99 protein-coding genes and 1 riboswitch (2 of these 100 running past the window's edge) are annotated in these 115,343 nt (G+C 70.3%); of the genes, 63 read left to right on the top strand and 36 right to left on the bottom strand.

Annotated features, from left to right (window positions below; translation table 11 throughout):
- A protein-coding gene (locus OHA73_RS31250) for an MFS transporter (RefSeq protein ID WP_327656680.1) crosses the window boundary here: on the bottom strand, positions 1-135 show its 5' end (the start). 1,164 nt of this gene lie to the left of the window's left edge; 135 of the gene's 1,299 nt are visible here — the first part of the coding sequence; its start codon is at positions 133-135; its stop codon lies off the left edge, out of view.
- Positions 126-1,529 carry an alkyl sulfatase dimerization domain-containing protein gene (locus OHA73_RS31255; RefSeq protein WP_327656681.1) on the bottom strand — a complete coding sequence of 468 codons (1,404 nt, stop codon included), beginning with the start codon at positions 1,527-1,529 and terminating at the stop codon, positions 126-128. Before OHA73_RS31255 ends, OHA73_RS31250 begins: the two co-directional genes overlap by 10 nt.
- A 157-nt stretch (positions 1,530-1,686) precedes the next feature.
- On the opposite strand from OHA73_RS31255, the gene OHA73_RS31260 reads away from it, so the two are divergent.
- Positions 1,687-2,865 carry a PucR family transcriptional regulator gene (locus OHA73_RS31260; protein WP_327656682.1) on the top strand — a complete coding sequence of 393 codons (1,179 nt, stop codon included), beginning with the start codon at positions 1,687-1,689 and terminating at the stop codon, positions 2,863-2,865.
- A 58-nt stretch (positions 2,866-2,923) separates the two neighbouring features.
- Here OHA73_RS31260 and OHA73_RS31265 read toward each other — a convergent pair whose 3' ends face one another.
- Entirely contained in the window at positions 2,924-3,874 is a 951-nt protein-coding gene (locus tag OHA73_RS31265; protein ID WP_327656683.1) for a hypothetical protein, read from the bottom strand.
- A 79-nt stretch (positions 3,875-3,953) separates the two neighbouring features.
- On the opposite strand from OHA73_RS31265, the gene OHA73_RS31270 reads away from it, so the two are divergent.
- Both OHA73_RS31270 and OHA73_RS31275 read left to right on the top strand, forming a co-directional pair.
- Positions 3,954-4,148 (top strand): DUF3046 domain-containing protein, encoded by a 195-nt coding sequence (locus OHA73_RS31270; RefSeq protein WP_266714919.1) that lies wholly within the window; start codon positions 3,954-3,956, stop codon positions 4,146-4,148.
- 165 nt (positions 4,149-4,313) lie between these two features.
- Entirely contained in the window at positions 4,314-5,435 is a 1,122-nt protein-coding gene (locus tag OHA73_RS31275) for an AI-2E family transporter (protein ID WP_327658554.1), read from the top strand.
- Positions 5,436-5,561: 126 nt separating this feature from the next.
- Here the strand turns inward: OHA73_RS31275 and OHA73_RS31280 are convergent, their stop codons facing one another.
- Complete coding sequence (locus tag OHA73_RS31280) at positions 5,562-6,476, bottom strand: aminoglycoside phosphotransferase family protein (RefSeq protein WP_327656684.1); 915 nt, start codon at positions 6,474-6,476, stop codon at positions 5,562-5,564.
- Positions 6,477-6,719: 243 nt separating this feature from the next.
- Here OHA73_RS31280 and recA point away from each other — a divergent pair, with 243 nt between their 5' ends.
- Positions 6,720-7,841: a recombinase RecA gene (gene recA, locus OHA73_RS31285; RefSeq protein ID WP_267068951.1), complete on the top strand. Its 1,122-nt coding sequence runs from the start codon at positions 6,720-6,722 to the stop codon at positions 7,839-7,841.
- Positions 7,842-7,847: 6 nt separating this feature from the next.
- Entirely contained in the window at positions 7,848-8,621 is a 774-nt protein-coding gene (gene recX / locus OHA73_RS31290) for a recombination regulator RecX (RefSeq protein WP_266714923.1), read from the top strand.
- An 89-nt stretch (positions 8,622-8,710) separates the two neighbouring features.
- Here the strand turns inward: recX and OHA73_RS31295 are convergent, their stop codons facing one another.
- The 8 genes from OHA73_RS31295 to OHA73_RS31325 all read right to left on the bottom strand — a co-directional run bounded on the left by OHA73_RS31295 (position 8,711) and on the right by OHA73_RS31325 (position 15,390).
- Positions 8,711-9,109 carry a rhodanese-like domain-containing protein gene (locus OHA73_RS31295; RefSeq protein ID WP_327656685.1) on the bottom strand — a complete coding sequence of 133 codons (399 nt, stop codon included), beginning with the start codon at positions 9,107-9,109 and terminating at the stop codon, positions 8,711-8,713.
- Positions 9,106-9,672 carry a cysteine dioxygenase gene (locus OHA73_RS31300; protein WP_266714925.1) on the bottom strand — a complete coding sequence of 189 codons (567 nt, stop codon included), beginning with the start codon at positions 9,670-9,672 and terminating at the stop codon, positions 9,106-9,108. The genes OHA73_RS31295 and OHA73_RS31300 overlap by 4 nt, the downstream gene beginning before the upstream one ends.
- 81 nt (positions 9,673-9,753) lie before the next feature.
- On the bottom strand, positions 9,754-9,843 hold the full coding sequence (locus OHA73_RS45810; RefSeq protein ID WP_323187227.1) for a putative leader peptide: 90 nt from the start codon (positions 9,841-9,843) through the stop codon (positions 9,754-9,756).
- A gap of 61 nt (positions 9,844-9,904) precedes the next feature.
- Positions 9,905-11,590: an FAD-dependent monooxygenase gene (locus tag OHA73_RS31305; protein ID WP_267068948.1), complete on the bottom strand. Its 1,686-nt coding sequence runs from the start codon at positions 11,588-11,590 to the stop codon at positions 9,905-9,907.
- A 212-nt stretch (positions 11,591-11,802) separates the two neighbouring features.
- Positions 11,803-12,798, bottom strand: a complete 996-nt coding sequence (locus tag OHA73_RS31310) for an amino acid ABC transporter permease (protein WP_266714927.1) — start codon at positions 12,796-12,798, stop codon at positions 11,803-11,805.
- Complete coding sequence (locus tag OHA73_RS31315) at positions 12,795-13,442, bottom strand: amino acid ABC transporter permease (RefSeq protein ID WP_266714928.1); 648 nt, start codon at positions 13,440-13,442, stop codon at positions 12,795-12,797. Before OHA73_RS31315 ends, OHA73_RS31310 begins: the two co-directional genes overlap by 4 nt.
- A gap of 153 nt (positions 13,443-13,595) precedes the next feature.
- Positions 13,596-14,516 carry a glutamate ABC transporter substrate-binding protein gene (locus OHA73_RS31320; protein WP_266714929.1) on the bottom strand — a complete coding sequence of 307 codons (921 nt, stop codon included), beginning with the start codon at positions 14,514-14,516 and terminating at the stop codon, positions 13,596-13,598.
- A gap of 94 nt (positions 14,517-14,610) precedes the next feature.
- Positions 14,611-15,390 carry an amino acid ABC transporter ATP-binding protein gene (locus tag OHA73_RS31325; RefSeq protein WP_327656686.1) on the bottom strand — a complete coding sequence of 260 codons (780 nt, stop codon included), beginning with the start codon at positions 15,388-15,390 and terminating at the stop codon, positions 14,611-14,613.
- A 247-nt stretch (positions 15,391-15,637) separates the two neighbouring features.
- Here OHA73_RS31325 and OHA73_RS31330 point away from each other — a divergent pair, with 247 nt between their 5' ends.
- Entirely contained in the window at positions 15,638-16,324 is a 687-nt protein-coding gene (locus OHA73_RS31330; protein WP_266714931.1) for a response regulator transcription factor, read from the top strand.
- Positions 16,325-16,345: 21 nt separating this feature from the next.
- Positions 16,346-17,860: a sensor histidine kinase gene (locus OHA73_RS31335; protein WP_327656687.1), complete on the top strand. Its 1,515-nt coding sequence runs from the start codon at positions 16,346-16,348 to the stop codon at positions 17,858-17,860.
- Here OHA73_RS31335 and OHA73_RS31340 read toward each other — a convergent pair.
- Entirely contained in the window at positions 17,839-18,834 is a 996-nt protein-coding gene (locus OHA73_RS31340) for a TAXI family TRAP transporter solute-binding subunit (RefSeq protein ID WP_266714933.1), read from the bottom strand. The genes OHA73_RS31335 and OHA73_RS31340 overlap by 22 nt on opposite strands.
- Positions 18,835-18,979: 145 nt before the next feature.
- Between OHA73_RS31340 and miaB the strand changes: the two genes are divergently transcribed.
- Positions 18,980-20,512 carry a tRNA (N6-isopentenyl adenosine(37)-C2)-methylthiotransferase MiaB gene (gene miaB / locus OHA73_RS31345; protein WP_266714934.1) on the top strand — a complete coding sequence of 511 codons (1,533 nt, stop codon included), beginning with the start codon at positions 18,980-18,982 and terminating at the stop codon, positions 20,510-20,512.
- Positions 20,513-20,582: 70 nt separating this feature from the next.
- Entirely contained in the window at positions 20,583-21,299 is a 717-nt protein-coding gene (locus tag OHA73_RS31350; RefSeq protein WP_266714935.1) for a class III extradiol dioxygenase subunit B-like domain-containing protein, read from the top strand.
- An 81-nt stretch (positions 21,300-21,380) separates the two neighbouring features.
- Here OHA73_RS31350 and OHA73_RS31355 read toward each other — a convergent pair whose 3' ends face one another.
- Both OHA73_RS31355 and OHA73_RS31360 read right to left on the bottom strand, forming a co-directional pair.
- Entirely contained in the window at positions 21,381-21,665 is a 285-nt protein-coding gene (locus OHA73_RS31355) for an antitoxin (protein ID WP_266714936.1), read from the bottom strand.
- Positions 21,666-21,697: 32 nt separating this feature from the next.
- Positions 21,698-21,976, bottom strand: coding sequence for a hypothetical protein (locus tag OHA73_RS31360; RefSeq protein WP_267068945.1), 279 nt, complete (start codon positions 21,974-21,976; stop codon positions 21,698-21,700).
- Positions 21,977-22,158: 182 nt separating this feature from the next.
- Here OHA73_RS31360 and miaA point away from each other — a divergent pair, with 182 nt between their 5' ends.
- The 6 genes from miaA (at position 22,159) to hflX (ending at position 30,090) form a co-directional block, all read left to right on the top strand.
- On the top strand, positions 22,159-23,097 hold the full coding sequence (gene miaA, locus OHA73_RS31365; protein ID WP_327656688.1) for a tRNA (adenosine(37)-N6)-dimethylallyltransferase MiaA: 939 nt from the start codon (positions 22,159-22,161) through the stop codon (positions 23,095-23,097).
- Positions 23,098-23,204: 107 nt separating this feature from the next.
- Positions 23,205-23,672 (top strand): hypothetical protein, encoded by a 468-nt coding sequence (locus OHA73_RS31370; protein ID WP_266718923.1) that lies wholly within the window; start codon positions 23,205-23,207, stop codon positions 23,670-23,672.
- Between the two features lie 67 nt (positions 23,673-23,739).
- Positions 23,740-24,609 carry a diaminopimelate epimerase gene (gene dapF, locus OHA73_RS31375; protein ID WP_327656689.1) on the top strand — a complete coding sequence of 290 codons (870 nt, stop codon included), beginning with the start codon at positions 23,740-23,742 and terminating at the stop codon, positions 24,607-24,609.
- A 139-nt stretch (positions 24,610-24,748) separates the two neighbouring features.
- Complete coding sequence (locus OHA73_RS31380) at positions 24,749-26,872, top strand: RelA/SpoT family protein (RefSeq protein WP_266714940.1); 2,124 nt, start codon at positions 24,749-24,751, stop codon at positions 26,870-26,872.
- Between the two features lie 78 nt (positions 26,873-26,950).
- Positions 26,951-28,405 (top strand): M1 family metallopeptidase, encoded by a 1,455-nt coding sequence (locus OHA73_RS31385; RefSeq protein WP_327656690.1) that lies wholly within the window; start codon positions 26,951-26,953, stop codon positions 28,403-28,405.
- Positions 28,406-28,581: 176 nt separating this feature from the next.
- Entirely contained in the window at positions 28,582-30,090 is a 1,509-nt protein-coding gene (hflX, locus tag OHA73_RS31390; protein WP_267068940.1) for a GTPase HflX, read from the top strand.
- A 175-nt stretch (positions 30,091-30,265) separates the two neighbouring features.
- Here the strand turns inward: hflX and OHA73_RS31395 are convergent, their stop codons facing one another.
- Positions 30,266-31,489 (bottom strand): trypsin-like serine peptidase, encoded by a 1,224-nt coding sequence (locus tag OHA73_RS31395; RefSeq protein ID WP_267068939.1) that lies wholly within the window; start codon positions 31,487-31,489, stop codon positions 30,266-30,268.
- A 461-nt stretch (positions 31,490-31,950) separates the two neighbouring features.
- Between OHA73_RS31395 and OHA73_RS31400 the strand changes: the two genes are divergently transcribed.
- The 5 genes from OHA73_RS31400 (at position 31,951) to OHA73_RS31420 (ending at position 40,425) form a co-directional block, all read left to right on the top strand.
- Positions 31,951-33,366: a diaminobutyrate--2-oxoglutarate transaminase family protein gene (locus tag OHA73_RS31400; protein ID WP_327658555.1), complete on the top strand. Its 1,416-nt coding sequence runs from the start codon at positions 31,951-31,953 to the stop codon at positions 33,364-33,366.
- 99 nt (positions 33,367-33,465) lie between these two features.
- On the top strand, positions 33,466-35,439 hold the full coding sequence (locus OHA73_RS31405) for an IucA/IucC family protein (RefSeq protein WP_327656691.1): 1,974 nt from the start codon (positions 33,466-33,468) through the stop codon (positions 35,437-35,439).
- Between the two features lie 13 nt (positions 35,440-35,452).
- A complete protein-coding gene (locus tag OHA73_RS31410; protein ID WP_327656692.1) occupies positions 35,453-36,307 on the top strand; it encodes a GNAT family N-acetyltransferase in 855 nt (284 codons plus the stop codon).
- Positions 36,308-36,347: 40 nt separating this feature from the next.
- On the top strand, positions 36,348-38,363 hold the full coding sequence (locus tag OHA73_RS31415) for an IucA/IucC family protein (RefSeq protein ID WP_327656693.1): 2,016 nt from the start codon (positions 36,348-36,350) through the stop codon (positions 38,361-38,363).
- Between the two features lie 40 nt (positions 38,364-38,403).
- Positions 38,404-40,425: an ATP-dependent DNA helicase gene (locus OHA73_RS31420; protein WP_327656694.1), complete on the top strand. Its 2,022-nt coding sequence runs from the start codon at positions 38,404-38,406 to the stop codon at positions 40,423-40,425.
- Positions 40,426-40,520: 95 nt separating this feature from the next.
- Here OHA73_RS31420 and lexA read toward each other — a convergent pair whose 3' ends face one another.
- Positions 40,521-41,306 (bottom strand): transcriptional repressor LexA, encoded by a 786-nt coding sequence (gene lexA / locus OHA73_RS31425; RefSeq protein ID WP_267068935.1) that lies wholly within the window; start codon positions 41,304-41,306, stop codon positions 40,521-40,523.
- Positions 41,307-41,837: 531 nt separating this feature from the next.
- Between lexA and nrdR the strand changes: the two genes are divergently transcribed.
- A complete protein-coding gene (gene nrdR / locus OHA73_RS31430) occupies positions 41,838-42,383 on the top strand; it encodes a transcriptional regulator NrdR (protein ID WP_266718929.1) in 546 nt (181 codons plus the stop codon).
- A 136-nt stretch (positions 42,384-42,519) separates the two neighbouring features.
- Positions 42,520-45,414 carry a vitamin B12-dependent ribonucleotide reductase gene (locus OHA73_RS31435; RefSeq protein ID WP_327656695.1) on the top strand — a complete coding sequence of 965 codons (2,895 nt, stop codon included), beginning with the start codon at positions 42,520-42,522 and terminating at the stop codon, positions 45,412-45,414.
- A 116-nt stretch (positions 45,415-45,530) separates the two neighbouring features.
- On the opposite strand, the gene OHA73_RS31440 is transcribed toward OHA73_RS31435, so the two are convergent.
- Positions 45,531-46,070 carry a TerD family protein gene (locus tag OHA73_RS31440; RefSeq protein ID WP_327656696.1) on the bottom strand — a complete coding sequence of 180 codons (540 nt, stop codon included), beginning with the start codon at positions 46,068-46,070 and terminating at the stop codon, positions 45,531-45,533.
- Positions 46,071-46,216: 146 nt separating this feature from the next.
- Here OHA73_RS31440 and OHA73_RS31445 point away from each other — a divergent pair, with 146 nt between their 5' ends.
- The 3 genes from OHA73_RS31445 (at position 46,217) to OHA73_RS31455 (ending at position 48,499) form a co-directional block, all read left to right on the top strand.
- Positions 46,217-46,822: a YdbC family protein gene (locus tag OHA73_RS31445; protein ID WP_266718931.1), complete on the top strand. Its 606-nt coding sequence runs from the start codon at positions 46,217-46,219 to the stop codon at positions 46,820-46,822.
- 102 nt (positions 46,823-46,924) lie between these two features.
- On the top strand, positions 46,925-47,584 hold the full coding sequence (locus OHA73_RS31450; RefSeq protein WP_266714950.1) for a histidine phosphatase family protein: 660 nt from the start codon (positions 46,925-46,927) through the stop codon (positions 47,582-47,584).
- Between the two features lie 12 nt (positions 47,585-47,596).
- The gene (locus OHA73_RS31455) at positions 47,597-48,499 is read left to right on the top strand and encodes an ADP-ribosylglycohydrolase family protein (protein ID WP_327656697.1); all 903 of its coding nucleotides are present in this window, start codon (positions 47,597-47,599) and stop codon (positions 48,497-48,499) included.
- Positions 48,500-48,533: 34 nt separating this feature from the next.
- On the opposite strand, the gene OHA73_RS31460 is transcribed toward OHA73_RS31455, so the two are convergent.
- Positions 48,534-50,075, bottom strand: a complete 1,542-nt coding sequence (locus OHA73_RS31460) for an MFS transporter (RefSeq protein WP_327658556.1) — start codon at positions 50,073-50,075, stop codon at positions 48,534-48,536.
- A 271-nt stretch (positions 50,076-50,346) separates the two neighbouring features.
- Between OHA73_RS31460 and OHA73_RS31465 the strand changes: the two genes are divergently transcribed.
- The 3 genes from OHA73_RS31465 (at position 50,347) to OHA73_RS31475 (ending at position 52,432) form a co-directional block, all read left to right on the top strand.
- Positions 50,347-50,973 (top strand): TetR/AcrR family transcriptional regulator, encoded by a 627-nt coding sequence (locus tag OHA73_RS31465; RefSeq protein ID WP_327658557.1) that lies wholly within the window; start codon positions 50,347-50,349, stop codon positions 50,971-50,973.
- Between the two features lie 52 nt (positions 50,974-51,025).
- Entirely contained in the window at positions 51,026-51,727 is a 702-nt protein-coding gene (locus tag OHA73_RS31470) for a ribonuclease HII (protein ID WP_327656698.1), read from the top strand.
- A 69-nt stretch (positions 51,728-51,796) separates the two neighbouring features.
- The gene (locus OHA73_RS31475; RefSeq protein ID WP_327656699.1) at positions 51,797-52,432 is read left to right on the top strand and encodes a hypothetical protein; all 636 of its coding nucleotides are present in this window, start codon (positions 51,797-51,799) and stop codon (positions 52,430-52,432) included.
- 81 nt (positions 52,433-52,513) lie between these two features.
- Here OHA73_RS31475 and OHA73_RS31480 read toward each other — a convergent pair whose 3' ends face one another.
- Positions 52,514-53,152: a hypothetical protein gene (locus tag OHA73_RS31480; protein WP_327656700.1), complete on the bottom strand. Its 639-nt coding sequence runs from the start codon at positions 53,150-53,152 to the stop codon at positions 52,514-52,516.
- A gap of 223 nt (positions 53,153-53,375) precedes the next feature.
- Positions 53,376-55,538 carry a RecQ family ATP-dependent DNA helicase gene (locus OHA73_RS31485; protein ID WP_327656701.1) on the bottom strand — a complete coding sequence of 721 codons (2,163 nt, stop codon included), beginning with the start codon at positions 55,536-55,538 and terminating at the stop codon, positions 53,376-53,378.
- 132 nt (positions 55,539-55,670) lie between these two features.
- On the opposite strand from OHA73_RS31485, the gene OHA73_RS31490 reads away from it, so the two are divergent.
- The 7 genes from OHA73_RS31490 (at position 55,671) to OHA73_RS31520 (ending at position 66,630) form a co-directional block, all read left to right on the top strand.
- On the top strand, positions 55,671-57,134 hold the full coding sequence (locus OHA73_RS31490; protein ID WP_327656702.1) for a DUF4192 domain-containing protein: 1,464 nt from the start codon (positions 55,671-55,673) through the stop codon (positions 57,132-57,134).
- A 413-nt stretch (positions 57,135-57,547) separates the two neighbouring features.
- Positions 57,548-59,476: a glycogen debranching N-terminal domain-containing protein gene (locus OHA73_RS31495; protein ID WP_443063147.1), complete on the top strand. Its 1,929-nt coding sequence runs from the start codon at positions 57,548-57,550 to the stop codon at positions 59,474-59,476.
- A gap of 106 nt (positions 59,477-59,582) precedes the next feature.
- Positions 59,583-60,344: an NUDIX hydrolase gene (locus tag OHA73_RS31500; RefSeq protein ID WP_266714958.1), complete on the top strand. Its 762-nt coding sequence runs from the start codon at positions 59,583-59,585 to the stop codon at positions 60,342-60,344.
- A gap of 225 nt (positions 60,345-60,569) precedes the next feature.
- Positions 60,570-62,579 carry an ATP-binding cassette domain-containing protein gene (locus OHA73_RS31505; protein WP_327656703.1) on the top strand — a complete coding sequence of 670 codons (2,010 nt, stop codon included), beginning with the start codon at positions 60,570-60,572 and terminating at the stop codon, positions 62,577-62,579.
- Positions 62,580-62,742: 163 nt separating this feature from the next.
- The gene (locus tag OHA73_RS31510; protein WP_266714960.1) at positions 62,743-63,627 is read left to right on the top strand and encodes a FadR/GntR family transcriptional regulator; all 885 of its coding nucleotides are present in this window, start codon (positions 62,743-62,745) and stop codon (positions 63,625-63,627) included.
- A 463-nt stretch (positions 63,628-64,090) separates the two neighbouring features.
- Positions 64,091-65,635 carry an RNA polymerase sigma factor gene (locus OHA73_RS31515; protein WP_327656704.1) on the top strand — a complete coding sequence of 515 codons (1,545 nt, stop codon included), beginning with the start codon at positions 64,091-64,093 and terminating at the stop codon, positions 65,633-65,635.
- A gap of 161 nt (positions 65,636-65,796) precedes the next feature.
- Positions 65,797-66,630, top strand: a complete 834-nt coding sequence (locus OHA73_RS31520; protein WP_327656705.1) for a serine protease — start codon at positions 65,797-65,799, stop codon at positions 66,628-66,630.
- 103 nt (positions 66,631-66,733) lie between these two features.
- On the opposite strand, the gene OHA73_RS31525 is transcribed toward OHA73_RS31520, so the two are convergent.
- On the bottom strand, positions 66,734-66,964 hold the full coding sequence (locus OHA73_RS31525; protein WP_266714963.1) for a DUF7455 domain-containing protein: 231 nt from the start codon (positions 66,962-66,964) through the stop codon (positions 66,734-66,736).
- A gap of 440 nt (positions 66,965-67,404) precedes the next feature.
- Between OHA73_RS31525 and OHA73_RS31530 the strand changes: the two genes are divergently transcribed.
- From OHA73_RS31530 to OHA73_RS31555, 6 genes are all read left to right on the top strand, one after another.
- Entirely contained in the window at positions 67,405-69,528 is a 2,124-nt protein-coding gene (locus tag OHA73_RS31530) for a DNA gyrase/topoisomerase IV subunit B (RefSeq protein ID WP_267068924.1), read from the top strand.
- Between the two features lie 184 nt (positions 69,529-69,712).
- A complete protein-coding gene (locus OHA73_RS31535) occupies positions 69,713-70,219 on the top strand; it encodes a DUF1453 domain-containing protein (protein ID WP_266714965.1) in 507 nt (168 codons plus the stop codon).
- The gene (locus OHA73_RS31540) at positions 70,216-71,373 is read left to right on the top strand and encodes a sensor histidine kinase (protein ID WP_443063148.1); all 1,158 of its coding nucleotides are present in this window, start codon (positions 70,216-70,218) and stop codon (positions 71,371-71,373) included. Before OHA73_RS31535 ends, OHA73_RS31540 begins: the two co-directional genes overlap by 4 nt.
- Entirely contained in the window at positions 71,370-72,077 is a 708-nt protein-coding gene (locus tag OHA73_RS31545) for a response regulator (RefSeq protein ID WP_266714966.1), read from the top strand. The genes OHA73_RS31540 and OHA73_RS31545 overlap by 4 nt, the downstream gene beginning before the upstream one ends.
- Before the next feature lie 93 nt (positions 72,078-72,170).
- Positions 72,171-72,704 (top strand): DUF485 domain-containing protein, encoded by a 534-nt coding sequence (locus tag OHA73_RS31550; RefSeq protein ID WP_266714967.1) that lies wholly within the window; start codon positions 72,171-72,173, stop codon positions 72,702-72,704.
- Positions 72,701-74,311 (top strand): solute symporter family protein, encoded by a 1,611-nt coding sequence (locus OHA73_RS31555; RefSeq protein WP_266714968.1) that lies wholly within the window; start codon positions 72,701-72,703, stop codon positions 74,309-74,311. Before OHA73_RS31550 ends, OHA73_RS31555 begins: the two co-directional genes overlap by 4 nt.
- Positions 74,312-74,386: 75 nt before the next feature.
- On the opposite strand, the gene OHA73_RS31560 is transcribed toward OHA73_RS31555, so the two are convergent.
- The 4 genes from OHA73_RS31560 to OHA73_RS31575 all read right to left on the bottom strand — a co-directional run bounded on the left by OHA73_RS31560 (position 74,387) and on the right by OHA73_RS31575 (position 79,052).
- The gene (locus tag OHA73_RS31560; RefSeq protein WP_266714969.1) at positions 74,387-75,064 is read right to left on the bottom strand and encodes a response regulator; all 678 of its coding nucleotides are present in this window, start codon (positions 75,062-75,064) and stop codon (positions 74,387-74,389) included.
- Positions 75,061-76,713 (bottom strand): sensor histidine kinase, encoded by a 1,653-nt coding sequence (locus OHA73_RS31565; protein WP_327656706.1) that lies wholly within the window; start codon positions 76,711-76,713, stop codon positions 75,061-75,063. Before OHA73_RS31565 ends, OHA73_RS31560 begins: the two co-directional genes overlap by 4 nt.
- A gap of 86 nt (positions 76,714-76,799) precedes the next feature.
- Positions 76,800-77,756, bottom strand: a complete 957-nt coding sequence (locus OHA73_RS31570) for a sucrase ferredoxin (RefSeq protein ID WP_327656707.1) — start codon at positions 77,754-77,756, stop codon at positions 76,800-76,802.
- A gap of 27 nt (positions 77,757-77,783) precedes the next feature.
- Positions 77,784-79,052: a citrate synthase family protein gene (locus OHA73_RS31575; RefSeq protein ID WP_327656708.1), complete on the bottom strand. Its 1,269-nt coding sequence runs from the start codon at positions 79,050-79,052 to the stop codon at positions 77,784-77,786.
- 97 nt (positions 79,053-79,149) lie between these two features.
- On the opposite strand from OHA73_RS31575, the gene OHA73_RS31580 reads away from it, so the two are divergent.
- Entirely contained in the window at positions 79,150-80,319 is a 1,170-nt protein-coding gene (locus tag OHA73_RS31580; protein ID WP_327656709.1) for a citrate synthase/methylcitrate synthase, read from the top strand.
- Between the two features lie 79 nt (positions 80,320-80,398).
- Here the strand turns inward: OHA73_RS31580 and OHA73_RS31585 are convergent, their stop codons facing one another.
- Positions 80,399-80,635: a hypothetical protein gene (locus tag OHA73_RS31585; protein ID WP_327656710.1), complete on the bottom strand. Its 237-nt coding sequence runs from the start codon at positions 80,633-80,635 to the stop codon at positions 80,399-80,401.
- A 129-nt stretch (positions 80,636-80,764) separates the two neighbouring features.
- Positions 80,765-81,295 carry a DUF6082 family protein gene (locus OHA73_RS31590; RefSeq protein WP_327656711.1) on the bottom strand — a complete coding sequence of 177 codons (531 nt, stop codon included), beginning with the start codon at positions 81,293-81,295 and terminating at the stop codon, positions 80,765-80,767.
- A 341-nt stretch (positions 81,296-81,636) separates the two neighbouring features.
- Here OHA73_RS31590 and OHA73_RS31595 point away from each other — a divergent pair, with 341 nt between their 5' ends.
- Positions 81,637-82,794 (top strand): CobW family GTP-binding protein, encoded by a 1,158-nt coding sequence (locus tag OHA73_RS31595; RefSeq protein ID WP_327656712.1) that lies wholly within the window; start codon positions 81,637-81,639, stop codon positions 82,792-82,794.
- Here the strand turns inward: OHA73_RS31595 and OHA73_RS31600 are convergent.
- Positions 82,791-85,247 (bottom strand): DNA gyrase/topoisomerase IV subunit A, encoded by a 2,457-nt coding sequence (locus tag OHA73_RS31600; RefSeq protein WP_267068915.1) that lies wholly within the window; start codon positions 85,245-85,247, stop codon positions 82,791-82,793. The two genes, OHA73_RS31595 and OHA73_RS31600, sit on opposite strands and share 4 nt — an antisense overlap.
- A 294-nt stretch (positions 85,248-85,541) precedes the next feature.
- On the opposite strand from OHA73_RS31600, the gene OHA73_RS31605 reads away from it, so the two are divergent.
- The 4 genes from OHA73_RS31605 (at position 85,542) to OHA73_RS31620 (ending at position 90,395) form a co-directional block, all read left to right on the top strand.
- Positions 85,542-86,885, top strand: coding sequence for a M16 family metallopeptidase (locus tag OHA73_RS31605; RefSeq protein WP_327658560.1), 1,344 nt, complete (start codon positions 85,542-85,544; stop codon positions 86,883-86,885).
- Positions 86,886-86,902: 17 nt separating this feature from the next.
- Complete coding sequence (locus OHA73_RS31610; RefSeq protein WP_266718943.1) at positions 86,903-88,270, top strand: M16 family metallopeptidase; 1,368 nt, start codon at positions 86,903-86,905, stop codon at positions 88,268-88,270.
- 240 nt (positions 88,271-88,510) lie between these two features.
- Positions 88,511-88,674, top strand: a riboswitch (cyclic di-AMP (ydaO/yuaA leader).
- A 12-nt stretch (positions 88,675-88,686) separates the two neighbouring features.
- Positions 88,687-89,487: a M23 family metallopeptidase gene (locus tag OHA73_RS31615; RefSeq protein ID WP_266714978.1), complete on the top strand. Its 801-nt coding sequence runs from the start codon at positions 88,687-88,689 to the stop codon at positions 89,485-89,487.
- A 221-nt stretch (positions 89,488-89,708) separates the two neighbouring features.
- Positions 89,709-90,395 carry a GntR family transcriptional regulator gene (locus tag OHA73_RS31620; protein ID WP_266714979.1) on the top strand — a complete coding sequence of 229 codons (687 nt, stop codon included), beginning with the start codon at positions 89,709-89,711 and terminating at the stop codon, positions 90,393-90,395.
- A 187-nt stretch (positions 90,396-90,582) separates the two neighbouring features.
- Here the strand turns inward: OHA73_RS31620 and OHA73_RS31625 are convergent, their stop codons facing one another.
- Positions 90,583-90,864, bottom strand: a complete 282-nt coding sequence (locus OHA73_RS31625) for an HPr family phosphocarrier protein (RefSeq protein ID WP_030021209.1) — start codon at positions 90,862-90,864, stop codon at positions 90,583-90,585.
- 188 nt (positions 90,865-91,052) lie between these two features.
- Between OHA73_RS31625 and OHA73_RS31630 the strand changes: the two genes are divergently transcribed.
- The 4 genes from OHA73_RS31630 (at position 91,053) to OHA73_RS31645 (ending at position 96,499) form a co-directional block, all read left to right on the top strand.
- On the top strand, positions 91,053-93,920 hold the full coding sequence (locus OHA73_RS31630; RefSeq protein ID WP_327656713.1) for a bifunctional acetate--CoA ligase family protein/GNAT family N-acetyltransferase: 2,868 nt from the start codon (positions 91,053-91,055) through the stop codon (positions 93,918-93,920).
- Positions 93,921-93,999: 79 nt separating this feature from the next.
- Positions 94,000-94,590 carry a DUF5998 family protein gene (locus OHA73_RS31635; RefSeq protein WP_266714981.1) on the top strand — a complete coding sequence of 197 codons (591 nt, stop codon included), beginning with the start codon at positions 94,000-94,002 and terminating at the stop codon, positions 94,588-94,590.
- Positions 94,587-95,774, top strand: a complete 1,188-nt coding sequence (locus OHA73_RS31640; protein ID WP_266714982.1) for an alkaline phosphatase family protein — start codon at positions 94,587-94,589, stop codon at positions 95,772-95,774. Before OHA73_RS31635 ends, OHA73_RS31640 begins: the two co-directional genes overlap by 4 nt.
- A 74-nt stretch (positions 95,775-95,848) precedes the next feature.
- Positions 95,849-96,499 (top strand): thymidine kinase, encoded by a 651-nt coding sequence (locus tag OHA73_RS31645; protein ID WP_266714983.1) that lies wholly within the window; start codon positions 95,849-95,851, stop codon positions 96,497-96,499.
- A gap of 30 nt (positions 96,500-96,529) precedes the next feature.
- On the opposite strand, the gene OHA73_RS31650 is transcribed toward OHA73_RS31645, so the two are convergent.
- On the bottom strand, positions 96,530-97,306 hold the full coding sequence (locus OHA73_RS31650) for a VOC family protein (RefSeq protein WP_327656714.1): 777 nt from the start codon (positions 97,304-97,306) through the stop codon (positions 96,530-96,532).
- A gap of 275 nt (positions 97,307-97,581) precedes the next feature.
- Between OHA73_RS31650 and OHA73_RS31655 the strand changes: the two genes are divergently transcribed.
- Positions 97,582-98,439, top strand: a complete 858-nt coding sequence (locus tag OHA73_RS31655) for a sulfurtransferase (protein WP_327656715.1) — start codon at positions 97,582-97,584, stop codon at positions 98,437-98,439.
- A gap of 89 nt (positions 98,440-98,528) precedes the next feature.
- Here the strand turns inward: OHA73_RS31655 and sepH are convergent, their stop codons facing one another.
- Positions 98,529-99,623, bottom strand: coding sequence for a septation protein SepH (gene sepH, locus OHA73_RS31660; protein ID WP_266714986.1), 1,095 nt, complete (start codon positions 99,621-99,623; stop codon positions 98,529-98,531).
- Positions 99,624-100,142: 519 nt separating this feature from the next.
- Between sepH and OHA73_RS31665 the strand changes: the two genes are divergently transcribed.
- Positions 100,143-101,495 (top strand): hypothetical protein, encoded by a 1,353-nt coding sequence (locus OHA73_RS31665; protein WP_327656716.1) that lies wholly within the window; start codon positions 100,143-100,145, stop codon positions 101,493-101,495.
- Positions 101,496-101,526: 31 nt separating this feature from the next.
- On the opposite strand, the gene OHA73_RS31670 is transcribed toward OHA73_RS31665, so the two are convergent.
- The gene (locus OHA73_RS31670; protein ID WP_327656717.1) at positions 101,527-102,885 is read right to left on the bottom strand and encodes a D-arabinono-1,4-lactone oxidase; all 1,359 of its coding nucleotides are present in this window, start codon (positions 102,883-102,885) and stop codon (positions 101,527-101,529) included.
- A complete protein-coding gene (locus OHA73_RS31675; RefSeq protein ID WP_327656718.1) occupies positions 102,806-104,089 on the bottom strand; it encodes an MFS transporter in 1,284 nt (427 codons plus the stop codon). The genes OHA73_RS31670 and OHA73_RS31675 overlap by 80 nt, the downstream gene beginning before the upstream one ends.
- Before the next feature lie 105 nt (positions 104,090-104,194).
- On the opposite strand from OHA73_RS31675, the gene OHA73_RS31680 reads away from it, so the two are divergent.
- Together OHA73_RS31680 and OHA73_RS31685 are read left to right on the top strand one after the other, a co-directional pair.
- On the top strand, positions 104,195-105,334 hold the full coding sequence (locus tag OHA73_RS31680; protein ID WP_327656719.1) for a ferrochelatase: 1,140 nt from the start codon (positions 104,195-104,197) through the stop codon (positions 105,332-105,334).
- Between the two features lie 94 nt (positions 105,335-105,428).
- The gene (locus OHA73_RS31685) at positions 105,429-106,205 is read left to right on the top strand and encodes an inositol monophosphatase family protein (protein ID WP_266718945.1); all 777 of its coding nucleotides are present in this window, start codon (positions 105,429-105,431) and stop codon (positions 106,203-106,205) included.
- 122 nt (positions 106,206-106,327) lie between these two features.
- On the opposite strand, the gene OHA73_RS31690 is transcribed toward OHA73_RS31685, so the two are convergent.
- Positions 106,328-106,501, bottom strand: coding sequence for a hypothetical protein (locus OHA73_RS31690; protein WP_266714991.1), 174 nt, complete (start codon positions 106,499-106,501; stop codon positions 106,328-106,330).
- Positions 106,502-106,841: 340 nt separating this feature from the next.
- On the opposite strand from OHA73_RS31690, the gene OHA73_RS31695 reads away from it, so the two are divergent.
- From OHA73_RS31695 to OHA73_RS31710, 4 genes are all read left to right on the top strand, one after another.
- A complete protein-coding gene (locus tag OHA73_RS31695; RefSeq protein ID WP_266714992.1) occupies positions 106,842-107,495 on the top strand; it encodes a response regulator transcription factor in 654 nt (217 codons plus the stop codon).
- A 7-nt stretch (positions 107,496-107,502) separates the two neighbouring features.
- On the top strand, positions 107,503-108,744 hold the full coding sequence (locus tag OHA73_RS31700) for a sensor histidine kinase (RefSeq protein ID WP_266714993.1): 1,242 nt from the start codon (positions 107,503-107,505) through the stop codon (positions 108,742-108,744).
- A 426-nt stretch (positions 108,745-109,170) separates the two neighbouring features.
- Positions 109,171-109,467, top strand: a complete 297-nt coding sequence (locus tag OHA73_RS31705) for a DUF4193 domain-containing protein (protein WP_018535993.1) — start codon at positions 109,171-109,173, stop codon at positions 109,465-109,467.
- 13 nt (positions 109,468-109,480) lie between these two features.
- Positions 109,481-110,416, top strand: a complete 936-nt coding sequence (locus OHA73_RS31710) for a hypothetical protein (protein ID WP_327656720.1) — start codon at positions 109,481-109,483, stop codon at positions 110,414-110,416.
- Between the two features lie 24 nt (positions 110,417-110,440).
- Here the strand turns inward: OHA73_RS31710 and OHA73_RS31715 are convergent, their stop codons facing one another.
- Positions 110,441-110,890 carry a DUF3093 domain-containing protein gene (locus tag OHA73_RS31715; protein WP_266714995.1) on the bottom strand — a complete coding sequence of 150 codons (450 nt, stop codon included), beginning with the start codon at positions 110,888-110,890 and terminating at the stop codon, positions 110,441-110,443.
- A gap of 58 nt (positions 110,891-110,948) precedes the next feature.
- Between OHA73_RS31715 and OHA73_RS31720 the strand changes: the two genes are divergently transcribed.
- The 4 genes from OHA73_RS31720 to OHA73_RS31735 all read left to right on the top strand — a co-directional run.
- Positions 110,949-111,533, top strand: coding sequence for a PaaI family thioesterase (locus OHA73_RS31720; RefSeq protein WP_266714996.1), 585 nt, complete (start codon positions 110,949-110,951; stop codon positions 111,531-111,533).
- Between the two features lie 35 nt (positions 111,534-111,568).
- On the top strand, positions 111,569-112,093 hold the full coding sequence (dut, locus tag OHA73_RS31725; RefSeq protein WP_266718947.1) for a dUTP diphosphatase: 525 nt from the start codon (positions 111,569-111,571) through the stop codon (positions 112,091-112,093).
- Between the two features lies 1 nt (position 112,094).
- The gene (locus tag OHA73_RS31730) at positions 112,095-112,862 is read left to right on the top strand and encodes a DUF3710 domain-containing protein (RefSeq protein ID WP_266714997.1); all 768 of its coding nucleotides are present in this window, start codon (positions 112,095-112,097) and stop codon (positions 112,860-112,862) included.
- Positions 112,863-113,040: 178 nt separating this feature from the next.
- A protein-coding gene (locus OHA73_RS31735; RefSeq protein ID WP_327656721.1) for a sensor histidine kinase KdpD crosses the window boundary here: on the top strand, positions 113,041-115,343 show its 5' portion. It continues 301 nt past the right edge of the window; 2,303 of the gene's 2,604 nt are visible here — the first part of the coding sequence; it begins with the start codon at positions 113,041-113,043; its stop codon lies off the right edge, out of view.

Below are 115,343 nucleotides of genomic sequence, written 5' to 3' on the forward strand. Positions count from 1 at the left end.
CTCCTGGCGGGTGATGCCGAAGTCCGCCCGGATCTCGGGACCCGCGAGCCCCAGGACCGCCTTGTCCGCGAAATTCACCACCATGAAGGCGAGCAGCAGCCATGTGGTGCGCCATGCCCCGCGCATCAGCAGCATCCGTCCTCGTCGTCGACCAGGCCGACACTGATCGCGCCTCCGGCCCGCTTGCGGCCCTCGGGGGAGCGCGTCAACTCCGTGGCCACGTCCGTGCCTTCGGCCACCGCGGCGGACTCGGCGGCCGCCCAGGCGTAGACACCGCGCGCCATGGTCGAGGTCTCCTTGCCCGCCCGCTGCGCGTACACCTCGGCACGCGTGCGTGCCACCTCGGGATCCGTGGGGGCCGCCAGGGCCGCCGTCTCCGCCAGATGCGAGGCCAGCCGTGCTTCGCCCGCGGCGAGCAACTCCCGTGCCCGCTCGGCCAGTGCCACGGCGCCGCCCGCCGCGCGCGCGTACTCGGCCGCGACGGCCGCCTCCGGAGCAGGCTTGAGGTGGGCCGGGTTCTGGTCGTACCAGCCGCCCCACAGACGCCACAGGTTCCGCACCACGAACTCCGGCTCGTCATAGGCGGGGTGGAGGTACGGGCGGGACAGGAGTTCCTCGGGGACCTTCACCTCGTGGATGACCGTGTCGAGCCGGTGACCCGCGTTCATCAGCTCCCGCGTCTGCTCGCAGAGCGACTCCAGGAAGCGCGCGGTGTCGTCCAGGGCGCGGTTCACGCGTTCGACGCCCATGATGGGCACGCCGTGGCCCGGCAGCAGCAGCTCCGCGCCCAGCTCCTGCATGCAGCGCAGGGCCCGCGCCCAGTCCTCGGGGTAGCGCTGCACCTTCTGGGGATTGCCCGCGTTCGGCGTGTTCCAGATGAACAGATCGCCGGTGCACAGGGCCTTGAGCTCCGGCACCCATACGTAGGTGTGGTCGTCGGTCTCCCCGCGCGCGTGGACGAGTTCGAATGTGAGCTCGCCGCGGTGGAAAGTCAGCCGGTCCCGGTAGACGGTGTCCGGGTAGCGGTACGTGGTGGGCCACTCCAGGGAGGGCACACCGAACTGCCGCCGGTTGATCCACGAGTTGTAGCCGGCCGTCCGGATGTAGCGGTCGAAGCGGGCGGACACGGCCTCGTGCGCCACCACCTCGGGGCGCCCGGTGCCGGTTTGCTCCGCCTCCTTGTCGAAGGGGAACACTCCGAAGACGTGATCCACGTGCCCGTGCGTGTACACCACGGAGTGCACAGGACCCGCCCCGAACCCCTTGACCGCCGTGTGCAGTTGCGCCGCCGTACGGAAGTCGCCCGAATCGACGAGCACCGCGCCGTCACCGGTGTCGAAGACCGTCACGTTGGCGAAGGCGGGGAAGAAGCCCACCCGCGGGCTCAGCCGCACCAGCTCGTCCCCCGTGTAGGTGCCCGAGAGATGCGGAAGCAGCGTCTCCGACCCCTGCCAGACCCGGTCCGCGTAGGCGGCGTAGTCCACCGGCTTCCGCGCGGCCGCCTCCGGTGCGGTGTTGTGCTCGGTCATGGGCGCGGCTCCTCCGGGTAGGGGTGGTTCCTCGGCGTTCCCCGAGTCAAGGCGCACAGGGAGGCCCGGAACAGCGCTCGGCGTCACATCCCGCTTGCCCCAGAGCTGTGACGCGTCACAATGGGGCGCCCAGTAGCCGATGTCGGTGGAGGCCACCGTGCCGTTGTCCCCGGAAGCGCGTTCTCTCGCCGCGCGCTGCGAGCCGCGCGTCAACGAACTGGCGCGGCGCATGGCCAGGGAGGCCTTCGAGGAACTCCCCGGCTACGCGGAGCTGCCGGACGACGTGAAGGACCTGGAGATCGCGGCGACCGCGCGGTACGGCGTACGGCTGTTCCTGCGCCACGTCGGGGACCCGGACACACAGCAGCCCGGAAGGCACCGGCTGTTCCGCGAGAGGGCCGCTCAGCGCGCCGAGGAGGGCATGCCGCTGCACCTCCTGCTGCGCACGCACGCGCTCGGTTCCTACGTCCTGTGGCGGGCGCTGCGCGAAGCGGCGGAGCCCGGCGACGAGGCGGCCCTCGTCGAACTCGTCGACCTCCTGCTGCGGGCCCAGCCCGGAGTCGTCGGATCGGTCGCCGAGACATACCTGGACGAACGGTCCGCCCTTGAGGCCGAACAGCACGCGCAGCGGCGGTCGTTGGTCCGCGGGCTGCTCGACGGGATGGTCCCGCCCGGACACGTGCTCCTCGACCAGCTCCGGCTCACGGGGCCCGCCCACGTGCTCGCACTCGCCACGGACGCGGCTCCTTCGGAGGGGCCCGTCGCGGTGCGCCGCCGACTGCGCCGGCTGCAGAGCGTCCTGGACCGCACCTTCGGTGCGGCCGTGCTCACCCTCCTGGACGGCGACGGGGGACGGGTCGTCGTCCCGGAGGACTGCCCGCCGCCCGCCGACCTGCCGGCCCACCTGAGCCGGGCGAGCGGCCTGCCCGTGCGGGTGGCCGCGGTGCGGGCGGACGGCCCCGAGCTCATACCCGACGCGGCCCGCACCGCGACCGAGGTCCTGCGCATCGCGCGCGCGTGCGGCCTGCCACCGGGCCTGCACCGCCTCGACGACGTCCTGCTCGAGTACCACCTCTCCCGGCGCAACGAGAGCAGCCACCTCATCGCTGCCCTCCTCGACCCTGTAGCCGAGCGGCCGGAGCTCCTGGAGACGCTCCGCACGCATCTGACCCACCAGCAGGACCGCAGGGCCACCGCGGATGCGCTCGGGCTGCACCCGAACACGGTCGACAACCGGCTGGCGAAGATCGCCGAGTGGACCGGCATCGAACTGTCCTCACCGCGCGGCACGGCTCTGGCCATCGCGGCGCTGCTCCTGCGCGACGCGGATCACTGAGCGGGAACGCGGTACTCCAGAGGGCCGCGACACGACAACGGCGGCGCTACAAGCGGCACTACAAGGGACGTCCGTAGGCGCGCAGCGTACGCAGTGCGTCGATGGTCACCATGGGGCGTGCCTCCATGGCGGTCGTCGGCGCCCACTGTCGCCAATTGATCGGCCACCCACCGTCCTCCTGCTGCTCGTTCACCAGATGGTCGAGCGAACGGGCCATCTCCTCGTCGGTGAACCAGGATCGGGCCAGCGACTCGGGCGCCTTGGCGAAGTCGTACGGGAAGTGGTGCTCGTCCGGCGCGTAGCCGGGCGCGACCGGATAGTCCTCCCTACGCTCCGGATCGAGCACCGCGAGCCGCTGCTCGCGCACGAGGCGGCCGAGCCGGTCGGCGGCGACCCGCGCGCGCGGGCGGTCGGGTGCGCTGTCCAGGAAGGCGACCGCGGCCTGGACCTCGTACGGGTGGGATGTCTTCAGGGACTCGACGGCCGACCAGCAGAAGTCGGTGGCCCGGAACAGCCAGGCGTGCCACACCTCGTTGCGGTGCAGCAGACCGACGACGGGCCCGGTGGCCAGCAGCTCGCTCGGCGGGTCGTCCACCACCGGGACGAACGGGGCGCAGGGATAGCCGCGTTGGCTGGGATGCACCGCCGGAAGTGCGCCTTCCGGAGTGGAGACGGCGGTCAGGTAGCGGCACACCCGCTCCACGCGCTGACCCGAGCACCGCCCGATCGAGTCGAGGACGCGCAGCGCGTGCCCAGTGTGCAGGGGCTGGCTGACCGGGCCGCGCAGGTCCGGTTCGAGGGCGTGTCCGTAGCCCTCGTCCTCGTTGCGGTACGCGGCCAGCGCCGTCTCGACGGCGTCGGCCGCCGTGGGTGAGCCGTCCAAAAAGTGATAGGCGAAGCGGCGCTGTTCAAGGACGCGTGCGGTCAGCCAGATGAATGTCTCGGCACGGGAGAGCGGGGAGTGTGCCGGGGGCGACGGGGGGAGTGGGGAAGCTCCGGTTTCGGCCATGCACCGACCGTAGGACGGAAAGCGTTCTCGGTAAGCCTCCCGAGCACGGCTGCACTCTCAGGGGCGGGATACTGGACGCATGCGGTTGACGGTCTTCTGGCAGCGAATGACGGATCATTTCGGATCCGGTTACTCCGACACGTTCGCGCGTGATCATGTGATGGCGGGGCTCGGCGGGCGAACGGTCCAGCAGGCGCTCGACGCGGGCTGGGAGGCCAAGGAAGTCTGGCGTGTCGTGTGCACAGCGATGGATGTACCGGATGAGAAGCGCTGAAGAGTGACGGAACGGGGGCGGCCGACGATTGTCGGCGGCGTGGGCGAGACTGGCAGCGTGCCAGCACCGACAGATGAAACCTTCCAGGTGGCGGACGACGCCGCGCCACCCGGCACCACGCCGCCCGAGCGGCCGCCGGGCTCGGCGCCGACTCCGCGCGCGGGGATGCCGCGCTGGCTGCCGCGTGCCATGGTGCTCGCCCTGGCCTTCATCGCCTGCTACCAGCTGGGCTATTGGGCCTTCCACCAGCTGATCGGGCTGCTGACCAACGTGTTGATCGCGTTCTTCCTGGCGCTCGCCGTGGAGCCCGCGGTCAGCAGAATGGCGGCGCGCGGGCTGCGCCGGGGCTTCGCCACCTTCCTGGTGTTCCTCGCGGTGACGGCCGTGAGTGCGGGTTTCGTCGTGCTTCTCGGGTCGATGCTCGCGGGCCAGATCGTGGACATGTTCGACGACTTCCCGAAGTACCTCGACCAGCTCATCAGCTGGGTCAACGACACGTTCCACACGGATCTCAACAGGGTCGAGGTACAGGACAGCCTGCTGCACTCGGACTGGCTCCAGAAGTACGTCCAGAACAGTGCCACCGGTGTCCTGGACGTCTCCACGCAGGTGCTCGGCGGGCTGTTCCAGCTCCTGACGGTTCTGTTGTTCTCGTTCTACTTCGCCGCCGACGGCCCGCGCCTGCGGCGTGCGCTGTGCTCGGTCCTGCCGCCCGCGAAGCAGACCGAGGTGCTGCGCGCCTGGGAGATCGCCGTCGACAAGACCGGTGGGTATCTCTACTCGCGTGGCCTCATGGCGCTGATCTCCGGGGTCGCGCACTACGTCCTGCTCGCGGCGCTCGGCGTCCCGTACGCGCCCGTGCTCGCCGTATGGGTGGGGCTCGTCTCGCAGTTCATCCCGACCATCGGCACGTACCTGGCGGGCGCCCTGCCGATGCTGATCGCCTTCACCGTGGATCCCTGGTACGCGCTGTGGGTGTTCGTCTTCGTAGTCGTGTACCAGCAGTTCGAGAACTATGTGCTGCAGCCGAAGCTGACCGCGAAGACGGTGGACATCCACCCGGCGGTCGCCTTCGGTTCGGTCATCGCGGGCACCGCGCTCCTGGGGGCCGTCGGCGCCCTGATCTCGATCCCGGCCGTCGCGACGCTGCAGGCGTTCCTGGGCGCGTACGTGAAGCGCTACGACGTCACCGACGACCCGCGCGTGCACGGGCACCGCAGACGCGGGTCGTCTCTCTGGGTGCGGATGCGCCGCGTCGTGAAGGAACCGGACTCCGGGGACCAGTAGCCCGCCTCAGCCAGGCCGACCCCGTGCAGCGGCTTGAGAGCGGCCGTCGAGTGGCAGGCCGCCTCCTGGCACCCAGGTGATGGCCATGAGTGTCAGGCCGAAGGAGAGCCCGAAGGTGATGGGCTGTCAGTGCGCGGCCGACGCGACAAGGCGGCGAAGCGAAGCGTGTCCGGGTGGCCCCCAGGAGGGCTTGCCGCCGGGGCGGCCCTGGTCGCCGGCGTGCCCGATGAGGATGCAGACCAGGGCCTTCATGACGGCCCAGCCGCGGGCGCGGCGCAGGGTGGCGGCGTCGGGGGCCGGCCGGTAGGCGATGTGGAAGCGTTCGGTGGCGCCGTCCGGCAGCAGCAGCCAGGCGGCGGCGAGGTCCCAGGCCGGATCGCCCACGCAGAGGTCACCGAAGTCGATCACGCCGCAGAATGTGCCGTCCGCGGTGAGGAGGTTGGCCGGATGCAGGTCGGCGTGGAGCCACAGTGGCGGGCCCGACCACTCCGGCGCGCCGGCGGCGTCCTCCCAGATCGCGCGAACGGCGTCCGGGTCGGGGATCAGGCCGTGCTCGGTGGCCTCGGAGAGCTGCTGGGCGAATCCCTCGGCATGCTCGGCCAGCGGACCCCCACGATTGCGGCCGGTCGGCGCCCCCTCGGGGGCAGGCTGGTGCAGGGCGGTCAGGAAGGCGGCCAGGATGTCGGCCGACTCGGCGGCGGTGGCGGGGGCCCGGTCGGCGGGCGAGCCCGGTACCCAGGTGGTGACGATCCAGGGGTGGGGAAACCGCTCGGAGGGTTCACTGAGGCGCTGGGGGACAGGGATGGGCAAGGGGAGACGCGGGGCGAGCGCGGGGAGCCAGGCGTGCTCCTTGCGCAGCAGCGCGTCCGCGGAGTCGGTGGCCCAGGGCAACCGGACGGCGAGGTCGTCGCCGAGCCGCCACAGCTGGTTGTCCCACCCCCGGGCGCCGAGTCTCACGGGGCGATCGGCCAGGTCGGGGTGCTGTTCGTGGAGCAGCTCCTGGACCAGCTCGGCGGTGATCTCGATCGAGGTGTGGGTCATGCGGAGCCACGGTAGTCGAGGCGCGCCGACCCGCGTGGTGCGCTTGACACTGAAATCGAACATCCATTCTTATGGAGTGTCCAGAGCCACTTTTCCCAGTGTTTCCAAGGGATTCGGGGAAGGTGGCCGGGCGAGGAGCCTCGAGTTATCCACAGGCGAGACAGGCGTCGAGGCCGATTGTCAGTGGCAGGCGTTAGCGTCTTTGGCGTGAAGCGATCGACTCAAGCAAACCGGGTGGAACCCATGGCAGGAACCGACCGCGAGAAGGCGCTCGACGCCGCGCTCGCACAGATTGAACGGCAATTCGGTAAGGGCGCAGTGATGCGCATGGGCGAGCGGCCGAATGAGCCCATCGAGGTCATCCCCACCGGGTCGACCGCGCTCGACGTCGCGCTCGGCGTCGGCGGTATCCCGCGTGGCCGTGTGGTGGAGGTGTACGGGCCGGAGTCCTCCGGTAAGACGACCTTGACCCTGCACGCAGTGGCCAACGCTCAGAAGGCCGGCGGCCAGGTGGCGTTCATCGACGCCGAGCACGCGCTCGACCCCGAGTACGCGAAGAAGCTCGGCGTCGACATCGACAACCTGATCCTGTCCCAGCCGGACAACGGTGAGCAGGCTCTCGAGATCGTCGACATGCTGGTCCGTTCCGGCGCCCTCGACCTGATCGTCATCGACTCCGTCGCCGCGCTCGTGCCGCGCGCGGAGATCGAGGGCGAGATGGGCGACTCGCACGTGGGTCTGCAGGCTCGCCTGATGAGCCAGGCGCTCCGAAAGATCACCAGCGCGCTCAACCAGTCCAAGACCACCGCGATCTTCATTAACCAGCTGCGCGAGAAGATCGGCGTCATGTTCGGCTCGCCCGAGACCACGACCGGTGGTCGCGCGCTGAAGTTCTACGCCTCGGTGCGTATCGACATCCGTCGTATCGAGACCCTGAAGGACGGCACGGACGCGGTCGGCAACCGCACCCGCGTCAAGGTCGTCAAGAACAAGGTCGCGCCGCCCTTCAAGCAGGCCGAGTTCGACATCCTCTACGGACAGGGCATCTCCCGCGAGGGCGGCCTGATCGACATGGGCGTGGATCACGGCTTCGTCCGCAAGGCCGGCGCCTGGTACACGTACGAGGGCGACCAGCTCGGCCAGGGCAAGGAGAACGCGCGCAACTTCCTGAAGGACAACCCCGACCTGGCCAACGAGATCGAGAAGAAGATCAAGGAGAAGCTGGGCGTCGGCGTCCGTCCGGAGGAGCCGAGCAGCGAGCCGGCCGCGGACGCGGCGGCTGAGGCCGCTCCTGCCGAGGACGCGGCCAAGACGGTGCCCGCGCCCAAGGTGGCCAAGTCCAAGGCCGCGGCGGCCAAGAGCTAATCCGCCGTGACACGACGAACCGACTGGGCCGATGACGACGTACGCTCCGCCGTTCCCGAGGACCGGGGGAGCGGGGGTGGCGGGGCGTACGACGACATGGCGTACGGGGAAGACGTCGAAGCGGGGAGCGGCGCGGTGGACGGGCCGCGCCGAGGTGGACGCAAGCGGGGCGGGGCCGGGCCGCGTGGGCGTCGGCGCCGGGGCGGATTCGGGGATCCGCCCGGTGCCGCACAGGACGACGGCCCCCCTGACTCGTCGAGGGCCGAGCAGGGGGCGCCGTCAGGAGACCCGGCTGAGCGGGCGCGGAACATCTGTCTGCGTCTGCTCACCGGGACTCCGCGCACGCGCAAGCAGTTGGCCGACGCGCTGCGCAAGCGCGAGATCCCCGATGACGTGGCGGACGAGGTGCTCACCCGGTTCGAAGAGGTGGGGCTGATCAACGACAGTGCCTTCGCGGACGCGTGGGTGGAGTCGCGGCACCACGGCCGGGGACTTGCCCGCCGGGCGCTCGCCCGTGAGCTGAGGACCAAGGGCGTGGACTCGACGGTGATCGACGAGGCGGTCGGGCAGCTCGACTCCGAGCGGGAGGAGGAGACCGCGCGCGAACTCGTTGCGCGCAAGCTCCGTTCCACGCGGGGGCTTGAGCGTGACAAGCGGCTGCGCCGGCTCGCGGGGATGCTTGCCCGCAAGGGGTATCCGGAGGGCATGGCGCTGCGGGTGGTGCGGCAGGCGTTGGAGGAAGAGGGGGAGGACACCGAGGACTTGGGGTTCGGGGAGTAACGACTCTCCGGGAGCCGGGAGCGCCGCGTTCGTGCGCCCCCGGACCGCCACGACCTGCGGACGCCCCCGGTTCACCACGGCCTGCGCCCTCAGGCCCCCGTCACCGGCAGTCCCGCCGCCCGCCACGCCTGGAAGCCGCCCACCAGGTCCGTCGCGCGGTGCAGGCCCAGTTGGTGCAGGGAGGCGGCGGCGAGGCTCGACGCATAGCCCTCGTTGCAGACGACCACGACGCGCAGGTCGTGACCGGTGGCCTCCGGAGCGCGGTGGCTGCCACGGGGGTCGAGGCGCCATTCCAGCTCGTTGCGCTCGACCACAAGGGCCCCGGGGATCAGCCCGTCGTACTCCCGCAGCGCCGCGTACCGGATGTCGACCAGGAGCGCCTCGCCACGGGACGCCGCGTCGAAGGCGTCCCGCGCCTCGACCCGGTCGAGACCGGATCGCACCTGCTCGAGAAGCTCGTCGATGCCCACCGGTGATGAAGTGCTCACTGCCAGTCCTCCGGGCGTTCCACCGACTCCAGACGCAGCACCGGGCCGGTGCGGCTGTAGCGCCGGATCCGGGGGAGCGGTGGGTAGTAGGCGTGGACCGAGACGGCGTGCTCGGTGGGGGACTCGTTCAGGACCTCGTGCACGTGGTGGCGGCCGAAGGCGCGTCCCTCACCCACCGTCAAGTGCCGTTCCCTGTCGACGTCTTCGGAGAGTTCCAGGGTCTTCCACCCGTCGGTGGGAAGGCGGGCGGCCAGTGAGTTCTCCGTGAGCGCGCCGCCCGCGGTCAGGAAGGCGCCGACGGACTCGGCGTGGTCGTGCCACCCCGTGCCGGTGCCCGGCGGCCAGCCGATGAGCCAGGCTTCGCTGCCGTCGGGGCCTTCGAGTCGCACCCATGTACGGCCCTCCGGATCGAGCGGCAGAGAGGCGACCAGGTCGCGGTCCTGAGCGACGCGACGGACGAATGCGAGGAGGTCGGCCTGCGTGGGCGCGGCCGACGGCGCCCGGGAGGGAGCCGTAGGGGAATGCGCAGTGGAGTGCGCGAGGGATTGCGTGAAACTGGACACCAGTACCGTCCTGGGAGTTCGCGAGCAGCACGCGCCGCCGAAACGCCGGACGGCGGGCGCGTGTAAGGAAGGGATGCGAATTCAGCAGGAGGGATGACACACGCAGCCCGCGTAGCGGATGAGGTCCATATGGACCCTCCGCCACAGGCGTACATCGGTGTCGACCGTCACGCTCCGGAGTACACCATGGGGGCAGGAGACGGTCAACTCACCGACAAGGTCGGCGAGCGGTTCAGCGGCCGGCGCCGCTCTTTACCGGACCTTTCTCCTCCGCGGGCCTGCCGAGGGCCGAGCGCGCGGCCTCGTAGAGCTCCGCCGGGCGTACGCCGCTCAGTGCCGTGACCAGATGGCCGTCGGGCCGGATCAGCAGCACCGTGTGCGCCGGAGCCTGTGGGTAACGCTCCGCGACAAGCAGCTCTGCCTCGTGGGGGAGCGCCGCGACGGACGCCGCGAGCCGCGGCATCAGACCCGCCGACATCCAGTGCTTGCGCTCCCACACCCCGGTCCCGGGGGCGACGAGGACGACGAGCAGTGGCCCGCGGCCGAGCCGGTCCCGGAGCCGTACGAACGAGCCGTCGGGCGCCGTCACCTCGACGTCGACGATCGGTGAGCCGGGCGCCGTGCCCACCTCCACCTGCGACTCGGAGCGCGCGGGCGCGAGCGGCGAGTCGGCGTACGCCCCCGGCGCGCCGAGCGGCCCGTGCCCCAAGTGACCGTCCGTGAGCAGCGCGTCATGCCCGCGCGCGGCGCCGGGGACGTACGCCCGCAGCCCGCCGCCACCGCGCAGTATCGGCAGCGCCTGGTCCGCGGCGCGCAGCCGTCCGGCCACCACGGCACGGCGCTCGGTCTGGTAGCTGTCGAGCAGCGCGTCGGTGGCGGAGTGCGCCCCGTCGTGCCAGGCGAGGGCCAGCTTCCAGGCGAGGTTGTCGGCGTCGCGCAGCCCCTCGTCCAGGCCCTGGGTGCCGAGCGCGCCCAGCAGGTGCGCCGCGTCCCCCGCGAGGAAGACGCGGCCCACGCGCCAACGGCGGGCGAGCCGGTGGTGGACCGTATGGACTCCGGTGTCGAGCAGTTCGTACGGCGGGGTGGAGCCTCCGCACCAGCCCGCGAGGGTCTCCCGGATGCGGGTCACGAGGACATCCGGGGTGACCAGGTCGCTGCGGGGCGGCAGCAGCCAGTCCAGGCGCCAGACGCCGTCGGCGAGGGGGCGGCCGACGACCTCCGAGCCCGAGCGGCCCGAGGTCCGCCACGGAGGGCTCCGATGGAGCAACGCCTCACCGGGCCACGGAAGTTCCGCGCGCAGTGCGGCGACCGCGTGTCGTTCGACGGCGGTGCGGCCGGGGAAGCGGATGTCGAGGAGTTTGCGGACCGTGGAGCGCGGACCGTCGCAGCCCACGAGGTAACTGCCGCGCCACCATGTGCCCTTGGGGCCGCGGGTGTGTGCGGTCAGGCCCGTCTTCTCTTCCTCGAGCGAGTCGAGGCGGCTGTTGACGGCGACCTTGATGAGCCGCTCGGCGTCGACGGCCCTGCGCAGGGCGTCGGTCAGATCGTGCTGGGCGATGTGCAGCGGCGCGGGCAGCGTTTCGCCGGGCGATACCGGCCCACCGGGTGACCCCGGTCCACCGGATGCGCCCGGCTCACCCTGCGTGTTCTGCTCACCGAAGGTGAGCACACCCATCACTTGCTTGCGGCGCATGGAGCGCCAGCCCGTCCAGTGGGCGCCGATGCCCTCGAACGACGTACCAGCGAGCCGCTCGGCCAGCGCCGCGGTGTCCTCGCGCAGCACCACCGTGCGGGCGGGCCGCTGTTCGTCCTTGCCGGGGCCCTCGTCCAGGATCACGGAGGGTACGCCGTGCCGCGCGAGGGCGAGGGACAGCGCGAGCCCGACGGGACCCGCGCCGACAACGATCACCGGGTCCACGGCGCGGCCCCTCCCGCCCCGAGAGACCCGCCGGGAAGTGTCCCGTGCCAGGGCACGGGCGGCGTACTGGACGTGCAAGGACGGGCAGTTGGAGCGGGGTGCGCGTTCACAGAGCGTATGCAACCCATTGCCGGTGCTTGCGTCAAGTGACGGCGGCAGTGGCGATCACGCCACTGCCGCCGTACAGCTCGGGCCCCGCGCCCGGGGTCGGGTCAACTCCTTGGCGAACCGGGTCCTTCGGATCGGTCATCGCTCGCCGGCCGCTCGACGGGCTCGGCGGCGGCCGAGCCGTGGCCCGCCCCGCCGGGCAGGTCCGCGGCGTCCATCAGGCCACCCTCGCCGACGGGTTCGGCGGCCGCGGCCACCTTGATGCCGGTCTTGGCGCGGCGGCCGCGCCGCTCGATCCAGTTGGCGAGCCCGGACAGGGCCAGACACATCAGGACGTAGATCGTGCCGGTCACGATGAGTACCGGAACGTACGGGTATTCGCCTTCGACCAACGTGTTGTTGGCCAGCTTGCGGGCCGCGTACAGGAGCTCCGCGTACGTGATGATGTAGCCGAGCGAAGTGTCCTTGAGGGTGACCACCAGCTGGCTGATAATCGTCGGCAGCATCGAGCGGATCGCCTGCGGCAGCAGCAGCATGGTCATCACTTGATACTTGCGCAGCCCCAGTGCGTACGCCGCCTCGACCTGGCCGCGCGGCACGGCCTGGAAGCCGGCCCGCAACACCTCCGCCTGTACCGAGCTGTTGTAGACCGTCAGGCCGATCACCAGCGCCCAGAAGGAGTTGTTCTGGCCGACGACGCCCAGGTCGCTCTTGTAGGTGAGGAAAAGAACCCACAGGGCGTAAATGGTGATCAGCAGCGGGATGGCGCGGAACAGCTCGATGAAGCCCGTGGCGAACCAGCGGATCGGCCGGTGCTCCGAGTAACGGGCCACCGCCAGGACGACGCCGAGCACCAGCGAGAGCGCACCCGCGGCGGCGAAGACCTTCAGGGTGGTCAGGATGCCGTCACGGATCGCCACACGAACGTTGGCGTAGTTGAAGATGTCCCACTTGGCCGTGGCGAACTGGTCCTTGGACGCGAGCTGCATGACCACGAAGGCGATGAGACCGGCGACCGCGAGCGTACCGACGACGGTGTAGATCCGGTTGCGCGTGCGGGCCTTGGGGCCCGGGGCGTCGTAGAGAACGCTGGCACTCATCGGGCGACCTCCAGGGTCCTCTCGAGCACCCGGAACAAGATGCTGATGGCGAAGGTGATGACCAGGTAGCCGAGCGCCACCCACAGGAAGACCCAGGCGATCGGGTACCCCTGGTCGCTCAACAGCTTCTGCCAGCCGAACAGTTCGGTGACGCTGAAGGCGCCCGCGATGGCCGAGTTCTTGGTCAGCGCGATGAAGATGGAGCTCAGCGGCGGCAGCACGGTGCGCACCGCCTGCGGCAGGATGACCAGGCCGAGCGTCTGGAAGAACGACATGCCGATCGAGCGCGCCGCCTCGGCCTGCCCGAGCGGCACGGTGCTGATGCCGGAGCGCACCGCCTCGCAGACGAACGACGAGGTGTAGCAGCTCAGCACGATCAGGGCCTTGACCCACGGGCTGAAGCCGAAGTCGAGGACCTGGGGCACCGCGAACCAGATGACGAGGAACAGCAGCGTCAGCGGGGTGTTGCGGAACAGCGTGACCCAGGCGGTGCCGAAGTACCGCAGGGGCGGTACGGGCGAGACCCGGAAACCGGCGAGGACCGTGCCGAGCAGCATCGCGAGGAGGCCACTGGCCAGGGTCAGGCCTATGGTGCCGAGGAATCCCTCGCGGAATTCCGAAAGGTGGTCGAGCAGTACATTCACGGGGAGTTCCTCGTGGGGCGGCAGCGGTCGGGCAGGGGGAGCCGCGCCCCGTACGCCGTCACGGACGTCGTGCTCGGCGTGACGGCGTACAGGGGCACGGTCAACTCACTGCCTGCGAGTGACAGGCGGCTGGACGCTCAGGAGCGTGAACGCTCAGTAGCGCTCCAGGGCCGGCGGCTCCACGTAGTCGGAGCCCGAGAGGCCGAGCGTCGCGTCGTAGGCCTTCTTGTAGTCGCCGTTCTTCTGGTGCGCCTCGATGGCGTCCGCGACCGCGTCACGCAGGGCCTTGTCGTTCTTGGCCATGCCGACGCCGTAGGGCTCCTTGGTGAAGGGCTTGCCGACGACCTTCAGCTTCTTCGGGTTCTGCGCCGCGTAGCCCTTCAGGATCGCGTCGTCGGTGGTGACGGCGTCGACCTCGTTGTTGAGCAGCTGCTGCACGCACTCCGAGTACTTCGCCAGCTCGACGGTCTCGGCACCGTACTTGGGCTTCTTGATCTCCTGCAGCGGGGTCGAGCCCTTGATGGAGCAGACCTTCTTGCCCTTCAGGGAGGTCGGGCCCGTGATGCCCTTCTCGTCACTGCGGATCAGGAGGTCGGCGCCGGCCATCAGGTACGGGCCCGCGAAGCCGACCTGCTTCTTGCGCTCGTCATTGATCGTGTACGTGCCTACGTAGAGGTCGACATCGCCCTTGGAGATGGTGGTCTCGCGGACACCGGAGTCGATCGTCTTGAACGTGATCTGGTCGGCCTTGAAGCCGAGGTCCGCCGCGACCATCTTGGCGATCTCGATGTCGAAGCCGGAGCGCTTGCCGCCGGAGTCCTGGAAGCCCAGGTACGGCTGGTCGTCCTTGGAACCAATGACGATCTTGCCGGCCTTCTGGGCCTTCTCCAGGGTCGCGGAGTCGACCTTCACATCGCTCTTCACCGCGTACGTGGGCAGCTTGGGCTGGTTCTTGCCACCCGAGGCCCCGGCGGGCTTGTCGCCGGCGTTGCCGGACTCGCCGCCACAGGCGGTGGCGGTGAGCGCGAGCGCGGCGACGGCGGCAGCCGCTGCGGCGGACTTACGGAGCTTCATGGTGAACATCCTTCGTGTCGGCAGATTCGGCAGTAGGGAATGAGGCAACACGCGCACGCGGGGCCCCAGTTGGGGGCCCGCGCGGGGCGCGCGTCTAGTGGTGCAGGATCTTCGACAGGAAGTCCTTGGCCCGGTCGCTGCGCGGATTGCTGAAGAACTGGTCGGGGACGGCCTCCTCGACGATCCGGCCGTCCGCCATGAAGACGACGCGGTTGGCCGCGGAGCGGGCGAAGCCCATCTCGTGCGTGACCACCACCATCGTCATGCCGTCCCGTGCGAGCTGTTGCATCACTTCCAGGACCTCGTTGATCATCTCCGGGTCGAGCGCCGACGTCGGCTCGTCGAAGAGCATCACCTTCGGGTCCATCGCCAGCGCCCGTGCGATGGCGACGCGTTGCTGCTGGCCGCCGGAGAGCTGTGCGGGGTACTTGTCGGCCTGCGCGGCGACGCCGACCCGGTCGAGGAGCGCACGCGCCTTGTCCTCGGCCGCCTTCTTGTCCGTCTTGCGGACCTTGACCTGCCCCAGCGTCACGTTCTCCAGCACCGTCTTGTGCGCGAAGAGGTTGAAGGACTGGAAGACCATCCCCACGTCCGCGCGCAGGCGTGCCAGTTCCTTGCCCTCCTGGGGCAGCGGCTTGCCATCGATCGCGATGTCGCCGGAATCGACGGTCTCCAGACGGTTGATCGTGCGGCACAGCGTCGACTTGCCGGAGCCAGACGGGCCGATGACGACGACGACCTCACCTCGCGCGATGGTCAGGTCGATGTCCTGGAGCACGTGCAACGCGCCGAAGTGCTTGTTGACTCGGCTCAGTGCGACCAGTGCGTCGCCCGCAGGGGGAGTGGCGTCCTTGGTCACCGAAACTTCGGTCATCGGGGTCTTGCTCCGTCCTCCTCGGTTGGGAGGACAGTAGTAACCCCGTACGACCAGCGTCATTACATCTGAGGGGAAATTGAGCATAACGATCCGGCCGCAACCGGACACTATGCGTGAAGGGGGCGCGGGGCGCTCATACCGGCTGCATAACGGAACACGGCCGTAACCGGAAGGCTCTTGACGTCGTCCTTACTTTTCGGAGTGGATGCCTTGATGAACCGCACGGGAGAGGTGAGGGGGCGTAATGAGACTGCTTCTCGTCGAGGACGACGACCACGTGGCCGGTGCCCTTTCGGCGGTCCTTTCCCGGCACGGCTTCGAGGTCCAGCACGCGCGCAGCGGTGAAGAGGCCCTGCAGGCGCTGGTGCCCGAGGCGGACGCCTTCGGTGTCGTGCTGCTCGACCTGGGCCTGCCCGACCTGGACGGCTACGAGGTGTGCGGCAGGATCCGCAAGCGCACCACGACGCCCGTGATCATGGTGACCGCGCGCGCGGACGTACGGTCACGCATCCATGGGCTCAACCTCGGTGCGGACGACTACGTAGTGAAGCCGTACGACATAGGAGAGCTGCTCGCCCGCATCCATGCGGTGAGCCGCCGTACGGTGCAGGAGGAACCCGCCGCCGCCGTCGACCACGAGGTGCAGTTCGGGGACGTCAGCATCGATCTGCCCACCCGTAAGGTCGCGGTCGCGGGAGAGGTGGTTCAACTCACCCGCAAGGAGTTCGACTTGCTCGCCCTCCTGGCGCAGCGTCCGGGCGTCGTCTTCCGTAGGGAGCAGATCATCAGCGAGGTGTGGCGGACCAGCTGGGAGGGCACGGGGCGCACCCTGGAGGTGCATGTCGCCTCGCTGCGCTCCAAGTTGCGCATGCCCACGCTCATCGAGACCGTGCGGGGAGTCGGTTACCGGCTCGTCGCCCCGGCCGCGTAACAGAAGCCGTAGAGTCCTGGCGTGCGAGCCCGCCTGCTTCCCCTGCTCATCGTCCTCATGGCGGGCGTGCTGCTCGCACTCGGTTTTCCGCTGGCCGTGAGCGTGGCCTCCGCCCAGCAGCAGAAGGTGGTCGTCGACCGCATCGACGACACCGCGCGCTTCGCTTCCCTCGCACAGTTCGTGACCACGCGCCCGGACAAGGCGAGCAAGGGCGAGAAGCTGGTGAGCGACGAGCGACAGCAGACGCTGCGCACCGAACTCGCCCGCTACCACGAGGTGTACGGAATCAAGGCGGGCGTCTTCTACCGGGACGAGGAGCCCATGGGGCGCGCGCCCCACGACTTCCGGGTGCCGCCGCCGGGCTCCGACGGTGTGCTGCGCGCCGCGTTCGACGAGGCGCTGTACTCGCGCGGCAGCCACGATCCGCCGCAGGTGTGGCCGTGGCAGCAGGGCCGGCTCGTCGTCGCGTCGCCCGTCATCCGGGACGGTGATGTCGTCGCGGTCGTGGTCACCGAGTCGCCGACCGGCGCGATGCGGAGCAAGACACTGCGTGGCTGGCTGGTCATCGGAGCCGGCGAGGTGGCCGCGATGCTGCTCTCCGTGGGCGCCGCACTGCGGCTGACCGGCTGGGTGCTCCGCCCTGTACGGGTCCTGGACGCGACGACCCACGACATCGCCACGGGGCGACTGAAGTCGCGGGTCGCGGCGGCCGGCGGCCCGCCGGAACTCCGGCGCCTGGCTCGGTCGTTCAATGAGATGGCGGACAACGTCGAGGACGTGCTCGAGCAGCAGCGCGCCTTCGTCGCCGACGCCTCGCACCAACTGCGCAACCCGCTCGCCGCCCTGATGCTGCGCATCGACGTACTGGCGCTCGAACTGCCGGAGGGGAACGAGGAGATCGGGTCGGTGAAGACCGAGGGCAAGCGCCTCGGCCGGGTCCTCGACGACCTGCTCGACCTGGCCCTGGCCGAGCACGCCGCCGCGGATCTTCAGCTCACCGACATCGGCGAGCTGGCCGCCGAGCGGGTGGAGGCCTGGCGCCCGCTGGCGGACGAGAAGGGCGTACGACTCGTGGCCAACTGCCCCGCGGTGACGGGCTGGGCCGACCCGGTAGCGCTGTCCAGCGCCCTGGACGCGGTGGTGGACAACGCCCTGAAGTTCACGCCCGAGGGTGAGCAGGTGACCGTCACGGCCGAGGCCACCGGCGACGCGACGGTGATCGAGGTCGCGGACGGCGGGCCGGGCCTGAGCGAGGAGGAACTCGCCCGGATCGGTGACCGGTTCTGGCGCAGTGGACGGCACCAGAACATCAAGGGCTCGGGCCTCGGCCTGTCCATCTCGCGGGCGCTGCTGACGGCGGGCGGCGGCTCCCTCGGATACGCGCGGCGGGAACCGCACGGCCTGGAGGTGACGCTGCGGGTGCCCAGGACGGCGCCGGTGCCGGTCCAGGGGGTCGCGGAGGCGGGCGACGGGGCCAGCCGCGGGGAGAACGGTTCAGGCCGGGAGACGGCCGCTCAGGGCTTGACCGAGCGGTAGTAGCGGCGCGCGCCCTCGTGGAGCGTGAGCGGGTTCGTGTAGACGGCCGTTCTGAGGTCGACGAGCTGGGCCGCGTGCACCTGCGCCCCGATGTGGTCGCGGCTGTCGATGACGGTACGGGTGACCGCCTCGGTCAGCTCCGGGTCCACCCGGTCGGTCGTCACCAGCAGGTTCGAAACCGCCAACGTGTTGACGGGCGCGCCTTGTTGGGCCGCCGGGTAGGCGTCGGCGGGCATCACGGCGGCCCGGTAGTAGCGCGAGTAGCCGCCCATGGCGTGCAGTTTGTCGACCAGCGAGCCGAGTTCGACGAGCCGGATGGGGGCCTCCTCGGACAGGTTCCGTACGTGGTTGGTGGGCAGGCCCCCGGACCAGAAGAACGCGTCGATCTCGCCCGACTCCAGGGCGCGCGGCATGGCGTCTATGCCGATGCCCACCTCGGTGACGTCCTTGCGGACGTCGAGCCCCGCCGCCTTCAGGATCCGCTCGGCGATCAGCCGCACCCCCGAGCTCCGACCGCCCACCGCCACCTTCATGCCGCGCAGGTCGGCGACCTTGCGCACGGATGAGGACCGCTTCACGACGAGCTGCATGTAGTCGTCGTAGAGGCGGGCGCAGCCGCGCAGCCGGTCCGCGCCGGGCTGGCCCTCGGACTGGTACTTGGCGACCGCGTCAGCCGCGGCGATGGTGAAGTCCGCCTTTCCGGTGGCCACGCGCTGCACGTTCTCCCAGGAGCCCTGGCTGCCGGTGAGGGTGACGCCCAGGTCGGGCAGGTCGCGGTCCACGGCACGCTTGAGGAGCTTGCCGTACCTCTCGTAGACGCCCGTGCGCGCGCCGGTACTGAAGGTCACCTGGCCCCGGGGTGACTGCTCACCGAACGGAAGCAGCCACCACAACAGCAGGCCGAACACCACGAGTCCGGCCACGGAACCCATGAGGGCGCTGCGGCGGGTCACGCGGAGGGGCGGCTGCGGCATGGCGTGATCCTGCCAGCTGGGGGCGCGCGGTGGCCAGGTTCGGAACGTCCCCTTGTGGTCACGTTCGGTGACGTCGTTGCCACGGCGTCGGGAGGACGAGGACGGCGCCACAGAACCACTCCGGGAACCCCATACCCTTGTTGTCATGAGCAGCAGCGACCCGCGTCCGGCCGTGGACGACCGTTCACCCGAGCACCCGAAGACCTACGAAGTGCGCACCTACGGGTGCCAGATGAACGTCCACGACTCCGAGCGCCTGTCGGGTCTCCTGGAAGGCGCGGGTTATGTGCGTGCCCCCGAGGGCTCCGACGGCGACGCCGACGTCGTGGTCTTCAACACGTGCGCGGTGCGGGAGAACGCTGACAACAAGCTCTACGGCAACCTCGGCCACCTCGCCCCCAAGAAGGCGGAGCGTCCGGGCATGCAGATCGCCGTGGGCGGCTGCCTCGCCCAGAAGGACCGCGACACCATCGTGAAGAAGGCGCCCTGGGTGGACGTCGTCTTCGGCACGCACAACATCGGCAAGCTGCCCGTCCTCCTGGAGCGCGCCCGCGTCCAGGAGGACGCCCAGGTCGAGATCGCCGAGTCCCTGGAGGCGTTCCCCTCCACGCTGCCCACCCGCCGCGAGAGCGCGTACGCGGCCTGGGTCTCCATCTCGGTCGGCTGCAACAACACCTGCACCTTCTGCATCGTCCCGGCGCTGCGCGGCAAGGAGAAGGACCGCAGGACCGGCGACATCCTCGCGGAGATCGAGGCCCTGGTCGGCGAGGGCGTCTCCGAGATCACGCTGCTCGGCCAGAACGTCAACGCCTACGGGAGCGACATCGGCGACCGCGAGGCCTTCAGCAAGCTGCTGCGCGCGTGTGGTGGCATCGAGGGCCTGGAGCGCGTGCGCTTCACGTCCCCGCACCCGCGCGACTTCACGGACGACGTGATCGCCGCCATGGCCGAGACCCCGAACGTGATGCCGCAGCTGCACATGCCGCTGCAGTCCGGCTCGGACACGGTCCTGAAGGCGATGCGCCGCTCGTACCGTCAGGAGCGGTTCCTGAACATCATCGAGAAGGTCCGCGAGGCCATGCCGCACGCGGCCATCACGACCGACATCATCGTGGGCTTCCCCGGCGAGACCGAGGAGGACTTCGAGCAGACGATGCACGTCGTGCGCGAGGCCCGCTTCGCGCAGGCCTTCACCTTCCAGTACTCCAAGCGCCCGGGGACCCCGGCCGCGACCATGGAGGGCCAGATCCCCAAGAAGGTCGTGCAGGCCCGCTACGAGCGCCTCGTCGCCCTCCAGGAGGAGATCTCCTGGGAGGAGAACAAGAAGCAGATCGGCCGCACCGTGGATCTCATGGTCGCCGAGGGCGAGGGCCGCAAGAACGGCGCCACCCACCGCCTCTCCGGCCGCGCCCCCGACAACCGCCTCGTGCACTTCACCAAGCCCGAGGCCGAGGTGCGCCCCGGCGACGTAGTGACCGTCGAGATCACGTACGCCGCCCCGCACCACCTGCTCGCCGAGGGCGACGTCCTGAACGTGCGCCGCACGCGCGCGGGTGACGCGTGGGAAAAGCGCAACCAGGAGGAGCAGGACAAGAAGCAGGGCGTGCTGCTCGGCCTCCCCAAGATCGGCGTTCCCGAGCCGCTGCCCGCGGTGACCGGCGGCTGCGCCGTCGACTGACCGGCCTCGCCTCCTCGGGGAGTGCGGCCGACTTTCCGGTGCACGGTGGGCGCGCAGTAGGCTGCCGATCATGCTTGTCGCCGCTGCCGCCTGCCCGTGCCCGCCCCTGCTCGTGCCCGACGTCGCCGCGGGCGCGGCCCCGGAACTGGACGCCGCGCGCGCGGCCAGTGACGAGGCGATCGCGGCGCTGCTCGCGGCGGAGCCCGACCTGGTGTGGGTCATCGGCGAGGGCCCGCGCACGGGCATCCACGAGCCGGGCGCCCGCGGCTCCTTCCGCCCCTTCGGAGTCGACCTCGATGTGCACCTGGGCGCGGCGCCGTCCGAGCCCGTCGAGGCGACGCTCCCGCCGTCCCTCTCCGTAGGCGCGTGGCTGCTCGCGCGCGCGGGATGGACCGGTGCGGTGCGCGGCTACGAGGTGGCGGGCGACGGCTCGGCGTCCGCCCAAGCCGACGGTGCGTTCCACCTCGCCGAGGGCAGGACCGGAGCGGAGCGCGTCGCGTTCCTCGTCATGGGCGACGGCACGGCCTGCCGCACGCTGAAGGCCCCCGGCTACCTGGACGAGCGCGCCGAGGGCGTGGACGCGGCCATCGCCGCGGCACTGCGCGACCTCGACGTCGACGGCACGCTCGCGAACCTCGACGCCGACCTCGCCCGCGAACTGAAGATCTCCGGACGCGCCCCGTGGCAGCTCCTCAGCGCCGCCTGGGACAAGCGGGAGGGCACGGGCCGTCTCCTGTACGAGGACGCTCCCTACGGAGTGGGCTACTTCGTGGCGTCCTGGACCTAGCGCGAAACGCCCCCACAGACGGCGACGGCCGCGAAACCCAAAGGGTTTCGCGGCCGTCGCCGTCTGTGGGGGCGCTCGGGGTCACGACGCCGCGGAAGGGGGCGACGGCGGGGTGTTCCCGTCGTCGGTGTCCTTGGCGTTCTCGGCGTTCTTGCCTTCCGTCGCGGACATCCTGTCGACAGCGTCCTTGGCCTTGGCCGTGCCCATCTGGATCTTGTCGCTGTACTTGCCCTTGGTCTTCTCGTCGACCATCCGGCCGGCCTTGTCCAAGCCCTGGTCGATCTTGTCCCCGTGCTGCTGCGCGAGGTCCGAGACCTTGTTCCTGGCGGGGCCGAACCTGGCCTTCAACGAGTCGATGATGCCCATCGCTGCACCTTCCGTCGCACCGAACTCTGGAGCTACTTGCGGGCGGCCTCACCGGCCTCGTTGTCCGCGGCCTGCTCCGCGGACTGCTGCTTCGGGATCTCCACGCCCTCCGCCACGGCGGTCTCCGCCGGCTCGCCGTCGGCTGCGGCCTCCGTGGCCTCCTGCTCCCCGGTGGGAGCCGCGGCGGCCTCGGTGGACTCCTCGGCGTCCGCCACCTCCGGAGCGGCCGTCAGGGTGGCGGCCTGCGGCTCGGCGGTTGACGCCTCCTCCGCAGCATTGGCCTTCCGGCGAAACCTGGCAAAAACGCCCATGTCAACTCCATACGGTACTCGTGTGGGCGAAATCCCGCCCTACCCGGTGCGTCCCATTGCGGCGACCGGGGCGCCGGCTCTCGAAACCGGCGGCTGGAACCTCGCAACAGGCAACGAACCCGAACCTGTGGCGTCACGTCGCTCATTCGTGAACAGGTGCCCGGGTTTGCGAGACTGGGGCGGTGAGTAGCGCAGCTCCCGCCCCGCGGGTCATCGCCGTCGTCGGGCCGACCGCGGCAGGAAAGTCAGATCTAGGCGTGTTCCTCGCCAAGGAACTCGGCGGCGAGGTGGTCAACGCCGACTCCATGCAGCTGTACCGGGGGATGGACATCGGTACCGCGAAGCTGACGCCCGAGGAGCGCGACGGGGTGCCGCACCACCTCCTGGACATCTGGGATGTCACGGAGGCCGCCAGCGTCGCCGACTACCAGCGCCTCGCCCGCGCGGAGATCGACCGGCTGCTCGCGGCGGGCCGCTGGCCCGTCCTCGTCGGTGGATCAGGGCTCTACGTAAGGGGCGCCGTCGACAAGATGGAGTTCCCCGGCACCGACCCCGAGGTCCGCGCCCGCCTGGAGGACGAGCTCCGGCTGCGCGGCTCCGGCGCCCTGCACGCGCGGCTCGCCGCCGCCGACCCGGAGGCCGCCACGGCGATCCTGCCGAGCAACGGCCGACGCATCGTCCGCGCCCTGGAGGTCATCGAGATCACCGGCAAGCCGTTCACCGCCAACCTGCCGGGACACGACTCCGTCTACGACACCGTCCAGATCGGCGTGGACGTGGGGCGTCCCGAACTCGACGAACGCATCGCCACGCGCGTGGACCGTATGTGGGAGGCGGGTCTCGTCGAGGAGGTGCGCGCGCTGGAGTCCCAGGGGCTGCGCGAGGGGCGTACCGCGTCGCGTGCCCTCGGCTACCAGCAGGTGCTCGGGGCGCTCGCCGGCGAGTGCACGCTGGACGAGGCGCGCGCGGAGACCGTCCGCGCCACCAAGCGCTTCGCGCGCCGCCAGGACTCGTGGTTCCGGCGCGACCCACGGGTGCATTGGCTCAGTGGGGCCGTGGCGGAACGCGGGGAACTCCCGGCTCGCGCAATGTCGTTGGTCGAACGACCGGTTACAGCCTGATCACGTGATGGCATCGGGACGCTCCGCCCGTCATCGCGGCCTCTATGGGCGTGCCATCATCGACCATCGATCGACCAGTGGAGTCCGAAGTGGGAGGGCGCGTGGCGATGGAGGCCGGCCCTCGTGACACCGCACCAGGCGGAGAGCAGCTCAGTACCGATGGTCCTGAGGCGACCGCCGACGGCGTGATCGCCGACGGCCCGACCGCGGAGGAACTCGCCGCGCAGGACGAGGGCCAAGAGGTCGAGGTCGAGCTGCGCCCGCAGCGCAGGCTCCGCATCTGGCAGCTGGCACCCATCGTGATGCTGGCCGCGATCGGCTCCCTGATGTTCGCGTTCCCGCTGTTCTTCGAGTTCGGCGACGGCGGCGCGGTCGTGGCGATGCTCGGCCTCCTGATCAGCTCCTGCGCCGCGGGCTGGGGCATGATGGCGGCCCGCAGGGTGGGCTACACGCTGCCGGGACTGCCGCCGCGCGGTTCGGGCCGCTGGCCGGACTGGCGGGTCGTGGGCGCGTACGTCGTCGTGGTCGCGGCCGTCGCGGTGCTCGCCGTGTGGCGCGTGGCACGCCTGCGCTGACCGTGCTCCGCACCCCTGGCGGCACTCCGCCGACCAGGTTGTCGCACCGATCTCGTACGATCGAGAAATGAGCACTTTCCTCAAGGGTCACGGGACCGAGAACGACTTCGTGATCATCCCGGACCCGGAGAACGCCATCGCGCTCTCGCCGACCGCCGTCGCCGCACTGTGCGACCGTCGGGCCGGCATCGGGGGCGACGGCGTGCTCCATGTCGTGCGCAGTGCCGCGCACCCCGAGGCGCGGCACATGGCCGACGAGGCAGAGTGGTTCATGGACTACCGCAATGGCGACGGCTCGGTGGCCGAGATGTGCGGCAACGGAGTGCGGGTCTTCGCCCGCTACCTCCAGCACGCGGGACACGTCGGCGAGGGAGACCTCGCCGTGGCCACCCGGGGCGGCGTCAAGGCGGTCCACATCGACAAGGAAGGCCTGATCACGGTCGGCATGGGCAGGGCGACGCTCCCCGAGGGCGACGTCACGGTCAGTGTCGACGGGCGGACCTGGCCCGCGACGAACGTGAACATGGGGAACCCGCACGCGGTGGCCTTCGTGGCCGACCTCGCGCACGCGGGCGCCCTGTACGACGCGCCCCCCTTCGCACCGGCGAACGCGTACCCGGAGGGTGTGAACGTCGAGTTCGTCGTCGACCGAGGCCCTCGGCACGTGGCCATGCGCGTGCACGAGAGGGGCTCGGGCGAGACCCGCTCCTGCGGCACCGGCGCCTGCGCCGTGGCCGTCGCGACCGCCCGCAGGGACGGCCTGGACCCGGCTGTGACCGGGGCCCCTGTCACGTACGAGATCGATCTGCCCGGAGGCAGGCTGACGATCACCGAGCGTGCGGACGGCGAGATCGAGATGACCGGTCCCGCCGTGATCGTCGCGGAAGGTCGGCTCGACACCGACTGGTTCGCGGCAGTCGAAACCGTAAACCAGTGAACCTTCGCTCGAATGGGTGATCCGTTTCACGCTCGGCGAGAGCGGGACTGCGCCACGTGATGGGCTCGGTAGCATCAAGCACCGGTCCGGACGGGTGCCGCCGCCAGCCCGCCGCCGGTCGACAAAGCCGGAGGTGCTCATGAGTGCGGAGGCGACCAACCCCGCGAACCCGGGACCGATCACGCCCGGAGCGCACCGTCGGCGTGCCCGCCCCCGGATCGACCTGCGCCGTCTCGGCCGCGCGGCGCTCCTCGGCCCCGCCGCCCGCGGCCGCCTCCCCGACGCGATCGGCCACGTGGCGGAGGCCCACCGGGCCCACTACCCCGACGCCGTCCTGGAGCCCCTGCACCGCGCCTACGTACTGGCCGAGTCCTCGCACCGCGGCCAGATGCGCAAGAGCGGCGAGCCGTACATCACACACCCGCTCGCCGTGACGCTGATCCTGGCCGAGCTGGGCGCGGAGACCACGACGCTGACCGCCTCCCTCCTCCACGACACCGTCGAGGACACCGAGGTCACGCTCGACCAGGTACGCAAGGAGTTCGGCGAGGAGGTCGCCTATCTCGTCGACGGCGTGACCAAGTTGGAGAAGGTCGACTACGGGGCGGCGGCGGAACCCGAGACGTTCCGCAAAATGCTCGTCGCCACCGGGAACGACGTGCGCGTCATGTCGATCAAGCTCGCCGACCGCCTGCACAACATGCGCACCCTCGGCGTCATGCGCCAGGAGAAGCAGGAACGGATCGCGAGAGTCACCCGCGACGTCCTGATCCCGCTCGCCGAGCGGCTGGGTGTGCAGGCACTGAAGACCGAGCTCGAGGACCTCGTGTTCGCGATCCTGCGTCCCGAGGAGTACGGGCAGACCCGCGAGCTCATGACCTCCTACGCGCAGCGCACGGAGGACTCCCTCGCCGGGTTCGCGACCGAGCTGCGCTCAGTGCTGCGCGAGGCGGGCCTGAGCGCCGAAGTCCTCATCAGGCCGCGGCACTTCGTGTCCGTCCACCGAGTGCGGCGCAAGCGTGGCGAGCTGCGCGGGGCCGACTTCGGGCGCCTTCTCGTCCTCGTGTCCGAGGACGCGGACTGTTACGGAGTCCTCGGCGAGCTGCACACGTGTTTCACGCCGGTGGTCTCGGAGTTCAAGGACTTCATCGCCGTACCGAAGTTCAACCTGTACCAGTCGCTGCACACCGCGGTCGCCCGCACGGACGGCGAGGTCGCCGAAGTCCTCATCCGTACGCACCAGATGCACAAGGTGGCGGAGGCGGGCGTCGTGGCGCTCGGCAATCCGTACACGCCCTCCGGCGAGGAGCACCTGGACACCGTGGGCGAGCGCTCCGACCCCACGCGCCCCGGCTGGTTGAACCGACTGCTCGACTGGCAGCAGTCCGCGCCGGACACCGACACCTTCTGGTCGACACTGCGCGAGGACCTCGCCCAGGACCGCGAGATCACCGTGTTCAGGCCCGATGGAGCCACCATCGGCCTCCCCGCAGGCGCCAGTTGCGTGGACGCCGCGTACGCGCAGTACGGAGAGGACGCCCACGCCTGCATCGGCGCGCGGGTCAACGGCCGCCTGGCGACGCTCAGTACGGTCCTCTGTGACGGTGACACCGTCCAGCTGCTCATGGCGGGGGTGGAGGGCAGCGCCGCGTCCGAGCCGTCGATCGACTGGCTCGACCACGCCCGTACGCCCGCCGCCCGCATCGCCATCCGCCGCTGGCTCGCCACCCATCCGGAGGGGCCGAGCGCGCCCCCCTCGGCGCCCCGCGCCCCGTACAGCGGTCCCTCGGCGCGGCCCTTCGCGGCGAACGCCGTGGTCGACCAGCCGGGCGCCACGGTGCGCCTCGCGGGCTGCTGCACGCCCGTACCGCCCGACGAGGTGACCGGGTTCGCCGTGCGCGGCGGCGTCGTCACCGTGCACCGCGTCTCCTGCTCCGGAGTGGCGCGCATGAAGGACGCGGGGCGTGCGGAGGTCGGCGTGCGCTGGGCGGACGCGGACGCGGCCGAGTACCGGGTGACCCTGATCGCCGAGTCGTTCAGCCGTCCCCATCTGCTGGCCGACCTGACCGAGGCCATAGCGCTGGAGGGCGTCGCCATCATCTCGGCGACCGTGGACCCGCCCGACCAGGGCCGCGTCCGGCACACGTACACGCTCCAACTTCCGGACGCCGCGCACCTCCAGGGCCTCATGCGGGCGATGCGGAACGTGCCGGGCGTGTACGACGTGGGGCGCACGCGCCACGCGGCGGCAGGCGCCCTGTAGGCCCACCCGGAAACCTCGTTCGGGTGGTGCGGCGCGTGCCGCACCGTGCGCCGAGGCGCGCGCTGATAGCCGTAGTTCATGCTGCTCAGCTCCCGAACGCCCCGCGTCGCCGCACTTCTGGCCGCCGGCGCCTCGCTCGCCCTTGTCGCCGCGGCCGCACCCGCCGAGCCGCTCGGCATCGGCGACCGGCTCTTCCCGCATCTCGGCAACCCCGGCTACGACGTCACCGACTACGACATCTCCTTCACGTACCGCGGTGACAACAACAAGCCCCTCGACGCCGTCACCAAGATCAACGCGCGGGCGACCTCCTGGCTCGACCGGATCAACCTCGACTTCTCGCACGGCACCGTGCGTTCGGTGACGGTCAACGGGGCGCGGGCGCACTACGCCACCAAGGGCGAGGACCTGGTCGTCACACCCACCGCGGCCGTGGCTCCCGGCCAAGCCCTGAACATCACCGTGCAGCACACCAGCGACCCGAGGTCCGGCAAGAAGGAAGTCGGCTGGCTGCGCACCAAGGACGGGCTCGCGATGGCCAACCAGGCCGACGCCGCGCACCGTGTCTTCCCGTCCAACGACCACCCCTCCGACAAGGCCTACTTCACCTTCCGGGTCACCGCACCCAAGATGTACACGGTGGTCGCCAACGGTCTCCCTGTCGGGAAAACGCGACAAGGAGGTGCCACGAAGTGGGCCTACCGCACCGCCCACCCCATGGCCACCGAGCTCGCCCAGGTCTCCATCGGCCGTTCCGCGGTGCTGCACCAGGAAGGCCCGCACGGACTCCCCGTACGCGATGTCGTGCCGGCCAAGGACGTCAAGGCGCTGAAGCCGTGGCTCAAGAAGACGCCGGGCCAGATCTCCTGGATGGAGGGGAAGGTCGGCCACTACCCCTTCGAGAACTACGGGCTACTGATCGCCCATGCGTCCACCGGTTTCGAACTCGAGACGCAAACGCTCTCTCTCTTCGAGAGAGACCTGTTCGAGCGCCCCGAGTACCCGAAGTGGTACGTCGAGTCGATCATGGTCCATGAGCTGGCACACCAGTGGTTCGGCGACAGCGTCAGCCCCCGCTCCTGGTCCGACCTGTGGCTCAACGAGGGCCACGCCACCTGGTACGAGTCCCTGTACGCCCAGGAGAAGGCGGACCGGCCCATGGTGAAGCGGATGCGCGCCGCCTACCGCGCGTCCGACGCCATGCGCGCCGACGGCGGACCGCCCGCCGCACCCAAGGCGCCCACGAGCGACGGGAAGATCAGCATCTTCCGGCCGGTCGTCTACGACGGCAGCGCCCTGGTCCTTTACGCCCTGCGCCAGGAGATCGGCGCGGACGCCTTCCAGCGCCTGGAGCGCACGTGGGTGGGCACGCACCGTGACTCCACCGCCACGACCGCGGACTTCGTGCGGCTCGCCTCGCAGCTGTCGGGGCGGGACCTGAGCGACTTCTTCGACGCCTGGCTCTACGGGAAGAAGACGCCGCCCATGCCGGGCCATCCGAACTGGAAGGTCGACCCGGTGTCGAAGCACTGACACGGGGAAACAATCCAGATGACGAGACGGCCCGTACCGTGCGAATATCGTCGACGTCGACGGCGCGGGCCACCGGATCGGCGCTCGCGGGAATCCCCGGAGCAGGCCGAGCGTTGTGACAAATGACGGGTGGGACGCCCGTCGCGTTTCCCGAATCCCACAGACGTAAGGACCCAATGACCTCCTCTTCTTCCCCTTCCCAGGACGCGCAGAACATGGTGCAGAACCACACCGAGAGCCTTCGGGCCGATGCCCTGATGGAAGAGGACGTCGCCTGGAGCCACGAGATCGACGGAGAGCGGGACGGCCAGCAGTTCGACCGCTCCGAGCGCGCGGCCCTGCGCCGTGTCGCGGGCCTCTCCACCGAGCTCGAGGACGTCACCGAGGTCGAGTACCGACAGCTCCGCCTGGAGCGCGTGGTACTCGTCGGCGTGTGGACGTCGGGAACGGTTCATGACGCGGAGAACTCCCTCGCGGAGCTCGCCGCCCTCGCCGAGACAGCGGGCGCGCTCGTGCTCGACGGCGTCATCCAGCGCCGCGACAAGCCGGACGCGGCGACGTACATCGGCTCGGGCAAGGCCCAGGAGCTGCGTGACGTCGTGCTCGAGACCGGAGCGGACACCGTCGTGTGCGACGGTGAGCTCAGCCCCGGCCAGCTCATCCACCTCGAGGACGTCGTCAAGGTCAAGGTGGTCGACAGGACCGCCCTGATCCTCGACATCTTCGCCCAGCACGCCAAGTCCCGAGAGGGCAAGGCGCAGGTCGCGCTCGCGCAGATGCAGTACATGCTGCCGCGGCTGCGCGGTTGGGGTCAGTCGCTGTCCCGGCAGATGGGTGGCGGTGGCTCTTCCGGTTCCGGTGGCGGCATGGCCACGCGTGGTCCCGGTGAGACCAAGATCGAGACGGACCGGCGTCGGATCCGCGAGAAGATGGCGAAGATGCGCCGTGAGATCGCGGAGATGAAGACCGGCCGCGACATCAAGCGCCAGGAGCGCCGCAGGCACAAGGTGCCTTCGGTAGCCATCGCCGGATACACGAACGCCGGCAAGTCCTCGCTCCTCAACCGCCTCACGGGCGCGGGCGTCCTGGTGGAGAACTCGCTGTTCGCCACTCTGGACCCGACCGTGCGCCGGGCCGAGACCCCGAGCGGTCGGCTGTACACGCTGGCCGACACGGTCGGTTTCGTACGGCACCTGCCGCACCACCTCGTCGAGGCGTTCCGCTCGACCATGGAGGAGGTCGGTGACTCCGACCTGATCCTGCATGTGGTCGACGGTTCGCACCCGGTGCCGGAGGAGCAGCTCGCCGCCGTACGTGAGGTCATCCGCGACGTCGGGGCGACCAACGTGCCGGAGATCGTGGTGATCAACAAGGCGGACGCGGCCGACCCGTTGGTGCTGCAGCGGCTGCTGCGCGTGGAGAAGCACGCGATCGCCGTTTCTGCCCGCTCGGGCCAGGGCATCGAGGAGCTGCTCGAGCTCATCGACGTCGAACTGCCGCACCCCGCGGTCGAGATCGAGGCCCTCGTGCCGTACACGCACGGCCAGCTGGTCGCGCGGGCGCACGCCGACGGCGAGGTGATCTCCGAGGAGCACACCCCGGAGGGCACGCTCCTGAAGGCACGCGTCCACGAGGAACTCGCGGCGGAATTCGCGCCGTACGTTCCGGCGGTGGTCGCGGGCTGACGGCCCGTACCGACGTATCGAACATGGCTGAGCCCCTCTCCGGTGGACGGAGAGGGGCTCAGCCATGAGGTCGGTCGGCCGCGCGGCGACTGCTCACCGTCTGGTGACGTCCTTGCCGCCCGGCGGCTTTCTTACTGCCTGGCGGCCTTCTTACTGTTGCCCGGCGGCCTTCTGACTACTGCCCGGCGAACTTCCTGCTCACCGAGTCGTAGATCCCCTTGGCCTCCTTGCCGAGCCGCGGGCCCGCGAGCCAACCCGCCGTCACCGGGCCGATCGAGGTGTTGGACACCAGGGCCGGCTGGCCGTCGGCGCCCTGGCCGACCCAGCCGCCGCCGGACGAACCGCCCGTCATGGTGCAGCCGATGCGGTACATCGTCGGGTCCGCGTCGTTCAGCGAAAGACGGCCCGGCCTGTCGGCGCACTGGTACAGCTTCTGCCCGTCGAACGGCGCCGCCGCCGGGTAGCCCTTCGCGGTCAGCTGCGAGACCTTCGGCACCGCCGGCGCGTTGAAGTTCACCGGAAGCGCCGAACCCACCGTCTCCTCGAGGGACTTGGTGGTGCCGCCCTTCTCCGGCGTCACATGGATCACGGCGAAGTCGTACGAAGCGCCCGCCCCGCCGCTCGGGCCGCCCTGCGCGATCCACTGGTCGGACGTCAGTGCCGCGTCGCCCCACCACACGCCGTACGGCGCGACCTCGTTCCTGGGCGCGTTCTGCAGCTCCTGCTCGGACTTGCCGCTGTCGTTGTACGAGGGCACGAACGCGATGTTGCGGTACCAGCCGCCGTTCTTGCCCGCGTGCACACAGTGGCCCGCCGTCCAGAGCATGTTGGACCTGCCGGGGTGCGCGGGGTCGGTGACCACCGTCGCCGAGCAGACCATCGAGCCCTTGGGGCCGTCGAAGAACAGCTTGCCCGCGTACGGGGCGTTCGCGTGGTACGGAGTGGACACGCCCGCGGCCGCCACCGGCCTGGGCTCCGGGTCCGTCACACCCTGGTCGCCGGAGAGATCGTTCTCGTCGACCTCGCCACCGGGGTTCTTGTCGGCGTCCCGCATCCGGTTGGAGTCCCACAGCCCCTGGATGATCGGGTTGACGAAGTCCTGCGCCTCACGCAGCCACTTGTCCTTGTCCCAATTCCTCCACTCGCCGCCCTTCCACTTGTCCGGGTCGATCCCGTGTTCCTTCAGCCGGTCCTGGATGTCGTCCGGGATCTTGAACTTGCCACCGCCCGCGGATGCCGAGGCGGTCGGCTTGTCGTTCGCGTTGTTCTCGCTCGGACCGCACGCCGTGGCGGTCAGAGCGACCACAGCACCGAGCGCGACCGCCGCCGCCACGGGGGACGTTCTGCTTCGCGCGCCTCGAGCGCGGCGCGCGGCGAACTGCGGGCGTATGGGTCGCATGTCGTGAATCCCCCTGGGCTTCGAAAAGGTTGAACTGCCGTACGTGTGCGGTGGAGTCGGGTCGAAACCTCGCCTCCGAACGGCACACCACCCTATGTCGGTGCCGTCGGCGACGGCCGACGGAACAGCAACGGTTCCGTCACGGAGGGATCTTCCGGCCGGTACGGATCGTTACGGGGCGGCGCGCCTCGGGTCTGCGGTGGGGGAGCGGCGACTGCGGTGGCCCGCCGGCGCCGCGGACACCTGGCAAAGGTCTGCTCATGAGTCCCGTACGAGCCGTGTTCCTCCGCCCGTCCCGTCGTTGGTACGTACGGGGGAACCGCAGTCGGCGTTCAGCGCGCGCCGACTCGCCCCGCCGATCGGTGAGTCGAGGGGCCTTTTCGGCCGTATATCCAGCGGGAGGACCAACAGCCGTGGCGGTGACCGATCCTGTGCCTGTGACCGATCCTGAGACCCTGGCGGTGCCGGCCCCGTATGGCGGGGGGACACAGCAAACCCCTGTCCGCGACACCGTCGCGCACGAGGGGATCCTGCGCCGTCAGTGCGCGCGGGAGTCCGCGGCGCGCACCTATGCGCGCGCCCTGCCGATCGTGCCCGTACGGGCACGCGGGCTCACCATCGAGGGCGCCGACGGCCGCCGTTACCTGGACTGCCTGTCCGGCGCGGGGACCCTCGCGCTCGGCCACAACCACCCGGTGGTGCTCGAGGCCATCCGCAAGGTGCTCGACTCGGGTGCGCCGCTGCACGTCCTCGACCTGGCCACCCCGGTCAAGGACGCGTTCACCACCGAGCTGTTCCGCACGCTGCCGCCCGGACTGGCCGACCGGGCCCGCATCCAGTTCTGCGGTCCCGCGGGCACCGACGCCGTCGAGGCCGCGCTGAAACTGGTCCGCACCGCCACCGGGCGCTCGGGCCTGCTGTCCTTCGCGGGCGCCTATCACGGCATGACCGCGGGGGCGCTCGAAGCCTCCGGCGGAGCGCAGGACGTCCGCGTCACGCGCCTGCCGTATCCGCAGGACTACCGCTGCCCCTTCGGCATCGGGGGCCCGCGCGGCGCCGAACTCGCCGCCCGCTGGACCGAATCGCTCCTCGACGACACCAAGTCCGGGGTGCCGCAGCCGGCGGGCATGATCCTCGAACCGGTGCAGGGGGAGAGCGGTGTCATCCCCGCCCCCGATGCCTGGCTGCGCCGGATGCGAGCCGTCACCGAGCAGCGCTCGATCCCGCTGGTCGTCGACGAGGTACAGACCGGCGTCGGCCGCACCGGCGCCTTCTGGGCCGTGGAGCACAGCGGTGTCGTGCCCGACGTCATGGTCCTTTCCAAGGCCATCGGAGGCAGCCTGCCGCTCGCCGTGGTCGTCTACCGCGACGACCTCGACGTCTGGCCTCCGGGAGCGCACGCCGGCACGTTCCGCGGCAACCAGCTCGCCATGGCCGCGGGCGCCGCCACCCTCTCGTATGTCCACGAGAACGCCCTCGCCGAGCGTGCCGCCACCCTCGGCGCCCGCATGCTCGACCAACTCCGGCGGCTGTCCGACGAGTTCGCGTGCGTCGGCGAGGTCCGCGGGCGTGGCCTGATGATCGGCGTGGAGCTCGTCGACCCGGACGGAGCCGTCCCCGCTCCTGACGCTGCGGAACTCGCCGACGACCCGCTGCTCGCCGGGTCCGCCCCGCTCCCGGCCGCGCCCCAACTCGCCGCCGCCGTCCGTGACGCCTGCCTCCACCGCGGCCTGATCGTCGAACTCGGCGGTCGTCATTCCAGCGTCGTACGCCTGCTTCCTCCCCTGACCATCACCGACGAGCAGGCCGCGGCCATCGTGGACCGGCTCGCCGACGCTCTGGCGTCCGTCGCCCGTACCCGCCGTTACGAGTCGTAGGAGCGCCCGACGACACGCCACCACCAGTGACGGCAGTGACACGCCGGACCGGCCTGACCACAGCCTCATGGAGCCCACCACCCCACGCAAGGAAGCCAGTTGAACGCCACCCCCGCATCCGACGGCAGTCCCCGTCCCACCGCCGGCGGATCCTGTGACACGCAAGCCCCGCGCGCCCAGGAGCGCGACTCGATCCCGCGGCAGCAGGGCGGCGACCAGGAGACCGATCGTCCCCACACCCCCGGCGTCGATCTCCTGGAACACCCGGACCCCGCGACTGCCGCCCAGGCCGCAGCGGTCGAGAACCTGCTGCGCTGCTGGGTGCGCGAGAACAACATCGCTCCTCCTTCCTTCGGCGCGCTCCGTATTCCGCTGCCCGCGAGCGGCACCGTCCTCCTCGTCCCGGTCCACTACTGGTCGCCCTCCGGCTGGCACCGCTTCGGCCTGCCCTGCCTGGAGGACGCGCCGCCGCACGCCCCCGGCGTGGACGCCGTCGCGCTCGCCGCCCTCCTGAGCAGGGAATCGGCCCACGACGAGGCCGACGCCTCGGGTGGCTCCGCCGAGGGAACCCCCGCCCCCGGCGGTGACAGCGGTGAACTGGTGGTCCGCGTCGCCGACTCGATGCGCCGCACCACCGACTTCATCGCGGACCGCCGCCGCCACCCCGCGGACCAGGCCGATCCCTTCCTCGCCGCGGAGCAGGCGCTGCTCCTCGGGCACCCGCTGCACCCGACTCCGAAGAGCCGCGAAGGGCTCTCCGACGCCGAAGCGGGCCGCTACTCACCGGAGTTGCGTGGCTCCTTCTCCCTGCACTGGATCGCCGTCGCCCCGGACGTCCTCGCCCACGACTCGGCCTGGACCGAACAAGACCGCGCCCGCACCGCCGCCGAACTCACCTCCCAACTGGCAGGACCGGGGCTCCCACTGCCCGCGGGGCACGCCGCGCTGCCCGTGCACCCATGGCAGCTGCGCGAACTGCGTGAGCGCCCCGCCACCGCCGCCCTTCTGGACGCCGGCCTACTGCGTGACCTGGGCCCGCACGGCGAGCCCTGGTTCCCCACCTCCTCCGTCCGCACGCTGTACCGGCCCGGCGCGCCGGCCATGCTCAAGCTCTCCCTGGGCCTGCGCATCACCAACTCCCGCCGGGAGAACCTCCGCAAGGAACTCCACCGGGGCGTCGAGGTCCACCGGCTCCTCGGCACCGGCCTCGCCGCGCAGTGGCAGTCCGTGCACCCCGGTTTCGACGTCGTCCGCGACCCGGCCTGGCTCGCCGTCGACGGCCCGGACGGCGAACCGGTGCAGGGCCTGGACGTGATGATCCGCGCCAACCCCTTCCGCTCCCACGACGACGCGGCGTGCGTCGCCGGCTTCGTCTCGCCCAGGCCGACCGTCGACCCGCCCGGTCGCACCGACCACCTGGCCGGTCGCACCGGCAACCCGGCCATGAGCTCCCGCCTAGCCGACACCGTGACCCGGCTCGCGACCCGCACCGGACGCTCCCGCGGAGCCGCGGCCGCCGAGTGGTTCCTGCGCTATCTGGAACACGTCGTACGCCCCGTGCTCTGGCTCGACGGCGAAGCCGGCGTCGCCCTGGAAGCCCATCAGCAGAACACCCTCCTGCTCCTGGACGGCGACGGCTGGCCCGTCGGCGGGCGCTACCGGGACAACCAGGGCTTCTACTTCCGCGAGTCCCGCCGCGCCGAACTCGACCGGCGCCTGCCCGGCATCGGCACGCACAGCGACACCTTCGTCGACGACGACGTCACCGACGAGCGATTCGCCTACTACCTCGCCATCAACAACGTCCTCGGCCTGATTGGAGCCTTCGGTTCCCAAGGGCTCGCCGACGAACAGCTGTTGATCGCCGCGTTCCGCCGCTTCCTCGGCGAAGCCGCCGCCGGGCCGAACCGACAGCGCAGCACACTGCCGGGCCTGCTGCTCGACTCGCCCACGCTGCGCTGCAAGGCCAACATGCTCACCCGGCTGCAGGGCCTCGACGAACTCGTCGGTCCCGTCGACACCCAGTCCGTCTATGTCACCATCGCCAACCCCTTTCATTCCCGTCGTACCTGAGAGGAGCGTCGCCGTGCCTCCCACCGATGCGAGCACCGACGCCGACACCACTCCCACCGCCGCCTCCCACGCTCCCGCGCCACCCGCGGAGAAGGCGGAGGGCGCTGAGAACGCGGAGGGCGCTGAGAACGCCGAGCACACGCGGAGCGCGGACGGTGCGGACAGCGCCGACTTCCAGGACACCCTGGACCTGCGTCTCCCCGACGAACTGCTCGCGCTCATCGCGGAGCAGGACGGCGGGCACCGACTCGCCCCCGACCCCACGGCTCCGACCGAGCACGACCTGCTCGACGACGTGGGGGAGTGGGGACCGGTCACCACTCCCTCAGGCGTGTTCCAGCTCGTTCCCGTGCGCGTCGAGCGAGACCTGGCACTCATCAGCCGTTGGATGAACGACCCCGCCGTGGCCGCCTTCTGGGAGCTCGCGGGACCCGACACCGTCACCGCGGACCACCTGAGCCCCCAACTCGACGGCGACGGACGCAGCGTGCCCTGCCTCGGCGTCCTCGACGGCGCGCCCATGAGCTACTGGGAGATCTACCGCGCCGACCTCGACCCGCTGGCCCGCCACTACCCCGCCCGCCCGCACGACACCGGAATCCACCTCCTCATCGGTGGCGTCGCCGACCGCGGACGAGGACTCGGCACCACGCTGCTCACAGCCGTCGCCGACCTCGTACTCGATCATCGCCCGCGCTGCGCGCGCGTCATCGCGGAACCCGACCTTCGCAACACCCCCTCCGTCTCCGCTTTCCTGGGCGCGGGATTCCGCTTCTTCGCCGAGGTGGACCTCCCCGACAAGCGGGCCGCGCTCATGGTCCGTGACCGCGCCCTGCGCAACGTACTCCAGGCCAGTCACTCTCTGTAACGAACCTCGACCCGATCCGGTTCCCGTCCGAGGAGTCCCCGTGCCGAATCCGCCCGTCGCCCCGAGTTCCGAAGAGCCGACCGAGCTGTACGACCCGCCCGAGCTGACGTCCGGGAACTGGGCCAGGGCGGGCGCCCGACTGCTGGCCAAGCTGATCGGCGAATTCGCGTACGAGGACATCCTGCGACCGACGGCCCTCGCCCCGTCCGGCCCCGGATACCGTCCCTACGCCCTGCCGCTCCTGGCTGGCCGGCCCGACGGAGCGGGCGGCGGGGAGGTCAGTGCGAGGGAGGGCAGCGGCGAAGAGGCCGGCGCGAAGGATGCGGCCGGCGGCACCTTTCATTTCCGCGCCCGCCGCGGCGCGTACGGCAGTTGGCAGGTCGACCCGGCGAGCATGGAATGGGAACCCGGTCTGCCGGGCAAGGACGGGCCGACCGGCCATGCGGAACGGGAGCCGACCGGGACAGCCGGACCAGCCGGACCAGCCGGACCAGCCGGAACGGCCTCGGCCGAAGGCGGACGCGAGCCCGTCACCGATCCGCTCACCTTCCTCCTCCGTGCCAAGTACGCGCTCGGCCTCGACGGCAGCACCCTCGGCCATCTCATCCGCGAACTCACCGTCACCCTCGCCGCCGACGCCCGCCTCGACCACACATCGCTCACCGCGCCGCAGTTGGCCGACCTCGGATACGCGGAACTCGAGGGGCACCAGACCGGCCACCCCTGGCTCGTACTGAACAAGGGGCGTCTCGGGTTCTCCGCGACCGACACCTCGCGCTGGGCACCGGAATCGCGCCGCCCCACCCGCCTTCCGTGGATCGCCGTGCACACCGGCCTCGCCACCTACCGAGGCGTCGCGGCGCTGGAGGACCCCGCCTCCCTCTATGACGGCGAACTCGACGGTCCGACCCGTGAGTTGTTCGCGCAGGCGCTCCGGGCGCGCGGCCTGGACCCGGCGGCGTATCTCTATCTCCCGGTGCATCCCTGGCAGTGGGACGACATCGTGCTGCCGCTCTTCGCGCCGTCCATCGCCACGAACGACATCGTTCCACTGCCCACGGACGGTGATCTGCGCCTGCCCCAGCAGTCCATCCGTACGTTCCTGAACACGGCGCGTCCCGACCGGCACACAGTGAAGTTGCCGCTGTCCATCTTCAACACCCTTGTATGGCGCGGACTTCCGACAGAGCGGACCTGGGCCGCTCCTGCCGTCACCGCATGGGTGCACGCACTGCGCGATGCGGACCCCTTCTTGAGTGACGAATGCCGCGTCGTCCTGCTGGGTGAGGTCGCGTCCGTGACCGTGGAGCACCCGCTGTACGACGGGCTCGACGAAGTCCCCTACCAGTACAAGGAATTGCTGGGCGCGATCTGGCGCGAGCCCCTCTCCCGGCACCTCGCCCCTGGGGAGCGCGCCCGAACGCTCGCCTCCTTGTTGCACAGCGACACTGAAGGGCGCGCGTTCGTTGCGGAGCTCGTCGCCCGCTCGGGCCTGGACCCGAAGACATGGCTCCGTAGGCTCTTCGCCGCCCTGCTGCCCCCACTGCTGCGCTTTCTCTACCGCTACGGAACGGTCTTCTCTCCTCACGGAGAGAACGCCATCGTCGTCTTCGACGACCAGGACGTGCCCGTGCGGCTCGCGGTCAAGGACTTCGTGGACGACGTCAACATCAGTTCGGAGCCGCTGCCCGAGCACGACTCCATGCCCGACGACGTGCGCGAGGTCCTGCTCACGGAGGACCCTGCGTTCCTCACCCAGTTCATCCATTCGGGACTCTTCGTGGGCGTCTTCCGCTACCTGGCGCCGTTGTACGAGGAGCAACTCGGGCTGCCCGAGGACGAGTTCTGGGCCCTGGTGCGCGCCGAGATCCTGCGCCACCACGCCCGCTTCCCGGAGCTCAAGGAGCGGTACGAGATGTTCGACCTGCTCACCCCGGAGATCGAGCGCCTGTGCCTCAACCGCAACCGGCTGCATCTCGACGGCTACCGCGACCGCGCCGACCGCCCGCACGCGGCCGTGCACGGCACCGTCGCCAATCCGCTGCATCAGCCGTGATCGCCGGATTGTCAGTGGGTCCGTTTAGGGTGGTCGAGCTATGACGAAGCCCTCACTCCCCGAGCTCCTGCACGCCGCCGTCACCGCTGTCGGCGGCACGGAGCGCCCTGGCCAGGTGACCATGGCCGAGACCGTCGCCGAGGCGATCGACGACGGTTCCCATCTGCTCGTCCAGGCGGGCACCGGCACAGGTAAGTCCTTGGGCTACCTCGTACCGGCCCTGGCTCACGGGGAGCGCGTCGTCGTGGCGACCGCCACGTTGGCGTTGCAGCGCCAGCTCGTGGAGCGGGACCTGCCGCGCACGGTCGAGTCGCTGCACCCACTGCTGCGGCGCCGCCCCAATTTCGCGATGCTCAAGGGCCGGTCGAACTATCTGTGCCTGCACCGCCTCCACGAGGGCGTACCGCAGGAGGAGGAAGGGGGCCTCTTCGACCAGTTCGAGGCAGCCGCGCCCACCAGCAAGCTGGGTCAGGACCTGCTGCGCATGCGCGACTGGGCGGACGAGACGGAGACGGGCGACCGGGACGACCTCACGCCCGGCGTATCGGACAAGGCCTGGGCGCAGGTCTCGGTCTCCTCGCGCGAGTGCCTGGGAGCGTCGAAGTGCGCGTACGGCCAGGAGTGCTTCGCCGAGATGTCGCGTGAGCGCGCCAAGCTCGCCGATGTCATCGTGACCAACCACGCGCTGCTGGCGATCGACGCCATCGAAGGCGCGCCGGTGCTGCCGCAGCACGAGGTACTGATCGTGGACGAGGCGCACGAACTCGTCTCGCGGGTCACCGGCGTGGCGACGGGGGAGCTGACTCCGGGCCAGGTCAACCGTGCGGTGAAGCGCGCGGCGAAGCTCGTCAACGAGAAGGCGGCGGACCAGCTGCAGACCGCCTCGGAAGGCTTCGAGCGGGTCATGGAGCTGGCCCTGCCCGGCCGTCTCGAGGAAGTCCCCGAGGACCTCGGCTACGCGCTCATGGCCCTGCGCGATGCGGCCCGTGCGGTGATCACCGCAATCGGCACCACGCGCGACAAGTCGGTCCAGGACGAGGACGCCGTCCGCAAGCAGGCCCTCGCCGCCGTGGAGAACATCCACGACGTGGCGGAGCGGATCTCGAACGGCTCGGAGTGGGACGTCGTCTGGTACGAGCGCCACGACCGCTTCGGCGCCTCCCTGCGCGTCGCCCCCATGTCGGTGTCCGGCCTCCTGCGGGAGAAGCTCTTCACCGACCGCTCCGTCGTCCTGACCTCGGCGACTTTGAAGCTCGGCGGCGATTTCAACGGGGTGGGTGCCTCCATGGGCCTCGCCCCCGAAGGCACCGAGGGCGAGGACCTGCCGGTCTGGAAGGGCGTCGACGTCGGATCGCCGTTCGAGTACCGCAAGCAGGGCATCCTCTACGTCGCCAAGCATCTGGCGAAGCCGACGCGTGACGGTACGCGCACGGACATGACGGACGAGCTGAGCGAGCTGATCCAGGCGGCCGGCGGTCGTACGCTCGGCCTCTTCTCGTCGATGCGGGCGGCCCAGGCGGCGGCCGAGGAACTGCGCACGCGGATTCCGGAGTATCCGATCCTGCTGCAGGGCGAGGACACCCTGGGTGAGCTGATCAAGGCCTTCGCGGCGGACCCGGAGACCTGTCTGTTCGGCACGCTGTCGCTGTGGCAGGGCGTGGACGTACCGGGTCCGAACTGCCAGCTGGTCGTGATGGACAAGATCCCGTTCCCGCGGCCGGACGATCCGCTGATGAGCGCGCGCCAGAAGGCGGTCGAGGAAGCGGGTGGCAATGGCTTCATGGCCGTGGCCGCGACACACTCGGCGCTGCTGATGGCGCAGGGCGCGGGCCGCCTCATCCGGGCGACGGGCGATCGCGGCGTGGTCGCGGTCCTGGACCCCCGTCTGGCGACGGCGCGCTACGGCAGCTATCTGAAGGCCTCGATGCCGGACTTCTGGTTCACGACGGACCGGAATCAGGTACGGCGTTCACTCTCGTCGATCGACGCGGTGGCGAAGAAGACAGCCTCGGAGAAGGCCGATATCGAGAAGGCCGATGCGGAGAAGGCGGACGCGGAGTAGCACCCGGCACGCACGGCATGCACGGGCCCGGCGCGGACAGCGCTGGGCCCCGGAACCGGCGCAGTTGGTTCCGGGGCCCGGTCAGGGAGGGAGCGTCACACGCGCCGCAGAACGGCCACTACCTTGCCGAGGATCGTCGCCTCGTCACCGGGAATCGGCTGGTACGCGGAGTTGTGCGGCAGGAGCCAGACATGGCCGTCCTCCCGCTTGAAGCGCTTGACGGTGGCCTCGCCGTCGAGCATCGCGGCGACGATGTCGCCGTTCTCCGCGACGGGCTGGCGGCGGACCGTGACCCAGTCCCCGTCACAGATCGCGGCCTCGATCATCGAGTCGCCGACGACCTTCAGGACGAACAGCTCACCGTCACCGACGAGCTGCCGGGGCAGCGGGAAGACGTCCTCGACCGACTCCTCGGCGAGGATCGGGCCACCGGCGGCGATCCGGCCCACCAGGGGCACATACGAAGCCGCGGGCTTTCCCGCGGTGTCCGTGGGCTGCGCGCTGGGCTGGTCCGAGCCACGGACCTCGTACGCGCGCGGGCGGTGCGGATCCCGGCGCAGGAAGCCCTTGCGCTCGAGTGCCATCAGCTGGTGCGCGACCGACGACGTGCTGGACAGGCCGACCGCCTGGCCGATCTCCCGCATGGACGGCGGGTACCCCCGACGCTGCACCGAGTCCCGGATGACCTCGATGACGCGGCGCTGCCGATCCGTGAGCCCCGAGCTGTCCGCGCGGATTCCTGGCGGCCGGCCGGGCAGGGAGCGCCCCGGCTTGGGGCCCTCCTGGCTCATGGCTGTGTCATTCATGGCATGCACCGGCTCGAGTCGGCCCTGGGCGCGGCCCTGGGCAGTGATGGTGGCACTGTCTGCGGTCGTGGTCACGTCGGTCGGCCCCTCTCGAGAATGTCTCCCTAGCTAGCCAACGGTAGTTCCTTTCGAAAGGTTGCGCCAAACACACGTTCGAGTGAAAAACCGTTGATTGCTTGTCGTGATCATGCACCTGGGTGTATGGCGACCCTCGAAGCGGAGTGGCAATTCAGCTCAATCCGGTACGCTTCTTGGCTGGAGTCGAGGTTCGGCCCGTGGGTCCCCCAGTCTGCCACTCGCCTCCCCGTCAACCAGGCACCGCCCTCGTTTTTTTCTTGTGCCGTGCCGGTACGGATTCGGGCGTCACGCGGCCCCGCCGCCCCCCTGGTGCGACGCGTTCCGTGTGCGCGACACGCGCGACACGCGATAGGGCGCAAATTGCGGCCGAACCCCAGATGTAGTGGTTGGATTGGATCCGCAGCCCAGAAGTTGTGGTCCCCGGTCCAACTCGGTCGTGGTCATCGCCTATGCTTGGGGCTGCTTCGAGAGACGTGAACCAGCCTCTCGGGGCTATCGAGTCGTGCCGTGAAGGAGGGTTGGGAGTTCATGCACTGCCCCTTCTGTAGGCATCCCGACAGCCGTGTCGTCGACAGCCGCACCACCGACGACGGCACGTCGATCCGCCGGCGCCGTCAGTGTCCGGACTGCTCCCGTCGTTTCACGACGGTGGAGACGTGTTCGCTGATGGTCGTGAAGCGGAGCGGGGTGACCGAACCCTTCAGCCGCACCAAGGTCATCAATGGCGTACGCAAGGCGTGTCAGGGGCGTCCGGTCACCGAGGACGCCCTCGCCCAGCTCGGCCAGCGGGTCGAGGAGGCGGTGCGCGCCACCGGAAGCGCCGAACTGACCACGCACGACGTGGGCCTGGCCATACTCGGCCCGCTTCAGCAGCTGGACCTCGTTGCCTACCTGCGGTTCGCGTCCGTGTACCGGGCGTTCAACTCGCTGGAGGATTTCGAGTCGGCGATCGCGGAACTGAGGGAACAGACGCCCGGCGCCGAAACGGACGGCGCGGACGAAGAGCGCACACAGAGCGAGTGCGGGCCCGGAGGGACTGTAGAAGTCCCGGTGCCCGCCCACGCCGCCGACTGACGGCCACGGGCCGGGCGGCGGCGACCCCAAGACCTGTTGCGGGCGGCAAGAGCGGCGGCCGCAACACAAGACAGACACCGTGCACGGGAAGATCCGGGCACTTTAGGGCGTTTTAGCCCGATATATGGGAGGCGGCATGACAGAGACGGCGAGCGGCCCGGCACGAGGCTCCCGAGCCAAGGGTGCCAAGGCCAACAAGGGTCTGCGTGTCGAGCGCATCCACACCACCCCCGGCGTGCACCCGTACGACGAGGTGGAATGGGCGCATCGTGACGTCGTCATGACCAACTGGCGCGACGGCTCGGTCAACTTTGAGCAGCGTGGCGTCGAGTTCCCCGAGTTCTGGTCGGTGAACGCGGTCAACATCGTCACCAGCAAGTACTTCCGGGGCGCCGTCGGCACCCCGCAGCGCGAGGTGAGCCTCAAGCAGCTCATCGACCGCATCGTGAAGACGTATCGGAAGGCCGGCGAGGACCACAAGTACTTCGCCTCGCCCGCCGACGCCGAGATCTTCGAGCACGAGCTGGCGTACGCCCTCCTGCACCAGATCTTCAGCTTCAACTCGCCGGTGTGGTTCAACGTGGGCACGCCACAGCCCCAGCAGGTCTCCGCCTGCTTCATCCTGTCCGTCGACGACTCCATGGAGTCGATCCTCGACTGGTACAAGGAAGAGGGCATGATCTTCAAGGGCGGCTCCGGCGCCGGCCTGAACCTCTCCCGCATCCGCTCCTCCAAGGAGCTGCTGTCCTCCGGCGGCAACGCCTCGGGTCCCGTCTCCTTCATGCGCGGTGCCGACGCCTCTGCAGGAACGATCAAGTCGGGTGGCGCCACGCGCCGCGCGGCCAAGATGGTCATCCTCGACGTCGACCACCCCGACATCGAGGGCTTCATCGAGACCAAGGTGAAGGAAGAGGAGAAGATCCGCGCCCTGCGCGACGCGGGCTTCGACATGGACCTGGGCGGCGACGACATCACGTCCGTCCAGTACCAGAACGCCAACAACTCGGTCCGCGTGAACGACGAGTTCATGAAGGCCGTCGAGTCCGGCTCGAAGTTCGGCCTGCGCGGCCGCATGGACGGCGAGGTCATCGAGGAGGTCGAGGCCAAGTCCCTCTTCCGCAAGATGGCCGAGGCCGCCTGGGCCTGTGCCGACCCCGGCATCCAGTACGACGACACCATCAACCAGTGGCACACGTGCCCGGAGTCCGGCCGCATCAACGGCTCGAACCCGTGCAGCGAGTACATGCACCTGGACAACACGTCCTGCAACCTCGCCTCGCTGAACCTGATGAAGTTCCTCAAGGACGACGGTCTGGGCAACCAGTCCTTCGAGGTCGAGCGCTTCGCCAAGGTCGTCGAGCTGGTCATCACCGCGATGGACATCTCCATCTGCTTCGCGGACTTCCCGACGCAGAAGATCGGCGAGAACACCCGCGCCTTCCGTCAGCTGGGTATCGGCTACGCGAACCTGGGCGCCCTGCTCATGGCGACCGGCCACGCCTACGACTCGGACGGCGGCCGCGCCCTCGCCGGCGCGATCAGCTCGCTGATGACGGGTACGTCCTACAAGCGCTCGGCCGAGCTCGCCGCGGTCGTCGGCCCGTACGAGGGCTACGCGAAGAACGCCACGCCGCACCAGCGCGTCATGAAGCAGCACGCCGACGCCAACACGGCGGCCGTCCGCATCGACGACCTGGACACCCCGATCTGGGCCGCCGCCACGGAGGCCTGGCAGGACGTCGTCCGCCTCGGCGAGAAGAACGGTTTCCGCAACGCTCAGGCGTCCGTCATCGCCCCGACCGGCACCATCGGTCTCGCGATGTCCTGCGACACCACCGGTCTTGAGCCCGACCTCGCCCTGGTCAAGTTCAAGAAGCTGGTCGGCGGCGGCTCGATGCAGATCGTCAACGGCACCGTGCCGCAGGCCCTGCGCCGCCTGGGTTACCAGGAGGAGCAGATCGAGGCGGTCGTCGCCCACATCGCCGAGCACGGCAATGTGATCGACGCCCCGAGCCTCAAGCCCGAGCACTACGAGGTGTTCGACTGCGCCATGGGCGAGCGTTCCATCTCCGCGATGGGCCACGTCCGCATGATGGCGGCCATCCAGCCGTGGATCTCCGGCGCGCTCTCCAAGACGGTCAACCTGCCGGAGACGGCGACCGTCGAGGACGTCGAGGAGGTCTACTTCGAGGCCTGGAAGATGGGCGTCAAGGCGCTCGCCATCTACCGCGACAACTGCAAGGTCGGCCAGCCCCTCTCCGCCAAGAAGAAGGAGCAGGAGAAGACCGAGGTCACCGAGAAGACCGAGGCGACGATCCGCGAGGCCGTCGAGAAGGTCATCGAGTACCGCCCGGTCCGCAAGCGCCTCCCGAAGGGCCGTCCCGGCATCACCACCTCCTTCACGGTGGGTGGCGCCGAGGGCTACATGACCGCCAACTCCTACCCGGACGACGGTCTCGGCGAGGTCTTCCTGAAGATGTCGAAGCAGGGTTCCACCCTCGCGGGCATGATGGACGCCTTCTCCATCGCCGTCTCGGTCGGCCTCCAGTACGGCGTGCCGCTGGAGACCTACGTCTCGAAGTTCACCAACATGCGCTTCGAGCCGGCCGGCATGACGGACGACCCGGACGTGCGGATGGCGCAGTCGATCGTCGACTACATCTTCCGCCGCCTGGCGCTCGACTTCCTGCCCTTCGAGACGCGCTCCGCGCTCGGCATCCACTCCGCCGAGGAGCGTCAGCGTCACCTGGAGACGGGTTCCTACGAGCCGAACGAGGACGAGGTCGACGTCGAGGCCCTGGCCCAGTCGGCGCCCCGCGCCCAGGAGTTGAAGGCCGTCGAGACGCCGAAGGCCGGGGACGCCACCGCGCAGTCCGTGCCGCAGCAGGCGCACACCAGCGCCGAGCTCGTCGAGATGCAGCTGGGTATCCAGGCCGACGCCCCGCTCTGCTTCTCCTGCGGCACGAAGATGCAGCGGGCCGGCTCCTGCTACATCTGCGAGGGCTGCGGTTCGACCAGCGGCTGCAGCTGATCCGACGGAACGTCCGATCCGGCTGAACGCCTGAACTGAGGGGCGGCGGAACCATCACGGTTCCGCCGCCCTTCGGCGTAGTCACCCGGGACCCGCCGCGGCCCCGCCGGATGTGCCTACAGAGCGCCCATCGCCCCGGCGAACGCGTTCAGATCGCCGTCGTCGAAGCCCCGCACCGCCTCGTGGAACACCCACTCCCCGTCGACGCCCCGGGTGAACTCCGCGACCGTGGTCGCAGAGGCGCCGGAGACCACCGCGAAGTCGTGCAGCGACAGGTCGGTGTAGCCCTCTCTTATACGTACTGCCGTGTTCGGGATGTCAGCGAAGACCTTGGCGCGGCCGGTCGCTTGCTCGTCCTGCTGGATGGCCACTCCCACGACCACGCGCGCGTACGAGGGCGCGAGCCGCTCCAGTTCGAGCGTCATGACCTCGTCGAAACCGAAACCCTGCCCGGTCCTGCTGTCCCTGTTGAGCGTGATGGTCCCGTCGGGCGAACGGCTGTCGAAATGGACGATGTACGCGGGGCTGCCGTGCGGGTCGTCCTCCGTGTACGCCGCGGCGATCAGGTCCAGGTCGTGGGGAGCCGAACCCATCGGGCTCGGGTCCCACTTCAGACCGATCTCGATCTTCTCGATTCCCTTGCGGAGGCTGCTCACCGAACTCCCCCTCCTCGGTGCGATGTTGAGTGCTACGGATACGCTACGTGGTCCCACTGACAACAACACGACCATCCCCGCAGAGCGTCTCGACCGTGGGTTCGGGACCACCGCGGCAGATGGACGGCGCGCCGTACGATGGCGCGGTGCTGGTCAAGTGGATTCGTTGCACTGTGGTGGACCGTCGGGGTTTCGAGCGGGGACAGCGGAAGTGGGCAGGGCTTCTGGGAGAGCCGGGTTTCCGAGGTCAGGGTGGAGGCTGGAGCAGGCAACGGGCCGATGTGGCCCACGTCTTCGGCTTCTGGGAGAGCCGTGCCTTCTACGACTCCTTCATGGCCCGCTCCCACGACCGGCTCGCGGCCGCACAGTCGGGGACGTTCAAGAACATCCAGGTGAAGCTCTTCGACCATCGCTTCGATGTGAAGACCGGGTTCGAGCCGCGGTTCACGGACGCGGACGTCGTGCGGGTGGCGCACTGCACGGTGCGCGCCGATCGGGCCGAGCACTACACGTTGATGCAGCAGAAGGTGTGGAACCCGGCGATGGCCGGCTCGCCCGGCATGGTCCGGGGGCTGTTCGGTGACGCCCCAGGAGACGAGTTCCTGGTCCTCTCCATGTGGCGCTCGGCGGCCGAGCACGGCAAGTACCAGGTCGACCGGGTGGAGCGGCTTTCGGTGCGCGCCCAGACGGATGTCGACATCGCGGCCGTCACCGGGGACATCGTGGAACTGGAGTCGACCTGGACGGTCTGAACGTGTGACCACGCGCGCGTTGCACGTCCGTCGACCGCTGTGATCCACGCTGCACAGCCCGCACGGGTGCTCGAACCCGCCCGGCGATCTAGGGTCGTGTGCATGGCACGACCGCGGCGCATCGTTCTTGTCCGGCACGGCGAATCCGAAGGCAACGCCGACGACACCATCTACGAGCGCGAGCCCGATCACGCCCTGACGCTCACCGACAAGGGATGGCGCCAGGCCGAGACCACCGGCGAGGACCTCCGGCGGCTCTTCGGACGGGAGCGGGTGAGCGTGTACGTCTCGCCGTACCGGCGCACCCACGAGACCTTCCGTGCCTTCCGGCTCGACCCCGATCTCGTACGCATCCGAGAAGAACCCCGGCTCAGGGAGCAGGACTGGGGAAACTGGCAGGACCGCGAGGACGTACGGCTGCAGAAGGCGTATCGCGACGCCTATGGGCACTTCTTCTACCGCTTCGCCCAGGGGGAGTCGGGGGCGGACGTGTACGACCGGGTGGGCGCGTTCCTGGAGAGCCTGCACCGCAGCTTCGAGGACCCGGACCATCCGCCGAACGTCCTGCTCGTGACGCATGGGCTGACCATGCGGCTGTTCTGCATGCGCTGGTTCCACTGGTCCGTCGCGGATTTCGAGTCGCTGTCGAACCCGGGGAACGCGGAGATGCGGTTGCTCGTTCTCGGGGAGAACGGAAAGTACAAAATGGACCGCCCGTTCGACCGCTGGTGCGAACCGGAATCGTACGGAGTCACCGGATAGAGTGGCAGGGCGATGACCGCTGACTCCTCACCCGACGGGCGCTTGAACCGCGCCCTGTCCAGCCTGCGCGGACTCTCCGTGGGAGACGCGCTGGGATCACAATTCTTCGTCCCCGCGAACTATCCGCTGCTCAAGGCCCGCGCGCTGCCGGACGGCACATGGCAGTGGACCGACGACACCGAGATGGCCGCCTCGGTGGTGTCCGTCCTGGCCGCTCACGAGCGCGTCGACCAGGACGAGCTGGCGCGAGCGTTCGCGGAGCGCCAGGACGTCGACCGCGGGTACGGCCCTGCCGTGAACCGGCTGCTGCAGCAGGTCCGGGAGGGTAAGGACTGGCGGACCCTGGCCTCCGCGCTGTTCAACGGCCGGGGATCGTGGGGGAACGGCGCGGCGATGCGGATCGCGCCGCTCGGTGCCTACTACGCAGACGACCCCGAGCAGGCCACGCATCAGGCCGAGATCTCCGCCTACCCGACGCACCAGCACCGGGAGGCCGTCGTGGGTTCGATGGCCGTGGCGGCCGCTGCCGCTCTGGTGGCCGATCCCGCAGGTCCTCCCACGCCGCAGGACCTGCTGGACGGAGTGATCTCGCTCGTGCCGCGCAGCGCTGTGGGAGCCGGCCTGCGCCGCGCCAAGGACATGCTCGACTACGGGGACGCGTCCACGGTGGCGGCGGTCCTCGGCTGCGGCCGGAGGACGACCGCGCACGACACCGTGCCGTTCGCCGTCTGGTCGGCGGCGCGAGGCCTCGGTGACTTCGAGGGGGCCTTCTGGAGCACGGCCCAGGTCGGCGGCGACATGGACACGACCTGCGCGATCGTGGGCGGCATCGTCGCCTCCGGCGCGGACGGGGCGCCCTCGGCCGAGTGGCTCGGGCGGACCGAGCCACTGCCGGCCTGGGCGCCGACCACGTAGGGCACAGCACAGGTCCGGGGGGAGTGCGTGCCCTTCAGACCGAGGCCCCGGGCTTCCCGCTCAACGCCTCCAGGTCGCTCTTGCGTACCTGGATGATGAACAGAGCGATGAGCGCCGCGACCACGGCCAGCGAGGCGGCCGCTATGAAGGCGTTGCTGATGCCGTGGGCGAGCACCGAGTCGTTCCACGGAGCGGGCAGCCGGTGAGTCCTGGCGAACTCGGCCTTCTGTTCCGGTGAGCCTTCGGCGAGGAACTTCGGGATCTGTTTCTTGGCCTCGCTCTCGCTGGCGCTGCTGAAGACCGTGGTGAGGACCGACAGGCCGAGGGCGCCGCCGACCTGCTGTGTGGTGTTGAGCATGCCGGACGCCGCACCGGACTCGCTGTCGGCTATGCCGGAGACCGCGGTCAGGGTCAGCGTGACGAAGTTCAGGCCCATGCCGAAGCCGAACAGGAGCATCGGGCCGAGAATGCCGCTGAGGTAGGAGCTGCTGGGGTCGATGAGTGTCAGCCAGCCCATGCCGGTGGCGGTCAGCAGGCTGCCCACGGTCATGAAGGGTTTGGGGCCGAGCCGAGGCAGCAGGTTCGTGGCTATCCCGGCGCCGAGCACGATGGCGGCGGTCACCGGGAGGAAGGCGAGACCGGCCTTGATCGGACTGTAGTGCAGCACGTTCTGCACGAAGAGCACGATGAAGAAGAACATGCCGAACATCGCTGCGGCGAGACTCAGCATCATAGCGTAGGTGCCGGACCTGTTGCGGTCCCTGAACAGCTTCAGGGGCGTGATCGGCTGGCTGGTGCGCCTCTCGATGGCGACGAAGGCGATCAGCAGGACCGCGGCCGCACCGAAGGACGCGATGGCGAGGCCGTCGCTCCAGCCTTCGGAGGCGGCACGGATGAATCCGTACACGAGGGCGGCCATGCCGAGGGTCGAAGTGAAGGCGCCCGGCAGATCGAACCGGCCGGGGTGGCGCTGCGACTCCTTGATGTAGCGAGGGGCGAGGAGTGCGATCAGTACGCCTATGGGTACGTTGACGAACAGCACCCAGCGCCAGTCCAGCCAGTCGGTGAGCATGCCTCCTGCGAGCAGCCCGACGGCGCCGCCACCGGCGGAGACGGAGGCGAACACCCCGAACGCCCGGTTCCGCTCGGGCCCTTCGGGGAACGTGGTGGCGATCAGGGCCAGCGAGGTGGGTGACGCGATCGCGCCGCCGACGCCCTGAAGCGCGCGGGCCGCGAGCAACTGCCAAGGTTCCTGGGCGAAGCCGCCTAAGAGCGATGCGAGGGTGAACAGGGCGATACCGGTGATGAACATGCGGCGGCGCCCGAGCAGGTCGCCGGCCCGGCCGCCCAGGAGCAGCAGTCCGCCGAAGGTGAGCGCGTAGGCATTGATCACCCAGGTCAGGTTGTTGGTGGAGAAGCCCAGCTCCGTCTGGATATGTGGCAGGGCGATGTTCACGATGGTGGCGTCGAGCACGACCATCAGCTGGCATGCGGCGATCACCGTCAGCGCGATGCCGGGTCGGGGTGGGCGCGCGGTGGTGCGGGGCTTACTGGGCGGAGCCGGATGTGCCTGGATCTGATCCTGTGTCACGAGCGATCCCCCATGGGCATGATTAGAGAACGGTCACGTTCCCTGTGCGGGATCGTAGCGCCCCCGTCATAGTGAACACAAGCGTTCTTTAAGGGAGTTGGGAGCGCGCGGGAAGAACATCGCCGTCGACCCATCGAAAGGAAGGGGTGAAGCCTGAGATGCTCGGTGGTGGCTCCCCATCAGTGCACGTGAGCGTGTGCTGAGCTCGCTGCCGCGCGTCCGAACCGCTCTCGGACGGCTCAACGGAGAGATGATGATGGTTAGTTCACGTCGGACGGTCGCCCCCGCTCAGGCGGCCTCCGCGCTTCGCAGGCGTGGCCCCGTGCTCGAACGGGCCATTCTGGAAGCGGCGTTGGATCAGCTCAGTACGGTCGGCTGGAACGGCCTCACGATGGAAGGCGTCGCCGCGGGCGCACAGACGGGCAAGGCCGCGGTGTATCGGCGCTGGCCCTCCAAGGAGGACCTCGTCGTCGACGCGCTCCAGGCGGGACTGCCCGCGTTGGACTCGGCGCCGGAGTGCGGAAGTGTGCGCGAGGACCTGCTGGAGCTGTGCCGCCGGTTGCGGGCGGCCATGTACTCGCGGCCCGGCTACGCGCTGCGCGCGGTGCTTCACGAATGCGACACCCTCACCGCCGAGCGCTTCCATAGTGTGATCACCGAGGGCGTCATCGAGCCCAGTGTCGAGCTGGTCAAGGAAGTCGTGCGTCGCGGTGTCGAGCGAGGCGAGGTGCGCCCGGATGTCGACGAGGCGAGCGTGTGTGACGTGATTCCGGCGCTGATGATGTACCGCTCGAAGGTTTGCGGAAGCGAATGGGGGGAGGGGGATCTGGTGGAGATGATCGACCACGTGATGATCCCGTTGTTGCGCCGCCAGACGTCTTGATGGCGAGCCGGGTGTCGCGACGGTACTCGGGCGGCGTACGCTGTCTGCCGCCATGCCGTACGAAGCACCCACCCACACCGTCGAGCGCTCACTGCGCGCCACTACCGGTGCCAAGATCATTGCCGGTGTCGACGAGGTCGGTCGCGGCGCTTGGGCCGGTCCCGTCACCGTCTGCGCCGCCGTCACCGGGCTACGTCGTCCGCCGGAGGGCCTCACCGACTCCAAGCTGATCAGCCCCAAGCGCCGCGAGACTCTCGCGGTCGAGCTGGAGAGCTGGGTGTCCGGGCATGCCCTCGGGCACGCTTCACACGAAGAGATCGATGCCCTGGGGATGACGGCAGCCCTCCGGCTCGCCGCCGTGCGCGCCCTCGAGGGCCTGCCGGTGCGGCCGGACGCGGTCATCCTGGATGGGAAGCACGACTACCTGGGTGCCCCCTGGCAGGTTCGTACGGTGATCAAGGGGGACCGTTCCTGCATTGCCGTCGCCGCGGCGTCGGTGATCGCCAAGGTCCGCCGCGACAAAATGATGGCCGAACTGGGCATCGACCATGCAGACTTCGGGTTTGCGGCGAACGCCGGATACCCGTCGCCGGTGCATCGCGCCGCGTTGGAGGAACGGGGGCCCACCCCGTACCACCGGCTTTCGTGGGCGTATCTTGATGCGCTGCCCCAGTGGCGGCACCTCAAGAAGGCCCGCAGTTGGGCGGACGTCGGCGTTCCGGAGATCGAGGGCCAGCTCGGCTTCGACTTCTGACCGCCACGCTCGCACTGACGTGCCACCCGTTGACGCGAGCCGCACCTGCGTTTTGATAGATATCAGCTCATGCCTCTCAGTCCCGAGGAGCCTCAGATTCCCGAGAGTGCCCAGGGTCCCCGCGCCACGCCCGCCAGCGGCCGTACAGCGTCGACCCCCCGCCCCGTACCCGGCCCGCGTCCCGCGGCGCCACCGCGACCCGGACGTCCGGGTCCCTCCAGGCCGATGCCGCCCGCGCAGCGAACCTCGCGCGAGTCGGCGGGTGCCCACAAGCCGGGGCCGAACGCCCCTGCCGCCACGCCGACTTCGGCCTCCCAGCCGCAGATCCAGCTCATCCCGGCCTCGGCCGAGGGCGCGCTGGACGCCGCGGAGGAGGCCCTCGACATGCTGCTCGACTCGGGCCGCGCGCCCGGCGACGTCCTGGTGGTCACCACCGGGGACCCGCACCCGTGGGCGGCCCACGAGCTGTCCTTCGGTGAGGACTCCTACTGGGCGCAGCACGACGCGCGTGACGACGTCTTCTACGCCGATGCCTCCGCCCTGGGCCGCGCGGCGTCCCGCCCGGTGGTTGTCGTCGCCGTGAACGGCGGAGCAGGCGAGGTGGCCACCACAGCGCTGCCGATCGCGCTCGGCCGGGCCGGTGCGCTGCTCGTCGTGTGCGGTGACCCGGAGCGCATCAACTCGTTGCTGGGCGCCGGGGTCTGACGCGCCGCTTGCCGGCTGCCCGCACCGCGAAGCGGTGTCCGGGGAGTCCGGCAGGCGGGTGCGCGACGGCCGCAGTGCCGTTCAGCGCGCAGCGGCGCGGCGGAGCACCTCCGTCGCGGCGCCGCCGGTGCGCGGCGCCGACGGCTCCTCGGCACCCAGGGCCTCGGCCACTGAGCCCATGCTCGGGCGCCGACCGGCCCTGCCCTCTCCGAGTACCTGCCAGCCGTCCCGCGTCATCGTGATGTACGCGCCGCAGCGCAGGCCGTGCAGGGTGCACGCGTCACGCAGTCCCCACATCCAGGCCCCGTCCTCTTCTGTCCAACGGGTGTCCCCCTCGCGGCAGTACAGCATCACCGCGGTGTGCACCGGCGTGCGTCGGCGCAGGTCGTGCGGGATCACCCGGCGCAGCTGGAACAGCAGGGCGTTGCGGAACGTCCAGCCGTCGGTGGTGCTCTCGCGGCGCACGAACGAGGCGCTGGCCCGCAGTCGCTCGTCGGGGTCGAGCACGGCTATGACGACGGTCTGTGGGATCGGTCGGTGGCGGGTGTGCAGCCCGCTGACGACCTCGCGCGGGTTGCGCAGCAGTGGGATGCCGGCTGCCGCCCACTCCGCGGGATCGAGCAGCCTTGTCGGTCGGTTGACGGAATCGGCGGACCTCTCGGCGCGCATCAAGGACGCGGACATCGATGCCACCGAGGACGGAGCGAATCCGAAGGTCACGGTCCTCCCTTCGGCTACACGCCCACACTGAGGGCGGGGTCGGACTGGGGAGCGCACCGCGACACAGCTCTACCGTCCACCGGATCACGGGGAGCCGCGCGGGGAGCAGCTCCAATTCTTCCCGTCGTAGTGGCAGACGGCAACGAGCAATTGGGACCGCGTTCCTGTATCTGACGATGCGTCGCCAATATCCCTGCCCAAAGGTTGGATCGCTACGCGTTCCTCAGCCCTGTACCGCCAGGACCAGTGGCAGCACGCCCTCGGCTCCCGCCCTGCGTAGCAGCCGGGTGGCCATGGCCAGCGTCCAGCCGGTCTCCGTGTAGTCGTCGACGAGCAGAACCGGGCCACCCGCGCGCGCGAGTGCCTCGGACAGCTCGGCCGGGAGCGTCAACGTGCCGTCGAGGGCGCGCAGTCGCTGTGCGCTGTTGCTGCGCGGAATGTGTGCGGTGTCGCTGCCGGGCGCGTACGAGATGCTGCCGAGTAGCGGCATGCGGCCGACCTGTGCGATGCCGGCGCCCAAGGACTGGATGAGCTGCGGGCGGGTGTAGGACGCCATCGTCACCACGCCCACGGGGCGCGGCGAGGCATCGGCGGAACCGGACGCCCAGCCGCCCGGCCCCTTGGCCCAGTCGGCGAGCACGTCGACGACGGCTCCCGCGACGTCGTCCGGCACCGGTCCGTCCGGGGCCTGCGGAGCGAACATGGGGCGCAGCCGGTTCCCCCAGCCGATGTCCGACAGACGACCGAGCGCCCGCCCGGTCCCGGCCTGCTCTCCCGCGGGAATGCGGCCCTTGAGCTCGATGCCGACGGCCGCGAGGCCGGTGGGCCACATCTTCCTGGGCTCCACCTCGACGCCGGGGCGTCCGAGTTCACCGCGCGCCGAGTTCAGTGCCTCGGGCGAGACGGTGTCGGAGAACCGCGGCGTCGCGCAGTTGTCGCAGCGGCCGCACGGGGCCGCCTCCTCGTCGTCGAGCTGACGGCGCAGGAACTCCATGCGGCAACCGTTCGTCGTCGCGTAGTCCCGCATCGCCTGCTGCTCGGCCTCGCGCTGCTTGGCGACCCATGCGTAGCGCTCGGTGTCGTAGATCCAGGGCTGCCCGGTGGCGATCCAGCCGCCCTTCACCCGGTGCACCGCGCCGTCCACGTCGAGGACCTTGAGCATGGTCTCCAGGCGTGAGCGGCGCAGCTCCACCAGGGGCTCGAGCGCGGGCAGGGAGAGCGGCCTGTCGGCCTGCGCGAGCACGTCCAGCGTGCGCCGCACCTGCTCCTCCGGAGGGAAGGCGAGCGAGGCGAAGTAGCGCCAGATCGCCTCGTCCTCCTTGCCGGGCAGGAGCAGCACCTCCGCGTGATCGACGCCACGCCCGGCACGGCCCACCTGCTGGTAATAGGCGATCGGCGAGGACGGGGAGCCCAGGTGGACGACGAACCCGAGGTCCGGCTTGTCGAAGCCCATGCCGAGCGCCGACGTGGCGACCAGCGCCTTCACGCGGTTCGCCAGGAGGTCCTCCTCGGCCTGCTGCCGGTCGGCGTTCTCCGTCTTCCCTGTGTACGAGGACACGGTGTGGCCGCACTGACGGAGATAGGCCGTGACCTCCTCGGCCGCGGCGACGGTGAGGGTGTAGATGATCCCGGAGCCCGGAAGGTCGTCCAGATGGTCGGCGAGCCAGGCCAAGCGGTGTGCGGCGTCCGGCAGCCGCAGGACCCCGAGACTGAGGCTCTCGCGGTCGAGCGGGCCGCGCAGCACCAGGGCGTCCGAGCCGGATCCGGTTCCGAGCTGTTCGGCCACGTCCGCCGTCACACGAGAGTTGGCAGTCGCCGTCGTCGCCAGGACGGGAACGCCCTGCGGAAGCTCGGCCAGCATCGTGCGCAGGCGGCGGTAGTCGGGCCGGAAGTCGTGCCCCCAGTCCGAGATGCAGTGGGCCTCGTCGACGACGAGGAGGCCCGTGGCCGCGGCGAGTTGGGGCAGCACGTTGTCCCGGAAGTCGGGATTGTTGAGCCGCTCCGGGCTGACCAGGAGCACATCGACCTCGCCGGCCGCCACGTCGGCCCGCACGGTGTCCCACTCCTCGGTGTTCGACGAGTTGATGGTGCGGGCGCGAATGCCCGCACGCTCCGCCGCCTCCACCTGGTTGCGCATGAGCGCGAGCAGCGGGGAGACGATCACGGTCGGGCCGCCGCCGCGGTGGCGGATCAGCGCGGTCGCGACGAAGTACACCGCGGACTTGCCCCAGCCGGTGCGCTGCACGACGAGGGCCCGCCGATGGTCGGCGACCAGGGCCTCGATGGCGCGCCACTGGTCCTCGCGCAGTCTGGCCTTGCCGCTCGGATCGCCGACGAGACGGGCGAGAACGGTATCGGCGGCTGTCCGCAGCTCTTCGTTGCTCATGCCCCCATGCAACCCGATCGCACTGACATCACGCGAACGAGCTCGCCGACTGTGGACAACTCGTGTCGTGTCCCTGATCGAGGTTATCCACAGGCCAAACCGGAGTATCGCGTTCCGGGGCATGGTCGGCGCATGACGAATCACAGCGAGCCGGCCGGGATGACCGGCGAAGCAAAGATCACCCTCCGCACGGCAGGTGAACTCGCCGAAGCGCTCCCGTATTTGCTCGGGTTCCGACCCGACGACAGCATCGTCCTGGTCGCCCTGCACAAGGGGCGTTTCGGCGGTCGGGTGCGGCTCGGCATTCCCGAGCGCACCGAGGACTGGCAGGCCGTGGCGCGACAGATGGCCCAGTGCCTGATCGGCGAGTGCGAGCGCAGGGACGGCCACCCCGACAGCGTCGTTGCGTTCCTCTGCCAGGACGCCCCGACCCCGGGCCCCGGCGCGGGGCGGCAGATCATGCAGCAGCTCAGGCCGTTGGCGCAGCTGCTCCGCACCGAGTGCGGAGGTCTCGACGTGCCGGTCACGGAAGCGCTGTGCCTCTCGGAGGGCAGGTACTGGTCCTACTGCTGCGCACGCGCCGAGTGCTGCCCGGTGGAGGGCAACGCGATCGCCACCGACGGCACCTCGGTGATGGCCGCCACGGCGGCCTTCGCCGGCATTCAGGTACGAGGGTCGCTGGGGAGGATGAGGGCGCGCCTGGCCCCCTGGGAGACGGCGCTCGTCACGGATCAGACGCGTGCTCTCGACGCGGCGGCGATGGAGCTCGTGCCGAGGATCCTCGACGGGACTCCCCGTAAGGAGGTGGAGACGGAGACGCTGGATCTGGCCCGCCTGGTCATGCGGCGCCTCGCGGACGCGCCGGGGGCGGTCGACGCGCTCGCGGCCGACCTGAAGGACGACGAACTGCTGGCGCACGACGAGGCCGCGTCGCTGATTCTCGGCATCCAGGACCGGATGACCAGAGACCGGGCGGCGGAGTGGATGGAAGGCGAGGAGGCCGTCCACGCCCTGCGACTGTGGCGGGCGCTGGCGCGCCGGTGCGTCGGTTCCTACGGGGAGTACGCCGCCGCGCCGCTGGCGCTCGTGGGTTGGGTGGCCTGGTCGCTCGGCGACACCGTTGAGGCGGACCAGGCACTGGAGATGGCCCTCGGCGCCGACCCGCGCTACGTGTTCGCCCGTTTGCTCAACGAAGCACGGGCCGACGGGCTCGACCCCGAGCCCGTGCGACGCATCCTGCGGGCGAAGCGGACGGACCCGGACCTGGACATGGACCTGGACACCGACCTGGATCTGGACACGGACCTGGGCCTGGCCCCGGAATCGGCATCGGACACACCGACCGGGGTGGCCGAGGGCGAAGCCACGGGTGCGGGCGGAATCGACGGACCTCGACCTTCGGCGGTGGCCGTCCCCGGAGGCGCCGCCGATCCAGGTATGTCCCGTGCCGCCCGTGGCCTGGAGGCCGCCCTGCGCCGGCGGGGTGAGCGGCGTCCCGGAGCCGGGACGCGCCCTGCGCGGGCGGGTGCGCGTGCACCTCGGCGGCCGACGGAGTTCCGCCGCCCCAGGCGCCACCGGACCAGGGGCGACGGATGAGGACCAGTTGCCCAGCAGGACCCCTTTCTCGCTTCGCGACCCTGTGGCGTTACTTGGAGTGGGCGCGCCCCGTTCATCTCGTTGAGCGGTGGCGGCGGCCGGTCCGCGCCGCCGAGGTGCAGGGCAGGTCGGCCGCGTGCCGTACCCGCAGCGGGAGAGGAGCGAAGATGACGTCCGACGCTTCGCCGCAGTACGCGTCTACGGTGCGTGACACTGACGAGCCCCGTGGCCCCCTGGCGGTCCGTGAGGCGCCGAGGGCAACGGCCCCGCATCGGACCCCCGGTGCCGTGCCGCCCGATCCTGCGCAAGGGCGACCGCGTACGCCGCCGGGCCACCCCGGTCTCCAGGCGCCTTCGACGGGACCGGCCCGTGCGCTGCGGCGGAGTACGGAACTTGCCCCGGTTCACCAGGCGTTGATCTGTGTCGCCCTGCCCGGCCTCGCGATCTCATCGAGCCAGGGCCAGTTGACGGGGCAAGGGCTTGAAGGCTTCTACCACCGGGGCAGACGCCTGCTGTCGCGCTGTCAGATTCGAGTGGCAGGGCGTGAACCGCTTGCCGTGCAGGCGCGCATGATCTCCGCGGACCGGTCCTGCTTCACGGCGACCCTACGGGTGTCCTCGGATGCCGGGCCCGACCCGGACGTCGTCGTCGAGCGGATCCGGCACGCGGAGGGCACGGAGGACATCACGCTGCACAGCTCCGCGCAGCGGACGCTGCGGCTGCCGCTCGAAGTGGCCCTGGGTACCGACCTCGCCGACCTCGGCGCCGTGGCGGCCGGGAACGGTGGGCGTGAACTGCCCGCCATGGTCCATGATTCCGGACTGCGTTGGTCGTCGCCGACGGGCAGCGGGCCGACTGTCCTGGTCACGGTGACGCCTCCGCCGATGGACGCCCTGGCATCCGCGGGCCTGCTGCGCTGGGAGTTCGAGCTTCCGCCGGGCGGCAGGCACACGGTGCGACTGCAGGTACGGGCAACCGGCGAGGGTGTCGGCAGGGCGGCGGGGCACAGCGCGATCCGACCGTTCGCCCCGGCCACGGCGCAGGGGGACGACCCGCGCGTGGGCCCGCTGCTGCGCGCCTGCGTCGCCGACCTGCAGGCGCTCCTGGTGCGTGATCCCGCGCATCCGTCGGACGTCTGCGCGGCCGCGGGCGCTCCGTGGCGCTGTGGTCCGGCTCCCGCCGAGGCGCTGGCGGCCGCCCGGATGGCCTTGCCGCTGGGGACCGGGCTCGCCCTCGGCACCCTGCGAGCGCTCGCCCGTACGCAGCTGCGTGAGCCCGGAGCGGCGTTCGGAAAGCTGCCGGGGCCGTGGCGGCAGGCGGGTGAGCAACTGCCTCCCAGTTGCACGGGGATCGAGGCCACTCTCCTGTTCCCGGTCCTGCTCGCCGAGGCCAGACGTTGGGGGCTGGGCGAGTCCGAGGTGGCGGAGTTGCTGCCGGCCGCCGAGCGCTGTCTGCAGTGGCTGCGGACCACCGCGCGCGAAGGCCCCTACATCCCGGACCCCGGCCCGGGCGGCCCGCAGCGGTGCGAGACCCAGGCACATGCTCACCGGGCCGCCCTGCTCGGCGCCGACCTGTTGGACGCCCATGACAGACCTGGCGGCGGTGAACTGCGCCATTGGGCCGAGGAACTGCGGCGGCGCTTCCAGGAGGACTTCTGGGTCGAGGACCGCGGCGGGGGTCGACCGGCGGCCGTGCGCACGGCGGACGGTCGCAGGTCGGCATGGCTGGGCAGCGGCGCCGCCCACCTTCTGGACACCGGGTTGCTCGGCTCGGGCGCGTGGGCGCCGGGCCTGCTGGACAAGGTGCAGACCGAGCACCTCGCCAGACTGTTCGGCGGGCCGGGGCTCGACTCCGGATGGGGGCTCAGAAGTCTGGGCGTGAAGGAGGCGTCGTACAACCCGTTCGGGCACCGTTCGGGGGCGGTGCGGGTGCACGAGACCGCTGTCGCCGTCGCGGGCCTGTCCGCCGCCGGGTACGAGAAGGAGGCGGCGTCCCTGATCAGGGGCGTCCTCGACGCGGCCGACGCCTTCGACTGCCGGCTGCCCGAGATGTACGCGGGGCTGCAGCGGGTCGAGGGAGGCGTTCCGCTGCCACACCCCGCGGCGTGCAGACCCGCTGCCGTCTCGGCCGCGGCCGGAGTGCACCTCCTGGCCACGCTCGCGGGCATCCGCCCCGACGTACCGGCCCGGACGGTGGCGCTGTCGCCGATGCGCAGTGCCCCGCTGGGCGAGATCGGGCTGACCGGGCTGCGGGTCGCCGGCCAGGTGTTCTCCGTACGCGTCAGCAGGCTCGGCCTCGCCATGGTGGAGGAGGCCGCGGACGAACTGCAGTTGGGAGTGTGAGGGCGCAGAGCACGGCGCGCCGGGACCACTGCGCACCGCCCGACCCAGGGCGGGGCAGGGGAGCGAAGGGAGTGTTTATCGTCAGGCAGACGACTATGATCGTTCCATGTCGCCCTACGACCCGTCGGCCTTTCCGCCCTTCGCAGTCACCGTCGATCTGGTCGTGCTGACCGTGCGTCGTCACGCACTGTGTGCGCTGGCGGTACGCCGTGGTGAACCGCCGTTTCAAGGGCGTTGGGCCCTGCCCGGCGGGTTCGTACGGGACGACGAGGACCTGACGGCGGCGGCCGCGCGCGAGCTGATCGAGGAGACGGGGCTGTGCGCCCACGACCCGATGGCACCGGCGCAGGACAACGGCGCACACCTGGAGCAGCTGGCCACATACGGCGATCCGAAGAGGGATCCCAGGATGCGCGTGGTCAGCGTCGCGCACCTCGCGCTCGCCCCGGACCTGCCCGCGCCGCGCCCCGGCGGCGACGCGCACAGCGCACGGTGGGCCCCGGTGGAGGCGCTGCTGAAGCACGGCGGCTACGGGCGCGAGGACGAGCAGGCCGCGCCGTTGGCCTTCGACCACGCGCAGATCCTGGCGGACGGTGTGGAGCGGGCGCGCTCCAAGATCGAGTACTCCTCGCTCGCGACGGCGTTCTGCCCGCCCGAGTTCACCGTCGGCGAGCTGCGCCGCGTCTACGAGGCCGTGTGGGGCGTCGCCCTCGACCCGCGCAACTTCCACCGCAAGGTGACGGGCACCCCGGGTTTCCTGGTGCCGACCGGCGGCACCACCACCCGACAGGGTGGTCGGCCGGCCCAGCTCTTCCGTGCCGGTGGGGCCACGCTCCTCAACCCGCCGATGCTGCGACCGGAAGCCTGATCGATTCCGCGGCGAGGCAGCCACCTCACGCGCGGTGCGGGCGGCGCCCGGTGGGTCGCGGCGATACCGGGGGAGGCCCGGAATCGTGGGCACTCACGTAAGCGCGATGCCCGAAAAGTGCTAAATATCGCGTTATCTTGCTGAAGTACCCGAGGGGTTTGCCCGTCGCCCTGCCTGCGGGCGGACCCCGGCCGCCGAGCGGTCGCCCATCCTGCGAGAGAAGCGATGATCCAGGCCACCGGACTGACGAGTAACGCACGCAAGGGGAGCCCGCCCGCAGTCGACGACGTGTCCTTCGACGCGCGCGCCGGCCGTGTCACCGCCCTGCTCGGCGCACGGCGGTCGGGCAAGACGACAGCTGTACGCCTGATGCTCGAACTCCAACAAGGCCGTGGCGTCACCTACTTCAGAGGCCGCCCGCTGCACCGCATCGCTCATCCCGCGCGGGAAGTCGGCGTACTGCTCGGTGACGTGCCCGGCCATCCGGCCCGAACCGTCCGTGGACACCTGCGCATGCTCTGCTCCGCGGCCGGTGTACCTGTGCGACGCGCGGACGACGTGCTCGAGGTGGTGGGCCTCGTGAGCCTGCGAGAGGAACGCCTGGGCAGCCTGTCGCGCGGCATGGACCGACGGCTCGGCCTGGCCTGCGCGCTGCTCGCCGACCCGCACACGCTGGTGCTCGACGATCCCGTGGCCGGCCTCTCCGCCCGGGAGAGCAGCTGGCTGCACGGCATCCTGAGGGAGTATGCCGCGCTCGGTGGCACGGTGCTTTTCACCACCGACGACGCCAAGGAGGCGGCGCGGGTCGCCGACCGCGTCGTCACGCTCGACGAGGGCAAGGTGGTGGCGGACCAGGACGTCGCCGACTTCGCCCGGACCCGGCTGCGGCCCCGGATCGCGGTCCGCAGCCCGCACGCCGCGAGGTTCGGCGTCCTCCTGGCGAAGGAAGCGCGCACGGCCAAACGTTCGGTCGAAGTGGTCACGGAGGACGGCAGTCGGCTGTCGGTGTACGGCAGCACCTGCGCGGACGTGGGGGACATCGCGTTCCGGCACGGCATCCTCGTGCACCAACTCGCCGACGAGATCGGCGACGCGGGCCCTTCGGCGGCGGCATCTGTCGCCACCGAAGACCGGTCGGGCAACGGCGGTGGCGACGCCGAGGCGCGCACCGGCGCCCAAACCGGCCCCGGGGCCGAAACCGGCACCGACGCCGACGTCCAAACCGGCACCTGCACCCACGCCGAAACCGGCACCGGCACCGACGGCCCGGCGCATCCCCCCGCGGTGGCCACGCCCCTCAACGCCCTCACCCCCACCAGCACATTCGTGCCACTGGCCGATGCGGCGTCGGCCCCGGTGGCGCGGCGCCGAGCCGCTTCGAACGGCCGTGCGCTTGAGGCCGAATCCGCACGCGAGACGTCCGTCGCCCTGCCGACGCTGCCGCCACCGATCACCGTGCGCACCGCCCGCGGCCCGCTGCGCCCGGTGCGCTACGAACTGCGGCGCGCGACCGGCATCGCCACCGGTCACGTCACCGTCGCACTCGTGCTCGCCGTCTCCGCGGTCCTTTCCGTGCTGCTCGCACGTGCCGGACACACACCGCAGCCACGTCTGATCGCGGCCTGGCCGCAGGTGCTTCCCCTGCCGCCGGCCGCCCTGGGTGCAGGGTTGCTCGGCGCCTTCGCCTTCGGTGAGGAATTCCGCCACCCCGCACTCGCAGCCGACCGCGGAACTGTCCCCCGCCGCCTGGGACTTCTCGCCGCGAAGCTGCTCGTCGGCGCGGCGGCCGCCCTCCTCCTGGGCGTCCTCACCGTCGTCGGTGACGCCACGCTGCTCTACCTCGTATACGGATCGGAGCTCACGCAAGTTCCCGCCGAGTGGCTCTCCCTGAGCGCGAGTTGGCTCGCTCTGGTCGTCGGATGCGCCTGGGCGGGTGTTCTCGCGTCCGGTCTGTTCCGGTCCACGGCGGCCGGACTTGCCGCCGTGGTGGCCGTGCCGATCATCATCGTGCCGCTCGTACAGAAGGCCTTGGAGGGACCATCTGTGCGAACGGCGACGGGACTTCCGGGACGCCTGCGTGATCTTGCCTTGATGGACTGGCCGTTCGGGATCGAGCGTTTCGCCGCCGCCGGGATGCGGATGATCACTCAACCCGTGGGCGGCGCGCTGATGTTGTCGCTGAGTGCTCTGCTCTGCGCATATCTGTTCACGGCGCTGCGTACTCGGGTGCGGTGACGACCGGCCGACGCCTTCCGATACCTCGCTGAGCGCAACTCCCCGTAGAACGCCCATTTCTTTCCGATAAGGCGTCAAGTGCAGCGAGGAGGGAGATCACCCTTTCGTGTGCTTTTCACCAAAGACCTCAAGGGAGTTGGGGACGGCGCCGACAACAGATTCCGTGAGTACCCTTGCGCACACCATGATGACCGCCGCCCGCTCCGCCGACTCAGGCCTCGCAGGACCGGGCGAACTCGACCGCTACCCCTATGTGGAGTCGACCGCCGACCGTGTCGGCGGCCCCGCATGGGAGAGCCCGGACCCTGATCTCGGCCGGGTGGGCCGACGTGCCGGCGGCAGCCGGGGGCGCGGTCTGCACGGCCAACTCGTCCAGCAGCTCGGGCAGATGATCGTCTCCGGTGACCTCGGCGCCGACCGCCCGCTGGTTCCGGAGGAGATCGGTCAGCGGTTCGAGGTCTCCCGCACCGTCGTCCGCGAGTCCCTGCGTGTACTGGAGGCCAAGGGCCTGGTCAGTGCCCGGCCGAACGTCGGCACGCGCGTGCGGCCGGTCAGTGACTGGAACCTGCTGGACCCGGACATCATCGAATGGCGCGCCTTCGGGCCGCAGCGCGACAGTCAGCGGCGCGAGCTGAGCGAGCTGCGGTGGACGATCGAGCCGCTCGCCGCGCGGCTCGCCGCGGGGCACGGCAGGGAGGACGTGCAGCAGCGCCTGGCCGACATGGTGGAGATCATGCGGCACGCGCTGGGTCAGGGAGACTCGATCACGTTCTCGCGCGCCGACGCGGAGTTCCACTCGCTGCTCATCCAGCTCGCGGGCAACAGGATGCTCGAGCACCTCTCCGGCATCGTGTCCGCCGCCCTGCACGTCTCCGGCGGCCCGGTCATCGGCTGCGACCGTCCGAACGAGGCGGTCGTCGCGCACCACGCGCGCATCGTCGACGCGCTCGCTGCGGGCGATGGTGCGGGTGCCGAGGCGGCCATGCGGCAGCTGCTCATCGTCCACCCCGAGGTGGAGCGCGTGGTCCCGGCTCCCCGCGAGCACTGACCGCGCCGGAGGCGCGGCGGGGCGGGGGCGGGCGAACCGTGTGTCGCCGGACGGTGCCGCATGTGCGACGTGGACGAGTGGACACGGAGCATGTGTAGAAGGGCGCCATCCGGCGACTCGAGGCGTAGGTGGAAGATTCGTTCTCCTATAGGGGATCCGTCCCTCGAGGTCGTTGGACGCCCGGACGAGTGCAGCCGCATGACCCTTTCTGTCCGTATCAGTCAGTCTTTGACCGATAACGCGGTGTGACTCGGGCCACGCAGATTGGGCGTAACGCTCCTCGGGGCAGCGCGATGACCTAAGAGGTGACAGCCGAGGAGGGAATACAGCAGCCGCTTGTGGCGCTGTCCATCTCCCAGGCTCCTGCCCGCGCCGTCGGCCCATCCCCAAGCCGGCGGTCGTCGGCTCCGGTCCACACAGGACGGGGCCGGAAGCCGTTTTCCAACGTTCCGAGAGGTTGTTCGTGTCGGCCAGCACATCCCGTACGCTCCCGCCGGAGATCGCCGAATCCGTCTCTGTCATGGCGCTCATTGAGCGGGGAAAGGCTGATGGCCAGATCGCCGGCGACGACGTGCGCCGTGCGTTCGAAGCCGACCAGATTCCGGCCACTCAGTGGAAGAACGTTCTGCGCAGCCTCAACCAGATCCTCGAGGAAGAGGGTGTGACGCTGATGGTCAGTGCCGCTGAGCCCAAGCGTCCCCGAAAGAGCAGCGTCGCAGCCAAGAGTCCGGTCAAGCGCACCGCGACCAAGACCGTCGCGGCCAAGACGGTTACCGCCAAGAAGGTCGCCGCCACCACCACTCCCGAGCCGCCGGCCGCCGAGGCCGTCGACGAGGAGGCCGAGTCGGCCACGAAGGCCGTGGCGAAGAAGGTGCCGGCCAAGAAGGCCGCTGCCAAGAAGACGGTCGCCAAGAAGACCGCCGCGAAGAAGACCGCCAAGAAGGACGACGACCTTCTTGAGGACGATGCGACCGAGGAGACCCCCGCCCCCGCCAAGGCCGGCGAGGGTGAGGCCACCGAGGAGAAGGAGGGCCAGGGCTTCGTCCTGTCCGACGACGACGAGGACGACGCGCCGGCCCAGCAGGTCGCCGCCGCCGGCGCCACCGCCGACCCGGTCAAGGACTACCTGAAGCAGATCGGTAAGGTCCCGCTGCTCAACGCCGAGCAGGAGGTCGAGCTCGCCAAGCGCATCGAGGCCGGTCTGTTCGCCGAGGACAAGCTGGCCAACGCCGACAAGCTCGCTCCCAAGCTCAAGCGCGAGCTGGAGATCATCGCCGAGGACGGCCGCCGCGCCAAGAACCACCTCCTGGAGGCCAACCTCCGTCTGGTGGTCTCCCTGGCCAAGCGTTACACCGGCCGCGGCATGCTCTTCCTGGACCTCATCCAGGAGGGCAACCTCGGTCTGATCCGCGCGGTCGAGAAGTTCGACTACACCAAGGGCTACAAGTTCTCGACGTACGCCACCTGGTGGATCCGTCAGGCGATCACCCGCGCCATGGCCGACCAGGCCCGCACCATCCGTATCCCGGTGCACATGGTCGAGGTCATCAACAAGCTCGCGCGCGTGCAGCGCCAGATGCTCCAGGACCTGGGCCGCGAGCCCACCCCGGAGGAGCTGGCCAAGGAACTCGACATGACCCCCGAGAAGGTCATCGAGGTCCAGAAGTACGGCCGTGAGCCCATCTCCCTGCACACCCCGCTGGGCGAGGACGGCGACAGCGAGTTCGGTGACCTCATCGAGGACTCCGAGGCAGTCGTCCCGGCCGACGCCGTCAGCTTCACGCTCCTCCAGGAGCAGCTGCACTCCGTGCTCGACACCCTGTCCGAGCGCGAGGCGGGCGTCGTCTCCATGCGCTTCGGTCTCACCGACGGTCAGCCGAAGACCCTCGACGAGATCGGCAAGGTCTACGGCGTGACGCGTGAGCGCATCCGCCAGATCGAGTCCAAGACGATGTCGAAGCTGCGCCACCCGTCGCGCTCGCAGGTCCTGCGGGACTACCTCGACTAGTCACAGGCGCTGTGCGGCCCTCAGAAGGCCCGGCACTTCCCCGTTCGCGGGAAGGTGCCGGGCCTTCGTCGTCGGCGGGTCCGGGCGGATCCTCACAGTGCGCGGCGTGTCGCGCTGAATGACTCTGGGTGTGCCGTTGCAACCCTGAGTGAGGAGACCGTATGCGTCGCTCTTTCGCGAGAGTGCTGACCGCTCCACTGGCCGTGCTGGCCGCGGCGGCGGTGCTGCCGTTGGCTTCCCCCCAGTCCGCGGCCGCCGACGAGGGGATCGTCGGGGGCCATCAGGCCGATGCCTCCAACAGCCCCTGGGTGGTGGCGCTCGCGAGCCGTGACCGGTTCGGCGGAACCCGTGCGGGTCAGTTCTGCGGAGGAGTGGTCGTCGGGCGGTCGACGGTCCTCACCGCGGCGCACTGCCTGAGCGAGGACGTGCTCGGAGTGCCGCGCGATCAGGTGCGGGACCTCAAGGCGATCGTCGGCCGCGGCGATCTCGAGACGTCCGACGGCGCCGAGGTGTCCGTGCGCAGTGAATGGATCAATCCGGCGTACGACGGCCGGACGAACGCCGGCGATGTGGCGGTCCTCACACTCGACACACGGCTACCTGAGCGAGATGTGCTCCCGATGGCGGACGAGGGGCACCCGGCGTATCGGGCCGGCACCGGTGCGTCCGTCTACGGGTGGGGTGACACGACGGGAGCGGGCGACTACGCGCGTACGTTGCACGCCGCGCGGGTGCGGGTGCTTGCCGACGCCGAGTGCAAGCAGGCGTATCCGCCGGGCGGCAACGACGGAACGTACAAGCCCTCGTCGATGCTCTGCGCGGGCGAGTCCGGTGGCGGCAAGGACGCCTGCCAAGGGGACAGTGGCGGTCCGCTGGTCGCCAGGGGCAAGCTGATCGGTCTCGTGTCGTGGGGGAGCGGCTGTGGGCGCGCCGGCAGCCCAGGTGTCTACACGCGCGCCTCGGAGGCGCTGCGGGTCCTGCGGGAGCACGCCTGAGGCGTTCTGCGGATACGAGGACGGGCGGCTGCTCCTGGGGTGCAGGGGCAGCCGCCCGATCACCGGCCTGATGCCGGAGCTAACTCGTCGTGTGTGCGAGGCGTCAGCGTTCCTCGGTCTCGGCGCTTGCCGGATCGGCGGTGAGCCGCTCCGTCTCGTCCTGTATTTCAGCGGCGATCTTCTTGAGTTCCGGCTCGAACTTGCGACCGTGGTGGGCGCAGAAGAGCAGTTCACCACCGCTGATCAGAACGACGCGCAGATATGCCTGGGCGCCGCAACGGTCACAGCGGTCAGCGGCCGTCAGGGGGGTCGCGGGGGTCAGAACAGTAGTCACGTCGCCTCTTCTCTAGCTCGACGAGCTGTCGTACCAGGGTCAACATCCAACCAGGCCGAAAACGTTCCCGCTCGCGGCTTTTCCTCGAAAAATTTCTTCGAGGCCGGCTGTCTGTCGCCGGGTGGCGGCGAATGTGCCGTATTGCGTCTCTAACGTCTTACGGGTTCGCGCGTTCTGTCAGGTCGGTCCTCCCCCGGCTGGTTGCCGGTTTGTTCATGAGGACGTGCCCGGAGCCTAAATGGTTCATGCCTGGAAGGGAACGTGATGTGGGCGTCACTCCATCGAGGGATCGAACATGCATGCGATCCTGGACTAGTCTGGGCTGAGGTGAGGGTGGCGTGACAAAGGCTCTACCAGGCCTCGGTACCCTCTGAACGGCGACCGACGCCGGCCCTTCATTCGTGAGGGCCCCATCTGAAATTCAGCGAGGAGCGAACCGCGTGACCGCCGATACGTCCGTGCCGTCCACAGCGCTGCTGACCGGAGCAGACCGGGACGGTTCCAACTACACCGCGCGGCACCTGCTCGTCCTTGAGGGGCTCGAAGCCGTACGCAAGCGTCCGGGCATGTACATCGGCTCGACCGACAGCCGCGGCCTGATGCACTGCCTCTGGGAGATCATCGACAACTCCGTCGACGAGGCCCTCGGTGGCTACTGCGACCGCATCGAGGTGATCCTGCACGACGACGCCTCTGTAGAGGTCCGGGACAACGGCCGCGGCATCCCCGTGGACGTCGAGCCCAAGACCGGCCTCTCCGGGGTCGAGGTCGTCATGACCAAGCTCCACGCGGGCGGCAAGTTCGGAGGCGGCGCGTACGCGGCCTCCGGCGGTCTGCACGGCGTGGGCGCCTCCGTGGTGAACGCGCTGTCGGCACGTCTCGATGTCGAGGTGGACCTTGGCGGGCACACGCACGCCATCAGCTTCCGGCGTGGCGTCCCCGGCGCCTTCGCCAAGCCCGGACCCGACGCGACGTTCGACCCCTCGGCGCGACTGAGCAAGGTCAAGAAGGTCCCGAAGGCGCGACGCGGCACCCGCGTCCGCTACTGGGCGGACCGCCAGATCTTCCTGAAGGACGCCAAGCTCTCCCTGAGCGACCTGCACCAGCGCGCGCGGCAGACCGCGTTCCTGGTGCCGGGCCTGACCCTCGTCGTCCGCGACGAGTTCGGCCTCGGCGAGGGTGGCAGCAAGGGCGAGGAATCCTTCCGTTTCGACGGCGGCATCAGCGAGTTCTGCGAGTACCTGGCGCAGGACAAGCCGGTCTGCGACGTCCTCCGCTTCACCGGGCAGGGCACTTTCAAGGAGACCGTCCCCGTGCTCGACGAGCACGGCCAGATGACGCCGACCGAGGTCCAGCGTGAGCTCGGTGTCGACATCGCGCTGCGCTGGGGCACCGGGTACGACACGAGCATCAAGTCGTTCGTGAACATCATCGCCACGCCCAAGGGCGGTACTCATGTGGCGGGCTTCGAGCGCTCGCTCACGAAGACGATGAACGAGGTTCTGCGCGCCCAGAAGGTGCTGCGCGTGGCCGAGGACGACGTCGTCAAGGACGACGCACTGGAGGGCCTCACGGCCGTCGTCACGGTGCGTCTGGCGGAGCCGCAGTTCGAGGGCCAGACCAAGGAGGTCCTCGGCACCTCGGCGGCCAACAGGATCGTCGCGAATGTCGTGGCCAAGGAACTCAAGGCGTTCCTGTCGTCCACCAAGCGCGACGCCAAGGCGCAGGCCCGCGCCGTCATGGAGAAGGCCGTCGCCGCGGCCCGTACCCGCATCGCCGCGCGTCAGCACAAGGACGCGCAGCGTCGTAAGACGGCCCTGGAGACCTCGTCGCTCCCCGCCAAGCTCGCGGACTGCCGCAGTGACGACGTGGAGCGCAGCGAGCTGTTCATCGTCGAGGGCGACTCCGCGCTCGGTACCGCCAAGCTCGCCCGGAACTCCGAGTTCCAGGCCCTGCTGCCGATCCGTGGCAAGATCCTCAACGTTCAGAAGTCGTCCGTGACGGACATGCTGAAGAACGTGGAGTGCGGCGCCATCATCCAGGTCATAGGAGCTGGGTCCGGCCGGACCTTCGACATCGACGCGGCGCGCTACGGCAAGATCATCCTGCTCGTCGACGCCGACGTCGACGGCGCGCACATCCGTACGCTGCTGCTGACGCTGTTCCAGCGCTACATGCGGCCGATGATCGAGGCCGGCCGTGTCTTCGCCGCCGTGCCGCCCCTGCACCGCATCGAGCTGGTCCAGCCGAAGAAGGGCCAGGACAAGTACATCTACACGTACTCGGACCGAGAGCTGCGCGAGACGCTGCTCGAGCTCCAGCGCAAGGGTGTGCGGTACAAGGACTCGATCCAGCGGTACAAGGGTCTCGGTGAGATGGACGCCGACCAGCTCGCGGAGACCACGATGGACCCGCGCCACCGCACGCTGCGCCGGATCAACATCGGCGAGCTGGAGGCGGCGGAGCACGTCTTCGACCTGCTGATGGGCAACGATGTGGCGCCGCGCAAGGAGTTCATCAGCAGCTCCGCGTCGACCCTCGACCGGTCGCGCATCGACATGTAGCGACGAGGGCGGGGAGGCGGTGATCGCGTCCCCGCCACGCAGGTCACCTCATGCGGCTCCACCCACGGGTGGAGCCGCATGATCCACCCGCGATCCACCCCGGCTCCGATCCCCTGACCTGCCGATTTCCGTAGCGTCGAAGGCGTTGAACCACTTCGCTCCCGACCGCTCCACGGAGGCAGTCATGTCCGGGCTCCCCACCATCCTGGTGATCGTCGCCGTTGTCGCGCTCGTACTGATGCGTCAGTTCAAGACGGAGCGCCTGTCCGGCGACCGGAAGTGGTGGCTCCTGCCCGCGATCCTCGCGGTCCTCGCACTGAAGGACGGCGCGGTGACGGATCCCCACCACGTGACGGGCTCGGTCGTCCTGCTTGCCGTCGAGGTGCTGGTGAGCGTGGGCATAGGCATCGGGTGGGCGTTCACGACCCGCGTCTGGACGGACGAGCGGGGCGACGTGTGGACCAAGGGCACCGTCGCGACGGCCGGGGCCTGGCTCGGTGGTGTCGCGGCCCGCGGGTCCGTCGCGGGCGTCGGTCTGGCGCTGGGCGTCCACCTCGGCAGCTCCAGCCTGATGCTCGGCTTCGCCGTCTCGCTCCTGGTCCGCTCCGGCCTGCTGATGCTGCGGGCCGACCGGGAGCGCTCGGCGTACGTTGGTCCTGTCGCCCAGCCGGCGTGGGAGGACCGTAGGTGATCCGCGGAAACTGGACGGAATGGCCCTCCCGGGAGGCGCTCTCCCGCGAGGGCGTCACCCGCGCCCGGCGGATGCTCGCCCGCACGGTGCGGGTGGTCGTGGTCGCGGTCCTTGTGTGGACCGCCGTGACACAGCGCGACATCAGCGACCAGGCGCTGATCCTGGGGCCCGTACTGCTGATCGCGTGCGTGGCGGCGGCTTGGGCGTTCTTCCGCACCACGCTCGACCATCGGCTGTGGCCCTCTCTCGTGCTGCTGGCGTTTTTGGTGGCGGTCGCCGTGCTGGCCCAGTGGGCCGGATTCATCGGGCCGGCGATCGTGTTGTGGTGCGGCTGTGCGGTCTCCGCGCTGGAGCGGCTGCCCCTGGCCGCCTCGGTACCTGCCACCGCGGTGGCGCTCGCGGGGTTCGCGGTGGTCAACGACGATGCCTGGCTGACCACCGCCGTCGTCGCCATCGGGCTCTGCCTCTCCGCGTATGTGCTGCGCCTGGACGCCGAGGCGCGGGGGAGCGCGCAGCGGGCCCTGGCGCAGGAGCGTGCCGCGCGTGCCGCCGAGGCCGAGTCGGCGGCGCTCGCCGAGAGGTCGCGGATCGCGCGCGAGATCCACGACGTCCTCGCGCACAGCCTCTCCGCCCAGCTCGTGCATCTGGAGGCCGCCCGGCTCCTCATCGAGCGCGGGGCGGACCGGGACCAGATCCTGGAGCGCGTCGTGGCGGCCCGCGGCATGGCCCGGGACGGCCTCGACGAGACCCGGCAGGCCTTGTCCGCGCTGCGGGGCGAGATGACACCACTGGAGGACTTCCTGCGGGAGCTGGTCGCGTCCTCTGACGGGGCGACGTTCACGGTGGGAGGCGGGCGTCGGCCGCTGTCCGTCGAGGCGTCCCAGACCGTGCGCAGAGTCGCGCAGGAGGCGCTGACGAACGTACGCAAGCACGCGCCGGGCGCGAAGACGGACATCCGGCTGGAGTACGGGCCGGGTGAAGTGGCCCTGGAAGTGCGGGACTCGGGGGCGTCCCGGCCTCACGAGGAGCTCACTGTCAGTGGTGGCGGTTACGGTCTGTTGGGGATGAAGGAGCGAGCCGAGTTGTTGGGCGGCACGCTCGAGGTGGGGCCGTACGAGGAGGGTTTCGTGGTCAAGTTGAAGGTTCCCGTATGAGTGGGGCCGAGGCGGGGGTGCGCGCGGGGAGGCCACCGGCCCGCGTGGTGGTGGTCGATGACCAGACGGTGGTGCGCGAAGGCATCGTGATGCTGCTCGGACTGCTGCCCGGGATCGAGGTCGTCGGCTCCGGGGGAGACGGTGACGAGGCGGTCGCGCTCGTGGCCGAACTGGCCCCGGACGTCGTCCTGATGGACCTTCGCATGCCGCGCTGCGACGGAGCGGAGGCGACCAGACGGATCCGGCAGGAGTACCCGGGCACCCAGGTCGTCATCCTGACCACGTACGCCGACGACGAGTCGCTCTTTCCGGCACTCAGGGCGGGAGCGCGCGGCTATCTCACGAAGGATGCCGACGGGGACGAGATCGTCCGGGCGGTGGAGGGCGTGCTGTCCGGTGACGCGGGCCTCTCGCCGAAGATCCAGCGGCGGCTCCTGGAAAGACTGTCGCAGCCCGAGGCCACCGTGCCGGAGCCGATAGAGCCACCCGACGGGCTCACGGCGCGGGAGGCCGAGGTCCTGGTGCTGATCTCCGACGGCCTGACGAACCAGGAGATCGCCCGGGCACTGCATGTCTCCACGGCGACGGTGAAGACCCACATCAACAACCTGTTCGCGAAGGCCGGGCTCAAGGACCGCGCGCAGGCCGTCCGTTACGCGTATCGGCACGGACTCGCGAAGCCGCCGGGGACGTCCATCACCTAATGGGGTGAAGGGTCTGCGGAGAGCGTCCGGGATCTTCCCGTTCTGTCCATCCTTGGTCCGCGGCCGCAGTGGGCCGCGGACAAGGAGAGTCCGGTGGACAAGCACGACGGGCGCGCGACCGCGCGGCCCAGGGCCGTTGCCACGAGAGGCGGCGGCGATCCCTGGTACGACGAGCCGGACTCGGATTGGGGTGAGTGGCGCGGCCCGGGCGTGCGAGCGGCTGCGGTGCCGGCCCCGGCCGTGCCGTCCGAGCGGAGCGCGGCGGGGGTCTACCTGGAGGTGCAGCGCAGCGCGGCGTTCCAGGAGGTGCGCAGGCGCTACCGGCGGTTCGTCGTCCCGGCGGTCGTGCTCTTCTTCGCCTGGTACGTCGCGTACGTCGTGACCGCCACGACGGCGCCCGGACTGATGGCCCAACCGGTCGCGGGCGTCGTGAACGTGGCGATGGTGGCGGGCCTCGGGCAGTTCGCCAGTACGTTCCTGCTGACGTGGCTGTACGCGCGACATGCGCGGCTGCGTCGCGATCGCGCGGCGCTCGAACTGCGTTGGGACACGCAGGAGATGACGCGCGGACTCGTCGGCGACGCGCGCGTGAACGGTACTGCGCACGGCGAGGGCGGCCGGCGGTGACCGGGGCGCATCAGACCCTGGCCCTGGTCCTGTTCAGCGTGTTCGTGGCGGTCACGCTCGCCATCACGACCTGGGCGAGCCGCAAGCGGCACGGTTCGGCGGAGGAGTTCTACGCGGGCGGCCGGCTGTTCTCGCCCATGGAGAACGGATTCGCCATCGCGGGTGACTACATGTCGGCCGCGTCCTTCCTCGGTATCTCCGGACTGATCGCGCTGTTCGGCTACGACGGGCTGCTCTACTCGGTCGGCTTCCTCGTGGCCTGGCTCGTGGTCCTCTTCCTCGTGGCCGAACTGGTGCGCAACTGCGGCCGGTTCACGCTCGCCGACGTCGTCGCCGCCCGGATGCGGGAGCGGCCGGTGCGCATCGCCGCGGGAACTTCCTCGGTGACCGTGTCCGTTCTGTATCTGGTGGCGCAGATGGTGGGCGCGGGAAGCCTGGTCGCGCTGCTGCTGGGGGAGGCGAGTGGCGCCGCGCAGTCCTGGACCGTCGTCGGCGTGGGCGCGCTCATGGTCATCTATGTGTCGATGGGAGGGATGCGGGCCACCACCTGGATCCAGATCGTGAAGGCCGTCCTGCTCATGGGCGGGGCGATCGCCCTGACGGTGCTCGTCCTGGCGCGCTTCCACGGTGACTTCGACCAGCTGTTGCGCACCGCCGCCGCACGCAGCGGGCACGGTTCGGACTTCCTCGTGCCCGGTCTGAAGTACGGCGGAAGCTGGACCGCTCGCTTCGACTTCATCAGCCTGGGCCTCGCGCTCGTGCTCGGCACGGCGGGCCTTCCGCACATCCTGTCGCGCTTCTACACCGTGCCGACCGCGCGGGCCGCGCGCCGCTCGGTCGTGTGGTCCATCGGGCTCATCGGCAGCTTCTACCTGATGACGATCGTGCTCGGGTTCGGCGCCGCGGCCCTCGTGGGCCCCGATGCCGTACGGGGCTCGAATGCCGCGGGGAACACGGCGGTTCCGCTGCTCGCCCTCGACCTGGGCGGCGGCGAGGACTCCACCGGGGGCACGGTGCTGTTCGCGATCGTCGCCGCGGTCGCCTTCGCCACCATCCTCGCCGTCGTCGCCGGGATCACGCTGGCGTCCTCGGCCTCCGTGGCGCACGACCTGTACGCCTCGCTCCGTAGAGGCGGCCCCGAGGGGAAGAGCGGTGGCAGGCAGTGGAGCGAGGTCGCGGTGGCGCGGGTCGCCGCGGCTGGTGTCGGCGTGCTCGCGATCGGGCTCGGACTGCTGGCGCGGGACCTGAACGTGGCGTTCCTGGTCGGGCTCGCGTTCGCGGTCGCCGCGTCGGCCAATCTGCCTGTGCTGCTCTACTCGCTGTTCTGGCGGGGCTTCACCACGCGGGGCGCCGTGTGGTCGGTGTACGGCGGCCTGGTGCCCGCGCTGGTGCTCGTGGTGCTGTCGCCGGTGGTCTCCGGGAGCCCCGCGTCGCTGTTCCCCGGCGTGGACTTCCAGTACTTCCCGCTGGAGAACCCCGGGCTCGTCTCGATTCCGCTCGGCTTCCTCGCGGGCTGGCTGGGCACCGTGACCTCCCCCGAGGAGCCGGACGAGGCCAAGCACGCGGAGACCGAAGTACGGGCGCTCACGGGCGCAGGGGCGGTCTGACACGCCCCTGCGGGCGGGGTTTTGCCTCTACGGGCGGGGGGCCTCTACGGGAGAGCGGCACGCCCCTGCGGGGAGTCAGCGGCTGGCGGCCCACTCGTAGCGGTGCTCGGGCCGGCCGGTGTCGCCGTACTTGAGGCTCAGCCGCACCCGCCCGGTCCGCTCCAGGAGCTTGAGGTAGCGCTGGGCGGTCTGCCGGCTGAGCCCGGTGACGTCGGCCAATTCCTGTGCCGACAGCGGGCCTTCGGCGGTCATCATCGCCCGGCGGACCAGCTCGGCGGTGGTGGGGGAGTGCCCCTTGGGCAGCTCGGGCGCGGGCCCGGCGGAGAGCGCGCCGAAGATCTGGTCGACCTCCGCCTGCTCCGCCTCGCCCCCGCCGTCGAGGGTGCGCCGCAGCGTCGCGTACGCCTCCAACTTGCCCCGCAGGCCCGCGAACGAGAACGGTTTGACCAGGTACTGCAGCGCCCCGTGGCGCATCGCGGCCTGTACGGTCCCCACGTCGCGCGCCGCGGTCACCATGATCACGTCGATCTGGTGGCCGCGTTCGCGCACCGTCCGGGCGAGCGCCAGGCCCGTCCGGTCCGGCAGGTAGTGGTCGAGCAGCACCAGATCGACATGGAGCTCCTCGATCCGGTCGAGTGCCTCCGCCGCGTTGTGTGCGGTCGCCGCGACACGGAAGCCGGGAACCTTCGCCACATAGGCGGCGTTGACGTCGGCCACGCGGATGTCGTCGTCCACGACCAGTACGTCGATCATCGGGCCTCCTCGGTCAAGTCCGACACGTCCGGTACGTCCACGGTGAGGGCCTCCGGCAGGACAACGACGAATTCGGCGCCCCCGAGGGGCGACTGGGTCACCTCGGCGGTGCCGCCCTGCCGCTCGGCGAACCTGCGCACAAGGGCGAGCCCAATGCCGCGCTTGCCGTGGGCCGGCGGCTCCTTGGTGGACCAGCCTTCCACGAAGACGGTCTCGCGCTGGTCGGCGGGGACGCCAGGCCCGGAATCGCGTACCCGTAGGACCGCACTTCGGCCTTCGGCCCGCAGAAGCACCTCCACGCGCGCGTGCTGTCCCGAACCGGCGGCCGCGTCCAGGGCGTTGTCCACCAGGTTGCCGACGATCGTGACGAGGCCGCGCGGATCGACGAGGCGGTCCGGCAGCCAGGTGTCCCCGGAGATGCCGAACTCGACACCGCGCTCCGCGGCCACGGTCGCCTTGCCCACCATCAGGGCCGACAGCAGCGGGTCCTCGATCCGCTCGGTGATCTGCTCCGCGGTCACCCGGCGCGCGCCCGCCACCTCGCCGACGAAGTCCACGGCCTCCTCGTACATCTCCAGCTCCAGAAGGCCCAACAACGTATGCATGCGGTTCGCGTGTTCGTGGTCCTGCGCGCGCAGGGCGTCGATCAGGCCGCGCGTGGAGTCGAGTTCGCGGCCCAGCTGCTCCAGTTCGGTGCGGTCGCGCAGGGTGGCGACCGCACCCCCGTCGTCGGTGGGCATCCGGTTCGCGACCAGGACGCGCTGCCCGCGGACGGTGAGCAGATCGGTCCCGGAGACATGCCCCGCGAGCACGTCCGTCGTACGCCCAGCGCCGAGCGCCTCGTCCAGCGGCTGTCCGATCACCTTCGAGTCCACGCCGAGCAGCCGCTGCGCCTCGTCGTTGAGCAGGCGTATCCGTCCGCCGCGATCCAGCGCGACGACGCCCTCGCGAATGCCGTGCAGCATGGCCTCGCGCTCGGCCAGGAGCGCCGAGATATCCGAGAAGGCCAGGTCACGGGTCTGCCGCTGCACCCGTCGCGAGATCAGATAGGCGGCGAGCGCCCCGACGGCCAGGGCCCCTCCCGCGTACGCGAACAGGCCCGGGATGGCGTGGATGAGGCGCGCGCGGACGCTGTCGTACTCGATGCCGACCGAGACGGCTCCCACGATGGCCCCGTCCGCGGCCCTCAGGGGCACTTTGCCGCGCGCGGAGCGGCCGAGCGTCCCCTCGTCGATCTCCATGACCGCGCGGCCCGCCAGCGCCGCGCTGGGGTCGGTCGACACGACGTGTCCGACCCGGCCGCGATCGGTGTGCGACCAGCGGACGCCCTCCCGGTTCATGATCACGACGTACTCGGCGCCGCTGGCCCGGCGGATCCGCTCCGCCGCGGCCTGCACGGGACCGTCCGGGCTCGGCCGTGAGGAACGCAGTTCCTCGGCGATCCGGGGCTCCGCCGCCGTGGTCTGCGCGATGGCCAGGGCACGGCGCATCGCCTGGTCGTCGAGCTGGTCGCTCAGCGGCGCCAGAAAGAGCCCCGTCGCCAGCACCGCCACTCCCGCGGCGATCGCCACCTGCATCAGCAGCACCTGGGCGAACACCCGTCTAGGGAGGCCGAAGCGCAGGCGGCGGGCAGGGGAAGTCGAGCTCATGGCCCAGAACGTTACGGGCCCGTCGGCGCTGGTCGAAGGCCTTGTGGCGCGGATCTCCCTGCTGCCTCCGAGCGGGAGCGCCCCGGTCAGCCGCGCAGCCCGGAAGCCTCACGCACAGCGACGACATCCATACGGGCCGGCGAACCGAGCGCGGCGCCACAGCTCTCCGGCCGGGGCGGGAGCGAGGCGCCGCGGGCGACCACGACCGTCCAGCGGCGGCCGTCCATGTGGGCGATCGTCACGTGCCAGTACGCGTTGTCCACGTGCGCATCAACAGGTGGATCGGTTGGTGGATCCATCGATGCCGTGTGTACGACGCTCAGGACATCTGCGCGGTACTCGGCGGTCGCCCGGCGCACGGCGAGCTCGGCGGCCTGCCCCGGACGGTCCCAGGCGGAATTGCCACGGCAGCCATGGAGCACGATCCGGTCCGAGCGCACCGCATGAAGGACCTCCTTGACGTCGGCGGCCGAGGACCTCCCGTAGGCGTAGCCATAGGGCAGCACAAGGAGAGTGGGGGAGAAGCGGTGGCCGCCCAGGTGCGTGATTTCCCAGACGCCCTCTTCTCCGGAGGAGGCGAGTTCGGAGGCCAGGGGCCGTCCCAGAAGCGCGCAGCACCGGTCGCGTTTCCCGTTCGTGCAGACGAAGGCGAGGGGCTCGCCTTCGTAGGGTGCGCCGAAGCCGCCGTGCCGACCCGCTCCCAAGGCGGCGAAGTCGAGACCCAGAAGCTCTTCGGGAGCCGCGACTGTGGTGCTGCGCAGCCAGGTGTTTCCCGGGACCGTGTGGGCCACGTACACCTGGTGACGCTGCGAGGCATGGTGGTCCGCGTGTCGGCCCGGACGGCGCACGAGGGCGACGCGCACCCCCGTGCCGTCTGCCGCTTCCTCCAGGGCGCGGCCCACTTCGGGGTCGAGATGGCTGGAGACCAGGGCCTTCGCGCCCCACGGCCCCGGCTGCTCGATCAGCAGCCAGGTGCGTGCGGTGGCCGCCGTCCCGGCCAGAGGTTCCTCAAGATCCCGCGAGGCGGTCGTGCACGTATTCACAGCGGCGACCTTAACCCCGCCGCCCGGTCACTCCGCCGCGGAAACCGACGGCAGGGGTTGTGGCGGGCGCGGGCCTACGTAGTGGCCCGTCGGCCGCATACGGAGAGGGCGTTCGCCGTACTCCTCCAGGGCGTGCGCGATCCAGCCCGTCGTGCGTGCGACGGCGAAGATCGTCTCGCCTGCTTCCGCCGCCATCCCGAACGACGCCGTGAAGGCGGCGAGGGCCAGGTCCACATTGGCGTGCAGGTCCGTGTGGCGGGCAGTGGTCGCCACGACGTCGCGGGCCGCCGCCAGTGCGGGCCGCGCCTGAGGGAGTTCCTCCAGCGCCGCGAACAGCGCCTGTGCGCGCGGGTCCTCGCCCTGGTAGAGGCGGTGGCCGAGCCCGGGCACGCGGCGGCCCGAACGCAGCTCGTCGGCCACCACGGAGCCCGCGCTGCCCCGGTCGAGGACGTCCAGCAGCATCCGGTGGGCCAGACCGCTCGCCGCCCCGTGCAACGGCCCCTCCAGGACGCCCAGGCCCGCCGAGACGGCGGCGTAGGTGTGCGCCCGCGCGGACGCGGCGACGCGAACCGCGAGCGTCGAGGCGGCCAGGTCGTGATCGACCAACAGGGCAAGAGCCATGTCCAGGATGCGCAGTGACGCCTCGTCGGGCTCCCTGTAGGTCAGCCGCCCCCACAGGCGCTGGGCGATCGGCGCGCCGTCCACGTACGTCGTCCGTACGAGGGGCAGCGCGGCCGCGAGGGTGGGGATGAGAGACCGGGCGGCGCCGAGCACGGAGTCCTCGGACAGGTCGTAGCGCAACGGGTCGGCCGTCGCCGCGGCAACGGCCGCCACCCGCAACTGGTCGATGGGGCTGCTGAGTTCGGGCAGGGCGGCCATGGCCTTGCGGGCCGCGGAGAGCGATTCCTTGGGGGCGGTGAACCGGGCGCCGGGGCGCAGCGTTCCCGTCCAGAGCCACTCCGCGACCTCCTCGTACGAGTGGCGGGCCGCGAGCTGGACCGCGTCGACCCCCCGGAAGAAGTACCGGTCGTCGTCGATGAGGGTGATCCGCGTGCGTACCGACAGCTCGCCGGTGCCCGAACCGGCCGTGGTCTCCCGTCTGTTGCGGCGAGCGAGTGCCTCGACCTCGGCGGCGTCGAAGGTGCTGCCGCGTGTGTTCTCCCCACGCCTGCTGGTGAGCTGCCCGCGGCTCACGTACGCGTACACCGTCTCGGGCTTCACGCCGAGCAGCTCGGCGGTCTCCTTGGTGGTCAGGCGGCGGGCCCGCTGTGTCGGCGCAGGTTCTTGATCCCTCATGCGCGTCACCGTATCCGGATCGCCATGCATTGATTCAATCAATATTGACAGTTATTGAGTCAAGCATGGACAGTCGAATCAAGTCCAGGGAGGAAACATGCCGATCAACGGGAGCACGGCCGCCACGGCCGTCGACGTACCGCGCGGGCTCGCCGGTGTCGTCGTCACCGACACCGAACTCGGGGATGTCAGGGGGCGGGAGGGCTTCTATCACTACCGCCAGTACTCCGCCGTCGAGCTCGCGGAGACCCGTGGTTTCGAAGACGTGTGGCACCTGATGCTCCATGGTGAGCTGCCCGGCGCCGAGCGGTCCGCGGCCTTCGCGCGGGAGACCGCCGGGCAGCGCGGGCTGCCCGAGGACGTGCGGGCCGCGCTGCCGGCGATCGCCCGGGCCGGTGCGGTCTCGGGGCCGCTCGCCGGGCTGCGGACGGCGCTCTCGCTGTTCGGCGCCTCACGGGGCTTTCGACCCGTGTACGACATCGACCCGGAGCGGCGCCGCGCGGATGCGGTGGCGGCAACGGCCGTGGTCCCCACGATGCTCACCGCACTGCACCGGCTCGGTGAGGGGCTCGAGCCCGTGGAGCCGCGCGAGGATCTCTCGTACGCGGCCAACTACCTGTACATGTTGACGGGTTCGGAGCCCGACCCCGCGCATGCACGAGCCATCGAGCAATACCTGATCTCAACCATTGATCACGGATTCAATGCGTCAACGTTCACGGGTCGTGTCATCGCGTCGACCGGAGCGGATGTCGTGGCCTCTCTGGTCGGGGCGGTCGGAGCGTTGTCCGGGCCGCTCCATGGCGGGGCGCCCAGCCGTGCGCTCGACACCCTGGACGCGATCGGCACACCGGACCGCATCGACTCCTGGATCCGGGAACGGGTGCTCGCGGGTGAGCGGATCATGGGCTTCGGCCACCCCGTCTACCGCACGGAGGATCCGCGCTCGCGCATGCTGCGTGGAATCGCGGAGCGGTTCGGCGGCCCGCTGGTGGACTTCGCGGTCCAGGTCGAGCGCCAGGTGGAGGCGATCCTCGCGGAGCTGAAGCCGGGCCGCGAACTGCACACGAACGTGGAGTTCTACGCGGGCGTGGTCATGGAGCTGTGCGGACTGCCACGCACCATGTTCACGCCGACGTTCGCGGCGGCCCGGGTCGTCGGCTGGAGCGCCAACATCCTTGAACAGTCCGAGGATTCAAAGATCATCCGCCCTGCGGCGCGGTACGTGGGGATGGAGCCGCCGGTGGCGGTTCCACCGGCGGTCTGATGGCGTGCAACGGCCGCCGACCGGATCTGCGGTCGGCGGCCGTCGTGCATGCGACATGGTGCGCCCTAAGGGGTATCTGTCAGGCGTCGGGGATGTCCTGCTTGGCGCGCAGCAGCGTCTCTCGGTTCACGATGACGATGCGCTCGTAGTCGGCGACCCCGGCGTCCGGGGGAAGTTCGTGTCTGAGGTCCGCGGTGGCTTCTGTCCCGATCACGGCGAAGTTCCCATCGCTGAGTTCGAAGACATCGGGGCAGGTGGCGCCAGAACTGCTTCCGCGTGCGCTCGGGGGCACCCCGATGCGGCGTACGATCTTCAAGGGAACCGGATTCCTTCTCGGGGCGACGTTACGTCGCAACATTAGTGCGCCTGATGACGCGTGAGGATACCGATTCGCCTCCCGCCAGGGGGAGTTGTTGCGCAACTTCACCGCTTCGGGGGAACCTTGTCAGTCCGACGGCGGTTCGCCCACTACCCACCATTCCTCGTTGTCCGCTGCGGCCTCGAGCTCGTGGAACAGTGTCTCCGCCATGCGGCCGATCTCCGCCTCGCTGGACGAGGGGTCCAGTGACGCCCGGTGGGGGCGCGTGGCCTCCCAGTACTCGCGCACGTACGGGCTTTGGAACAGTTCGCGCAGCCTGCCGAAGAGTTCACGGTGGTCGTACAGGCCGGATTCGTAGAGGTGGAAGGCGTTGACGTACCAGAGGTTGGCGTACATGTACTGGCGTCGCTTCTGCGGCGTAAGGTCCAGGCCGTAGTTGTCGATCACGACGGCGAGTTCGGGGTCGTCGAGCGCCTTGCTCAGCAGCTCCCAGTGCATGCGCTGTTGATGCGCGCGGGCCAGACGGCGGCGTTCCTCCGACGCCCACTTCGGGCCCGGGCCGAAGCGATGCCACAGATGTGTCGCGGTGCCACCCGCGAGTCCGCCCACGGCAGCGGCGACTACCGTCCGGCATATCCCTTGACTCTGTGTGGTCATGTCAACCCCCGATTCAGGCGACCGTGCGCCGGTCGTCGGATGAGGGGCGACGGAGACGGAAACCGGCGGCGGTGGGCGGCGCGCTTGCCGACTCCCAGGGTGCTGAGCGGCTCTGATCGGCGGGAGGCGGAGAGGAGGCGCACGGGTGGATGCTCAGTTCGCGAAAACCGGCGCCATGTCCAACGTGTGCCCAGCGGGCGCCGTTAGCAATCGTTCACTTCGCGGCCTTTCCACCCGCTCGTATCCTGGGGCGGCATTCATTCTTCGTACGAGAGCCGGACCCCGAACCGGCGTGCGCTGCGGCGCACGCCGCGGCGCGATCCGGTGTGAGAGAGGTCGCGTTGAGCAAGGCCAGCCCGCAGCAGATCCCCGTCGTCGTCCTCGCCGGCTTCCTGGGGTCGGGGAAGACCACCTTGCTCAATCATCTGCTGCACCGCAGCGGCGGCACCCGGATCGGGGCGATCGTCAACGACTTTGGGTCGATCGAGATCGACGCCATGGCGGTCGCCGGACAACTGGGCGACTCGACGGTCGCGCTCGGCAACGGATGTCTGTGTTGCGCGGTGGATGCCAGTGAACTTGACGTGTATCTGGAGAAGTTGACTCGGCCTGTCAATGACATGCATGCCATTGACGTCATCGTGATCGAGGCGAGCGGCATCGCTGAGCCTCAAGAACTCGTGCGCATGGTGCTGGCCAGCGACAACCCGCGGATCGTGTACGGAGGGTTGATCGAGGTCGTCGACACCGCCGAGTTCGACGCCACCCGCGAGAAGCACCCCGAGGTGGAGCGGCACCTGGGGATCGCGGACCTCGTCGTGGTGAACAAGGGCGATCGCGTCGGCCCGGACGAGCGTGAGCGGGTCCTGGGCGCCGTGCGGGCCGCGGCCGGCCGGGCCGCCGTTGTCTCCGCGTCGTACGGGCGCATCGACCCGGCGCTGCTCTTCGACTGCCGCCCCACCGGGGAGCGGATCGGGCAGCTGTCCTTCGACGATCTGCACCGGCATGACGACGGTGTCGAGGATGACGAGGATGACGACCAGGGCAGCCGCGCGGCGCACGACACGCATCTGCACGCCGCCTACGACAGTGTCGCGTTCAGCTCCGAAGTGCCCATGGACCCCCGCCGGCTGACCGCGTTCCTCGACAGCAGGCCCGAGGGGCTCTACCGCATCAAGGGATATGTCGACTTCGGCGCGGGCGACACGGGCAACCGGTACGCCGTGCATGCCGTGGGGCGCTTCCTGAGGTTCTACCCGGAGCCGTGGCCGAGCGAAGAGGAGCGCCTCACCCAGCTCGTCCTGATCGGATCCGGCATCGACACGACCGACCTCGGCAAGCAGCTCGACGCCGCCAAGAGCGACGCCCCACACACCGTGGACGAGCAGGGCATGTGGGGCGTTCTCCGCTACGTGCAGGACAAGGGCGAGGCGGAGGAGGTCGCGGACTACGTCGACCCCCAGGCCGACCTCGCTCCTGACCCGCTCCCGCGTTCCTAGACCGGACCCGCCGTCGACGCCACCGTCTTCGGCAGCGACACGCCCGAACCGTCGCGGCGCGGGTCCATCTCGGGCAGCTCGGCCGGCGTGCCGTTCTTCTGCGCCGCACGCGCGGGTGCCGGCCCGGCCCAGGCCAGGCTCAGACAGTCCTCGCCCTTCAGGAAGCGCTGACAGCGGACGCCGCCCGTGGCACGCCCCTTCCTCGGGTACTGGTCGAACGGCGTGAGCTTGGCCGTCGTCTGCACCGAGTCGTCCAGCGTGCCGCGCGATCCGGCCACGGTGAACACCACCGCGTCGACCGCCGGGTCGATCGTGGTGAACGAGATGACCTTCGCTCCTGTCGCCAGCTTCACGCCGGACATGCCGCCCGCCGCGCGGCCCTGCGGGCGCACGATGGAGGCCTGGAAGCGCAGCAGCTGTGCGTCGTCCGTGATGAAGACCAGGTCTTCCTCACCGGTGCGCAGCTCCGCGGCGCCGACGATGCGGTCACCGTCCTTGAGGGTGATGACCTCCAGCTCCTCCTTGTGGGACGGATAGTCGGGCACCACGCGTTTCACGATGCCCTGTTCGGTGCCGATCGCCAGACCGGGCGAGGACTCGTCCAGGGTCATGAGACACACGACCGTCTCGTCCGCCTCCAAGGAGGAGAGGAACTCGGAGACCGGGGCGCCTCCGGAGAGATTCGGCGCGGAGGCCGAGTCCGGGAGCTGAGGCAGGTCGACCACGTTCAGGCGCAGCAGGCGTCCTTCGGACGTGACGGCGCCGATCTCGCCGCGAGTCGTCGCGGGGACCGAGGAGACGATCACGTCGTGCTTCGTGCGCTTGGTGTCCTCACCTTCGGTGAAGGGATCGCCGTTCGCCGTACGGGCGAGCAGCCCGGTCGAGGAGAGCAGCACGCGGCACGGGTCGTCGGCGACCTGGAGCGGAACCGCCGACACCGGGGCGCCGGCCGACTCCAGGAGCACCGTGCGCCGGTCGTCGCCGAACTTCTTGGACACGGCGGCCAGTTCGGTGGAGACCAGCTTGCGCAGCTCGGAGTCGGAATCGAGGATGCCGGTCAGCTCGTCGATCTCGCCGTTGAGCTTGTCGCGCTCCGCGTCCAGCTCGATGCGGTCGAACTTGGTGAGGCGGCGCAGCGGCGTGTCCAGGATGTACTGCGTCTGGATCTCGCTCAGCGAGAAGCGCTCGATCAGGCGCTCCTTGGCCTGCGCGCTGTTGTCGCTGGAGCGGATGATGCGGATGACCTCGTCGATGTCCACCAGGGCGACGAGGAGGCCCTCCACCAGGTGGAGCCGGTCCTGCTTCTTGCTGCGGCGGAACTCGCTGCGACGGCGCACCACGTCGAAGCGGTGGTCCAGGTAGACCTCGAGGAGTTCCTTGAGGCCGAGGGTGAGCGGCTGGCCGTCCACCAGCGCCACGTTGTTGATGCCGAAGGACTCCTCCATGGCCGTCAGCTTGTAGAGCTGCTCCAGGACGGCCTCCGGCACGAAGCCGTTCTTGATCTCGATGACCAGGCGCAGGCCGTGCTCGCGGTCCGTGAGGTCCTTGACGTCGGCGATGCCCTGGAGCTTCTTGGAACCGACCAGTTCCTTGATCTTCGAGATGACCTTCTCGGGGCCGACCGCGAAGGGCAGCTCGGTGACGACGAGGCCCTTGCGGCGCGCCGTCACGTTCTCCACGGAGACCGTCGAGCGGATCTTGAACGTGCCGCGGCCCGTCTCGTACGCGTCCCTGATGCCGGACAGGCCGACGATCCGGCCGCCCGTCGGAAGGTCGGGCCCCGGAACGTACTTCATGAGCGTGTCGAGGTCGGCGCCCGGGTGCCGGATCAAGTGCCGCGCGGCGGCGATCACTTCACCCAGGTTGTGCGGCGCCATGTTCGTCGCCATGCCGACCGCGATGCCCGACGCGCCGTTCACCAGCAGGTTCGGGTATGCCGCCGGGAGGACGAGCGGCTCCTGCTCCTGGCCGTCGTAGTTCGCGACGAAGTCGACGGTGTTCTCGTCGATCGACTCCGTCATGAGGGACGCGGCGGCGTCCGGGCGGCACTCGGTGTAACGCATGGCGGCCGGGCGGTCGTCATTGCCCAGGGAGCCGAAGTTCCCGTGCCCGTCCACCAGCGGGACGCGCATGGAGAACGGCTGGGCGAGGCGCACCAGGGCGTCGTAGATCGACGAGTCGCCATGGGGGTGCAACTTACCCATGACCTCGCCGACGACGCGGGCGCACTTCACGTAGCCGCGCTCGGGGCGCAGGCCCATCTCGTTCATCTGGTAGACGATCCGACGGTGGACGGGCTTCATCCCGTCGCGGGCGTCGGGCAGGGCGCGTGAGTAGATGACCGAGTACGCGTACTCCAGGTAGGAGCCCTGCATTTCGTCGACCACGTCGACGTCGAGGATCTTCTCCTCGAAGTCGTCGGGCGGCGGGGTCTTCGTGCTGCGGCGGGCCATCGCTGCTGCGGCTCCTTCACCTACAAGAACGGTTACATGAACGGGAACTGTCGCGGACCATTGTGGACCGCCGCACTGACAACGCCGCTCGCGGCCCTTCAGTACCGGGTGTCGCAGGGCACCGAGAGGGCCGCCTGCTCGCTCACGGCGTAGCCCAGGCGGGAACTTCGCCAGGTGCCAGCACGCTTGCATACAGTGGCAGCACTCGCAGCAGTTCAGTGTTCCAGGACCTGCCGCAGTCCAGAGCTCACCGCGAATTCGCGTTGCACCGCGATCGAAGGGACGTACATGCCCATGGGTCACACGGCCACCGCCGAGGCCGGCTCCGGCGGCCTGACAGCGACCGAGCACCGGCTGGCCAACGGCCTGCGCGTGGTGCTCTCCGAGGATCATCTGACCCCGGTCGCGGCGGTCTGCCTCTGGTACGACGTCGGCTCGCGCCACGAGGTCAAGGGCCGTACGGGCCTGGCTCACCTCTTCGAGCACCTGATGTTCCAGGGCTCGAAGCAGGTGCACGGCAACGGGCACTTCGAGTTCGTCCAGGGCGCGGGCGGCTCGCTCAACGGTACGACGAGCTTCGAGCGCACCAACTATTTCGAGACCATGCCCGCCCACCAGCTGGAGCTCGCGCTGTGGCTCGAGGCCGACCGCATGGGCTCGCTCCTCACGGCCCTCGACGACGAGTCGATGGAGAACCAGCGGGACGTCGTGAAGAACGAGCGGCGCCAGCGCTACGACAACGTGCCCTACGGCACGGCGTTCGAGAAGCTGACCGCCCTCATGTACCCCGAGGGGCACCCGTACCACCACACGCCCATCGGCTCCATGGCCGACCTGGACGCGGCCACCCTTGAAGACGCGCGGAACTTCTTCCGCACCTACTACGCGCCCAACAACGCGGTGCTGTCGATCGTCGGCGACATTGACCCGGAGCAGACGCTGGCCTGGGTCGAGCGGTACTTCGGCTCCATCCCCGGCCATGACGGCAAGCCCGCCCCGCGCGACGGTGCCCTCCCGGAGGTCATCGGCGAGCAGCAGCGCGAGGTCATCGAGGAGGAGGTGCCGGCGCGTGCCCTGATGTCGGCCTACCGGCTCCCGCTGGACGGCACGCGCGCGTGCGACGCCGCCGACCTCGCCCTCACCGTCCTCGGCGGCGGCGAGTCCTCGCGCCTGTACAACCGGCTCGTACGCCGTGACCGCACCGCCGTGGCGGCCGGTTTCGGCCTGTTGCGCCTCGCCGGAGCGCCCTCGCTGGGCTGGCTGGACGTGAAGACCTCCGGAGACGTCGAGGTGCCGGTCATCGAGGCCGCCGTCGACGAGGAGCTCGCCCGGTTCGCCGAGGAGGGCCCGAGCCCTGAGGAAATGGAGCGCGCCCAGGCCCAGTTGGAGCGCGAGTGGCTGGACCGCCTGGGCACGGTCTCCGGGCGCGCCGACGAGCTGTGTCGCTACGCCGTCCTGTTCGGCGACCCGCAGCTCGCCCTGACCGCCGTGGGACGCGTTCTGGACGTGACCGCGGAGGAGGTCCAGGAGATCGCCAAGGCGCGCCTGCGTCCCGACAACCGCGCGTCCCTCGTGTACGAGCCGACCGCGCCCGCCGACACCGAGAACGCCGAGATCGCTGAGGAGGCGGGCCAGTGACCGAGCAGCTCGCGAACATGGACTTCCACCCGCGGCCGCAGGCGGGCGAGCCCAAGCCCTGGGCGTTCCCGGCCCCGGAGCGCGGCGCGCTCCCCAACGGCCTGACGGTGCTGCGCTGCCACCGGCCGGGACAGCAGGTCATCGCCGTGGAGGTGCACCTGGACGCACCGCTTGACGCGGAACCGAAGGGCCTCGACGGCGTCTCGACGATCATGGCGCGTGCCTTCAACGAAGGCACGGACAAGCACTCCGCCGAGGAGTTCGCCGCCGAGCTGGAGCGCTGCGGCGCCACGATGGACGCGCACGCCGACCACCCCGGCGTCCGTGCCTCCCTCGAAGTGCCGGCCTCCCGCCTCTCCAAGGGCCTCGCCCTCCTGGCCGACGCCCTGCGGGCCCCCGCCTTCGACGACAGCGAGATCGAGCGCCTCGTCCGCAACCGCCTGGACGAGATCCCGCACGAGGCCGCCAACCCGGCCCGGCGCGCCGCCAAGGAGCTCTCCAAGCAGCTCTTCCCGGCCGACGCGCGCATGTCGCGCCCGCGCCAGGGCACCGAGGAGACCGTCTCGGCCATTGACGCGGCGGCCGTGCGCGCCTTCTACGACCGGCACGTACGCCCCGCCACCGCCACGGCCGTCGTCGTGGGCGACCTGACGGGCATCGACCTGGACGCCCTCCTCGCCGACACGCTCGGCGCCTGGACCGGCGACACCGCCGAGCCGCGCCCCGTGCCGCCGGTCGTCGCCGACGACACCGGCCGCGTGATCATCGTGGACCGTCCCGGTGCCGTGCAGACGCAGTTGCTCATGGGCCGGGTCGGACCGGACAAGCACGACCGTGTGTGGGCCGCGCAGATCCTCGGCACGTACTGCCTGGGCGGCACTCTCACGTCGCGCCTGGACCGCGTCCTGCGCGAGGAGAAGGGCTACACCTACGGAGTGCGGTCCTTCGCCCAGGTGCTGCGCTCCGCGCCCGACGGCAGCGGCGCCGCGATGCTCGCCATCAGCGGCTCGGTGGACACTCCGAACACCGGGCCCGCGCTCGACGACCTGTGGAAGGTCCTGCGCACGCTGGCGGCCGAGGGGCTCACGGATGCCGAACGGGACACCGCCGTACAGAACTTGGTGGGTGTGGCCCCGCTGAAGTTCGAGACCGCCGCGGCCGTCGCGAGCACCCTCGCCGACCAGGTCGAGCAGCACCTGCCCGACGACTTCCAGGCGCAGGTGTACCGGCAACTGGCCGCCACGGGCACCGTGGAGGCCACGGCCGCCGTCGTGAGCGCGTTCCCGGCGGATCGCCTGGTGACGATCCTGGTGGGTGACGCCGCGCAGATCGAGGAGCCGGTCAAGGCGCTCGGCATCGGCGAAGTCACGGTGGTCGCGGGCTGAGTTCCTCTCCCGCGGCACACCACGAAGCCCCGGCGCCGGCATCGGCCGCCGGGGCTTCGTGGCGTCCGTCACGATCATCTTCAATCACCACACGATCACAAATGTCCGAATTGATGTAGTGGTTGCCTGTCTGCCCTGTGGCGTGCACTACAAAAGCCGGGTTCTGTTTGTCGATCCAAAGACGCCCCGCTTAGCGTTCCCTCCGGCTGTCCGCCAGACGTACGTCGCGCCCGCGACACCGGACAGTCATCGCCGAGTCCCCATGGTGCGAGCCAGGGGAGCCGGGGACCCACCGAAGTCCCTGGGGTGAATCGGGCGCTCTTCCCGTAAGGGGAGGGGGCCTGTAGGAGACCTTCCTGCTCCGAACCCGTCAGCTAACCCGGTAGGCGAGAAGGAAGGAAAGGATCAGCCACTTCATGGCGTTCACCCGTGCCACCGGGAAGCACCGCCGTCCCAGCCGCCTGACGCGTACCACCGCTCAGGTCGCCGGCGTCGCCGCAATCACCACGACGGGCGTGGTGGGTGGCCTCGCCGCCCCCGCACTCGCCGCCGACACCGCGATAGCCCCGCACGACGGCCTCACGCAGGCCGTGGCCATCGGCGACTCCCTGGCCGAGCAGATCGACGCGCAGGCCACCGCGCAGCAGAAGGCCGCCGCCAAGGCGAAGGCCGAGGCCGAGGCCAAGAAGAAGGCCGAGGAGGCCAAGCGCAAGGCCGAGGCGGAGGCCAAGAAGCGGGCAGCCGAGAAGGCCCAGAAGGAGCGCGAGGCCAAGGAGCGCGCCGCCCGCGAGGCCGAGCGCAAGCGCCTGAACAGCTTCGTGTCGCCGATCTCCGGCTCGTACGTCTCCACCGCCTACCAGGCCGGCAGCGGACTGTGGTCCTCCGGTAGCCACACCGGCATCGACTTCCACGCCTCCAGCGGCACTTCGGTGCACGCGGTCGGCATGGGCACCGTCGTCGAGGCCGGCTGGGGCGGCTCGTACGGCAACAACGTCGTGATCAAGATGAAGGACGGTACGTACACCCAGTACGGTCACATGTCCTCGATCGGCGTCTCCGTCGGCCAGGACGTCACCCCCGGCCAGCAGATCGGCCTCTCCGGCGCCACCGGCAACGTGACGGGCCCGCACCTCCACTTCGAGGCCCGCACCGGCCCCGACTACGGCTCGGACATCGACCCCGTCGCGTACCTGCGCCAGCACGGTGTGAACGTCTGACCCGTCAGGCACACTCCACGAAAGCCCCGGCTCACCGAGCCGGGGCTTTCGCGTGCGCGGGTCTGCACTGTCCAAAAAATATCCCTGGATTCAGTTCCCTCGTCGGAAATTCAAGTCCGGTGGAATAGAGTCACCGGGTAAACGTTCCGGCCACGTGTCATTCGCGCTTGACCGGGCGTCAATCGACCGCGTATCGCGGGCATTGAGGCGGAGGTCGAGTCATGCGCATTCCCGCGCAGTCGGTATGCACAGCGATCCGCGACGACATCGTCGCCGGCGTCTACGAGCGCGGCGGCAGGCTCACCGAGGAACTGCTCGCGCGTCGCTACGGGGTCTCGCGCGTGCCCGTCCGCGAGGCGCTGCGGACCCTGGAGGCGGAGGGGTTCGTCGTCACGCGCAGGCACGCGGGCGCGTGCGTGGCCGAACCCACCGAGCGGGAGGCGGCCGACCTCCTGGAGATCCGCATGCTGCTCGAACCCATGGGCGCCGCCCGCGCCGCGCAGCGCCGCACCGAGGCTCACCTCAAGGTGCTGCGTGGCCTGGTCAGGCTGGGGCAGGAGCGCTCCCGGCGAGGTCAGAGCGAGGATCTGCGCTCCCTCGGCAGCTGGTTCCACGAGACGCTCGCCCAGGCCTCCGGCAGCCCCGGCCTGATCACCCTGCTCACCCAGCTCCGCCACAAGATCGCCTGGATGTACGCCGTGGAGAGCCCGGCCCGGCCGGCCGAGTCCTGGGCCGAGCACGGCGCCATCGTCGACGCCGTGGCACGGGGCGACGCGGAGCGTGCCCGCGCCCTGGCCACCCTGCACGCGGAGCGCGCGACGGCCGCCCACAGGCTGCGCGTCCCCCGCGCGGGCGAGCATGTGAGGACTTCGCAACATGCAGTCAACACAGTGGGGCGTCAGGTTTAACAACAGCGCCGTATACAAAGAAGTGCACTATTCGGTGAATGGGTTGAACGAGGCGCGGATGAATTCCCGCTGCCTATTTCCTGCCGCCCATTTCCAGCTGCCCAATTCGCGCCGCAATAGTGAACGAAAAAGCCGCGCGCCCCGAAGGGGAACGCGCGGCTCAGCCGTACTGCTTTTTGTCTTTGTGTCAGACGGTCTCGGGAAGCTCCTCGAGCCCCTCCGCGACCAGCTTCGCCAGACGGTCGAGCGCGGCGTCCGCGCCCTCGGCGTCGGAAGCCAGCACGATCTCCTCGCCGCCCTGCGCGCCCAGGCCGAGCACCGCCAGCATGGAGGCGGCGTTGACGGGGTTGCCGTCGGCCTTGGCGATCGTCACGGGAACACCGGCCGCCGTGGCAGCGCGGACGAAGATGGAAGCGGGGCGGGCGTGGAGGCCCTCGGCCCAGCCGACGTTGACGCGGCGCTCAGCCATGTGATGCTGCCCTTCAGGTGTCTCACGGTTGTCTAGACCAGTGTTCCATATCGGGAGGCGTGCGTGACGCGGACCCAGGTCCTCACCGGCACGGCCCTTCGGTCCTCCATAGGGTGCCCTCCGTACGCACGGGCCGCGACCCGTACGACCGACCGCCGTCTGTCGGTGCCCGGCCCTACTCTTGCGGCATGGAGACCCCGTCGGACCGGCATGCGTACCCCGCCCACTGGGAGGCCGACGTGGTGCTGCGCGACGGCGGCACCGCGCGGATCAGGCCCATCACGACGGCGGACGCCGAGCATCTGACCAGCTTCTACGAGCAGGTCTCGGACGAGTCGAAGTACTACCGCTTCTTCGCGCCCTACCCCCGCCTGTCCGCCAAGGACGTGCACCGCTTCACCCATCACGACTACGTGGACAGGGTCGGTCTCGCGGTCACGGTGGGCGGCGAGTTCATCGCCACGGTGCGCTACGACCGGATCAACGAGCAGGGCATGTCGGCGACCGCGCCCGCCGACGAGGCGGAGGTCGCCTTCCTCGTGCAGGACGCCCACCAGGGCCGAGGCGTAGCCTCCGCCCTCCTGGAGCACATCGCGGCCGTCGCCCGCGAACGCGGCATCCGCCGGTTCGCCGCCGAGGTGCTGCCCGCCAACAGCAAGATGATCAAGGTGTTCCGGGACGCCGGATACACACAGAAGCGCAGCTTCGAGGACGGCGTCGTCCGCCTGGAGTTCGACATCGAGCCCACGGAGGCCTCGCTCGCGGTGCAGCACGCGCGCGAGCAGCGCGCCGAGGCCCGCTCGGTGCAGCGCCTGCTCGCCCCCGGCTCCGTCGCCGTGATCGGCGTGGGACGTGCGGCCGGAGGAGTGGGCCGCAGCGTTCTCGACAACCTGAAGGACGCGGGCTTCACCGGGCGCCTGTACGCGGTGAACCAGGCGTTCGGGGACGACGTCACCGAGATCGACGGCCTGCCCGCCCACCGCTCCGTACGCGACATCGACCCGGCGGAGACGGTCGACCTGGCCGTCGTGGCCGTGCCCGCCCCGGACGTCCCCGAGGTCGTCGCCGAGTGCGGCGAGCGCGGCGTGCAGGGCCTCGTCGTCGTCTCCGCCGGCTACGCGGAGAGCGGGGACGAGGGCCGCGAGCGCCAGCGCGCCCTGGTCCGCCAGGCCCGCAGCTACGGGATGCGCATCATCGGGCCGAACGCCTTCGGAGTGGTCAACACATCACCGGAGGTACGGCTCAACGCCTCGCTCGCCCCCGAGATGCCGCGCCCCGGACGTATCGGCCTGTTCGCCCAGTCCGGCGCCATCGGCATCGCGCTCCTGTCCCGCCTGCACCGCAGGGGCGGGGGAGTCACCGGGGCCAGCGGGGTCTCCACGTTCGTCTCCGCGGGCAACCGCGCGGACGTCTCCGGGAACGACGTCCTTCAGTACTGGTACGACGACGCGGACACCGATGTCGCCCTCATGTACCTCGAATCGATCGGCAACCCCCGCAAGTTCACCCGCCTCGCCCGCCGCACCGCCGCTGCCAAGCCCCTGGTGGTCGTCCAGGGCGCCCGGCACAGCGGCATCGCGCCCACGGGGCACGCGGTGCGGGCCACCCGCCTCCCGTACGCCACCGTGTCCGCGCTGCTGCGCCAGGCGGGGGTCATCCGGGTCGAAACGATCACCGAACTCGTGGACACCGGCCTCCTGTTGGCCCGCCAGCCGCTGCCCGAGGGACCGCGCGTCGCCATCCTCGGCAACTCGGAGTCGCTCGGCCTCCTGACGTACGACGTGTGCCTCTCCGAGGGGCTGCGGCCCAAGCCGCCGCTGGACCTGACGACCGCCGCGTCCGCCGCCGACTTCCGGGCCGCACTGGAGCAGGCGCTGGCCGACGAGAAGACGGACGCCGTCGTGGTCACCGCGATCCCCGCCGTGGGGGAGGGCCCCTCGGAGGACGCGGAACTCGCGGCCGCCCTGAGCGCGGCAGCCGCCACCGGCCCCACGAAGCCGGTGCTCGTCGTCCACGTCGAACTCGGTGGCCTCGCCGAAGCACTCTCCGCCGCGGCCAGCACGGGGCCCAACGCGCCCGACACCCTGCCCCAGCGCGCCGCCTCCGAGACCTCGGGGACCCCTGGGGCCCCCGAGGCGCCGGACGCCCCCGAAGGCACCCCGCCTCCTGTGGACCGCACTCCCCGCCTCATCCCCGCCTACCCGGCCGCCGAGCGCGCCGTCCGCGCGCTCTCCCAGGTGGCCAAGTACGCCCAGTGGCGACGCGACGCCGCCACGCCCGGCAAGGTGCCCGAGTACGACGCCGTCGACGAGCAGGGGGCCGCCGAGCTCATCACGGAACTGCTCGCCAAGGAGGGCGACCCGCGAGGCGCAGACCTCGCCCCGGAGGACGCCCGCGCCCTGCTGTCCCGCTACGGCATCGACGTGCGCAGCACGCTGCCCGCTCCCGGCCCGGACGAGGCCGCGGAGGCCGCGCACACGCTCGGCTACCCGGTGGCCCTGAAGACGACCGCCCCGCATCTGCGGCACCGCCCCGACCTCGGCGGCGTACGCCTGGACCTGTCCAGCGAGGGAGAGTTGCGGCGCGCCTACGAAGACCTGACCCAGCGGCTCGGCAAGCCCGCCGAACTGCGGCCGGTCGTGCAGGCGATGGCGCCGCGCGGAGTCGACACCGTCGTACGCGCCGTCATAGACCCGGCCGCGGGCGCCGTGCTCTCCTTCGGGCTCGCCGGAGCCGCCTCCGAGCTGCTCGGAGACACCGCGCACCGGCTGATCCCGGTGACCGACAAGGACGCGCAGGCGATCGTGCGGTCCATCAAGACGTCCCCGATCCTGTTCGGCTGGCGCGGCGCGGCCCCCGTGGACACTCCCGCGCTCGAGGAGCTGCTGCAGCGCGTGTCGCGTCTGGTCGACGACCACCCCGAGGTCGTCGGCGTCGCCCTTGAACCGGTCGTCGTGGCCGAGCGCGGGCTGACCGTCCTCGGCGCCTCCGTCCGGCTCGCGCCGCCGCCCGCCCGCGACGACCTCGGCCCGCGCACCCTGCCCGCCGCGTACTGAACCACCTCGAAACTGACCCTCACGGAGAGTTATCCACAGGGGCATCGGCAGTCTCTTTACGGGCCTTAGGATGGACCACATGGCCAAGACCAGTACGACGACCCAAGGGCTGCGAGCGGCGATCGAGCGCAGCGGTTACTACCCGGCTCTTGTGGCCGAGGCGGTGGAGGCCGCGGTCGGCGGCGAGCCGATCTCGTCGTACCTGGTGCACCAGGAGACCACGTTCGATGCGAACGAGGTCCGTCGTCATGTCACCGTCCTGGTCCTGACCGACAGCCGCTTCATCGTCAGCCACACCGACGAGCAGGCCGCCGACAGCACCTCCCCGACGTCATACGCGACGACGTCGACGGAGTCCGTGCAGATCGGCCGGATCTCTTCGGTCGTGCTCAGCCGCGTCGTCGCCAATCCGGAGAAGTACGTTCCGGGGTCGCTGCCCCGCGAGGTCGTCCTCACCATCGGCTGGGGCGCCGTGTCCCGCGTCGACCTGGAGCCCGCGACCTGCGGCGACCCCAACTGCGAGGCGGACCACGGTTACACGGGCAGCACGACCGCGGACGACCTGAGCCTGCGCGTCAGCGAGGCCGGGGACGGCCCGGAGACCGTGCGCCAGGCCCTCACCTTCGCCCAGTCCCTCTCCGAGGCCATCGCGGACGCGGGCCGCCGATGACGCAGGCCGCCTGGGACGACGTAGAGCCGCTGCCCGTCCACTCCGCTCCCGTCCCGGCGTACGGCACCGGATCCCTCGCCGATCTGCTGCCCACCATCGGCGCCCACCTGGGCGTGCCCGGCTGCACCGCCGGCATCTCCGAGCTGCAGCCGGTCGACCGCGCCTGCGTGTTCCTGATCGACGGCCTGGGCTGGGAGCAGCTCAGGGCGCACCCGGACGAGGCACCGTTCCTCAGCTCGCTCATATCGTCCTCGCGCGGCGGTACAGGCCGCCCGATCACCGCGGGCTACCCGGCGACCACCGCGACCTCCCTCGCCTCCGTGGGCACGGGCCTGCCTCCTGGCGCGCACGGCCTGCCCGGCTACACCGTGCGCAACCCGGACACCGGCGAGCTGATGAACCAGCTCCGCTGGAACCCGTGGACGAAGCCGCGGGCCTGGCAGCCGTACCCCACGATCTTCCAGCGCGCCCACGAAGCGGGCATTCGCACGGCACAAGTGTCCGCGCCGCACTTCGAGACGACCCCCCTCACCAAGATCGCCCTCAGCGGCGGCACGTTCTACGGCCGCCTCTCCGGCGAGGACCGCATGGACCTGGCCGCCGAGCAACTGGCCGCGGGGGACCGGTCGCTGGTGTACACGTACTACAGCGAGGTCGACGGGAAGGGGCACCGCTTCGGCGTCGACTCCGACCCCTGGCGCGGCCAGCTCATGTACGTCGACCGCCTCGCGCAGCGGCTCGCCGAGCAACTGCCGCCGCGCAGCGCCCTGTACGTCACCGCGGACCACGGCATGGTCGACATCGCCTTCGACGAGCAGTCCCGCATCGACTTCGACGAGGACTGGGAACTGGGCGCGGGCGTCGCCCTGTTGGGCGGCGAGGGCCGCGCCCGCCATGTGTACGCGGTGCCGGGCGCGGCGAGCGACGTGCTCACGGTGTGGCGAGAGGTGCTCGGCGAGCAGTTTTGGATCGCCTCGCGCGACGAGGCGATCGCGGCCGGCTGGTTCGGCCCACAGGTTGATCAACGTGTGTACGACCGGCTCGGCGACGTCATCGCCGCGGCCCGTGACGACGTGGTGCTCATCGCCTCGCGGAACGAGCCGAAGGAATCCCTGATGGTCGGCAACCACGGCTCGATGACCCCGGCGGAACAGCTCGTACCGCTGCTGGAAGTGCGGTCCTGACCCCTCCGGCCACATCGGCCACGCCGACCACGTCTGCAACCCCCTCACGTCACGCGAAAGGTGCTCAACTCCCCATGTCCGAGCTGGTGTTCTTCTCCGGAACGATGGACTGTGGGAAGTCGACCCTCGCTCTGCAGATCGAGCACAACCGCTCGGCGCGCGGCCTCCAGGGCCTCATCTTCACCCGCGACGACCGGGCGGGGGAGGGCAAGCTCTCCTCCCGCCTCGGCCTGGTCACGGACGCCGTGGAGGTCGCGGACGACCTGGATGTCTACGCGTACGTGGTCGACCACCTCTCGCACGGCGGCCGGGTGGACTACCTGATCGCGGACGAGGCGCAGTTCCTCGCGCCCGAGCAGATCGACCAGCTCGCCCGGGTCGTCGACGAGCTGGAACTCGACGTCTTCGCCTTCGGCATCACGACCGACTTCCGCTCCAAGCTGTTCCCCGGCTCGCAGCGTCTGGTCGAACTCGCCGACCGCGTAGAGGTGTTGCAGGTGGAGGCGCTGTGCTGGTGCGGCGCCCGCGCCACGCACAACGCCCGTACGGTCAACGGCGCGATGGTCGTCGAGGGCGCCCAGGTCGTCGTCGGCGACGTGAACCGGTCGCCGGACGAGATCGGCTACGAGGTGCTGTGCCGACGGCATCACAGCAGGCGGATGACGAGCGCCACGGCACACGCGGCGGCCCTGTCCCCGGACGTGCTGCCGGTCGGCTCGGCCTGAGCGAGACGCAGGCCCCGGGAAACGCCCCGCCTACGCAGCCGGGGGCGCCACCAACGAGAACACCGCCCCCTCCGGATCCGCCACCGTGGCCACCCGCCCGTGTGGACCCTCGCGGGCGGCGGACACCACGTGGCCGCCCAGGTCGGCGACCCGTTCCACGGCCTCGTCCACGTCCTTGACCGTGAAGTACGTCATCCAGTGCGGGCCCTGGTCGCGGGGCAGGGCATGGCCGACGCCGTGCACGGAGGCCACGGGGTGGCCCGCCAGGTGCAGGGTCACGAAGTCGAAGTCGGCGGAGACGACGGCCTCTTCGGAGTAACCGAAGACCGCCTCGTAGAACTTCGCGACGCTCGCGGTCTCCCGCGTCACCAGCTCGTTCCACGCCATCGCGCCCGGCACCCCGGTCACCGCAGAGCCCACGTGCTCGGCGGCCTGCCAGATCCCGAACACCGCGCCCGCGGGATCGGAGCCGATCGCCATCCGGCCGGCTTCCCCGGCGTCCAGCGGGCCCACGCCCACCGTGCCGCCGCAGTGCCGCACCGTCTCGGCCGTCGCGTCCACGTCGTCCGATGCGAGGTAGGGGGTCCAGGCGATCGGCAGGTGGCGGTCGGGTGGCAGTTGGCCGATCCCGGCGACCTCCTTGCCGTCGAGGAGCGCCCGCGCGTACGGGCCGAGTTGCTGTGGGCCGGGCTTGAACTCCCAGCCGAACAGCGCCCCGTAGAACTCCTGGGTCGCGGCCATGCCGTGCACCATCAGGCTCACCCAGCAAGGGGTGCCGGGTGCGCGCCGGGCTGCTGCCTCGGTCATCGTCACTCTCTCCTCGGAACGGATCCCGCGGGGCCCGCGGCTCGGGATCCCACATCTCAGATGGCGCCCGTGCCGATGGTGGCACTCGGTGCCGCGCGACGCTCCCCGGCCGCGCCGAAACCATCGGACTCCCCGCTGAGGATGCCCGAAACGGTGTTTCGCATACGTTTCGGCGCCACGACCCTGCCATGTCCGGTCAATAGACGCTCGGTAGTCGATCGAGCACGCTATACGACCACGAGCGCGCGGGCCAGGGCATGAGCAAGGATGGGCCCATGAATGCCATCATCACCGCATCCGAACTTGCGAGCGAGTTGACGGGTGAGCAGCCCCCCGTGCTGCTCGACGTCCGCTGGCAGCTCAGCCTCGCCAAGGCCGCGGGAGTGCCCGCGTTCGACGGCCGTGCCGAGTACGCGGCGGGCCATGTGCCCGGCGCGGTCTACGTCGATCTGGACACGGAACTCGCTGGTCACGCGGGTCCGGGCGACGGCAGGCACCCCTTGCCCGAGCTGTCCGGATTCGGCGCGGCGATGCGCGCCGCCGGCGTCTCGGCGGACCGCGACGTCGTCGTATACGACGGTGGTCAGGGCTGGGCCGCGGCGCGCGCCTGGTGGCTGTTGCGCTGGACGGGTCACTCGTCCGTGCGGGTTCTCGACGGCGGGCTTGCCGCCTGGAACGGCCCCCTGGAGACCACGGCCCCGACGCCACAGCTGGGCACCTTCGAGCCTGCACCCGGTGCCACCGGTCTGCTCGACGCTGACGCCGCCGCGGCCCTGGCCCGCTCCGGTCTGCTCCTCGACGCCCGCGCCGCCGAGCGCTACCGCGGTGACGTGGAGCCCATCGACCGCGTCGGCGGCCACATCCCCGGCGCGGTGTCCGCTCCGACCACGGAGAACGTCGGCGACGACGGCCGCTTCCGGCCGGCCGCCGAGCTCGCGGAGCGCTTCAAGTCCCTTGGCGCGAACGGCGATCCGGGCCAGGTCGGCGTCTACTGCGGCTCAGGCGTCTCGGCCGCGCACGAGATCCTGGCGCTCGCGGTGGCGGGCATCGATGCCCAGCTGTACGTCGGTTCCTGGTCCCAGTGGTCCGCCGACGAGGCGCGCCCGGTGGCCACGGGGCCGGACCCGCAGTAGCCGTCGCTACGCAGAGGGGGCCCGCGCCGACTGAACGGCGCGGGCCCCCTCTGCGTACAAAAGGTTGCTACTCGTGGTGCAAGAGCCGGCTACTCCTGCTTCTTGCGGCGCGTGCCGAAGACGATCTCGTCCCAACTCGGCACGGCGGCACGGCGACCGGGGCGTACTCCGTCGGCCTCCGCCTGGCGGTCGGTCGTGCCGGTGAGGCGGTCACGGTGGCCGGCGACGGCGCGCGGCATCAGGATGTCCGCGTACGCCGATCCGGCCCCGGCCGACGCAGCGGGCGCCGCCGGCTCCTCCACCTCGGCGGCCGCGGGCGTCTCCGGCTCCTCCTGCGGCGGCTCGGGAGCCACGGCAGGACGCTCGGGCACCGCGAGGTCGCCGCGGTAGCTGGGCACGGCCTCCAGGAGGCTGGTCAGCGAGTCGCGCTCCGGCGGGGCGGACGAGGCGATCGCCGGCAGCTCGGTCTCCTCGGGCTCCGGCTCCGCCGGCGGCGTCGGCCGCTCGAGCTGCCGGTCCAGGGCGCGATCGAGGGGGCGGTCGAGAGGCCGGTCCCTGGGCAGACGGGCGATGCGCGGCACGAACGGGAACGTGGGTTCGGGCGTACCGATGTCGTCGGACTCGCCGATGAGCGAGCGCGCCTCGTCGTCCACGGCCTGGACGAGCCTGCGGGGCGGGTCGTACGTCCAGCTCGCCGAGTGCGGTTCGCCCGCGACCCGGTAGACGAGCAGGACTTCCCAGGTGCCGTCGTCCCGGCGCCAGGAGTCCCACTGGACCGAGTCCTTGTCGGCGCCGCGCAGTACGAGACGCTCCTGCACCGCCTCGCCCAACTGGGGGCCGGCGTTCTCGCCGGGGCGGCGCACAGGGGTCTTCCTGGCGCGCTCGGCCATGAACGCGCGCTCCGCGAGCACGGGGCCCTCGAAGCGGCGCACCCGGTCGACCGGGATGCCGGCGAACTGTGCGACCTCCTCAGCGGTCGCGCCTGCCCGTATACGCGCCTGAATGTCGCGCGGGCGGAGGTGGCTCTCCACCTCGATCTCGATCTGGCCGAGGCGCGGACGGTCGCCACGTACGGCGGCCCGGAGGCGCTCGTCGATCGGCAGCGTGTACTCCGTGCTGTCCGCAGCCTTCAGCACCAGCCGTGTGCCGTCGTTAGAGACGGCCACGACACGCAGTTCGGGCATGGGGACCTCCCGGGTGGTGCCTGCCGACGTCACGTGCGTCGCTGCTTCCGCTAGTCGAGTGTGGCCTGCCCGGGTGCAGCCTGCCACAACCTTGCCGAGTTGCCCGGCGTGTCGGGCATGGGCCCGGGGTCGCCGTTATGGCACGGTTACCTATTCGCAACGCTAAGTGACGGACTCCGTCACCCTGTGCAGCGAACCCCCTCCCCACGGTCCTGGCAGGACCCGAGCACCCTGGCGGGAGACCGGACCCAGGGCTCGCAACAGTACTCCATTCGGGCCACTTGCGTGGATCGGCACGCCGCCGAAGTTCTGTCGGGGGGCGGGAGTTGGGGCCGCGGTCCCACGATTTTGGCGGGCTATGTGTGGGGTCCGCGTGTTCTGCTTCACGAAATCTCCGGAACCGGAACTGATTCCTCCTCCGATACGTCCTTTCTCTTGTGTCCTAGGGAGTTCGCTTACTCTTGGGAGCTTCGCTGTGGCATGGGTGGTTTTGTCGAGAAAGGTAGGCAAGGTCAGAGAATGGGCAAGAAGCCGGAGATCTCCGAGGACATATCCGCGGACGAGCACATATCCGAGGACGTGGAGGAAGAGCCCAGGAGGAAGCGGCTGGATCTGAGCGTCCCGCAGGTGGCGGGCAGTGCGGTCGCCGCCGTCGTGGCCGCGAAGCTCGCCTCCGGCCTCGGTGTCTACGGGACGATCCTCGGTGCCGGTGTGGTCAGTGCCCTCGCCACCTGTGGTGGCACGCTCTTCCAGCACTTCTTCAGGCGCACCGGTGAGCAGATACGCGACGTCCGGGTGGTGAAGCCGAAGACCCGGCAGGTGCCGGTGACGGCGCAGGGCAGGCCCGTGCCCCGTACGTTCCGCTCGGACTCCTCGATGGACGCCACGAGGTCCATGGTCACGGGCTCGGAGCCGCCCGCGGCGCGGCCGGCCGTGACGGCGCTGCCGACCACCACGACCTGGGGGACGGCGAAGACCCCGACCGCGGATGCCGGTGAGGCGACGGCGCTGCCGCAGGTCTCCGCCGTCGAGCAGGTCACCGCCATGGAACAGGTCACCTCCATGAAGCAGGTCTCCACCACCCCCACCGAGGGGACCCAACTGCTCGACACGGGCGCCGTGGCCGACCTGCTGCCCGACGAGGACACCGACAAGACGCAGCTGCTGAGCGCCGCGGGTGTCACAGCCGCGACCGATCCCGAGAAGACCCAGCTGATCAGGCCCGAGGCGATCGACGAGGCGACGCGGATGCTGCGCGCCCCGGACGTCGATCACGCCGATCACGCCGACGGCGGCGCGGACCTCGACGACGAGTTCACCGACGGCACCGTCCACCGTTCACGGATCAAGAGCTGGAAGCGGCCACTGATCGCCGCGGCGGTCGTGTTCGGCGTCACCATGGGCGGCATCACCACGTACGAACTGGTGTCGGGCCACACCTTCGGTGGCAGCGGCAGCGGCACCACCATCGGCGACGCCTTCAAGGGGCGGAACTCCTCGTCCGGCGGCGACACCACTCCGGACACCACCCCGACGCCGTCCGACGACAGCAGCACCGGCTCGGACACCGGTACGCAGAACAACGACGACTCCGGCACCACCACCCCGGACCCGAGCTCCACCCCGACGACGGGTGACACCGGTGGCTCCGACAGTGGCTCGGACTCCGGTTCGGACAGCGGGTCCTCCGACTCGGGTTCGGACTCGGGCTCCGATTCTGACTCGGACAGCGGTTCGGACAGCGGCTCCTCCGACTCCGGTTCGGACTCGGGCTCCGACAGCGGCTCGGACTCCGGTTCGGACAGTGGCAGTACCCCCGACCCGACCTCCGCCCCCACGCAGGGCTCGGACGTCCAGCAGCAGTCGGAGTGACCCGAGGCACGCCCCCGCGGGGGCTGCCGGGTCAGTCGCCGAGGACCCGCCGCAGATAGGCATTGCCGAACACGCGGTCCGGGTCCAGGCGGTCGCGCAGCGCCGTGAACTCGCCGAAGCGCGGGTACGCGCGCGTGAAGTACTCCGCGTCGCGCGTGTGCATCTTGCCCCAGTGCGGGCGCCCCTCGTGGGCGGTGAGGATCTGCTCGGCCGCGGTGAAGTACCGGTGGTACGGCGTCCCCTTGTACATGTGCACGGCTACGTAGGCGGTGTTGCGGTCGGACGCCGTGGACAGTGCGATGTCGTCGGCCGGGGCGGTGCGGACCTCGACGGGGAAGCTGATCCGCAGGCGTGAGCGGTCGACCATGGACTTCAGCTCGCGCAAGCTGTCCACGAGGGCCGCGCGCGGAACCGCGTACTCCATCTCCACGAAGCGCACGCGGCGCGGCGATGTGAAGACCTTGTAGGGAATGTCCGTGTACGTCCGGGAGGACAGTGCCCGGCTGGAGACCTTGGCGATCGACGGGATCGTGGCGGGCACGGCGCGGCCGATCGAATTGGCCACCTGGAACAGGCCGTTGGAGAGCAGCTCGTCCTCGACGAAGCCGCTGAACCTGGAGACGGGGGCCTCCGGGCCCGCGCTGCGGTTGTTGCGCTTGGTGTTGCAGCTGCCCGTGTGCGGGAACCAGTAGAACTCGAAGTGCTCGTTCTCGGCGTGCAGCTCCTCGAAGTCCGTGAGCACCCGGTCGAGGGGCATCGGCTCCTCGCGCGCGGAGAGCAGGAAGATCGGCTCCACGGCGAAGGTGATCGCCGTGACGATGCCGAGGGCGCCGAGACCGATGCGGGCGGCCGCGAAGACCTCGGGGTTCTCCTTCTCGGAGCAGGTGAGGAGGTCCCCGCTCGCGGTGACCAGCTCAAGTCCCTTGATCTGCGCGGCGATCGACGCGGAGTCGCGGCCCGTGCCGTGCGTGCCGGTACTGGTGGCGCCGGAGACCGTCTGCTCCATGATGTCGCCCATGTTCGTGAGCGACAGGCCCTCGCGGGCCAGGGCCATGTTGAGTCGCTTGAGCGGAGTACCGGCCTCGACCGTGACGGTCCCGTTCGACCGGTCAATGCTGCGGATTCCGGTCAACAGTTGAGGGCGTATCAATACTCCGTCGGTCGCGGCCGCCGCCGTGAAGGAGTGGCCCGAGCCGACGGCCTTCACCTTCAGGCCGTCCTCCGCGGCGCTGCGCACCGCCGCTGTCAGCTCCTCGACGGAGGCGGGCGTCACCTCGCGCACGGGGCGCGCGGTGACGTTGCCCGCCCAGTTACGCCAGGCTTCGCTGCTCTTCCGCCTGCCCGTCCGTGTGCCCGGCGCGCCCCGCGTACCCCTCGGTGGCCTGCTCATCGGTGCTTCCTCCCCGCTGCGGAACCGGCCGCTTCAGCCGGCTATAGCCCAGGAGCCCGACAAGGACCGCGACGGCGCCGGATACTCCCGGCACCGCGTACCCGGCATCCGCCCCGGCCGCGTCGATCACCCAGCCGGCCACGGAGGAGCCGAGCGCGACGCCGACCGAGAGTCCGGTGCTCACCCAGGTCATGCCCTCGGTCAGCTTCGCGCGTGGTACGTGCTGCTCGACGAGGGCCATCGTCGTGATCATCGTCGGTGCGACGGACAGGCCCGCGACGAAGAGCGCCACGGCCAGGATTGGCAGGTTCCCGACCAGTTGGAGGGGGATCATACTCACGGCCATCGTGACGACACCCAGCAGCCACCTGGGAGCGGGCGCTCCCTTGAAGTGCAGCAGGCCGAACAGCGCGCCCGCGAGGCAGGAGCCGGTCGCGTAGACGGCGAGCACCACGCTGGCCATCGACTTGTGGCCGAGGTCCTCGGCGTAGGCCACCGTGACGACGTCGATCGACCCGAAGATCGCCCCCGTAGCGACGAAGGTCGCCACCAGAACCTGCAAGCCACGCGCGCGGAGCGCCGATCCGGGGCTGTGCTGTTCACGCGGATGCGGTACCGGTTCCGTGGCGCGCTGCGACGTCAGCCAGAAGACGCCGGCCGCGAGGAAACAGCCCGCCAGAAGAGGCCCCGCCTCCGGGAACCACACCGTGGACAGCCCGATCGAGATGATCGGCCCGAAGACGAAGCACACCTCGTCCAGCACCGACTCGAAGGAGTACGCGGTGTGCAGCTGCCGCGGGACGTCTCCGTAGAGGGCCGCCCACCGTGACCGGATCATGGAGCCGACGCTCGGGACGCAGCCGACGAGCGCGGCGCACGCGAAGAGGGTCCAGTCCGGCGCCGTGTACTTGGCGCACAGCAGGAGACCGGTGACCGCGACGAGCGAGATCACGGTGGCCGGCCGAAGCACCCGGCGCTGCCCGTGCCGGTCGACGAGCCGGGAGATCTGCGGCCCGAGCAGCGCGGCCGACAGCGCCACCGTCGCGGACAGGGCCCCCGCGAGCCCGTAGCGCCCGGTCAGCTGGGAGACCATCGTGACGATGCCGATGCCCATCATGGACAGGGGCATTCGGCCGAGGAGCCCGGCAGCGGAGAAGCTCTTGGTTCCGGGCAGGGCGAATATGGCGCGGTAGGGGCTGGGCAACTCGACTCCGGTAAGGCGTAAAAGCGGTGGATACAGCTTACGCGCGCCACGACCGGGACACACGCGGTTTTCCGCCTGTCAGTGCCGGGTGGCAGGATCGAAGTCATGCCAGACGCGCACGCTGCCAGCCCCGATGCCCGCCCCTACGACGCCCTGCTGCTGCTCTCGTTCGGAGGCCCCGAGGGCCCCGACGACGTCGTCCCGTTCCTGGAGAACGTGACGCGCGGCCGGGGCATCCCCAAGGAGCGGCTCAAAGAGGTCGGGCAGCACTACTTCCTGTTCGGCGGGGTCAGCCCGATCAACGACCAGAACAGGGCCCTGCTCGACGCCCTGCGCAAGGACTTCGCCGAGCACGGCCTGGAACTGCCGGTCTACTGGGGCAACCGGAACTGGGCGCCGTACCTGACGGACACGCTGCGCGAGATGGTCACCGACGGCCACCGCCGCATCCTCGTCCTCGCCACCAGCGCCTACGCCTCGTACTCGGGCTGCCGCCAGTACCGTGAGAACCTCGCGGAGGCGCTCGCCGCGCTGGAGGCCGAGGGCCTGGAGCTGCCGAGGATCGACAAGCTGCGGCACTACTTCAACCACCCCGGCTTCGTGCGCCCCATGATCGAGGGCGTCCTGAAGTCCCTCGCCGACCTCCCCGAGGACGTCCGCGCCGGCGCCCACATCGCCTTCACCACGCACTCCATCCCGAACGCGGCGGCCGACACCTCCGGGCGGACCGAGGAGCACGGCGACGGGGGCGCGTACGTGAAGCAGCACCTGGACGTCGCGCAGCTCATCGCCGACGCGGTGCGCGAGGAGACCGGCGTCGCCCACCCCTGGCAGCTCGTCTACCAGTCGCGTTCCGGCGCCCCGCACATCCCGTGGCTCGAGCCCGACATCTGCGACCACCTGGAGGAGCGCCACGCGGCGGGCGTCCCGGCCGTCGTCATGGCGCCCATCGGCTTCGTCTCCGACCATATGGAGGTCCTCTACGACCTCGACACCGAGGCCGAGGCGAAGGCCGCGGAGCTGGGCCTTCCGGTGCGCCGCTCCGCCACCGTGGGAGCCGACCCGCGCTTCGCCGCCGCCGTACGGGAGTTGGCCCTTGAGCGGGCCGCCACCGAGAGCGGCAGGAACGTCACGCCTTGCGCTCTGGGTGCGCTCGGCGCCAGCCACGACCTGTGTCCCGTGGGCTGCTGCCCCGCCCGCACCCCCAAGCCGGCCGCCGCCGGCGCCGACAGCTCGTACGCGTAAGGACAGTGACGTGACCGACCCCAAGGCCACTACCGACCCCAAGGCCACTGAGGCCGCCCCCACTGCCGACGACCTCGCGTCGCTCAAGGCGGAACTGCTCGAGATCGCCCTGGAGGCGGCGGCACGGGCCGGTGTGTTCCTGCGCGACGGCAGGCCCGAGGACCTCGGCGTCGCCGCCACCAAGACGAGCGCCGTCGACGTCGTCACCGAGATGGACATCGCCTCCGAGAAGCTGATCACGGACTACCTGGCCGAGCGCCGCCCCGACGACGGGGTGCTCGGCGAGGAGGGCTCCTCCGTGGAGGGCACCAGCGGCATCCAGTGGGTGATCGACCCCATCGACGGAACCGTCAACTACCTTTACGGGCGCCCCGATTGGTCCGTCTCCATCGCGGCCCGCAAGGACGGCGAGACGCTCGTCGGCGTCGTCGCCGCCCCGATGCGCGCCGAGACCTACCGCGCCGTCCTCGGCGAGGGCGCCTTCGTGAACGACCGACCCGCGCGCGTGCGCGTGGCGCCGCCCCTCGAGCAGGCCCTGGTCGGCACCGGCTTCGGCTACCTGGAGTCGCGCCGCGCCCGCCAGGCGGAGGTGCTGGGGCATTTGGTGCCGCGCGTGCGCGACATCCGGCGCGGTGGCTCGGCCGCCATCGACCTGTGCGACGTGGCGCTCGGCCGCATGGACGCGTACTACGAACGCGGCCTGAACCCCTGGGACTTCGCGGCAGGCGACCTCATCGCGCGCGAGGCGGGCGCCCTCACCGGCGGCCGCCCCGGGGAGCCGCTCTCGCCGGAGCTGACCGTCGCGGCGCCCCCCGGCGTCTTCGAGCCGCTTCAGAACTGGCTGGAAGAACTCGGCGCCTGGCACGACTGAGCGTCCCGGCTCACGGCACACGAGCTAGCGGCAGACAAGCTCGCGGAACACGAGCCCACGGCATACGAAAAGGCCCCGGCGCCCGCCTGGATCAACCAGACGCCGGGGCCCTCGTACGTGCGTCAGACGCTCGAGGCGTGAACCTCCACGCCGTGCTCCGCGGCGAGGCGGCGGAGGTCGTCCAGCTCACCCTGCTCGACCTCGGCAAGGAAGTCGTCACCGGTCTCGCGCGCCAGCGTCAGGTCGGTCTCCGCCGCCCTAATGCGCTGCAGAAGTCCTGCGGTGAATGCGTCCATGGTTGCGCCCCCTCGTCCTGGGTCGTGGGTCGATGGCACGGGGGTGTGCCCTAGGAAGGGGCGATCACGTCCCCGAGCCGTCCCTGGTGGAGAGCGGTCTCGACAGCGGCTCGTGGCATGCCACATACAAAGCGTGATCGCGGATGTACAGCCGTCCTCCCCAAGGCTCCATCCGGAGAAACCTCGACCCATCCAGAAAATCCGCATTCCCCGGGTCGCCCGTCCGTCTTACAGCCGGTTTATGGCCGAAAGGGGCAGGATGGTGGCCACAGCTCAACACCCGGCCTGCCCGCGCGCCCGAGAAGCGCGCTGGTGGGCGACCAGAGGAAGGACAAGCGACGTGCGCGTACTCGTCGTCGAGGACGAGCAACTGCTCGCCGATGCGGTGGCCACCGGACTCCGCCGGGAGGCCATGGCCGTCGACGTCGTGTACGACGGTGCGGCCGCCCTGGAGCGCATCGGCGTCAACGACTATGACGTGGTCGTTCTCGACCGCGATCTCCCGCTCGTGCACGGCGACGACGTCGCCCGCAAGCTCGTCGAGCTGGGCATGCCCACCCGCATCCTCATGCTGACCGCCTCCGGCGACGTCAGCGACCGCGTGGAGGGCCTGGAGATCGGGGCGGACGACTACCTCCCCAAGCCCTTCGCGTTCAGCGAGCTGACGGCCCGTGTACGGGCCCTCGGGCGGCGTACGAGCATGCCGCTGCCGCCCGTGCTCGAGCGCGCGGGGATCAAGCTCGACCCGAACCGCCGCGAGGTGTTCAGGGACGGCAAGGAGATCCAGCTCGCTCCCAAGGAGTTCGCCGTCCTCGAGGTGCTGCTGCGCAGCGAGGGTGCCGTCGTCTCGGCCGAGCAGCTCCTGGAGAAGGCCTGGGACGAGAACACGGACCCGTTCACGAACGTCGTGCGGGTCACCGTGATGACCCTGCGCCGCAAGCTGGGCGAGCCCGCCGTCATCGTCACCGTGCCCGGCTCGGGCTACCGGATCTGATCCCTAGATGGCCGCCGCACCCGCGCCACCCTCTCCGGCGCCACCGAAACCGACATGGAAGCCCGGGACGAAGGCGGAGCCGCCCTTCCCCTGGCTCCGCCCGACCATCCGGATACGGCTCACGCTGCTGTACGGCGGCATGTTCCTGATCGCGGGCATCCTGCTGCTCTCGATCATCTACCTCCTGGCCGCGCAGGCCCTCGACGTGGGCGGCGACCTGCCGTTCAAGGTCACCGACGGGCATGTCATCAGCACCAGCTGCAACTTCCCGTCGGGGAACATCTCGGCGAGCGAGCTGAACGACCTGATGAACGGCTGCGTCAACAAGCAGCGCCAGCACGCTCTGGACGTACTCCTCAGCCGCTCCCTGATGGCCCTGATGGGCCTCGCCGTCATCGCCTTCGCCTTCGGCTACGCCATGGCGGGCCGCGTCCTGTCCCCGCTCGGCCGGATCACGCGCACCGCGCGCCGGGTCGCCGGCACGGACCTGACGCGCCGCATCGAGCTGGACGGGCCGGACGACGAGCTGAAGGAGCTGTCGGACACCTTCGACGAGATGCTGGACCGCCTGGAGCGCGCCTTCACGGCGCAGCAGCGCTTCGTCGGGAACGCCTCCCATGAGCTGCGTACACCGCTCGCGATCAACCGCACCCTCCTGGAGGTGCACCTCTCCGATCCGGGCGCCCCTGTGGAGCTCCAGCAGCTCGGCAAGACGCTGCTGGCCACGAACGAGCGCAGTGAGCAGCTCGTGGAGGGCCTGCTGCTGCTCGCCCGCAGCGACAACCAGATCGTCGAGCGCAAGCCCGTGGACCTGGCGGAGGTCGCCTCGCAGGCGATCGACCAGGCCAGGGCCGAGGCCGACGAGAAGGGCGTGGAGATCCGCGGGGAGTGCAAGGAAGCGGTGATCCAGGGCAACGGTGTGCTCCTGGAGCGCATCGCCCTGAACCTCGTGCAGAACGCCGTCCGCTACAACATCCCCGAAGGGGGATGGGTGGAGGTGGACACGGAGGCCCAGCACGGCCAGGCGGTCCTGGTGGTCGCGAACACGGGCCCGGTGGTCCCCGCGTACGAGATCGACAATCTTTTCGAGCCGTTCAGGCGGCTGCGCACCGAGCGCACCGGCAGCGACAAGGGCGTGGGCCTCGGGCTCTCCATCGCCCGGTCGGTCGCGCGCGCCCACGGGGGTCGCATCACCGCCGAGCCACGCGAGGGGGGTGGGCTCGTGATGCGGGTCACCCTGCCGATCTAGGCCGGTTCAACGTGCGTGCGGCCCATGGATCTGACATGCTTCCGCCGACGCGCTGGGGAGTTCGCTTTTGGCTGAATTTTCCGGACCTGCGCCGGAGATCTCCGTGTGTGATCGATCACATGGGCGTTTTTTCGGCCGTCCACTCTCCGTGATCGCAAAAGCCGTGTGAAAGCCGGGAAAGTCCGGGTTTTCGGGCGCCTTGATCACGGGAAGTACACGGGGTGGCGCCCGTGCAGTGCGGCAATCGGACCGTGTACGGTCCGGTTCGCCACCCAAGACGATCACTCGTGAGGGATCCAGTTGGGTGTCGATTGAGTAACAGACCTTGATGTGAGGCAAAATCTCCGCCTCAGGTCGGGCACAAGTCCGGCCTCTCATGCGTTACGGCGCTTGAGACACCGCAGACACCCAGAGGGGGAGAGCGACATGGCAACGGATTACGACACCCCACGCAAGACCGATGACGACCTCAATGAAGACAGCATTGAGGAACTGAAGTCCAGGCGTAACGACAAGTCGGCTTCGAACGTCGACGTGGACGAGTTCGAGGCGGCGGAGGGCCTGGAGCTTCCGGGCGCCGACCTCTCGAATGAGGAGCTGGCCGTCCGTGTCCTGCCCAAGCAGCAGGACGAGTTCACCTGCATGAGCTGCTTCCTGGTGCACCACCGCAGCCAGCTCGCGCGGGAGAAGAACGGACAGCCCATCTGCCGCGACTGCGACTGAGGCAGGGTCGGGCATGACCAGCTCGACCCCGCCCTGGAAGCGCCGTTCCCGCAACAAGAAGGTCAGCGGGACGGCTCAAGGCCCGTCAGAGGCCGTGCGTGACGACGAGCGAGGCTCTTTCCCAGGAGCACCTGGTGCAGCATCGGGTGCCCCCGGAGAAGAAGCCTCGCTCGAATCGGCGGACGACCATGAGTCGGCGGGCGACCTGCCGGTGGCCCCGGCGGCCGGCAGCGACGGTGCGCGCAGGGGTGGCGTCGTCGCGAGAGGCGCCAGAACAGCCAGAACGGGGCTGGCCAAGGGCGGCGCGGCCGCCAAGGCCTCGATCGGCTATCTCGCCGATCGCATCATCGAGAACGCGCCGCGGGTTCCCGTGCGGGACCTGGCGACCCTCCGCAAGCAGTTCCCGGGTCTCGACCCCGAACAGCTCGCGGACAAGCTGGTCACGGGCGCGGCCGCCGCGACATCCACCGTGGGCGCGGGAGTCGGCGTCGCCGCGATGCTGCCCGTTCCGCCCGCGATGCCGACCGAACTGGCCGCGGAGGTGACCGGTGTGGCCGCGATCGAGCTGAAGTTGATCGCCGAGCTGCACGAGGTCTACGGACTGCGGCCGCCAGGGACTCTGAAGGGCCGCAGCGGCGCCTATCTGACCGCGTGGACGGAAGAGCGCGGCATCGACGTGACGAAGCCGACTACGGTCAATGCGGCGCTCGGCGTACAGATGAAGCGCGAGCTTCGACAGCAGATCATGAAGCGGATGGTGCGGAACCTTCCGAGCCTGACGCCGTTCATGATCGGCGCGGCCGTGGGGGCGCTCATGAACCGGCGCGACACCAGGAAGCTGGCCGAGCGGGTACGTCAGGACCTGCGGCGGCACCAGGTGCCCTGGGAGGCGCTGACCGAACTGCCGCCCCTGGAGGAGCCGCCCGACGCCCTGGAGATCGGGGCCTGATTCCGCCCCTGATCCCGCCCTCGTTCAGGCGCGGCTCAGAGCCTTTGCCAAAGCTTCAGGTTCGCGCGTCGACAGGTAGACGTACGGCGTCGGGTCCGAGGGATCGGTGATCTCCGCCCGCACCGCGGTCGTGACGTAGCTGCGCAGCAGCATGAAGGCGCGCGGATCGGCCTTGTACGTGCGCCACGCGCGGGCCTCCTCCGCGTCCAGGACGTGCACCTCGCCGAGGGCGGACAGCGGGATCTTCGCGTCGCCCGCGACCAGCGAGTCGGCGACGACGCGAACCCGGGCCGAGCCGTACGAACTGGTGATCACGGCCGCGATGAGCAGGCCGCCGACGAAGCCTCCGAGCAGCGGCAACGGGCCGAAGGGCAGCAGGATGATGGCGCCGACGACACCCACCATGAACGTGATGAGCCACCACGAGCGGGGCGCGGTGAGTCGTTCGTCGTAGGGCGTCGTCGAGGTCTCCATGGGCTCAAGCTTGGCACGATGCGTGGAGTGATAGGACGCGCGGGTAAGGTCTGCGGCTGTGAGTGGTACTTCTGCAGCTCTGACGCCCCCTGCCGACGCCATAGCCCCGGTGCGGCACCCCGACGCGCCCGCCCCAGGAGAGCTCCTCGGCGCGCACTACGGACACTGTTTCGGCTGTGGCGGCGAGCAGCCGCACGGGCTGCACCTGGAGGCGCGGGCCGGTGAAGGTGTCACCGTCACCGCCGAGTTCACCGTGCGCCCCGCGCATCAGGGTGCGCCGGGTCTTGCGCACGGCGGGGTCCTCGCGACCGCGCTCGACGAGACGCTCGGCTCCCTGAACTGGCTGCTTCAGGCCATCGCCGTGACCGGCCGCCTGGAGACCGACTTCGTGCGGCCCGTTCCCGTGGACACGGTGCTGTTCCTGTCCGCCGAGGTGACGGCCGTCGCCGGCCGCAAGATCTACTCGACCGCGACCGGCCGGATCGGTGGCCCCGACGGGCCCGTTGCCGTGCGTGCCGACGCCCTCTTCATCGAGGTCAAGGTCGACCACTTCATCGAGAACGGCCGCCCGGAAGAGATCGAGGCGGCCATGAGCGACCCCGACCAGGTCAGGCGCGCCCGCGCCTTCGAGGTGAACCCGTGAGCAATTTCCCTGGCGGTCCCGGCCACGAACTCGGCGTGCTCGTGCGGCGCGTCGACCCCGATGTGCCACTGCCTTCGTACGAGCATCCCGGTGACGCCGGAGCCGATCTGCGGACCACCGAGGCGTGCGAACTCGCGCCCGGTGAGCGGGTCGTTCTGCCCACCGGTGTGTCGGTCGCCCTGCCCGAGGGGTACGCGGCCTTCGTGCACCCCAGATCCGGCCTCGCAGCGCGCTGCGGCGTGGCTCTGGTGAATGCCCCAGGGACGGTGGATGCCGGGTACCGTGGGGAGATCAAGGTGATCGTGGTGAATCTCGACCCGCGCGAGAGCGTGCGGTTCGAGCGCTTCGACCGGATTGCCCAACTGGTGGTCCAGCAGGTCGAGAGGGTCCGCTTCCAGGAGGTCGCGGAGCTTCCCGATTCGGTGCGGGCCGAAGGGGGCTTCGGGTCCACCGGCGGGCACGCTGCCGTAGGTGGCCCGACCGTTGCCGGCAACGGCGCGGACGGTCAAAAGGGTGGGAATCGATACGCTTCGGTCGTATCCGACCGGGAAGGACAGTGACGTGTTCGGACGTCGTAACAAGAACGGCGCCGCCGAGGATGCGGCCGACGAGGCCGAGCAGGTCGTCGACAGCGTCGGCAGCGTGGACACGGACGAGCAGGGGTCGGACCGCGTCCGACTCGAGCCCGAGCCCCGTCCCGACGGTCCCTGGGACGACTCCGAGGTCCGCGAGCCCGGCGAGGGCCGGGTGGACCTGGGCGGAGTCTTCGTCCCCGGCGTGGAGGGCATGGAGCTGCGTGTGGAGGTCGCGGGCGACGCGATCGTCGCGGCGACCGTCGTCCTCCAGGACAGCGCGATCCAGCTCCAGGCCTTCGCCGCCCCCAAGAAGGAGGGCATCTGGGGCGAGGTCCGCGAGGAGATCGCCTCCGGCATCACCCAGCAGGGTGGTGTGATCGACGAGGTCGAGGGTCCGCTCGGCTGGGAGCTGCGGGCCCAGGTGCCGGTGCAGCTGCCGGACGGCACGGGCGGTTTCCAGGTCGTGCGGTTCATCGGCGTGGACGGCCCGCGCTGGTTCCTGCGCGGCGTGATCTCGGGCCAGGGCGCCGTGCAGCCGCAGGCGGCCGGCCTCCTGGAGCAGATCTTCCGCGACACCGTCGTGGTGCGCGGCGAGGGCCCGATGGCCCCGCGTGACCCGATCGTCCTGAAGCTCCCCGACGACGCGCAGATGGTCGCCGAGAGCTCCCAGGGCGATGGCGGCCAGGAGGCCTCGCGCTTCTCCGGTGGCATGGGCCAGCTCCAGCGCGGCCCGGAGATCACCGAGGTCCGCTGAGGCGCTCACACCGTCGTACGAGGCCGGGGCCGCGCATCCTTCAAGGGTGCGCGGCCCCGGTTTCGTGCATCAGGGTTGCGTCAAGGCCACCCGCCCGGCCGTCATCCGCCCCATTTGCGCAGATCGCAGGCCGTAGGCTCGACGCTGCGTGGAGCAGTCACGGGAAGACAATGAGGCCATGGGACGCGGGACGCGCGGGAAACTACGGATCTACCTCGGCAGCGCACCGGGCGTCGGCAAGACGTACGCGATGCTGTCCGAGGCACACCGCCGGGTGGAGCGGGGCACGGACTGCGTGGTGGCGTTCGTCGAGCATCACGACCGGCCGCGCACCGAGGTGATGCTGCACGGCCTGGAGCAGATCCCGCGCAAAGAGCTCGCGTACCGGGGGACGGTCTTCCACGAGATGGACGTGGACGCCGTGCTGCTGCGCGCCCCGGCCGTCGCCCTCGTCGACGAACTGGCGCACACGAACGTGCCGGGCTCGCGCAACGCCAAGCGCTGGCAGGACGTCGAGGAACTGCTTGGTGCGGGCATCGACGTCATATCGACCGTCAACATCCAGCATCTTGAGTCGTTGGGCGATGTGGTTGATTCGATCACTGGTGTACGTCAACGGGAGACGGTCCCCGACGAAGTCGTCCGCCGTGCCGACCAGATCGAACTCGTCGACATGTCGCCCCAGTCGCTGCGCCGCCGCATGGCCCACGGCAACATCTACAAGTCCGACAAGGTCGACGCGGCGCTCTCCAACTACTTCCGCCCCGGAAACCTCACCGCACTGCGGGAGTTGGCGCTCCTCTGGGTCGCCGACCGGGCCGACGAGTACCTCCAGGAGTACCGGGGCGAGCACAACATCCGTTCCACCTGGCAGGCCCGCGAGCGCATCGTCGTCGGCCTGACCGGAGGGCCCGAGGGCCGCACGTTGATCAGGCGCGCGGCGCGGCTCGCCGAGAAGGGCGCGGGCGGCGAGGTGCTCGCGGTCTACATCGCCCGCAGCGACGGCCTCACCGCCGCCTCGCCCAAGGAGCTGGCCGTCCAGCGCACCCTGGTCGAAGACCTGGGCGGCACGTTCCACCACGTCATCGGCGACGACATCCCCGCAGCCCTCCTGGAGTTCGCCCGCGGCGTCAACGCCACTCAGATCGTCCTCGGCTCCTCGCGGCGCAAGACCTGGCAGTACATGTTCGGCCCCGGCGTCGGCGCGACCGTCGCCCGCGAGTCCGGGCCCGACCTCGACGTGCACATCGTCACGCACGACGAGGTCGCCAAGGGGCGCGGACTCCCCGTCGCCCGCGGCGCCCGGCTCGGCCGGTCCCGGATCGTGTGGGGCTGGCTCACCGGCATCGGCGGCCCCGCGCTGCTCGCCCTTGTCCTCACGCACACCCACAGCGACCTCGGCCTCGCCAACGACATGCTGCTGTTCCTGTCGCTGACGGTCGCCGCCGCCCTGGTCGGCGGACTGCTTCCGGCGCTGGCCTCGGCGGCCTTCGGCTCACTGCTGCTCAACTACTTCTTCACGCCGCCGCTGCACCTGTGGACCGTCGCCGACCCCCGCAACATCGTTGCCATCGTGATCTTCGTGGGCGTCGCGGTGTCCGTGGCCTCGGTCGTGGATCTCGCGGCGCGGCGCACCCACCAGGCGGCCCGGCTGCGCGCCGAGTCCGAGATCCTCGCCTTCCTGGCGGGCAGCGTGCTGCGCGGCGACACCAGCCTGGAGGCGCTGCTCGAACGCGTACGGGAGACCTTCGCGATGGAGTCCGTGGCACTCCTGGAGCGGGAGGGCGACACCGCGCCGTGGACCTGCGCGGCGAGCGTCGGCACGCAGTCCCTCGGCCGGCCCGAGGACGCCGATGTCGACATGCCGGTCGGGGACCACCTGGCGCTCGCCCTGACCGGGCGCGTGCTGCCCGCGGAGGACCGGCGCGTGCTTGCCGCGTTCGCCGCGCAGGCCGCCGTCGTGCTCGACCGCCAGCGCCTGCAGTCCGAGGCCGACCAGGCGCGGGCGCTCGCAGAGGGCAACCGCATCCGTACGGCCCTGCTGGCCGCCGTCTCGCACGATCTGCGCACGCCGCTCGCGGGCATCAAGGCGTCGGTGTCGTCACTGCGCTCCGAGGACGTCGACTGGTCGCCCGAGGACCAGGCGGAGCTGCTCGCCGGGATCGAGGAGGGCTCCGACCGGCTCGACCACCTCGTCGGGAACCTGCTCGACATGTCGCGCCTGCAGACCGGCACCGTCACCCCGCTCATCCGCGAGATCGACCTCGACGAGGTCGTGCCGATGGCGCTGGTCGGCGTGCCGGACCCGGACCTCAACGTCGACCTGGACGTACCCGAGACGCTGCCCATGGTCAGCGTCGACAAGGGGCTCCTGGAGCGCGCCGTCGCCAACGTCGTCGAGAACGCGGTCAAGTACAGCCCGCCCGACAAGCCCGTCCTCGTCTCCGCGAGCACGCTCGGCGACCGCGTCGAGCTGCGCGT

Source organism: Streptomyces sp. NBC_00483 (assembly GCF_036013745.1).
Classification (GTDB): domain Bacteria; phylum Actinomycetota; class Actinomycetes; order Streptomycetales; family Streptomycetaceae; genus Streptomyces.

What these genes read in the sequence shown, in the direction of transcription:
- nrdR (WP_266718929.1), top strand. Translation starts at nt 41,838, where the DNA reads ATGCACTGCCCCTTCTGTAGGCATCCCGACAGCCGTGTCGTCGACAGC.
- OHA73_RS31455 (WP_327656697.1), top strand. Translation starts at nt 47,597, where the DNA reads ATGACCGCTGACTCCTCACCCGACGGGCGCTTGAACCGCGCCCTGTCC.
- OHA73_RS31620 (WP_266714979.1), top strand. Translation starts at nt 89,709, where the DNA reads ATGCGCATTCCCGCGCAGTCGGTATGCACAGCGATCCGCGACGACATC.
- OHA73_RS31615 (WP_266714978.1), top strand. Translation starts at nt 88,687, where the DNA reads ATGGCGTTCACCCGTGCCACCGGGAAGCACCGCCGTCCCAGCCGCCTG.
- OHA73_RS31590 (WP_327656711.1), bottom strand. Translation starts at nt 81,295, where the DNA reads ATGACCACACAGAGTCAAGGGATATGCCGGACGGTAGTCGCCGCTGCC.
- OHA73_RS31605 (WP_327658560.1), top strand. Translation starts at nt 85,542, where the DNA reads ATGGGTCACACGGCCACCGCCGAGGCCGGCTCCGGCGGCCTGACAGCG.
- OHA73_RS31355 (WP_266714936.1), bottom strand. Translation starts at nt 21,665, where the DNA reads ATGGGCATCATCGACTCGTTGAAGGCCAGGTTCGGCCCCGCCAGGAAC.
- OHA73_RS31450 (WP_266714950.1), top strand. Translation starts at nt 46,925, where the DNA reads ATGGCACGACCGCGGCGCATCGTTCTTGTCCGGCACGGCGAATCCGAA.
- OHA73_RS31565 (WP_327656706.1), bottom strand. Translation starts at nt 76,713, where the DNA reads ATGAGCTCGACTTCCCCTGCCCGCCGCCTGCGCTTCGGCCTCCCTAGA.
- OHA73_RS31600 (WP_267068915.1), bottom strand. Translation starts at nt 85,247, where the DNA reads ATGGCCCGCCGCAGCACGAAGACCCCGCCGCCCGACGACTTCGAGGAG.
- OHA73_RS31680 (WP_327656719.1), top strand. Translation starts at nt 104,195, where the DNA reads ATGCCAGACGCGCACGCTGCCAGCCCCGATGCCCGCCCCTACGACGCC.
- OHA73_RS31500 (WP_266714958.1), top strand. Translation starts at nt 59,583, where the DNA reads ATGTCGCCCTACGACCCGTCGGCCTTTCCGCCCTTCGCAGTCACCGTC.
- OHA73_RS31640 (WP_266714982.1), top strand. Translation starts at nt 94,587, where the DNA reads ATGACGCAGGCCGCCTGGGACGACGTAGAGCCGCTGCCCGTCCACTCC.
- OHA73_RS31665 (WP_327656716.1), top strand. Translation starts at nt 100,143, where the DNA reads ATGGGCAAGAAGCCGGAGATCTCCGAGGACATATCCGCGGACGAGCAC.
- OHA73_RS31490 (WP_327656702.1), top strand. Translation starts at nt 55,671, where the DNA reads ATGACGAATCACAGCGAGCCGGCCGGGATGACCGGCGAAGCAAAGATC.
- OHA73_RS31350 (WP_266714935.1), top strand. Translation starts at nt 20,583, where the DNA reads ATGCTTGTCGCCGCTGCCGCCTGCCCGTGCCCGCCCCTGCTCGTGCCC.
- miaB (WP_266714934.1), top strand. Translation starts at nt 18,980, where the DNA reads ATGAGCAGCAGCGACCCGCGTCCGGCCGTGGACGACCGTTCACCCGAG.
- OHA73_RS31385 (WP_327656690.1), top strand. Translation starts at nt 26,951, where the DNA reads ATGCTGCTCAGCTCCCGAACGCCCCGCGTCGCCGCACTTCTGGCCGCC.
- dapF (WP_327656689.1), top strand. Translation starts at nt 23,740, where the DNA reads ATGAGCACTTTCCTCAAGGGTCACGGGACCGAGAACGACTTCGTGATC.
- OHA73_RS31575 (WP_327656708.1), bottom strand. Translation starts at nt 79,052, where the DNA reads ATGAGGGATCAAGAACCTGCGCCGACACAGCGGGCCCGCCGCCTGACC.
- OHA73_RS31320 (WP_266714929.1), bottom strand. Translation starts at nt 14,516, where the DNA reads ATGAAGCTCCGTAAGTCCGCCGCAGCGGCTGCCGCCGTCGCCGCGCTC.
- OHA73_RS31630 (WP_327656713.1), top strand. Translation starts at nt 91,053, where the DNA reads ATGGAGACCCCGTCGGACCGGCATGCGTACCCCGCCCACTGGGAGGCC.
- OHA73_RS31485 (WP_327656701.1), bottom strand. Translation starts at nt 55,538, where the DNA reads ATGAGCAACGAAGAGCTGCGGACAGCCGCCGATACCGTTCTCGCCCGT.
- OHA73_RS31470 (WP_327656698.1), top strand. Translation starts at nt 51,026, where the DNA reads ATGCCGTACGAAGCACCCACCCACACCGTCGAGCGCTCACTGCGCGCC.
- OHA73_RS31520 (WP_327656705.1), top strand. Translation starts at nt 65,797, where the DNA reads ATGCGTCGCTCTTTCGCGAGAGTGCTGACCGCTCCACTGGCCGTGCTG.
- OHA73_RS31370 (WP_266718923.1), top strand. Translation starts at nt 23,205, where the DNA reads ATGGAGGCCGGCCCTCGTGACACCGCACCAGGCGGAGAGCAGCTCAGT.
- OHA73_RS31635 (WP_266714981.1), top strand. Translation starts at nt 94,000, where the DNA reads ATGGCCAAGACCAGTACGACGACCCAAGGGCTGCGAGCGGCGATCGAG.
- OHA73_RS31265 (WP_327656683.1), bottom strand. Translation starts at nt 3,874, where the DNA reads ATGGCCGAAACCGGAGCTTCCCCACTCCCCCCGTCGCCCCCGGCACAC.
- OHA73_RS31275 (WP_327658554.1), top strand. Translation starts at nt 4,314, where the DNA reads ATGCCGCGCTGGCTGCCGCGTGCCATGGTGCTCGCCCTGGCCTTCATC.
- OHA73_RS31670 (WP_327656717.1), bottom strand. Translation starts at nt 102,885, where the DNA reads ATGAGCAGGCCACCGAGGGGTACGCGGGGCGCGCCGGGCACACGGACG.
- OHA73_RS31465 (WP_327658557.1), top strand. Translation starts at nt 50,347, where the DNA reads ATGGTTAGTTCACGTCGGACGGTCGCCCCCGCTCAGGCGGCCTCCGCG.
- OHA73_RS31380 (WP_266714940.1), top strand. Translation starts at nt 24,749, where the DNA reads ATGAGTGCGGAGGCGACCAACCCCGCGAACCCGGGACCGATCACGCCC.
- OHA73_RS31625 (WP_030021209.1), bottom strand. Translation starts at nt 90,864, where the DNA reads ATGGCTGAGCGCCGCGTCAACGTCGGCTGGGCCGAGGGCCTCCACGCC.
- OHA73_RS31655 (WP_327656715.1), top strand. Translation starts at nt 97,582, where the DNA reads ATGAATGCCATCATCACCGCATCCGAACTTGCGAGCGAGTTGACGGGT.
- OHA73_RS31580 (WP_327656709.1), top strand. Translation starts at nt 79,150, where the DNA reads ATGCCGATCAACGGGAGCACGGCCGCCACGGCCGTCGACGTACCGCGC.
- OHA73_RS31560 (WP_266714969.1), bottom strand. Translation starts at nt 75,064, where the DNA reads ATGATCGACGTACTGGTCGTGGACGACGACATCCGCGTGGCCGACGTC.
- OHA73_RS31535 (WP_266714965.1), top strand. Translation starts at nt 69,713, where the DNA reads ATGTCCGGGCTCCCCACCATCCTGGTGATCGTCGCCGTTGTCGCGCTC.
- OHA73_RS31420 (WP_327656694.1), top strand. Translation starts at nt 38,404, where the DNA reads ATGACGAAGCCCTCACTCCCCGAGCTCCTGCACGCCGCCGTCACCGCT.
- OHA73_RS31310 (WP_266714927.1), bottom strand. Translation starts at nt 12,798, where the DNA reads ATGAGTGCCAGCGTTCTCTACGACGCCCCGGGCCCCAAGGCCCGCACG.
- sepH (WP_266714986.1), bottom strand. Translation starts at nt 99,623, where the DNA reads ATGCCCGAACTGCGTGTCGTGGCCGTCTCTAACGACGGCACACGGCTG.
- OHA73_RS31330 (WP_266714931.1), top strand. Translation starts at nt 15,638, where the DNA reads ATGAGACTGCTTCTCGTCGAGGACGACGACCACGTGGCCGGTGCCCTT.
- OHA73_RS31340 (WP_266714933.1), bottom strand. Translation starts at nt 18,834, where the DNA reads ATGCCGCAGCCGCCCCTCCGCGTGACCCGCCGCAGCGCCCTCATGGGT.
- OHA73_RS31360 (WP_267068945.1), bottom strand. Translation starts at nt 21,976, where the DNA reads ATGGGCGTTTTTGCCAGGTTTCGCCGGAAGGCCAATGCTGCGGAGGAG.
- OHA73_RS31505 (WP_327656703.1), top strand. Translation starts at nt 60,570, where the DNA reads ATGATCCAGGCCACCGGACTGACGAGTAACGCACGCAAGGGGAGCCCG.
- OHA73_RS31280 (WP_327656684.1), bottom strand. Translation starts at nt 6,476, where the DNA reads ATGACCCACACCTCGATCGAGATCACCGCCGAGCTGGTCCAGGAGCTG.
- OHA73_RS31700 (WP_266714993.1), top strand. Translation starts at nt 107,503, where the DNA reads ATGGCCGCCGCACCCGCGCCACCCTCTCCGGCGCCACCGAAACCGACA.
- OHA73_RS31690 (WP_266714991.1), bottom strand. Translation starts at nt 106,501, where the DNA reads ATGGACGCATTCACCGCAGGACTTCTGCAGCGCATTAGGGCGGCGGAG.
- OHA73_RS31435 (WP_327656695.1), top strand. Translation starts at nt 42,520, where the DNA reads ATGACAGAGACGGCGAGCGGCCCGGCACGAGGCTCCCGAGCCAAGGGT.
- OHA73_RS31715 (WP_266714995.1), bottom strand. Translation starts at nt 110,890, where the DNA reads ATGGAGACCTCGACGACGCCCTACGACGAACGACTCACCGCGCCCCGC.
- OHA73_RS31475 (WP_327656699.1), top strand. Translation starts at nt 51,797, where the DNA reads ATGCCTCTCAGTCCCGAGGAGCCTCAGATTCCCGAGAGTGCCCAGGGT.
- OHA73_RS31710 (WP_327656720.1), top strand. Translation starts at nt 109,481, where the DNA reads ATGACCAGCTCGACCCCGCCCTGGAAGCGCCGTTCCCGCAACAAGAAG.
- OHA73_RS31325 (WP_327656686.1), bottom strand. Translation starts at nt 15,390, where the DNA reads ATGACCGAAGTTTCGGTGACCAAGGACGCCACTCCCCCTGCGGGCGAC.
- OHA73_RS31545 (WP_266714966.1), top strand. Translation starts at nt 71,370, where the DNA reads ATGAGTGGGGCCGAGGCGGGGGTGCGCGCGGGGAGGCCACCGGCCCGC.
- hflX (WP_267068940.1), top strand. Translation starts at nt 28,582, where the DNA reads ATGACCTCCTCTTCTTCCCCTTCCCAGGACGCGCAGAACATGGTGCAG.
- OHA73_RS31645 (WP_266714983.1), top strand. Translation starts at nt 95,849, where the DNA reads ATGTCCGAGCTGGTGTTCTTCTCCGGAACGATGGACTGTGGGAAGTCG.
- OHA73_RS31270 (WP_266714919.1), top strand. Translation starts at nt 3,954, where the DNA reads ATGCGGTTGACGGTCTTCTGGCAGCGAATGACGGATCATTTCGGATCC.
- OHA73_RS31610 (WP_266718943.1), top strand. Translation starts at nt 86,903, where the DNA reads ATGGACTTCCACCCGCGGCCGCAGGCGGGCGAGCCCAAGCCCTGGGCG.
- recA (WP_267068951.1), top strand. Translation starts at nt 6,720, where the DNA reads ATGGCAGGAACCGACCGCGAGAAGGCGCTCGACGCCGCGCTCGCACAG.
- OHA73_RS31705 (WP_018535993.1), top strand. Translation starts at nt 109,171, where the DNA reads ATGGCAACGGATTACGACACCCCACGCAAGACCGATGACGACCTCAAT.
- OHA73_RS31395 (WP_267068939.1), bottom strand. Translation starts at nt 31,489, where the DNA reads ATGCGACCCATACGCCCGCAGTTCGCCGCGCGCCGCGCTCGAGGCGCG.
- OHA73_RS31255 (WP_327656681.1), bottom strand. Translation starts at nt 1,529, where the DNA reads ATGACCGAGCACAACACCGCACCGGAGGCGGCCGCGCGGAAGCCGGTG.
- OHA73_RS31650 (WP_327656714.1), bottom strand. Translation starts at nt 97,306, where the DNA reads ATGACCGAGGCAGCAGCCCGGCGCGCACCCGGCACCCCTTGCTGGGTG.